Annotated in this window: 99 protein-coding genes, 2 tRNA genes, 1 pseudogene and 1 riboswitch (1 of these 103 running past the window's edge); of the genes and pseudogenes, 34 read left to right on the plus strand and 68 right to left on the minus strand. The window is 69.4% G+C overall.

The window, feature by feature from the left end:
- A riboswitch (SAM riboswitch) is annotated at positions 1-84 on the minus strand; it reaches 4 nt to the left of the window's first position.
- A gap of 92 nt (positions 85-176) precedes the next feature.
- From rsmA to metG, 4 genes are all read right to left on the minus strand, one after another.
- A complete protein-coding gene (gene rsmA / locus LY40_RS23590) occupies positions 177-1043 on the minus strand; it encodes a 16S rRNA (adenine(1518)-N(6)/adenine(1519)-N(6))-dimethyltransferase RsmA (protein WP_258938171.1) in 867 nt (288 codons plus the stop codon).
- 81 nt (positions 1044-1124) lie between these two features.
- Positions 1125-2495, minus strand: coding sequence for a resuscitation-promoting factor (locus tag LY40_RS23595; RefSeq protein ID WP_258938240.1), 1371 nt, complete (start codon positions 2493-2495; stop codon positions 1125-1127).
- Positions 2496-2828: 333 nt separating this feature from the next.
- Positions 2829-3680 carry a TatD family hydrolase gene (locus LY40_RS23600; protein WP_258938172.1) on the minus strand — a complete coding sequence of 284 codons (852 nt, stop codon included), beginning with the start codon at positions 3678-3680 and terminating at the stop codon, positions 2829-2831.
- A 29-nt stretch (positions 3681-3709) separates the two neighbouring features.
- Entirely contained in the window at positions 3710-5503 is a 1794-nt protein-coding gene (gene metG / locus LY40_RS23605; protein ID WP_183782999.1) for a methionine--tRNA ligase, read from the minus strand.
- 308 nt (positions 5504-5811) lie between these two features.
- Between metG and LY40_RS23610 the strand changes: the two genes are divergently transcribed.
- From LY40_RS23610 to LY40_RS23625, 4 genes are all read left to right on the plus strand, one after another.
- Positions 5812-6426 (plus strand): PadR family transcriptional regulator, encoded by a 615-nt coding sequence (locus LY40_RS23610; protein ID WP_183782997.1) that lies wholly within the window; start codon positions 5812-5814, stop codon positions 6424-6426.
- Positions 6427-6951: 525 nt separating this feature from the next.
- On the plus strand, positions 6952-8001 hold the full coding sequence (locus LY40_RS23615; RefSeq protein ID WP_258938173.1) for an ATP-binding cassette domain-containing protein: 1050 nt from the start codon (positions 6952-6954) through the stop codon (positions 7999-8001).
- Positions 7991-8758 (plus strand): ABC transporter permease, encoded by a 768-nt coding sequence (locus LY40_RS23620; protein ID WP_258938174.1) that lies wholly within the window; start codon positions 7991-7993, stop codon positions 8756-8758. The genes LY40_RS23615 and LY40_RS23620 overlap by 11 nt, the downstream gene beginning before the upstream one ends.
- Before the next feature lie 83 nt (positions 8759-8841).
- Positions 8842-9435, plus strand: a complete 594-nt coding sequence (locus LY40_RS23625) for a GH25 family lysozyme (RefSeq protein WP_183782990.1) — start codon at positions 8842-8844, stop codon at positions 9433-9435.
- A gap of 4 nt (positions 9436-9439) precedes the next feature.
- Here LY40_RS23625 and LY40_RS23630 read toward each other — a convergent pair whose 3' ends face one another.
- On the minus strand, positions 9440-10459 hold the full coding sequence (locus LY40_RS23630; RefSeq protein ID WP_258938175.1) for a glycoside hydrolase family 183 protein: 1020 nt from the start codon (positions 10457-10459) through the stop codon (positions 9440-9442).
- Positions 10460-10579: 120 nt separating this feature from the next.
- Between LY40_RS23630 and LY40_RS23635 the strand changes: the two genes are divergently transcribed.
- The gene (locus LY40_RS23635; RefSeq protein ID WP_258938176.1) at positions 10580-11971 is read left to right on the plus strand and encodes an aminodeoxychorismate synthase component I; all 1392 of its coding nucleotides are present in this window, start codon (positions 10580-10582) and stop codon (positions 11969-11971) included.
- Here LY40_RS23635 and rsmI read toward each other — a convergent pair.
- The gene (rsmI, locus tag LY40_RS23640) at positions 11938-12765 is read right to left on the minus strand and encodes a 16S rRNA (cytidine(1402)-2'-O)-methyltransferase (RefSeq protein WP_183782984.1); all 828 of its coding nucleotides are present in this window, start codon (positions 12763-12765) and stop codon (positions 11938-11940) included. The genes LY40_RS23635 and rsmI overlap by 34 nt on opposite strands.
- A gap of 233 nt (positions 12766-12998) precedes the next feature.
- Between rsmI and LY40_RS23645 the strand changes: the two genes are divergently transcribed.
- The gene (locus LY40_RS23645; RefSeq protein WP_258938177.1) at positions 12999-14555 is read left to right on the plus strand and encodes a dolichyl-phosphate-mannose--protein mannosyltransferase; all 1557 of its coding nucleotides are present in this window, start codon (positions 12999-13001) and stop codon (positions 14553-14555) included.
- On the opposite strand, the gene LY40_RS23650 is transcribed toward LY40_RS23645, so the two are convergent.
- A complete protein-coding gene (locus LY40_RS23650; RefSeq protein WP_258938178.1) occupies positions 14506-15225 on the minus strand; it encodes a lysoplasmalogenase in 720 nt (239 codons plus the stop codon). The two genes, LY40_RS23645 and LY40_RS23650, sit on opposite strands and share 50 nt — an antisense overlap.
- Positions 15222-16895, minus strand: coding sequence for a serine/threonine-protein kinase (locus LY40_RS23655; protein ID WP_183782980.1), 1674 nt, complete (start codon positions 16893-16895; stop codon positions 15222-15224). The genes LY40_RS23650 and LY40_RS23655 overlap by 4 nt, the downstream gene beginning before the upstream one ends.
- On the opposite strand from LY40_RS23655, the gene LY40_RS23660 reads away from it, so the two are divergent.
- The 9 genes from LY40_RS23660 to LY40_RS23700 all read left to right on the plus strand — a co-directional run bounded on the left by LY40_RS23660 (position 16804) and on the right by LY40_RS23700 (position 32890).
- Complete coding sequence (locus LY40_RS23660; protein WP_258938179.1) at positions 16804-18966, plus strand: propionyl-CoA synthetase; 2163 nt, start codon at positions 16804-16806, stop codon at positions 18964-18966. The genes LY40_RS23655 and LY40_RS23660 overlap by 92 nt on opposite strands.
- A gap of 146 nt (positions 18967-19112) precedes the next feature.
- Positions 19113-19460, plus strand: coding sequence for a hypothetical protein (locus LY40_RS23665; protein ID WP_183782976.1), 348 nt, complete (start codon positions 19113-19115; stop codon positions 19458-19460).
- On the plus strand, positions 19460-24049 hold the full coding sequence (locus tag LY40_RS23670; RefSeq protein ID WP_258938180.1) for a DUF6531 domain-containing protein: 4590 nt from the start codon (positions 19460-19462) through the stop codon (positions 24047-24049). The genes LY40_RS23665 and LY40_RS23670 overlap by 1 nt, the downstream gene beginning before the upstream one ends.
- Positions 24050-24191: 142 nt before the next feature.
- Positions 24192-24881, plus strand: coding sequence for a hypothetical protein (locus LY40_RS23675; RefSeq protein ID WP_258938181.1), 690 nt, complete (start codon positions 24192-24194; stop codon positions 24879-24881).
- 172 nt (positions 24882-25053) lie between these two features.
- On the plus strand, positions 25054-25866 hold the full coding sequence (locus tag LY40_RS23680; protein WP_183782972.1) for an SGNH/GDSL hydrolase family protein: 813 nt from the start codon (positions 25054-25056) through the stop codon (positions 25864-25866).
- A gap of 71 nt (positions 25867-25937) precedes the next feature.
- Entirely contained in the window at positions 25938-26984 is a 1047-nt protein-coding gene (locus LY40_RS23685) for a tryptophan--tRNA ligase (protein WP_183782971.1), read from the plus strand.
- Positions 26984-28861: a serine/threonine-protein kinase gene (locus LY40_RS23690; protein WP_258938182.1), complete on the plus strand. Its 1878-nt coding sequence runs from the start codon at positions 26984-26986 to the stop codon at positions 28859-28861. Before LY40_RS23685 ends, LY40_RS23690 begins: the two co-directional genes overlap by 1 nt.
- A complete protein-coding gene (locus LY40_RS23695) occupies positions 28858-30726 on the plus strand; it encodes a serine/threonine-protein kinase (RefSeq protein WP_258938183.1) in 1869 nt (622 codons plus the stop codon). Before LY40_RS23690 ends, LY40_RS23695 begins: the two co-directional genes overlap by 4 nt.
- A gap of 775 nt (positions 30727-31501) precedes the next feature.
- The gene (locus tag LY40_RS23700) at positions 31502-32890 is read left to right on the plus strand and encodes a DUF222 domain-containing protein (protein WP_258938184.1); all 1389 of its coding nucleotides are present in this window, start codon (positions 31502-31504) and stop codon (positions 32888-32890) included.
- Between the two features lie 52 nt (positions 32891-32942).
- Here the strand turns inward: LY40_RS23700 and paaE are convergent, their stop codons facing one another.
- The 7 genes from paaE to LY40_RS23735 all read right to left on the minus strand — a co-directional run bounded on the left by paaE (position 32943) and on the right by LY40_RS23735 (position 39951).
- Positions 32943-34049: a 1,2-phenylacetyl-CoA epoxidase subunit PaaE gene (gene paaE / locus LY40_RS23705; protein WP_372497772.1), complete on the minus strand. Its 1107-nt coding sequence runs from the start codon at positions 34047-34049 to the stop codon at positions 32943-32945.
- Positions 34033-34560, minus strand: a complete 528-nt coding sequence (gene paaD, locus LY40_RS23710; protein ID WP_258938186.1) for a 1,2-phenylacetyl-CoA epoxidase subunit PaaD — start codon at positions 34558-34560, stop codon at positions 34033-34035. The genes paaE and paaD overlap by 17 nt, the downstream gene beginning before the upstream one ends.
- The gene (gene paaC / locus LY40_RS23715) at positions 34554-35432 is read right to left on the minus strand and encodes a 1,2-phenylacetyl-CoA epoxidase subunit PaaC (protein ID WP_258938187.1); all 879 of its coding nucleotides are present in this window, start codon (positions 35430-35432) and stop codon (positions 34554-34556) included. The genes paaD and paaC overlap by 7 nt, the downstream gene beginning before the upstream one ends.
- Positions 35433-35474: 42 nt before the next feature.
- Positions 35475-35759: a 1,2-phenylacetyl-CoA epoxidase subunit PaaB gene (gene paaB / locus LY40_RS23720; RefSeq protein WP_183649888.1), complete on the minus strand. Its 285-nt coding sequence runs from the start codon at positions 35757-35759 to the stop codon at positions 35475-35477.
- Positions 35756-36721: a 1,2-phenylacetyl-CoA epoxidase subunit PaaA gene (gene paaA / locus LY40_RS23725; RefSeq protein WP_258938188.1), complete on the minus strand. Its 966-nt coding sequence runs from the start codon at positions 36719-36721 to the stop codon at positions 35756-35758. Before paaA ends, paaB begins: the two co-directional genes overlap by 4 nt.
- Positions 36722-36839: 118 nt before the next feature.
- Complete coding sequence (paaZ, locus tag LY40_RS23730) at positions 36840-38903, minus strand: phenylacetic acid degradation bifunctional protein PaaZ (protein WP_258938189.1); 2064 nt, start codon at positions 38901-38903, stop codon at positions 36840-36842.
- A 130-nt stretch (positions 38904-39033) separates the two neighbouring features.
- Entirely contained in the window at positions 39034-39951 is a 918-nt protein-coding gene (locus tag LY40_RS23735) for a 3-hydroxyacyl-CoA dehydrogenase family protein (RefSeq protein WP_372497773.1), read from the minus strand.
- A gap of 264 nt (positions 39952-40215) precedes the next feature.
- Between LY40_RS23735 and paaI the strand changes: the two genes are divergently transcribed.
- Genes paaI through LY40_RS23750 form a run of 3 tightly spaced genes read left to right on the plus strand, consistent with a single transcriptional unit; the run spans position 40216 to position 42603 of the window.
- Complete coding sequence (gene paaI, locus LY40_RS23740) at positions 40216-40605, plus strand: hydroxyphenylacetyl-CoA thioesterase PaaI (RefSeq protein WP_258938241.1); 390 nt, start codon at positions 40216-40218, stop codon at positions 40603-40605.
- Positions 40606-40619: 14 nt separating this feature from the next.
- Positions 40620-41966: a phenylacetate--CoA ligase PaaK gene (gene paaK, locus LY40_RS23745; RefSeq protein ID WP_258938191.1), complete on the plus strand. Its 1347-nt coding sequence runs from the start codon at positions 40620-40622 to the stop codon at positions 41964-41966.
- Positions 41967-41988: 22 nt separating this feature from the next.
- On the plus strand, positions 41989-42603 hold the full coding sequence (locus LY40_RS23750; RefSeq protein ID WP_183782952.1) for a TetR/AcrR family transcriptional regulator: 615 nt from the start codon (positions 41989-41991) through the stop codon (positions 42601-42603).
- Between the two features lie 10 nt (positions 42604-42613).
- Here the strand turns inward: LY40_RS23750 and LY40_RS23755 are convergent, their stop codons facing one another.
- The 3 genes from LY40_RS23755 to LY40_RS23765 all read right to left on the minus strand — a co-directional run bounded on the left by LY40_RS23755 (position 42614) and on the right by LY40_RS23765 (position 44323).
- Positions 42614-43039 (minus strand): nitroreductase family deazaflavin-dependent oxidoreductase, encoded by a 426-nt coding sequence (locus LY40_RS23755; RefSeq protein WP_258938192.1) that lies wholly within the window; start codon positions 43037-43039, stop codon positions 42614-42616.
- A gap of 100 nt (positions 43040-43139) precedes the next feature.
- Positions 43140-43745 (minus strand): GNAT family N-acetyltransferase, encoded by a 606-nt coding sequence (locus LY40_RS23760; protein WP_183782948.1) that lies wholly within the window; start codon positions 43743-43745, stop codon positions 43140-43142.
- A 65-nt stretch (positions 43746-43810) separates the two neighbouring features.
- Positions 43811-44323 carry a DUF5994 family protein gene (locus LY40_RS23765; protein WP_183782946.1) on the minus strand — a complete coding sequence of 171 codons (513 nt, stop codon included), beginning with the start codon at positions 44321-44323 and terminating at the stop codon, positions 43811-43813.
- Between the two features lie 342 nt (positions 44324-44665).
- On the opposite strand from LY40_RS23765, the gene LY40_RS23770 reads away from it, so the two are divergent.
- Positions 44666-45118 (plus strand): DUF6292 family protein, encoded by a 453-nt coding sequence (locus LY40_RS23770; RefSeq protein ID WP_183782944.1) that lies wholly within the window; start codon positions 44666-44668, stop codon positions 45116-45118.
- Positions 45119-45133: 15 nt separating this feature from the next.
- Here the strand turns inward: LY40_RS23770 and LY40_RS23775 are convergent, their stop codons facing one another.
- Together LY40_RS23775 and LY40_RS23780 are read right to left on the minus strand one after the other, a co-directional pair.
- Positions 45134-46171, minus strand: coding sequence for a fatty acid desaturase family protein (locus LY40_RS23775; protein WP_183782942.1), 1038 nt, complete (start codon positions 46169-46171; stop codon positions 45134-45136).
- Between the two features lie 531 nt (positions 46172-46702).
- Positions 46703-48577 (minus strand): calcineurin-like phosphoesterase C-terminal domain-containing protein, encoded by a 1875-nt coding sequence (locus LY40_RS23780; RefSeq protein WP_258938193.1) that lies wholly within the window; start codon positions 48575-48577, stop codon positions 46703-46705.
- A gap of 221 nt (positions 48578-48798) precedes the next feature.
- On the opposite strand from LY40_RS23780, the gene mrf reads away from it, so the two are divergent.
- Both mrf and rpmF read left to right on the plus strand, forming a co-directional pair.
- Entirely contained in the window at positions 48799-50046 is a 1248-nt protein-coding gene (mrf, locus tag LY40_RS23785) for a ribosome hibernation factor-recruiting GTPase MRF (protein ID WP_258938194.1), read from the plus strand.
- A gap of 22 nt (positions 50047-50068) precedes the next feature.
- On the plus strand, positions 50069-50233 hold the full coding sequence (rpmF, locus tag LY40_RS23790) for a 50S ribosomal protein L32 (RefSeq protein WP_258938195.1): 165 nt from the start codon (positions 50069-50071) through the stop codon (positions 50231-50233).
- Positions 50234-50417: 184 nt separating this feature from the next.
- Here rpmF and ykgO read toward each other — a convergent pair whose 3' ends face one another.
- The gene (gene ykgO, locus LY40_RS23795; protein WP_258938196.1) at positions 50418-50540 is read right to left on the minus strand and encodes a type B 50S ribosomal protein L36; all 123 of its coding nucleotides are present in this window, start codon (positions 50538-50540) and stop codon (positions 50418-50420) included.
- Positions 50541-50925: 385 nt separating this feature from the next.
- Between ykgO and LY40_RS23800 the strand changes: the two genes are divergently transcribed.
- The gene (locus tag LY40_RS23800) at positions 50926-51291 is read left to right on the plus strand and encodes a DUF488 domain-containing protein (protein WP_183782932.1); all 366 of its coding nucleotides are present in this window, start codon (positions 50926-50928) and stop codon (positions 51289-51291) included.
- A 165-nt stretch (positions 51292-51456) separates the two neighbouring features.
- On the opposite strand, the gene LY40_RS23805 is transcribed toward LY40_RS23800, so the two are convergent.
- From LY40_RS23805 to LY40_RS23840, 8 genes are all read right to left on the minus strand, one after another.
- Positions 51457-52122, minus strand: a complete 666-nt coding sequence (locus tag LY40_RS23805) for a hypothetical protein (RefSeq protein WP_258938198.1) — start codon at positions 52120-52122, stop codon at positions 51457-51459.
- A gap of 93 nt (positions 52123-52215) precedes the next feature.
- The gene (locus LY40_RS23810; protein ID WP_258938199.1) at positions 52216-52887 is read right to left on the minus strand and encodes a GntR family transcriptional regulator; all 672 of its coding nucleotides are present in this window, start codon (positions 52885-52887) and stop codon (positions 52216-52218) included.
- Positions 52888-52969: 82 nt separating this feature from the next.
- The gene (locus LY40_RS23815; RefSeq protein ID WP_258938200.1) at positions 52970-54460 is read right to left on the minus strand and encodes an FAD-dependent oxidoreductase; all 1491 of its coding nucleotides are present in this window, start codon (positions 54458-54460) and stop codon (positions 52970-52972) included.
- Positions 54453-54791: a (2Fe-2S)-binding protein gene (locus tag LY40_RS23820; RefSeq protein WP_258938201.1), complete on the minus strand. Its 339-nt coding sequence runs from the start codon at positions 54789-54791 to the stop codon at positions 54453-54455. Before LY40_RS23820 ends, LY40_RS23815 begins: the two co-directional genes overlap by 8 nt.
- Complete coding sequence (locus LY40_RS23825; protein ID WP_258938202.1) at positions 54788-55942, minus strand: NAD(P)/FAD-dependent oxidoreductase; 1155 nt, start codon at positions 55940-55942, stop codon at positions 54788-54790. The genes LY40_RS23820 and LY40_RS23825 overlap by 4 nt, the downstream gene beginning before the upstream one ends.
- 55 nt (positions 55943-55997) lie before the next feature.
- Entirely contained in the window at positions 55998-56999 is a 1002-nt protein-coding gene (locus tag LY40_RS23830; RefSeq protein ID WP_183782922.1) for a proline racemase family protein, read from the minus strand.
- A gap of 49 nt (positions 57000-57048) precedes the next feature.
- Complete coding sequence (locus tag LY40_RS23835) at positions 57049-58548, minus strand: aldehyde dehydrogenase (NADP(+)) (protein WP_258938203.1); 1500 nt, start codon at positions 58546-58548, stop codon at positions 57049-57051.
- A gap of 137 nt (positions 58549-58685) precedes the next feature.
- Positions 58686-59591, minus strand: a complete 906-nt coding sequence (locus tag LY40_RS23840) for a dihydrodipicolinate synthase family protein (RefSeq protein WP_258938204.1) — start codon at positions 59589-59591, stop codon at positions 58686-58688.
- 307 nt (positions 59592-59898) lie between these two features.
- Here LY40_RS23840 and LY40_RS23845 point away from each other — a divergent pair, with 307 nt between their 5' ends.
- Entirely contained in the window at positions 59899-61356 is a 1458-nt protein-coding gene (locus LY40_RS23845) for an alanine/glycine:cation symporter family protein (protein WP_183782916.1), read from the plus strand.
- 36 nt (positions 61357-61392) lie between these two features.
- Here the strand turns inward: LY40_RS23845 and LY40_RS23850 are convergent, their stop codons facing one another.
- The 4 genes from LY40_RS23850 to LY40_RS23865 form a co-directional block, all read right to left on the minus strand.
- Positions 61393-61635, minus strand: coding sequence for an SHOCT domain-containing protein (locus tag LY40_RS23850; RefSeq protein WP_258938205.1), 243 nt, complete (start codon positions 61633-61635; stop codon positions 61393-61395).
- 70 nt (positions 61636-61705) lie between these two features.
- The gene (locus LY40_RS23855) at positions 61706-62329 is read right to left on the minus strand and encodes a vitamin K epoxide reductase family protein (protein WP_258938206.1); all 624 of its coding nucleotides are present in this window, start codon (positions 62327-62329) and stop codon (positions 61706-61708) included.
- Positions 62326-63078, minus strand: coding sequence for a DsbA family protein (locus LY40_RS23860; protein WP_183782910.1), 753 nt, complete (start codon positions 63076-63078; stop codon positions 62326-62328). The genes LY40_RS23855 and LY40_RS23860 overlap by 4 nt, the downstream gene beginning before the upstream one ends.
- 74 nt (positions 63079-63152) lie before the next feature.
- A complete protein-coding gene (locus LY40_RS23865) occupies positions 63153-64784 on the minus strand; it encodes a multicopper oxidase family protein (RefSeq protein WP_258938207.1) in 1632 nt (543 codons plus the stop codon).
- Positions 64785-64929: 145 nt separating this feature from the next.
- Here LY40_RS23865 and LY40_RS23870 point away from each other — a divergent pair, with 145 nt between their 5' ends.
- The 4 genes from LY40_RS23870 to LY40_RS23885 all read left to right on the plus strand — a co-directional run bounded on the left by LY40_RS23870 (position 64930) and on the right by LY40_RS23885 (position 68972).
- The gene (locus tag LY40_RS23870) at positions 64930-65706 is read left to right on the plus strand and encodes a cytochrome c biogenesis CcdA family protein (protein ID WP_258938242.1); all 777 of its coding nucleotides are present in this window, start codon (positions 64930-64932) and stop codon (positions 65704-65706) included.
- A 131-nt stretch (positions 65707-65837) separates the two neighbouring features.
- Positions 65838-66209 (plus strand): BlaI/MecI/CopY family transcriptional regulator, encoded by a 372-nt coding sequence (locus LY40_RS23875; RefSeq protein ID WP_183782907.1) that lies wholly within the window; start codon positions 65838-65840, stop codon positions 66207-66209.
- 34 nt (positions 66210-66243) lie between these two features.
- Positions 66244-67230, plus strand: coding sequence for a M56 family metallopeptidase (locus LY40_RS23880; protein WP_258938208.1), 987 nt, complete (start codon positions 66244-66246; stop codon positions 67228-67230).
- Between the two features lie 230 nt (positions 67231-67460).
- A complete protein-coding gene (locus LY40_RS23885; protein ID WP_258938209.1) occupies positions 67461-68972 on the plus strand; it encodes an SLC13 family permease in 1512 nt (503 codons plus the stop codon).
- Between the two features lie 185 nt (positions 68973-69157).
- Here the strand turns inward: LY40_RS23885 and LY40_RS23890 are convergent, their stop codons facing one another.
- The 11 genes from LY40_RS23890 to LY40_RS23940 all read right to left on the minus strand — a co-directional run bounded on the left by LY40_RS23890 (position 69158) and on the right by LY40_RS23940 (position 81556).
- Positions 69158-70360, minus strand: a complete 1203-nt coding sequence (locus tag LY40_RS23890; RefSeq protein WP_258938210.1) for a type III PLP-dependent enzyme — start codon at positions 70358-70360, stop codon at positions 69158-69160.
- Complete coding sequence (locus LY40_RS23895; RefSeq protein WP_183782902.1) at positions 70357-71127, minus strand: HpcH/HpaI aldolase family protein; 771 nt, start codon at positions 71125-71127, stop codon at positions 70357-70359. Before LY40_RS23895 ends, LY40_RS23890 begins: the two co-directional genes overlap by 4 nt.
- Entirely contained in the window at positions 71127-72875 is a 1749-nt protein-coding gene (locus tag LY40_RS23900) for an IucA/IucC family protein (RefSeq protein WP_258938211.1), read from the minus strand. The genes LY40_RS23895 and LY40_RS23900 overlap by 1 nt, the downstream gene beginning before the upstream one ends.
- A complete protein-coding gene (locus LY40_RS23905) occupies positions 72872-74452 on the minus strand; it encodes an IucA/IucC family protein (RefSeq protein ID WP_258938212.1) in 1581 nt (526 codons plus the stop codon). Before LY40_RS23905 ends, LY40_RS23900 begins: the two co-directional genes overlap by 4 nt.
- On the minus strand, positions 74445-75671 hold the full coding sequence (locus LY40_RS23910) for an MFS transporter (RefSeq protein WP_183782894.1): 1227 nt from the start codon (positions 75669-75671) through the stop codon (positions 74445-74447). Before LY40_RS23910 ends, LY40_RS23905 begins: the two co-directional genes overlap by 8 nt.
- Positions 75668-77365, minus strand: coding sequence for an IucA/IucC family protein (locus LY40_RS23915; protein ID WP_258938213.1), 1698 nt, complete (start codon positions 77363-77365; stop codon positions 75668-75670). The genes LY40_RS23910 and LY40_RS23915 overlap by 4 nt, the downstream gene beginning before the upstream one ends.
- 7 nt (positions 77366-77372) lie before the next feature.
- Positions 77373-78386, minus strand: a complete 1014-nt coding sequence (gene sbnB, locus LY40_RS23920) for a 2,3-diaminopropionate biosynthesis protein SbnB (RefSeq protein ID WP_308216711.1) — start codon at positions 78384-78386, stop codon at positions 77373-77375.
- Positions 78387-78397: 11 nt separating this feature from the next.
- The gene (gene sbnA, locus LY40_RS23925) at positions 78398-79405 is read right to left on the minus strand and encodes a 2,3-diaminopropionate biosynthesis protein SbnA (RefSeq protein ID WP_183782892.1); all 1008 of its coding nucleotides are present in this window, start codon (positions 79403-79405) and stop codon (positions 78398-78400) included.
- 282 nt (positions 79406-79687) lie between these two features.
- Positions 79688-80206 carry a COG4315 family predicted lipoprotein gene (locus LY40_RS23930; RefSeq protein ID WP_183782890.1) on the minus strand — a complete coding sequence of 173 codons (519 nt, stop codon included), beginning with the start codon at positions 80204-80206 and terminating at the stop codon, positions 79688-79690.
- Positions 80207-80312: 106 nt separating this feature from the next.
- Complete coding sequence (locus tag LY40_RS23935; RefSeq protein WP_258938214.1) at positions 80313-81005, minus strand: anti-sigma factor family protein; 693 nt, start codon at positions 81003-81005, stop codon at positions 80313-80315.
- Positions 81002-81556: a sigma-70 family RNA polymerase sigma factor gene (locus tag LY40_RS23940; protein ID WP_183782886.1), complete on the minus strand. Its 555-nt coding sequence runs from the start codon at positions 81554-81556 to the stop codon at positions 81002-81004. Before LY40_RS23940 ends, LY40_RS23935 begins: the two co-directional genes overlap by 4 nt.
- Before the next feature lie 77 nt (positions 81557-81633).
- On the opposite strand from LY40_RS23940, the gene LY40_RS23945 reads away from it, so the two are divergent.
- Positions 81634-82122 carry a DUF2231 domain-containing protein gene (locus LY40_RS23945; protein ID WP_258938215.1) on the plus strand — a complete coding sequence of 163 codons (489 nt, stop codon included), beginning with the start codon at positions 81634-81636 and terminating at the stop codon, positions 82120-82122.
- 140 nt (positions 82123-82262) lie between these two features.
- On the opposite strand, the gene LY40_RS23950 is transcribed toward LY40_RS23945, so the two are convergent.
- From LY40_RS23950 to LY40_RS23970, 5 genes are all read right to left on the minus strand, one after another.
- On the minus strand, positions 82263-82916 hold the full coding sequence (locus tag LY40_RS23950) for a TetR/AcrR family transcriptional regulator (protein ID WP_258938216.1): 654 nt from the start codon (positions 82914-82916) through the stop codon (positions 82263-82265).
- Between the two features lie 27 nt (positions 82917-82943).
- On the minus strand, positions 82944-84071 hold the full coding sequence (locus LY40_RS23955; RefSeq protein WP_183782880.1) for a DUF7802 domain-containing protein: 1128 nt from the start codon (positions 84069-84071) through the stop codon (positions 82944-82946).
- Entirely contained in the window at positions 84068-85555 is a 1488-nt protein-coding gene (locus LY40_RS23960) for an FAD-dependent monooxygenase (RefSeq protein ID WP_183785420.1), read from the minus strand. The genes LY40_RS23955 and LY40_RS23960 overlap by 4 nt, the downstream gene beginning before the upstream one ends.
- A gap of 296 nt (positions 85556-85851) precedes the next feature.
- On the minus strand, positions 85852-87696 hold the full coding sequence (locus LY40_RS23965) for a vWA domain-containing protein (RefSeq protein WP_258938217.1): 1845 nt from the start codon (positions 87694-87696) through the stop codon (positions 85852-85854).
- A 525-nt stretch (positions 87697-88221) separates the two neighbouring features.
- Positions 88222-89139, minus strand: a complete 918-nt coding sequence (locus tag LY40_RS23970; RefSeq protein ID WP_183782876.1) for a LysR family transcriptional regulator — start codon at positions 89137-89139, stop codon at positions 88222-88224.
- Between the two features lie 104 nt (positions 89140-89243).
- Here LY40_RS23970 and LY40_RS23975 point away from each other — a divergent pair, with 104 nt between their 5' ends.
- Positions 89244-90095, plus strand: coding sequence for an aldo/keto reductase (locus LY40_RS23975; protein ID WP_258938218.1), 852 nt, complete (start codon positions 89244-89246; stop codon positions 90093-90095).
- A gap of 195 nt (positions 90096-90290) precedes the next feature.
- On the opposite strand, the gene LY40_RS23980 is transcribed toward LY40_RS23975, so the two are convergent.
- The 5 genes from LY40_RS23980 to LY40_RS24000 form a co-directional block, all read right to left on the minus strand.
- Positions 90291-90363 (minus strand) — tRNA-Ala (locus LY40_RS23980).
- Positions 90364-90437: 74 nt separating this feature from the next.
- Positions 90438-91421: a divisome protein SepX/GlpR gene (gene sepX, locus LY40_RS23985; protein WP_258938219.1), complete on the minus strand. Its 984-nt coding sequence runs from the start codon at positions 91419-91421 to the stop codon at positions 90438-90440.
- A 198-nt stretch (positions 91422-91619) separates the two neighbouring features.
- The gene (locus tag LY40_RS23990) at positions 91620-92288 is read right to left on the minus strand and encodes a GNAT family N-acetyltransferase (protein ID WP_258938220.1); all 669 of its coding nucleotides are present in this window, start codon (positions 92286-92288) and stop codon (positions 91620-91622) included.
- A gap of 19 nt (positions 92289-92307) precedes the next feature.
- Positions 92308-93591 (minus strand): molybdotransferase-like divisome protein Glp, encoded by a 1284-nt coding sequence (glp, locus tag LY40_RS23995; protein ID WP_258938221.1) that lies wholly within the window; start codon positions 93589-93591, stop codon positions 92308-92310.
- Positions 93591-94493 carry a UTP--glucose-1-phosphate uridylyltransferase gene (locus LY40_RS24000; RefSeq protein ID WP_183782867.1) on the minus strand — a complete coding sequence of 301 codons (903 nt, stop codon included), beginning with the start codon at positions 94491-94493 and terminating at the stop codon, positions 93591-93593. Before LY40_RS24000 ends, glp begins: the two co-directional genes overlap by 1 nt.
- Positions 94494-94662: 169 nt before the next feature.
- Between LY40_RS24000 and LY40_RS24005 the strand changes: the two genes are divergently transcribed.
- Positions 94663-95274, plus strand: coding sequence for a 5-formyltetrahydrofolate cyclo-ligase (locus LY40_RS24005; RefSeq protein WP_258938222.1), 612 nt, complete (start codon positions 94663-94665; stop codon positions 95272-95274).
- Positions 95275-95416: 142 nt separating this feature from the next.
- A pseudogene (locus LY40_RS26615) lies at positions 95417-95557 on the plus strand (FmdB family zinc ribbon protein); the annotation flags it as partial.
- Between the two features lie 14 nt (positions 95558-95571).
- On the opposite strand, the gene LY40_RS26620 reads toward LY40_RS26615, so the two are convergent.
- Positions 95572-95910 carry a hypothetical protein gene (locus tag LY40_RS26620; RefSeq protein WP_307877151.1) on the minus strand — a complete coding sequence of 113 codons (339 nt, stop codon included), beginning with the start codon at positions 95908-95910 and terminating at the stop codon, positions 95572-95574.
- Positions 95911-96069: 159 nt separating this feature from the next.
- Here LY40_RS26620 and LY40_RS24015 point away from each other — a divergent pair, with 159 nt between their 5' ends.
- Entirely contained in the window at positions 96070-96732 is a 663-nt protein-coding gene (locus LY40_RS24015; RefSeq protein ID WP_258938224.1) for an SAF domain-containing protein, read from the plus strand.
- A gap of 33 nt (positions 96733-96765) precedes the next feature.
- Positions 96766-97173, plus strand: a complete 408-nt coding sequence (mscL, locus tag LY40_RS24020; RefSeq protein ID WP_183782859.1) for a large-conductance mechanosensitive channel protein MscL — start codon at positions 96766-96768, stop codon at positions 97171-97173.
- A gap of 27 nt (positions 97174-97200) precedes the next feature.
- Here mscL and LY40_RS24025 read toward each other — a convergent pair whose 3' ends face one another.
- The 8 genes from LY40_RS24025 to LY40_RS24060 form a co-directional block, all read right to left on the minus strand.
- Positions 97201-97551 (minus strand): hypothetical protein, encoded by a 351-nt coding sequence (locus tag LY40_RS24025; RefSeq protein ID WP_183785757.1) that lies wholly within the window; start codon positions 97549-97551, stop codon positions 97201-97203.
- Positions 97552-97570: 19 nt separating this feature from the next.
- Complete coding sequence (locus LY40_RS24030) at positions 97571-98071, minus strand: MogA/MoaB family molybdenum cofactor biosynthesis protein (protein ID WP_183782858.1); 501 nt, start codon at positions 98069-98071, stop codon at positions 97571-97573.
- A gap of 130 nt (positions 98072-98201) precedes the next feature.
- Positions 98202-99725, minus strand: coding sequence for a S1C family serine protease (locus tag LY40_RS24035; protein ID WP_183782857.1), 1524 nt, complete (start codon positions 99723-99725; stop codon positions 98202-98204).
- Positions 99726-99804: 79 nt separating this feature from the next.
- The gene (gene galT / locus LY40_RS24040) at positions 99805-100932 is read right to left on the minus strand and encodes a galactose-1-phosphate uridylyltransferase (protein ID WP_372497774.1); all 1128 of its coding nucleotides are present in this window, start codon (positions 100930-100932) and stop codon (positions 99805-99807) included.
- Positions 100929-101726 (minus strand): DeoR/GlpR family DNA-binding transcription regulator, encoded by a 798-nt coding sequence (locus tag LY40_RS24045; protein WP_258938243.1) that lies wholly within the window; start codon positions 101724-101726, stop codon positions 100929-100931. The genes galT and LY40_RS24045 overlap by 4 nt, the downstream gene beginning before the upstream one ends.
- Before the next feature lie 150 nt (positions 101727-101876).
- Positions 101877-103214: a HAMP domain-containing sensor histidine kinase gene (locus LY40_RS24050; protein WP_258938244.1), complete on the minus strand. Its 1338-nt coding sequence runs from the start codon at positions 103212-103214 to the stop codon at positions 101877-101879.
- A 101-nt stretch (positions 103215-103315) separates the two neighbouring features.
- Positions 103316-104005 (minus strand): response regulator transcription factor, encoded by a 690-nt coding sequence (locus LY40_RS24055; RefSeq protein WP_183782856.1) that lies wholly within the window; start codon positions 104003-104005, stop codon positions 103316-103318.
- Between the two features lie 102 nt (positions 104006-104107).
- Entirely contained in the window at positions 104108-104758 is a 651-nt protein-coding gene (locus LY40_RS24060) for a response regulator (protein WP_183782855.1), read from the minus strand.
- Between the two features lie 167 nt (positions 104759-104925).
- On the opposite strand from LY40_RS24060, the gene LY40_RS24065 reads away from it, so the two are divergent.
- Positions 104926-104998 (plus strand) — tRNA-Arg (locus LY40_RS24065).
- A 91-nt stretch (positions 104999-105089) separates the two neighbouring features.
- Here LY40_RS24065 and LY40_RS24070 read toward each other — a convergent pair.
- The 5 genes from LY40_RS24070 to LY40_RS24090 form a co-directional block, all read right to left on the minus strand.
- Positions 105090-105569 (minus strand): YegP family protein, encoded by a 480-nt coding sequence (locus LY40_RS24070; protein ID WP_258938225.1) that lies wholly within the window; start codon positions 105567-105569, stop codon positions 105090-105092.
- Between the two features lie 470 nt (positions 105570-106039).
- Complete coding sequence (locus tag LY40_RS24075) at positions 106040-107002, minus strand: IS481 family transposase (protein ID WP_258938226.1); 963 nt, start codon at positions 107000-107002, stop codon at positions 106040-106042.
- Between the two features lie 121 nt (positions 107003-107123).
- Positions 107124-107699, minus strand: coding sequence for a TetR/AcrR family transcriptional regulator (locus LY40_RS24080; RefSeq protein ID WP_258938227.1), 576 nt, complete (start codon positions 107697-107699; stop codon positions 107124-107126).
- A gap of 39 nt (positions 107700-107738) precedes the next feature.
- A complete protein-coding gene (locus tag LY40_RS24085) occupies positions 107739-109034 on the minus strand; it encodes an NADH:flavin oxidoreductase/NADH oxidase family protein (protein WP_258938228.1) in 1296 nt (431 codons plus the stop codon).
- 207 nt (positions 109035-109241) lie between these two features.
- Positions 109242-109584 (minus strand): transposase (locus LY40_RS24090; RefSeq protein WP_258938229.1); only part of this gene is annotated, 343 nt, incomplete at its 5' end.

Genomic DNA, 109584 nt, shown 5'->3' on the forward strand with positions numbered 1-109584 from the left:
CATCGCTCCTGGCGGTAGCACCGTCCTCGAGGGAGGTTGCTGCGACGTCGACGAGCCAGGTCTCTCGGTCGCTCGGGATGGAATTCCCACATAGTAGACCGGAAACCCGGCCGGAAAGGCAAGCCGACGGGCCGTAGATCACATCGAACCCGGCACGGTTGACGGCCGCGCCGACGTCATGCTTCCGCGGCGGCCCTGGCGATCGCCACGTACTCCTCGATGCCGAGCTGTTCGCCTCTGGCGCGCGGTTCGACACCGGCGGCGGCCAGAATCTCCCCGGCCCGCTCGGCCGATCCCGCCCACGACGAGAGCGCAGCGCGCAACGTCTTCCGCCGCTGGGCGAACGCGGCGTCGACGACCGCGAACACCGCGTCGCGGTCGGCGTCGGTGCGCTCCGGCCCACGGTCGAACGCCACGAGCGAGGAGTCGACGTTCGGCACGGGCCAGAACACCGACCGCGGCACGGCGGCGACCTTGCGGGCCGTGCCGTACCAGGCGAGCTTGACGCTCGGCACGCCGTAGACCCGGCCACCGGGCGCCGCGGCCATCCGGTCGGCCACCTCGGTCTGGACCATCACGAGCACCCGCCGCAACGACGGCAGTTCGGCCAGCAGGTGCAGCACCACCGGGACCGCGACGTTGTACGGCAGGTTCGCCACGAGCGCGTCGGGCTCGCCGATCCGCCCGCTGTCCACCTGCAGCGCGTCGTCGGCGACGACCGTCAGCCGCGACGCGGCCTCCGGTGCGTGTGCCGCGACGGTCCGTTCGAGTCGGCCCGCGAGCGCCGGGTCGATCTCCACCGCCACCACCCACGCCCCGGTGCCGAGCAGGCCGAGCGTGAGCGACCCCAGTCCGGGGCCGACCTCGAGCACGACGGTGTCGGCGGCGTCCGATCCGACCTCGGCGAGCTCGACGATCCGGCGCACCGTGTTGGCGTCGTGCACGAAGTTCTGGCCGAGCTTCTTCGTCGGGCGGACGTCGAGCTCTGCGGCGAGCTTCCGGATCTCGGCGGGCCCGAGCAGTCCCGGTGGTTCAGCGGTCACGGCAATGAGTTCAGCACAACGCGGCCCGGCACCCCGCGAAGGGGTACCGGGCCGCTGTGATCGTTCACCGGTTCGCGAACCTTACGTCGGCAGGCCGAGCTGCGCGGCGCAGTGCGGCCAAGCGCTGTAGCCGCCGCGATCGTCGCGCACCTGGGTCGCGATGGCGATCTGCTGCTCGCGGCTCGCCTCGTGCGGATACGCCGCGTACTGGTCACCGCCGTAGGCGTCCCAGGTCTGCTTGTCGAACTGCAGGCCACCGTAGTAGCCGTTGCCGGTGTTGATCGACCAGTCGCCGGTCGCCTCACAGTTCGCCAGCCGGTCCCACACGGCGCCGCCGATGATCTGCGGCTGCGGGGGCTCCTTGGTGCCCACGCGCACGACCTTGTCCTTGGCCTCCTTGAGAACCTTGGAGTTGATCTCCTCGCGGGCGATCTCCTCCCCGTTCTCCTTGGTGACCCGGTAGCTGACGAGCTCCTCACCCGCCTTGCCGGGCTTCTCGACGACCTCCTTGCCCTGCTCCATCTCGGGGTCCTCGATGGTGCGGACCTCGGGCTCGATGGTCTCCTTCTGCTTCACCACCGAGACGCCGGTGCGGCTGATGTAGACCTCGGCGCCGTCCTTGAGGCTCGCCTTCGGACCGCTCTCGAGCCGGTCCTGCGGACCGAGCTTCATGTCGAGCTCGTCGATCAGCTCGCCCGCGGTGACCGCGTGGGTCGTCACCTCGCGGGGCTTCTCGCCGCCGTCGTAGACCGTGACGCTCTTCTGCGTCTTGACCTCCAGCGTCATGCCCTTGAGCGGCACGTCGCTGTCGAGCGGCGCGGAGAACTTGGCGCCCTCGTTCTTGAGGTCCTCGAGGCCGAGCTGGCCCAGTGCCTCGTCCACGGTGGTGGCGCGAACCCACACCTGACGCTGCTCACCGTCGACCGAAACGGTCATGTGGCGGCCGCGCTCGAGCGTGATGACGCCACCGTCGCCGACCTCGGCCTGCGGCGAGGGGGAGAGCGCGTCGTGCTTGCCGACGTCGATATCGGCGTCGTCGAGGACCTCGCCGACGGTGTCGCCGAAGCTGCGGACCGTCTGCTCGCTGCCGTCGATGTCGAGCGTGACGCTCTTGTTCATCGCCAGCGCCGCCGCACCGCCACCGGTGAGCGTGATCAGCATGGCGAGAACCGATCCCTTGAGGAAACGCTTCTTCCACGTCTTGACCGCGCCCGCGAGACCGCCGTCGGGCTCGTCGACACTCGTGCCCGCGGCCGCGGTCGGCTCAACGGGGGTGTCGACGATCGCCGGGAGCATCGTCGTCTCGGCATTGATCAGCCGGATGAGTTCGTCCACGTCGACATTGGCCTCGTCCATGAGCGCATCGGCGTCGGGGCCGAGCACGGCGAGGATGTCGTCCCGCGTGATCCGCGGGTCGGAGGAGAACTCTGGGTCGCTCGGTCGGTCGAGCAGAGCCGTCGAGCCGGCCGAAGCCGACGACGAGCTCGCGTCTGCGCGCCCGTAGCTACCAGTCACAGGGTCGATCCCTTTCACGCATGGCCAGGACTCCCGCAGTCAGCGTCGTCCCCTGACATTCCCGCGCGGGCCGTTGCCCCGCGGGCGATGTCGTCCCCGACGAACACCGACGTGACTGTGGGCGTGCCGCATCGAGACAGTCGATCTCAACCGGCACGGTCACGGGACCGTAACGGGTGCCGTTGGGTTGCGCAAACACGGCGCGCGATCCCGTGACCTTCATCACCTGGGCTGATCGACTGTAACGCCCACGCCGTTGTCGCAGCCCGTTCACGTCGACGTGACCGTCTGCGACGAAGGAAGGCCGAACACCCGCTCGGCATTACTCCGAACGGAGTCCGCGACCACGTCGACCGGCTCCCCACGAAGCTCCGCGAGCCCCTGAACGGTATAGGCCGCGCAGTACGGCTCGTTCGGGCGTCCCCGGAACGGGTGTGGTGTGAGGAACGGCGCATCGGTCTCGACCAGATAGTGCTCCGGCGGCACGAGCTTCGCCGCTTCGTGCAGCCCCTTGGCGTTCCGGAACGTGACGGTGCCGGCGAACGAGAGCACGTAGCCGGCGTCGACACAGCGGCGCGCCATGTCGGCGTCCCCGGAGAAGCAGTGGAACACCACGGTGTCCGGCGCACCCTCCTCCTCGAGGATGCGCAGCAGGTCCTCGTGCGCCTCGCGGTCGTGGATCATCAGGGGCTTGCCGATCCGCTTGGCGAGGTCGATGTGCCAGCGGAAGGCCTCCTGCTGGGCGTCCGGGCGCGAGTAGTCCCAGTAGTAGTCCAGACCGGTCTCCCCCACCGCCACGACGCGTTCGGCGGCCGCGAGGCGTTCGATCTCGGCCTTCTCGACGTCACCGAAATCCGCGGTGCGCGTGGGATGGATCGCCACTGCTGCGAACACGCGCTCGTCCCACGTCGCGGCCTCGGCGGCCCAGCGGGCGGCGGCGAGGTCGTCGGCGACGGTGACCACGCGCTCGATGCCCGCCCTGCCCGCGCGGTCGAGCAATGCCGTCACATCGGCGGCCGTCCCGTCCCCGCAGGCGTCGAGGTGCGTGTGTGCGTCCACCGCAGGGGTGGGCAGGCGTTCCGGCACCGGCGGCGGCGCGTCACGATCCTTCTTGCGGCTCACGTCTTCTCCCGGCTGGGTGGACGGTCGGTTCAGCTCTGGATGGGCGCCCACTCCGGACCGGTCTCGCCCAGCGACGCGTCGAGCTTGGCGAACAGCGGCGACGGCTTCTCGAGCGGACGGCCCACCTCCACCGGCGTCGACTCCCACGTCGCCTGCTCGCTCGCGTAGTCACCGGTGAGAATCGGATTCGTCCGGCCGGGGATGTCGAGGTCCTCGACGTCGTGACACTCCGGCTGCGCCGCCCACACACCCGTACCGCCGAGCGCCTCGTGGACCTTCTGCGCCGCGTGCGGCAGGAACGGTGTCAGGAGCGCGTTCGCGTCCGACACGACCTGCAGCGCCGTGTGCAGCACGGCGTCCCGCCGGTCCGGGTCCTCCTTGAGCTTCCACGGCTCCTGGTCGGACAGGTACTTGTTGGCCGCCGACACGACGCGCATCGCCTCGCCGGCCGCCTGCTTGAACCGCGAATGCCGCAGGTGCGTGCCGACGGTGTCGAACGCCCCCTTGGCGAGCGCCTTGAGCTCTTCGTCCGCGGGTGCGGGAGCGGTCGGCGCCGGCACGCCGCCGTTGTTCTTGTGCGCCAGCGAGATCGACCGGTTGACGAGGTTTCCCCACTCGTTGGCGAGTTCGAAGTTGGTGCGCCGCACGAACTCGTCCCACGTGAAGTCCGTGTCCTGCGTCTCCGGTCCGGCGACGCTGATGAAGTAGCGCAGCGTGTCGGGGCCGAACTCGCGCAGGAAGTCCTCGACGTAGATGACCGTGCCGCGCGAGGTCGAGAACTTCGACCCGCTCATGGTGAGGAACTCGCTCGAGACGATCTCGCCCGGCAGGTTCAGCGTGCCGTACGGACCGGTCTCGCCGCCCTTGTCGCCCTGGCCGTTGTGGCCGAGCAGGAAGGCGGGCCACAGCTGGGCGTGGAACGTGATGTTGTCCTTGCCCATGAAGTAGAAGGACTGGGCGTCCGGGTCCGTCCAGAACGGCTTCCACGCGTCTGGGTCACCGGTGCGGCGGGCCCATTCGACGCTGGCGGAGAAGTAGCCGATGACCGCGTCGAACCACACGTAGAACCGTTTGAGCGGCTGGTCCCGCCACCCATCGAGCGGCACCTTCACACCCCAGTCGAGATCGCGCGTGATGGGACGGGGGCGCATGTCGTCGACGAGGTTCTTGGTGAAGTTCAGGACGTTCGGGCGCCAGTCGGTCTTGGTCGAGAGCCAGTTGCCGAGTGATTCGGTGAAGGCGGGCAGGTCGAGGAACAGGTGCTCGGTCTCGACGAACTCGGGCTTCTCACCGTTGATGCGCGAGCGCGGGTTCTTCAGCTCGGCGGCGTCCAGCTGGTTGCCGCAGTTGTCGCACTGGTCCCCGCGGGCACCGTCGTAACCGCAGAGCGGGCAGGTGCCCTCGATGTAGCGGTCCGGCAGCGTGCGTCCCGTCGACGGGCTGACCGCGCCGGTGGTCGTCTTCGGCACGACGTACCCGTTGCGGTGCAGTGCCAGGAAGATCTGCTGCACCACTTCGGCGTGATTGCCGGTGGTGGTGCGGGTGAACAGGTCGTAGGACAGCCCGAGGCCGCGCAGGTCCTGGCTGATCTGGCGGGTGTACTTGTCGGCGGTCTCCTGCGGCGAAAGACCCTCCTTGTCGGCCTGCACCAGGATCGGCGTGCCGTGTTCGTCGGTGCCGGAGACCATGAGCACCCGGTTGCCGGCCATGCGCTGGTAGCGCGAGAAGACGTCGGAGGGGACGCCGAAACCGGACACATGACCGATGTGGCGGGGACCGTTGGCGTAAGGCCAGGCCACCGCGGTCAACACTGAGGTGCTCATACTAGAAATTGAACACTGCGGCGCGTAGCGCCACGTTGGGGGGCGGCGGTCGGGCGACGGGTGGGCCAACACTGTGGCGCGTAGCGCTTCCTTGAGAGGCAGGGCAGGACCGACGGGTGGGCCAACCCTGCGGCGCGTAGCGCTTCCTTGAGGGACGGGGGCCGGGCAGGCGGGTGGACCAACCCCGCGGCGCGTAGCGCTTCCTTGAGGACGGCGGGCGCCCCGGCGACCTTCGGCGTCGTGGCCGGTCCTGCGGGTGGGAGGATGGTGCCTCTCGGCGATGCGACCAGGGACGGAGGCCGGAAGCGGTGTCGGCGACGCGGTTGCTCGTGCTCGGCGTGGTGCGGATGCACGGCGGATCGGGCGGCGCACACGGTTACCAGGTGCGACGCGAGCTGTTGTCGTGGTCGGCGGACAAGTGGGCGAACGTCCAGCCGGGTTCGATCTACCACGCCCTGAAGAAGCTCGCGCTGGAAGGCTTGCTCGAGCAAGTCGAGACTCCGCAGGGCAAAGGCCCCGACCGGCTCGCCTACACGCTGACCGATGCGGGCGAGCATGCGTTCCAACAGGAACTGCAACAGCGGATCGCCGACGTGGCGGACGATGCGGCCAACGCGTCCGGGTTCGCGGCGGCGCTGGTATTCCTCACGTGCCTGCCCCGCCAACTGGCGCTCGACCTGCTCGACTACCGACTCGTCCAGCTCGACGGTCAGCGCAAGAACGTAGCGACCGTTCTCGAGAAGGGCACCGACTGGGGCCAACCCGCGCACGTCAACGAGTTGTACCGGCTGTGGCTCGCCCACTGCGACGCCGACATCTCGTGGACCACGGACCTCGTCGCACGGCTGCGCGCGGGCGAGTACGTGATGGCCGACGACGCCGGCCAGAACTTCGGTTCCGCGACACCGAGCGCCACGTCCTGATTCCGCACCACCGCGACGACAGCGACAGGCAGTACACAACTCCGCGATCGCCGCAACTACCTGAGGTCAGGGGGTACTGCCCCTGTCGTGACGACACCCCGTACGAGACGGACGTGGGCGTAACGGACGCCCGCGGAAAACGGATATCTACGACAAGGGCGCCTACGGAAACTCCGCCCCGGCAGAACGCGACTGTGGTGGAACGCGACTGTGGTGGAACGTGGCCGCGGCAGAACGTGGCTGTGGTGAAACGTGGCTGCGCGGCACACCGCGTCGGCCGCACACATCTCGCGCGACACGCTCACCGTTCCCACTCGGCGGACGCCCACGGGGCGAAAACTCTTCGCGTATCCGTCCTCCCTGCGCCACGCTCATCGTAGCGCGCCCATCGTTGTCTAATCAAATTTGACTAGATGCCGCGTGCGGAGGACAGTTGGGCGTCGACGGCCGAATCGGCCGGACCATGCGGCCTGCCGCGTCCGGCAACTGCGGCGGATCCGCACATCACTTTCGACGGGGGTTTTCTTGATCAAGGCACGCGGCCTGCAGCGACGGTTCACGTCGCGCGGGCGCACAGTGGATGCGGTGAAAGGCGTCGACATCGACGTCACCGAGGGCGAGCTCGTCGGATTCCTCGGCCCGAACGGCGCGGGGAAGACGACGACGCTGCGCATGCTGACGACCCTGCTCACGCCCACGGCGGGCGAAGCCGAGGTCGCCGGGTGCGATCTGCGCGCCGATCCGGTCGGCGTGCGCAAGCGCATCGGCTACGTCGCGCAGGGCGGCGGTACCGGTCCGGAATGCAAGGTCGCCGAAGAGATCGAACTGCAGGGCAGGCTGTACGGGCTCAGCAAGGCCGACGCGATCGCACGGGGCAAGGTGCTGACCGAACAGCTCGACCTGTCCGGATTGGACCAGCGGCTGACGAAGACGCTCTCCGGCGGCCAGCGGCGCAGGCTCGACATCGCACTCGGGCTGATCCACTCGCCGAAACTGGTGTTCTTCGACGAACCGACGACCGGCCTCGACCCGCAGAGCCGGGCGAATCTGTGGGAGCACATCCGCATGCTGCGTTCCGAACAGGGCGTGACCCTGTTCCTCACGACGCACTACCTCGAAGAGGCCGACGCGCTGTGTGACCGCATCCTCGTCATCGACGGCGGGGAGATCGTGGCCGAGGGATCCCCCGACGCGCTCAAGGCGCGGGTGTCGGGCGACAGCGTCGTGCTCGGGGTCGACGACGACGTCACGACCAGGGCCGCGGAGATCGTCGGCCGGGTCGACGGCGCCCACGACCTGGTCACGGCCGTTGGCGAGGTGCGATTCCGGGTGCCGCGGGGTGACACGGCGCTGCCCGCGCTGCTGCGGGCGTTCGACTCCGAGGGACTGACGATGCAGTCGATGCAGGTTCAGCGGCCGACGCTGGACGACGTGTTCCTGACCCTCACCGGCCGCAGCCTCCGCGACTCCGAGAGCGGCGGTGACGCCGACCAGCCCGACGAGACGGCGACCGACGAGGACAGCAACAGGAACGACGACAGCGACAGGAACGAGGTGCCGACCCATGTTGCGTGACGTCTGGCTGATCTTCCGGCGCGACGCGATCCTGCTGTCCCGGAATCCGGCGTGGCTGGCGATCGGCGTGATGCAGCCGGTGTTGTACCTGGTGCTGTTCGGCCCGCTGATGGAGCGGATCGTGACCAGCACACCCGGGTTCCCGCCCGGCAGCAGCTGGACGGTCCTGACGCCCGCGCTGATCATCCAGCTCGCACTGTTCAGCGCGACGACCGCGGGGTTCTCACTGTTGGCGGATTTGCGCAACGGCGTGGTGGAACGGCTCCGGGTCACCCCGGCCAGCCGCGTGGCGCTGCTGCTCGGCAAGGTCCTGACCAACGGGCTGACCACCGTGGCGCAGGCCATCATCATCACGACGCTGGCGTTCCTCGTGTTCGACCTGTCGGCCCCGTTCGGCGGGATCCTGCTGACATTGCTGATCGTGGCGATGCTGTCGGTGACGCTGGCGTCGGCGTCGTACGCCGTGGCGCTGACACTGCGCAACGAGGAGGCGTTCCCGGCCCTGGTGAACTCGGTGATGATGCCGGTGCTGTTGCTGTCGGGGATTCTCGTGCCGATCACGACCGGCCTCGCTCCGGATTGGCTGTACGCGATCTCGCGGGTCAATCCGTTCACGCACATCGTCGACGCGGGACGCGCCGGATTCCGCGGCGACTTCTCCGTCGACGCGATGCTCACCGGCTCGATCGTGCTGGTCGTGCTGATGTCGCTGTGCGTGTTCTGGGGCGCGCGGACGTTCCGGCGCGAGAACGCCTGACACGCCGCGGGTGATGGCCGCCTGACGTGCGCGAACGCACGTAGGGTGGCCGTCACCATCGCTTCCGGCAGCTAGGGGGACTCGTGACGGAGCCCGCGGGCGCGAGCGGCGTCGGACTGCACCTGCGCGAATCCGTGCCCGATTGGGCGGCGCTACGCGGCCGGGCCGTCACGTTCGCGTCGATCACCGTCACCGAGAACCACAACTGGAGTGACTCCGGTTCGGCGCAGCAGCTCACGCGTGCGCTCGACGCGGGCGTGCACGCGGGCATCCGCCACCTCGCCAGGGAAGGCGGGGCCATCGACCAGGCGCGGCACGTCGTGCGCACGGGCGCGCCGCTCGGTGCGTTCGCACCCGGCGTGCTCGCGCCCGCACTCGACGCCCGCGCGGCGGGCATCGACGACCGGTTCGTCAAGGCGTGGATCAAGACGATCCGTGGCGAGGCCGGTATCGGCAAGGTGCTGGTCTACGCCGAGTTCGAGGACTGGCAGCACCGGTTCCACCCGGACAAGTGGGCCGATTCCGGTGTCGTGCTGTGGCTCGTGCGCCGCAACGGCATTCCCGGACGTCCCGGCTGGTTCCACAGCAGGCTCGGCGTCCACCAGCACACCGGTGACGGACCCGCCGCGACATCGGCGCTCGTCTACCCGTTCACCCTCGCCGACGTGCTGCTGTGAGTGACTATCGCACCTCGAAACGGGTTCGGGTGAGGAAGACGTTGTACGGACCCCACTGGGAGACGAGGTAGTAGACGTCGAAACCGCCGGACGGACCGGGAGCTTCGGCCGGCGTCCCGTCCAGCGACCAGGGATGCAGGAATCCGCCGTAGATCGCGGGATGTTCGTCGCCGGAGACGACGACGTCGCCCTCGGTCCACGGGCCGGTCGGCGCGGGGGCGGTGCGGGCCACGATGCCGCGGCGTGGTTCGTCGAGGTGCAGCATCAGCCAGCGGCCGCAGCCTCGGTGACGGCCGACGGACATCTCCCCGACCGAGCCGTCGAACAGCGGTGCCGCTGCGCTCTCGTCACCGCGCCACCCGGATCCGTCCCAGTACTCGTACGCCCGCACCCGCAGCAGGTCCGAGGGGCGAACCCGGGCGAGATACGGCACGTCGCGGCGGCCGTTGGTCGTGCCGAACAGCAGGACGTACTCGTCGTCGCGGGCGAACGCGCCCACCTGGAACCTGCTGCGGCCGTCGCGGTTCGACCACCTCGCAGATCTCGGTCTGCGCCACGTGCATCCGTCGTCGCGGGACACCGCGACACCCGCGTGGTTGGTACGCCAGTGGCCGGGCTCGCCCCACTCCCGCACCGACATGTAGTGCGCGTAGTGCACGCCGTCGACGGTGATCGCACCGTTCGGCACGACCGTCACCTCGCCCCTGCCCGACGGGATGACCTGCGCCGCTCCGCCGCCCGCCCGCGCCACGACGCCGTCCAACGGCAGCCCACCGGAGACGTCGCGCGCGGTCGACCAGGCGAGCACGTTGCTGCGCCAGTCCGCCGAACCCGGACCGGCGCCGTGGCCGCCCCAACCCTGGCCGAAGGTGTCGCCGAACAGGGCGAACACCCGGCCACCGCCGGCATCCCACAGGATGCCGAGGTCGGTCGCCGCGAGGGCGAACCTCGCGGCGGTGCGGTTCGCCGAGTCCGCCCCGGTCACCTTCGCGATCCGCTCGGTCTCCACGGGCCTGACGTCCATGCCGCGAACGTAGCGGCGACCCGGCCACCGCGCCCGTGTCGATCAGGCGGAACACACGCGGCCGTCGCGTTCGACACCTTCGATTCGGTTTCTCTCGCCGATCGGGTGACAATGCCGGGCATGCGGCTGCGGCGAACGGCACTCGACTGCGACCTGTCCCCCGAGCAGGTCCTCACGGTGCTGGAACACCGCGCCCGCGACCACGCCCTGCCGGGACCGGCCGCGCTGACCGGAGACTGGTTCGGCTCCCGCGCGGTGCTCGCACCGTCGGTTCACCTCGATCCCGTCCCGGATCCCTCCGACGCGCTGGCCATGCCGGCCCGGCTTCCCGCCGGTACCGACGGTTCCGGCATCGCGGCGGCCGCCGACGACACGGGTGCGGTCGGCGGCGGCTGGTTCGGCTACCTGTCCTACGACCTGTCCGACCCCTCCCACCGCCGCGGCCCGTTGCCGCCCGCGGTGTGGGGCTGGGCAGGCCACGTGCTGCGCCTGGACGCCGAGGGCCGCTGGTGGTTCGAAGCCCTCGACGGCTCGCCGGGCGGCGACGCCGACGCCGGCGAGTTCCGGGATCTGCTCGCCGCCGCGGCCGCCGGAGCGCACCCGGCCGCGGCGCACACCTGGCACGCGACGTCGCTGCGCCGCCCACCGCGCGGCGACCACGAACGCGCCGTCGCCGACTGCGTACGCGCCATCGCCGCCGGCGAGGTGTTCCAGGCCAACATCTGCACCCGGTTCACCGGCACCTTCGACGGTTCGCCGCTCGCACTGTTCACCGAGGGCACTCGCCGGCTGCACCCGGCCCGCGCCGCCTACCTCGCCGGAGAGTGGGGTGCGGCCGTGTCGATGTCGCCGGAGCTGTTCGTCGCCCGTCACGGCACAGCGGTGCGGTCGACACCGATCAAAGGCACCCGGCCCCGCCGCGGACCGCAGGACGACGCGGGAGCGCACCTGTTGCGCGAGTCGGTCAAGGACGTGGCCGAGAACGTGATGATCACCGACCTGGTGCGCAACGACCTGGGCCGGGTGTGCGAGATCGGCAGCGTGCGCGTGCCGGAACTGCTCGCGGTCCGGCCGGCGCCGGGCGTGTGGCACCTCGACTCGACGGTTGTCGGCACCCTCACCGCGGGCGCCAACGACACGGCGCTGCTGCACGCGACGTTCCCGCCCGGATCGGTCACGGGCGCGCCGAAGATCCGGGCACTCGACCTGATCGCCGAGCTCGAACCGGTCGCACGCGGGCTGTACACCGGTGCCGTCGGACTCGCCTCGCCGGTCGCGGGCACGGAGCTCAGCGTCGCGATCCGCACCTTCGAGATCGCGGCCGGTGAGGTGCACGTCGGCGTGGGCGGCGGCATCACGGCCGATTCGGATCCCGGTGCCGAATGGCACGAATGCCTCGACAAGGCGGCGCCCCTGGAAACGCTGCTCGCCACCCCTCCCGGCGATGACGCGGGTGCCGGTGGTGCGGCGCCGTCGCGTCAGTCCGGCCGCGCGGCCACGACGGCGTCGTAGAGCTCCTTCTTCGACACGCCAGTCTCCTTCGCGACCTCCGCGGCGACCGCCTTGAGCCGTTCGCCCGCCTCGACCCGCCGCGTCACCTCACCGACCAGGTCGGCGACGCTCACGTCGCGCGGCGCGGCCCCCGCCAGCACCACGGTGATCTCGCCGCGCACCCCGTCGGCGGCCCACTCGGCCAGCTCGCCCAGCGTGCCGCGGCGCACCTGCTCGTACGTCTTGGTCAGCTCACGGCACACGGCCGCGCGACGGTCGGCGCCCAGTCGCGCCGCCGCATCCGCCAGGAGCGAAGCCAGCCGGTGCGGCGATTCGAAGAACACGGTCGTCCGCTTCTCCTCGGCGAGCTCGGCGAACCAGCGCGCACGTTCACCCGGCTTGCGTGGCGCGAAGCCGTCGAAGCAGAAGCGGTCGGGCGCGAGCCCGGACAACGCCAGCGCCGTGGTCACCGCCGACGGTCCCGGTACGCAGCTGACGGGCAGGTCCTCCTCGGCACACGCCGCCACCAGACGGAACCCGGGATCGGACACACTCGGCATCCCGGCGTCCGTCACGAGCACGACCGTGTCGCCCTCGCGGACGGCGTCGAGCAGCTTCGGCAACCGCGCGCTCTCGACGTCCTCGTAGAAGCTGACGACCTTGGCCGCCGGTGCGACGTCCAGTGCCGTGGCCAGCGATCGCAGCCGGCGGGTGTCCTCGGCGGCGATGACGTCGGCGGTCCGCAGCGCCTCCGCGAGACGGGGGCTGGCGTCACTGCGGTCGCCGAGCGGCGTTCCGGCGAGGATCAACGGCATGCCGCGAGGCTATCCGGCGCCCGCCACCACCGATGCGCGATCCCCGACCGATGGTGCGATTCGGCGTCGTCGCACGCGCGAAGGGAAGATTCGGGCCTCCCGCCCGACCACCGCCCCTCAAGGACGCGCTGACGCGTGACTGTGCCTGAACGCCCCGAAGCGCCCTTGGGGGCGCGTCGGCCCCGCCACGGGCTGCACGGGGTTTCACATCGCCGCCCGTAAGATCGGCCTCCGTGACCGCCGTACTGCCGCGACCGCGCCGCGCCGGAACCGGTCCGGCCGGGCAGCCGCCGTCGGACCGCGAGGCCGCGCTGCTCGGCACGCCGATGCCGGTCGACCGCATGCGCGCGCTGTGGGTCACGCTCGTCATCACCACGATCGGCGGCGTCCTGCGCCTGTGGAACCTCGGCCACCCCACCGACGGCGGTTCGCCGGTCTTCGACGAGAAGCACTACGTCCCGCAGGCGTGGCAGATGCTGCGCAACGGCGGTTACGAGGACAACTACGGCTACGAACTCGTCGTCCACCCGCCACTGGCGAAACAGCTCATGGCGGCCGGCGAGTGGCTGCTGGGCTACAACGGCTGGGGCTGGCGGCTCACGGCGGCCGTCGCGGGCACGCTGATCATCCTGCTGGTCATCCGCATCGCCCGGCGGCTGACCCGGTCCACGCTGCTCGGCGCGGTCGCCGGGGTCCTCGTCATCTGCGACGGTGTGCTGCACCTGCAGTCGCGCATGGGGATGCTCGACATCTTCCAGGCGCTGTTCGTCGTCGCTGCGTTCGCCTGCGTCCTCCTCGACCGCGACCAGGTCCGCGAGCGCCTCGCCACGGCCGCCGGCGAGGGCTGGGCCTGGAACACCCCGTTCGGGCCGCGACTCGGTTTCCGCTGGTGGCGGTTCGGCGCCGGCGTGATGCTCGGACTGGCGACGGGCATCAAGTGGTCGGGCATGTACTGGGTGATCGCGTTCGGCCTGCTGACGATCGCGTTCGACGTCGCCGCCCGCCGTACCGCCGGCATCGCCCGGCCGTGGGTGGGCATGCTGCGCCGCGATCTCGCGCCGGCGCTGTGGAGCATCGGCGTGATCTCGGTGCTGGTCTACCTGTCCACGTGGTGGGCGTGGTTCGCGAGCGAAACGGCCACCGACCGGCACTACGCCGAGATCAGCGGCGACGGTTCGCTGGCCTTCCTGCCTGGCGCCCTGCGCGAACTGGTGCTGTACACGCTGAACGTCCTCGACTTCCACAGCAGCCTGGCCACACCGGACGGCGATCCGCACCCGTGGGAGTCCAAGCCGTGGACGTGGCCGATGGGCCTGCGCCCGATGCTGTACCACCACGAGTCCGGCAACCAGATCGACGGCTGCGGGCAGAGCGACTGTGTTCAGGCGACGATGCTCATCGGCACCCCGGCGATGTGGTGGCTCGCGTTGCCGGTGCTCGGCTGGGGACTGTGGCGGACGGTCTTCCGCGCCGACTGGCGCTACGCCGCCGTGCTCGTCGGCTACGCCGCTGGGCTGCTGCCGTGGTTCGTGAACCTCGACCGGCAGATGTACTTCTTCTACGCCACCCCGCTGGCGCCGTTCCTGATCCTCGGGCTCACGCTGGTGCTCGGCCACCTGCTGGGCCGCGCGAAGGCGAGTTTCGAACGCCGCGGCACGGGACTGCTCGTGGTGTCGCTGTACACCGGCCTGGTGGTGGCGAACTTCGTCTGGCTGTGGCCGATCCTCGTCGGCGAACCGATCACTCCGGAGCGGTGGAACGCGGAGCTGTGGCTCCCGTCGTGGCGGTGACGCCGCCTGCGCGGACCGCGCCGACGGCCAGCAACGCCTGGCCCGCCAGATAGGTGAGCATCACCCAGAAGCCCGGCGCGGGCGGGTCGTACCAGTCGGCGAACGCACCCAGCGCGATGAGCCCGTCCGACACGAAGAACACCGCACCGCCGAGCCCGGCGAGCGTGCCCACCCCGGTGGCGAGCACCGCCATCGCCGTCAGGCAGAGGCCGTAGATCGCGACCGGGACGAGCATCCCGCCCGCGCCCGGTGCGCACAGTCCGAACAGCACGCCGAACGCGACGACGTAGCCCGTCACGGCCGGGGTGCGCAGCAGCGACGCGTGCCGGTACGGCCAGAACGCGACGATGTACGTGACCTGGGCCAGCAGGAATCCGCCGACCATGGCCAGGAACGCAGCGTCCCCCGTGAACGCCGCGGGCAGCGTGTCGCCGAGCCACGACAGCGCCAGCGCCGCCACCACGAGCCGCACCAGCCTCGTGCGTTCGGGAGCCGCGCACCACAACCAGCCGGCGAGCAGCGGCATGAGCAGCACCTGCGTCGGCCTTGACAACCAACCGGGACCGGTGAGCTGCACGACGAGGTGCACCACACCGATCGCGGCGTACGTACCGGCAAGTACCGCGGACGGCCCTACGGCGCCCCGGGGAGCGGCCGAGGACCGGTTCACTGCGAACGCGGCACGATCTGCGTGACCGGACCGTCGGCGGACGAGCCGATCCGCGAGAGCCAGCCACCGATCTCCCGTTCCACGGCGGCGAGCGTCGGCCGGTTCCGAGGTTGTGGGTCCAGCGAGGCGCGCAGCAGCCGGGCGTGCACGCTCTGCCGGGGAAGGTGGCTCGCCGGTTCGGCGCGGGCGGCGGCCATCAGCGCGGCCATCGGCGTTTCGCGGGTGCCGCGGGGCGGATGCCCGGACAGCGCGTAGCTGACGGTGGCGGCGAGCTGCCAGGCGTCCGATGCGGGAGTCGCGGTCGACCCCTCGGCGATCTCGGGGGCGGTGTAGTCCGGGGTGCCGATCATCATGCCGGTGGCCGTCAGCTTGGCGTCATCCTTGCTGCGGGCGATCCCGAAGTCGATCAGGTGCGGCATGCCCTGCGGGTCGAGGATGACGTTCGAGGGCTTCATGTCGCGATGCAGCACCTCCTGCTCGTGCGCGGCCGACAACGCACCCGCGAGCGTGGCCCACAGCCTGCCCGCGGACATGTCGTCGAGCCCGCCGCCGTTGTCGACGGTGTCGGCCAGCGACCGGCCTTCGAGGTACTCCATGACCAACGCCATGCCGTCGTGTTCCTCGACGAGGTCGTAGACACGCACGCAGTTCGGGTGCGACAGCATCGCCAGCGCGCGGGCCTCGCGCCGCATGCGCTCCTCGGTCTCCTGGTCGGTGACGTGGGCGATCTTCAGCGCGACCGTGCGGCCGAGCTGCGTGTCGCGCGCCTGCCACACCGTGCCGAACCCGCCCTGGCCGAGCCTGCGGATCCGTTCGAACCGGCCGTCCGAACCGGTCGACGCCGCGGGCGGGACGGCGGCCGCGGCGACGGGAGGAGGCGACGGTGCGACTGCCGTGGGCGCGTACTGGCGCTCCGGTTCGGGCTCGGGGCGCCGCGGCGGCTCGGGACGCGGTGCCGGCCGCGGTTCCGGCGGGGCGTCGGACCGCTGGATGGTCGACCAGCTGGGCGCGCCGACGATCGCCACCGGGATGATCCCGAGGATGACGGCGGGCAGGAAGCCCAGCCACAGGTGGACGGCCGTGTTGGCCTCGACACCGGCCGACAGCAGGACGAACGCGAGGTACGAGCCCCAGATGAACCGGCCCGGCCACTTCGGCCCGCGCCGCAGCGCGACCCGGCCCAGCAGCATGACCGCGAGCAGCGTCAGGATCGGCAGCCCGACGAGGCCGCCGAGGTAGTAGCCGTACGCCAGGGAGTCCCCGGAGGGGTAGAACAGCGTCTCGTAGACGTTCTGGCCGCCCCCGAGGTATTCGGTCTGCGGGCCGACGAAGCAGTACTCCTGGGACAGGTTCGCGACGTCGGTCTGGGTGAGCCCGCCGGTGCCGCCCGCGAAGACGTCGCGGAAGATGCCCGAGATGCCCGTCGCAAGCAGCCACGGCATCACCAGCACCGTGACCACGGCGATCGCGCCGATCGCGATCAGCGGCGCCCCGGTGTAGCGGTTGCCCGTGAACTTGCGGACGATCGCGATGACCAGCGCACCGAACACGGGCCACAGGCCCATGAGCAGGCCGGCCATGCTGGTGGCCCACACCCAGTCGCCGGGGCAGAACCCGGGCTGGAAGATCCGGTACGCCAGCGACAACAACGAGCCAGCGATCGATTCCACCTCTCGCTCCTTCGTGCGTGTCGCTGATGACGTGTGCTCGGCCCCGGGCGGCGGCCGGTCCACACAGTATGTCGACCGCCGTCGGTGTGGACGCATCCGCCTCACTCCGCGTTGCTCTAGTGCAGCGCAGGTGCAACGTCCTACGGTCAACACTCACCGGACTCAGCGCAGAGCACGAAGGAGAGCCGCGATGGGCGCCTACGCCGACACCTACGAGCGCAGCATCACCGACCCGGAGGGCTTCTGGCTCGACGCCGCCCGCGGGGTGAGCTGGACGACGGCGCCCACGAAGGCGCTCGACGACGCCCGCGCTCCGCTGTACCGGTGGTTCCCCGACGGCGAGCTGAACACCGCTTACAACGCGCTCGACCGGCACGTCGAAGGCGGCCGCGGCGACCAGCCCGCGCTGATCTGGGACTCGCCGGTCACCTCGTCGCAGCGCACCTACACCTACTCCGAGCTGCGCGACGAGGTCGCGCGGTTCGCGGGCGGTCTCCGCTCGCTCGGCGTCGACAAGGGCGACCGGGTGATCATCTACATGCCGATGGTGCCCGAGGCCGTCATCGCGATGCTGGCCTGCGCACGGCTCGGCGCGGTGCACTCCGTGGTGTTCGGGGGGTTCGCCCCGAAGGAGCTGGCCGCACGCGTGGAGGACGCGAAGCCGAAGGCCATCGTCGCGGCCTCCTGCGGTATCGAACCGGGCCGGGTCGTGGAGTACAAGCCGATCGTCGAGGACGCGCTGGCGGCCACGGCGCATCAGCCGGATCACGTGGTCGTCCTGCAGCGCGAGGCGAGCCGCTGCGCGATGACCGACCGCGACGTCGACTGGAACGACCTGGTCTCCGGCGTGGCGCCCGCCGATCCGGTGCCGGTCGCCGCGACCGATCCGCTGTACGTCCTCTACACCTCCGGCACGACGGGTAAGCCGAAAGGCGTCGTGCGGGACAACGGGGGCCACGCCGTGGCGCTGGCCTGGTCGATGAGCGCGGTCTACGACATCCACCCCGGCGACGTCTGGTGGACGGCCTCCGACGTCGGCTGGGTCGTCGGCCACTCCTACATCGTCTACGCGCCACTGCTGATCGGCGCCACGACCGTGCTGTACGAGGGCAAGCCGGTGGGCACGCCGGACGCGGGCGCGTTCTGGCGGGTCATCTCCGAGCACGGGGTGAAGGCCCTGTTCACGGCGCCGACGGCGCTGCGGGCGGTCAAGCGCGTAGACCCGGACGCGGCCGAGCTCGCGAACTACGACCTGGGCGGCTTCACGACGCTGTTCATGGCGGGTGAGCGCCTGGACCCGGAGACGTATCACTGGGCGCACGACCACCTCGGCGTACCGGTGATCGACCACTGGTGGCAGACGGAGACGGGCTGGCCGATCGCGGCCAACCTGCGCGGGCTCGAACCGATGCCGGTCAAACCGGGGTCGGCGACGATGCCGGTGCCGGGCTGGCACGTGCAGATCCTCGACCAGGACGGCGTGGCACTGCCGGCCGGGACGGAGGGTGCGATCGCGATCCGGCTGCCGTTGCCTCCGGGTGCGCTGCCGACGCTGTGGGGCGACGACGAGCGCTTCAAGGAGGCCTACCTCTCCCGCTACGACGGCTACTACCTCACCGGCGACTCCGGTTACCTCGACACCGACGGCTACCTGTTCGTCATGGGGCGCACCGACGACGTCATCAACGTCGCGGGCCATCGGCTGTCGACCGGGTCGATGGAGGCCGTGCTGGCGGCCCACCCCGCGGTCGCCGAGTGCGCCGTGATCGGCGTGGCCGACCAGTTGAAGGGACAGCTGCCGCGCGGGTTCGTCGTACTCAAGGCGGGAGTGGACATCACGGAGGAACGGTTGCGGGCCGAGCTCGTCGAGGCGGTTCGCTCGGAGATCGGCCCGGTGGCCGCGTTCCGCGAGGTGTCGGTCGTGCAGGCGCTGCCGAAGACCCGCTCGGGCAAGATCCTGCGCAAGACCATGCGCGGCATCGCCGACGGGCGGGACGAACCGGTGCCGTCGACGATCGAGGACCCGGAGGTGCTCACGGCGCTGAAACCCGTACTGCGAACCGACGGGTGACGCGCCGGCCGCAGCGGTTCCTCACACGGCCCCGGCGGCCGTGTCCCGCCACACTTTCGTGAGGGCGCGGACACGGTCGACGGGGCCGTCGTACAGTACGGGCCGGGAATCGCGACGACTTGCGACTTTGGGGGAGGTGCGACGTCATGACGTCCGGACACGAGGTCCAGACCAGTGAGCTGCGTGGTTATGCGAGCCTGACCGCGCGCCAGGCGAACAATCTGAAGGCCATCGGCCACCACGCGCGGGAGAAGGGCGGCGACACGAGCGGCTACACGGGCCTGCTCGCGCTGCTCGCACCGGTCGTGACGGGTGTCGTCGAACTGTACGGCGAAACGCTCGAGTTCGCGCACGGCAAGATGAACGAGCTCACCGAGAAGGTCGCGGGCGCCGCGGACAAATACGAGGGCAACGAGGCCGATCAGCACGCCGAGATCCAGGCTCTGGGCGGCAAGCTCGACGCGGTCGACACCAACGTTCGGGGCAGCGACTGATGGCAGGGGGCAGCTACCAACAGCTCGAAGACCCGGTCGCGATCCTCGCCAAGGACCCCGGTCTCGAGGGCGGCGCCAAGATCGAGGACGCCATCGCCAACGCGGGCATCCAGGTCCAGGCCGTGAACTGGGTGTGGGAACAGGTCGTCGGCGAAAGCCTCGTCGAAACACTCATCACGCCCATCACGGGCGATTTCGAACAGATCGCCCGCGGCGCGGCACAGTGGAACAACGTGCGCGACGCGCTGCAGGCGGTGCGCAACAACCTCAACGGCGGACTCGAACCGTTGCAGAGCGCGTGGCAGGGCGGCGCGGCCGAGTCGTTCAGCTCGGAGGTCAGTTTCCAGTGGACGATCGGCCTCGAGGCCGACGCGCAGGCCGCGAAGCTCATCGGCATGGCACTGGCGAAGGTCGCCGACGGCTCGAAGGCCGCGTGCGACAAGGCACTCGGGCTCATCGAGACGATCGTCAACAAGCTGATCGAGGCCGCGGCGATGCTGCCGATCCCGGTCGTCGGCTGGGGCAGAGCGGTCAAGATCGTCGTCGACGTCATCCAGATCGTGAACGCGGTCCTCGACCTCATCGACGGAATCACCCAGCTGATCACCAGCTCGATCGAGGTCATCCAGGGCATCGTCGCCACGGGCACGGCACTGTCGAAACTGGGCAGCGCCGACAACCTCAACGACGTCATCGGCGTCGCCAACGAGACGGGCAAGGGCATCGCCCAGGTCCAGAGCGGACGCGAGGGCATCAGCGACGCGAAGACGTCGATCGCCAGCGCGAGCAAGGACTACGTCAAGTCGGGACTGAGCTACAACGACAACGTCGAAGGACTCGACCGGGAACGCTCGGCTCACCGCGCCGAGCAACAGCAGGCCACGAGCGCGGCCTCCTCGGACACCGCGAACTCGGGCGGTCCTACCCCGGCGCGCCGTCCGGCCGCTCCCGCCGACACGTCGATGGCGACCAACGCCGGGCACACCGAGACCGAGGCACGACCGCGCGAGGTCGTCCCCGGCTCCGGCGACCCGGTCGATCTCGCCACCGGCCAGATGTTCCTGACACAGCAGGATCTCGAACTCGCCGGAGTGCTGCCACTGGTACTCGAGCGCACGCACTTCTCCGGTTACCGGGTGGGCAGGCTGTTCGGCCCCGGCTGGGCGTCCACTCTGGACCAACGCATCGAGGTCGAGGCCGATGCCGTGTACGTCGCGGGCGCCGACGGCGGCCGCCTCCGGTACGCGCTACCCACGACCGGCGGCGATCCGGTGGTTCCCGCCACCGGATCGTTGTGGCCGTTGACCCGGTCCGCCGACGACGTGTTCACGCTGCAACAGCCGAAGCTCGGGCGCACGCTCACGTTCACCGGCAGCGGTCGGATACGGCACCTGTCGGCGATCGCCGACCGCAACGGCAACCGCATCGACGTCCGCTACGGCGAGCCCGGAGCCGACACGGCAGGCGACGCCGTTCCGTCCGAAGTGGTCCATTCCGGCGGCTACCGGGTGCTGGTCGATTCCGTGGACGGTCTGATCACCGGCTTCCGGCTGGCCAATCCACGCGGCGAGGCGATCGTCGTCGCGCGATTCGGCTACGACGAGGGCCGGAACCTGGTAGCCGTGCACAATTCGTCGGGCAGGCCGATGCGGTTCACCTACGACGAGTACGGCTCGATCACGCAGTGGACCGACCGCAACGGCGAGTGGTACCGCTACCACTACGACGCCGCGGGCCGGGTCACCTCCAGCGAGGGCGCGGGCGATGCACTCGTGGGCCGCTGGGAGTACGACGACGCGGCGCGCACCCGGACGTTCACCGATGCGCTCGGCGCCACGACGACGTACGGGTTCAACGAGCACTGGCAGCTGGTCTCCGAGACCGATCCGCTCGGTAACACCACGACCCGGCAGTGGACGAGCTACAACGAGCTGCTGTCCGAAACGGATGCTCTCGGCCGCACCACGCGGTGGGAGTACGACGACGCGGGCAACGTCACGAAGACGACGATGCCGGACGGTTCCACGGTCGTCACGCAGTACAACGAACTCGGCCTGCCCACCCGGATCACCGGCCCCGACGGCCGCACGGAACAGCGATTCCACGACGCGGCAGGCAACCTGACGTCGGTCGTCGATCCGGGCGGCACGCTCACTCGCTACACCTACGGCCCTCGGGGTGCGCTCGAATCGGTGACGGACGCACTCGGCGGGACCCGCCGGATCCGCACCGACGGCGCGGGCCTGCCCGTGACGGTGACCGACGGGCGGGGCGGCATCACGCGGTACATCCGCGACGTGTTCGGCCGGGTCGGCGAGGTCGTCGACCCGGCGGGCGGCAGGCTGCGGATGGCGTGGACGATCGAGGGTCGACTGCTCTCGCGCACGCAACCCGACGGGACGACCGAACGGTGGCGCTACGACGCCGAGGGCAACGTCATCGAGCACGTCGACGCGCTCGGCATGCGCACCCGCACCGAGTATGGCAACTTCGACCTGCCGGTCGCGCAGGTCCGCCCCGACGGCACCCGCCTGGAGTTCCGCCACGACGCGGCGCTGCGCCTGGTGTCGGTGCGCAATCCCGAGGGTCTGACGTGGGATTACACCTACGACGCCGCGGGCAGGCTGACGTCCGAAACGGACTTCAACGGCCGCACCCTGCGCTACCGTCACGATCGCACCGGTGCGCTGGTGTCGCGCACGAACGGCGCGGGTGAGACCGTGACGTTCACCCGCGACGCGCTCGGCAACGTGGTGGAGAAGTCCGGTGTGGACGGCAACGGCACGGAGCGCGTCACCCGATTCGAGTTCGACCCTGCGGGCAGGCTCGTCGCGGCGACCTCGCCCGACGCGGAGGTGCGGTACGAACGCGACGGCTGCGGCCGCGTACTGACCGAGACGGTCAACGGCGCCACGGTGCGCTCGTCCTACGACGAGCTGGGCCGCCGGGTCGCGCGGGTGACGCCGAGCGGCGCCGAGTCCAGGTGGAGCTACGACGCGAACGGCCGCCCCGAGGAGCTGTCGAGCGGCGGCCACACGATCCGGTTCTCGTACGACGCGGCGGGCCGCGAGGTGCGCCGCCGGGTCGACGCGGGCGCCGAGCTGGTGCAGGCGTGGGACGTGAACCACCGGCTCGCCTCGCAGACGCTCACGGCGCCGAACCTGTACACGCCGGGCGGCCCGAGCCGGGTGGTGCAGCAACGCGCGTACCGCTACCGGCAGGACGGTTTCCTCGCAGCGGTCGACGACCGTATCGACGGTTCCCGTACCTTCGACCTCGACTCGTCGGGCAGGATCACCGTGGTGCGCGGCCACGGCTGGGCCGAGCAGTACGCCTACGACGCGTCCGGCAACATCACCCACGGCTCGTGGCCGTCCACTCCGGACGGATCGGGTTCCCCGGAGGCGCAGGGGCCGCGCGAGTACACCGGCACGTTGATCCGGCGCGCCGGAGCCGTGGCCTACGAGCACGACGCGCAGGGCCGCGTGGTGCGACGGCGGGCGGCGGCGCCGTCGGGCGCAGAGCGGTCCTCGACGTTCACCTGGGACGCCGAGGACCGGCTCACGACGGTGACGACGACGGACGGCACCCGCTGGCGGTACGTCTACGACCCGCTCGGCAGGCGCATCGCCAAGCAGCGGCTGTCGAGTTCCGGTGCGGTCGCCGAGTCGGTCGCCTTCCACTGGGACGGCGTCACGCTCGCGGAGCAGACCGCGACGGGTCCTTCGCCGGACGGCTACACGCCCGGCCGGTCCTCGACCACGACGTGGGACTTCGAACCCGACTCGTTCCGCCCCGTGACACAACGGGAACGCACCCGCGGCGGTGACGGCCCCGCGATCCCGGCGGGCGGCGCAGGATTCGACGCCCCCGTCGGACCGGGGCCGGTGGGTGGCGCTCCGGTGGGTGGCGCTCCGGTGGGTGGCGCTCCGGTGGGTGGCGCTCCGGTGGGCACAGGCCCGACCGGTATCGGGCCTGCGGGACAACCGCCCGCGGGACACCCGCCCGCGGGAACACCCGCAGCCGGCGGCTCGCAGGAATGGGTCGACCGGCAGTTCTATGCGCTGGTGACGGACCTGGTCGGCACTCCGCTGGAGATGATCGATCCCGACGGCGACCTCGCGTGGCACAGCCGGTCCACGATCTGGGGACAGTCGGTGACCGGCGGGCCGCAGGGTGGGCCGTACTGTCCGCTGCGGTTCCCCGGGCAGTATCACGACCCGGAAACCGGCGACAACTACAACTGCTTCCGCTTCTACGACCCGGCGATCGGCGGGTACTCGGCGGCGGATCCGATCGGCCTCGAAGGCGGTGTCACCCCGCATCGTTACGTCGCGAACCCGGTGCACGCCTACGACCCGCTCGGTCTCGCGCCGTGTTCGGGACCGGCGCGCCCCGCTCCGGACACGTCCGGCGGCGACGGTGCGCTCAACTCGGGCCACCTGGATCAGGCGCGCGGCAATCTCACCGGAGAGGCGGCGAGTCCGAACGCCGGCGATGCGGCCGCCCCGTCCACCGGACCGCAGCGGCCCGGTGCCAGCGGACTCGGGGCGATGGAACGCCAGCACGGCACTCCCCCGCCCCGATGACGGCGGCCGCATCACCGCGGGCGGGCGTCGCAGGTGAGCCCGCCCACCGTCGTGCCTGCCGGGCATTCCGTCCGGCCGGCACCGTGACCGCACGAAACCGGCCGCGGCTCGCGGCCGTCGACACGGCCGAAGGGGAGTGACCGTGACGAATCCGGACGCCTGGATGACGCCGCAGATCAGGGACGCGCTGGCCAAACTCGAGGAGGCCGAGGTGGACCTCGACACCCGCGTCGCACAGGCGGGACAGCTGGCGGAGCAGCTGCCGAAGGGCGGCCTGTCGCAGGAGGACATCCAGCTCATCGAGCAGCACGCCCGTAGCAAGGACGCGCCACGCGAACTGCGCGAGCTCCAGGATCGCGTGGACCGCGGCGACCTGTCGTGGCAGGACATCTCCGCGGGCCGGTTCCTGGACGATCCGCAGGTCCGCGCGGCGCTCGAACACGGCGTCGCGGGGATGCAGTCGGCCTACACGATGGTCCGGGAGGGGCATGAGCTCGACGAGATCATCGAGTCCGGCGGGCCGGCCGTGCCGACGTCGAATCCCGACGACGGCGCCACAGACACCGAAGAGCCGGACGACGCGGCCGAGCGGGACATCTTCCGCGGCGGCCGCGACACGGGCGGTTCCCGTGCCGACGACCGCCCGGCTGCCGGCGGAGCCTCCGACGGGTCCCGCGATCCCCGCACGGGTGACCCCGGTGTCGGCGACCCGGGCACCGATCGCCCCCGGGGCACTGCGGGCGGAACGGGCACCGGCGGCGCGGGCTCTCGCGGCCGCGACGCCGACGCTCCGGATGACGACGACTACTTCGGCGGTTCGCCGTTCCGCTGACGGAGTCCACGACGGGGCTCGCACCCGCGCCTGCCCACGGCATCGGTTCCGAAACCGCAACACCGGTCACAGGGCGGTAACGTTTACGCCATTCGTGGCGACACTCCACCGGCAGCGGCAACGCCGCCCCGAACCGTGAGCGAAGCCGAACCGAACAGGGTGTGAGCGGAAGATGTCCTACCAGCGTTTCGTGGCGCTCGGCGACAGCCTGACCGAAGGTCTCGACGACCCGTACCCCGGCAGGCCGGTCTATCGCGGCTGGGCCGACCTCGTCGCAGAACGCCTGGCCTGCGACGAACCCACACTGCACTACGCCAACCTGGGAGTGCGGGGGAAGCGACTCGACCAGATCGTCGTCGAGCAGGTGCCCGCGGCCGCCGACCTCGAACCGGACCTGGTCGCACTCTGCGGCGGGGCCAACGACCTCATGGCGACCCGCGGCTACGACCGCGAGGTCGTGGCGAGTCGCGTGCGCGCCGCGCTGCGGCTGCTCACCGACATCGCTCCCGAGGTGGTGGTGTTCACGCTCTCCGACGTGTCCGGCAGGCTGCCGCTGGTCCGGTGGATGCGCTCGCGCATCGAGGCGTTCAATGACACGGTGCGTTCCGCCGCAGACGCCCACGGCGCCCGCGTGGTCGACCTGTGGCCGGACCAGTCGGTCCACGATCTGCGTTACTTCGGGCGCGACCGGCTGCACCTGAGCGAACACGGCCACCGGCGGGTCGCGGGGCACGTGCTCGACACCCTCGACGTCCGATACGACCCGAGTTGGCTGGCCCCGCTCCCCGGTGCTCCCCACACGCCGGGTCCGCTCGCGCACGCGCGGTGGGTCTGGGGTTCGGTGCTGCCGACGGCGCGCACCCGCGTGACGAACTACCTCACCGGCCGTTGTTCGGGCGACGGCTTCACTCCGAAGCGGCCGCAACTGCGACCCGTGCTCGACGACCTACTGTCCGTCGACCGCGACACACCACGGCCCGCCTGACGGTGACGCGCCCCGGCACGAGTTGCCGCCTTCCGGCAATCGCATGAGCGGTGGCCAGTACGATGACCCCCATGTCACAGGCCGTAACCAGCGGAGCGAAAGTCTCCTTGACCGGCATCAAGCCGACCGGTGAGCCGCACCTCGGCAATCTCGTCGGCGCGATCCGGCCCGCGCTGACGCTCACCGAGGAGTACGACTCGGTCTACTTCATCGCGGACTACCACGCACTCACCAGCGTGCGCGACCCGCAGGAGCTGCGGCAGTACACGCGCTCGGTCGCCGCGACGTGGCTCGCCGCAGGCCTGGATCCGAAGCGCACGACGTTCTACGTGCAGTCGGACGTGCCCGAGATCTTCGAGCTCAACTGGGCGCTGTCGTGCATGACGGCCAAGGGCCTGATGAACCGCGCCCACGCCTACAAGGCTGCCCGCGACAAGAACGTCGAGGCGGGTGAGGACCCGGACGCGGGCGTCAACATGGGCCTGTACAACTACCCGATCCTCATGGCCGTCGACATCCTGATCATGGAGTCGGACGTCGTGCCGGTCGGCAGGGACCAGTTGCAGCATGTCGAGTACGCCGCCGACATCGCAGGCAGCTTCAACCACGTCTACGGCAAGAACTACAGGTTCAAGGTGCCCGAGGCGATCGTCCCGGACGAGAGCCACGGCCAGGCGCTGCCGGGCCTCGACGGCCGCAAGATGAGCAAGTCGTACGACAACACGATCCCGCTCTTCCTGCCCGAGAAGAAGCTCCTCAAGCTCGTGCGGCGCATCCCCACCGACAGCACGCCGGTGGACGAGCCGAAGAACCCGGACACCTCGGCGCCGTTCCAGATCCTCGAACAGTTCGCGTCGGCCGACCACGCGGGCGTCGTCGCGGACACGCGCAAACGCCTCGAAGCGGGCGGCATGGGCTGGGGCGAGCTCAAGAACGTGCTGTTCGAGGTGCTCAACGCCGAGCTGGCCCCGCTGCGGGAGCGTTACGAGGCGCTGATGGAGCCCGGCAGTGAACTCGACACGGTGCTCGCGGAGGGTGCGCAGAAGGCGCGGGACCGCGCGGGCCGCGTGTTGTCGCAGGTGCGCGAGGCGATCGGGTTGACGGGCGTGGCGCGCTGATGAAGGTCCTGGGGGAAGGCGACCGGGAGTACGCGGGGCGTTATCGCCTGCTGGCGATGCTCGGCGAAGGCGGCATGGGCCGGGTGTACCTGGCCATGGCGCCGGACGGCAGACCGGCGGCGCTCAAGCGCATCCATCCCGCGTTCTCGCACGACCAGGGGTTCCGGGAGCGTTTCCGCCGCGAGGTCGCGACGTCGCGGCAGGTCTCCGGCGCGTTCACCGCGGCCGTCATGGACGCCGACACCGAGGCGGAGCAACAGTGGCTCGCCTCGGTGTACGTGGCCGGACCGTCGCTGCAGGACGCGATCGACACCGCGGGGCCACTGCCGCCCATGGCGGTGCGGCACCTCGCAGCGGGCCTCGTGTCCGCGCTGGCCGACATCCACCGCGCCGGCCTCGTCCACCGCGATCTCAAGCCGAGCAACGTGCTGCTGGCCTCGGACGGCCCCCGGGTGATCGACTTCGGCATCGCGCGAGCCGTCGAAGGCAGCTCCGAGCTCACGAGCACCGGCTCGGTCGTCGGTTCCGCCGGGTTCACCTCGCCGGAGCAGGCCGAGGGCCGCAGCCTGACCACGGCCAGCGACATCTTCTCGCTCGGCACGCTGCTGGTGATGGCGGCCACCGGCAAGAGCCCCTATGCGGGCAACACCACGCCGCAGACTCTCTACAACGTCGTGCACGGTGAGCCGGACCTGAGCAAGGTGCCGCCGGAGCTGATGTCGATCATCGGCCCGTGCCTGGCGCGTGACCCCGCCCAGCGGCCGACCCCGGACCAGCTGCGCGGGCTGATCGGCAGCCTCCCGCCGACGAACAACCCGTGGCCCGAGCGGGTACAGCAGGAGATCCGCCGCTGCGAGGACGACGTCGATGCCGTCCTCGTCGGCTCGGACCTGCGGAAGTCACGCAGCGGCCTGGTGGTCGCGCTCGCCTCGCTGATCATGGTCGCGGCACTCGGTGTGACCGCCCTCATCGGCGTCACGCACCCCGAAGCGGGCACCGCCACGACCGTCGCCGCCCAGGAGCCCGATCCGATCCCGACGACCGAGGCGCCCACCGGACCGCTGGCGCCCACATCGCTGCGCAAGCTCGACCCGTGCAAGCTCATCCCCAGCCTGAACTCCGACGGCAGCACGGAGTACGACGAGTGCCGGTTCGACGTCAGCGAGAACATGTCGGTCACGTTGGAGCTCGGTTCGCGGATCACGTCGAGTTCGAACAGCTCCGGCGGCGAGACCGCGGGGCTGACCACGCTGGTCAACGGTCCCGACGAGGGCAGGTGCGCCGTCGCGGGCGTGCTCCCGCAGATGCCGACGAACGGCATCGAGGTGAGCGTCAGCTGGTACGGCGACGGGAAGCCGGGCAAGGACCACAAGCCGTGCGAGGCGGGACGGGAGTACCTCGGGGAAGCGGTGAAGGCCGCCCGTAAGGGCGACGGCACGTGGGCTGAGCAGTACCGCACGCTGGCCGAGGTCGACCCGTGCCTGCTCATCAGCAGGCAGCGGGCGCAGGACGTGTTCGGGCAGACGCCGTCGGTCGAATCGGACTATCTCCGCGAGTGCACCTACAGCGGCGGGGGCGAGGCGGTCGTCGCTCTCGACATCAGCGGAAATCCGGAGGAATCGTCCTCGGAGAGCACGGAGAAGATCGAGGTCGGCGGCAAGGACGTCTACCAGCGGCCGAGTTCGACCGGTTCCGCCTCCTGCAGCGTCGAATGGCCCGAGGCGCCCGTCTCCGGTGAGGACTCCGACTACTACGCACAGGTGGTCGAGGTGTCCTACCGGGGGCGGTACGACGACCAGGACACCACCGCCGACCTCGCATGTGAGCGCGCCCGCAAACTCGCCGACGCCGTGATGGAAGGGCTGCCGACGTCATGAAGCCGCTGCAGCCCGACCAGTCCCACCCGATCGGCCACTACCGCCCGCTGGTGCTGCTCGGCGAGGGTGCCATGGGCCAGGTCTTCCTGTGCCTGGGCCAGGACGGCCGCGTCGCCGCCGTCAAGCGCATCCACCCCAGCTTCTCGAAGGACGACGGCTTCCGCGTCCGGTTCCGGCAGGAGGTCGAGGCCTCCCGCCGGGTGTCGGGTGCCTACACCGCAGCCGTCATGGACGCCGACCCCGAGGCCGAAGCGCCCTGGCTGGCGTCGGTGTATGTGGCGGGGCCGTCGCTGCGGGACGCGATCGATGCGAGCGGGCCGCTGCCGGTGCCGTCGATGCGGCGGCTCATCGCGGGCCTGGCCACCGCGTTGTCCGACGTGCACCGCGCCGGGCTGATCCACCGCGACCTCAAGCCGGGCAACGTCCTGCTCACCTCCGACGGCCCGCGTGTGATCGACTTCGGTATCGCCCGTGCCGCCGAGGGTGCCGAGTTCACCAGCACCGGAACGGTCGTCGGATCCCCCGCGTACATGTCGCCCGAACAGGCCGAGGGCAAGGACCTCACGCCGGCGAGCGACATCTTCTCGCTGGGCACGCTGCTGGTCATGGCCGCGACCGGGCAGGGCCCGTTCACCGGCACGACCGCCGCGCAGACCCTCTACAACGTGGTGCACGAGCCGCCGCAGCTCGACGGGGTGCCGCCGGAGATGCTGCCCGTGATCGAGGCCTGCCTGGCCCGTGAGCCCGAGGCCCGGCCGACACCGGCACAGCTGCTCGACCTGGTCGGGCCGATCGACCACGAAGGCCCGGTCTGGCCCGTCGCCATCCAGCAGCTGATCGACAAGCAGGAGGCAGAGGTCCGGCACGTGCTGGCCCTGCCACCACCAGAACCGCCGCCGCCTCCGCGCAAACCGCGATGGCCCAAGGTGACCGCACTGATCGGCGCGGGCGCGGCCGTGGTGGCCCTCGCGGTCACGCAGGGTATGGCGCCCGTCTCCGGCACGGTGATCGAACCGGAGCAGCGCGAGCCGGTGGCACAGGCGCTCAGCGTCGACCGGCTGCGCGACATCGACGCGTGTGCACTGTTGGAGGACGAGACCTTCGGTGACACGACGCTGCAGCCGTCGAGCTACTCGACGTACCTGCACCGGTGCCGTTTCGGCGAAGGCGGGTTCAGCTCCGATTCGCTCAACCTCGAACTCGGCGCGACGATCGACCGCTCACGCATGACCGCCACCGGTGACCAGGTGGCGGGCCAGGCTGTGCTGCAGGAGAGCACGAGTTCGGGCTGCAGCAGCGCGGTCGCGTTGCCGGATTCGCCGCAGCAGGCGATCACGATCGACGTGTCCGGCGAGTCCCCCCTGTGCGATCACCTGTCGGCGGCGCTGGACGTGGCCGTCGACAAGCTGCGCACGGAACCGCCGCAGCAGAATCTCCCGGACGACAGCCTCGCGCGAACCGACATCTGCGCGCTGGTCGACGACGACGCGGCGAGGCAACAGCTGGGTGTGATCCAGTCGAAGACCGCCGACGACCTCAGCACCTGCCGGATCGACGCCATCAACGGCAGCGGCAATCTGCGCGCCGAACTCACCTACGCCGAGACGTTCGGGCCGAACAACAGCTACCGGGACGTCGAACCGGTCCAGCTCGACGGAGTGACGGGATACGTCAGCAACCGCTCGTCGAGCTGCGCGCTCGAGTGGAAGCACCGCGACTTCGAAGAGGGCAAATCCGACCAGGTCATGCCGACGATCGAAACCGTCCGCGTGACCTACACACCCCGCGACGACAAGGCCAAGCCGTGTAAGCAGGCCGAGTCCATCGCCAACGCCGTGCTGAAGAACCTGCCCCCTGCCGGCTGACCGGTAGTCCACCTCGCGGCGGCCCTCGCGGTTGAACCCGTGCTCGCATTGCTACGCGGGTAGCGGGCTCGACCACGCCGACTGCACCGGGTCATCGAGCTACACCGGTTGCGCGCTGGCGGTCACGGTCGGCCCGAACGGCTGCCCACAACGACTGCCCGAGGTCCCACCACAGCGCGCCCGCGCATTCGACTTCGTCCCACAGGCGATACAGGCCGAATTGCTCACACTCCCCGAACCCGCCCTCGCCGTCCACGGTGACGCGTGAGCGGTCCGGTGGAGTGAACACGTCGCCGTCGGCGTGCACTGCGTGTCCAGGGAGAACAGAACCCACAGGTCGTGACCTCCGGCCGGTTCAGCGAGGACATAAACCACGACACCGATTCCTCCCACACCTTCAAAGGGACCTGAGCAGCCGCGTGAACCGTGGCCGACGAGTCCGCATCCACCAGGGTCGTCGGCGGTTCGACATTGCTGTGGTCACGCATCGGCATGAACATCGCACACCCGCCGTCGAACCGGATCTCGACGCCCCGGCCGTCGCGCTGGAGCAGCACCGATTCCCCGCCGCAGTGCCGATCTTGGGGTCAGCGAGGGTCAGCCCCTTGCACGTCCGATTCACTGGAATGGTTCGTTCGTGCGTCTCGAGCGTGATCGCGGTGTGGCCCTTTCCGCGCGATCGAGGTGGTGTCGAGTTGTCTGTACGTGTCGCCGGAGTCGGTTCACCCTATTGTTCAATTGTTGTTTCGACCACGAGTTCGATAGCGTGGGTGTTGTGGATGACGTGGGGGACGGTGTTGGTGACGGCGTTGGTGACGGCGTTGGTGACAAGGTCGAGCGGGTGCGGGAGATCCGTGCTCGGCGGGCCCGGCTGGACGCTGAGGAGTTGGCGTTGCTGGCGGAGTTGTCGGCGGCGGTGGGTGATGATCGGGGGTTGGCGGAGGAGTTGACGCCGGTGCTGCGGGTCTCGGCGCGGGAGGTCGAACGCCGCATCGACGACGGCAGGTCGTTGGCGGGGCGGATGCCGCAGCTGCTGAGTTCGATGCGGGCCGGCGAACTCGAAGCATATGGTGCGCGGCGGGTGTTGGCCGCGGTCGACCCGCTCGACGACGACACGGCCCGCCAGGTCGATGACCTACTGGCGGAAAGACTGACGGATGCGCCGGAGACGGCGTGGCAGCCGGGGAACCTGGCCCAGCGGGTGCGCCGGTTGGTGGAGAAAGTCGACCCCGGCGGGCAGGTCGAACGTGCCCGGCAGGCACGGGCGGAGCGGAAGCTCGAACTCGCCCAAGGCGAGCACGTCATGTCCTCACTCGAAGCGAGCCTGCCGGCGGAGGTCGCGGCCGCGTGCTACTCACGAGTCGATGGGATGGCCAGGTCACTGCGCCGTAGCGGCGACGGGCGCACCCTCGATCAACTGCGAGCGGACGTGACCGCCGACCTGCTGTTGGGACGCGATCCCGGGGTGGCGCCGCCGGAGGCGGCGGCCATGGTCTACGTGCACGTACCGGCCAACACGGCCCTGGCGATCTCCGACGAGGGGTGTGAGCTGGACGGGTACGGGCCGATCCCGGCTCCGATTGCCCGGGAGATCATGACCAACGAGCGCAGCATCTGGCGCGCCGTGTTGTGCGATCCCGGCACGGGTGATCCGGTGGATTTGGGGCGCAGGCGGCGGCCGAGTGCGGTGATCCGCGAGTTGGTGCGGGTGCGGGACCGGGAATGCGTCATGCCCTGGTGCCACCGACCGGCCCGGCATTGCGACCACGACCACGAACACCCCTGGGCCACAACCGACGACGGCGGCGGTGGTGGTTCGACCTCGGTGGCCAACGGCGGGCCGCGCTGCCGACGGCACCACCGGCTGAAAGACCAGCCCGGCTGGAACACCCGCTACGACCCCGTCCACGGCAACACCCGCGTGACGACGCCGCACGGGGCGACTTACACCGCACACCGCCACCCCATCCTCACCCCGACACGCACTGCCCCGACACGCCGCGACCAGGCAGGCCACAACCCGAGACGCGCTGCCCCGGCACGTCGCATACCGGGACGCGACAGCTCGACATGCCCTGCCCAGGCACGGCATGAGGCCCGAACTGCACCGGGGCGAACAACCACCGACCCGGAGCACCAGAAGGACGACAGCCCACCGTTCTAGGACATGTCCTAGAACGACCTGCCGGGCCGGCGACCGGCGGCCCCGCCGCGGATCACACGTCGTAGTCCACTGTGACCTCGCCGGAGACGGGAACCGTCTGACAGGTCAGTACGAACCCGGCATCCACCTCGGCCTGTTCGAGCGCGAAGTTGCGGCGCATCGACACCTCACCGCCGGTGACCTTCGCCCGGCACGTGCCGCACACTCCGCCCTTGCACGCGAACGGCAGGTCGGGGCGCACCCGCTGCGCACCATCCAGAATAGACACATCACCGGGCAGTGCGGTCGTGGTGCGCCTGCCGTCCAGCACGACCGTGACGTCACAGGCGTCGGCGGCCGACTGCTGCTCGACGTGCCGTACCGGTTCCGGCGGGACATCGCCAGCGTAGAACAGTTCCGTGTGCACACGGTCGCCCGGCACGCCCAACTCGCCGAGTAGTTCCCGTGCCCCCGCAACCATGTCGAACGGCCCGCACAACCACCACTGCGCGATCGCCGCTGGATCGCCGACGAGAGTCAGCAGCGCACGCAGCTTGTCCGCGTCGAGCCTGCCGGTGAACAGTTCAGCCTCGCGCGGTTCCCTGGACAGTACGTGCACGAGTTCGAGTCGCTGCGGGTAGCGATCCTTCAGGTCGGCCAGGTCGTCGGCGAACATGACCGTGTCGCTGCGGCGGTTGCCGTACAGCAGTGTCACGGTGGCTGCCGGGTCCCGCAGCACGGTCGAGGCGATCGACAGCAGCGGGGTGATCCCCGAGCCGGCGCCGATCAGCACGTGCCGTCCCGCCGTGTCCGCCGGGGTGAACGTGCCTGTCGGCGCGCCGACCTCGACCTCGTCACCGGGCCGCACCTCGCGCACCAGCCAACCGGAGAACAGCCCGCCCGGCACCTCCCGCACGCCGATGCGCAGCGAGTGTCCCTCCGCCGCACAGATCGAGTACGACCGGCGCTCCTCGCGACCGTCGATCGTCCGCCGCACCGTCAGCGACTGCCCCGCCCGGAAATCGTAGAAGTCGGCCAGTTCGGGCGGCACGGCGAACGTGACGGCGACCGCGTCGTCGCACAGCCGGTCGACGCCCGCGACCGTCAGGGTGTGGAACTCGCCGCGCAGCCGGGACCGGACGGGCGTGGTGGATGCGGTCACCTCAGATCTCCTTGACATGCTCGAACGGCTCGGCGCACGCCGGGCATCGGCGTAGCGCCTTGCACGCGGTCGGCCCGAACTCGGACACCGCCTCGGTGTCGACGGCCCCGCAGTGCGGGCAGCTCACCTGACGTCGGGGCGGCAGCAGCTGCACCGGAACCGGGCCTGCGCCCCGCTGCGGCGCGGGCCCCGGTGGTGCGATACCCGCCTCGGCGAGTCGCCTGCGGCCCCGCTCGGTGATCCAGTCCGTGCTCCACGGCGGATGCAGCACCGTGCGGACCTCGACATCCTCGAAACCGGCCCGCTGCAGTGCATGCACGAGGTCGTCGCGCATGGTGTCCATCGCGGGGCAACCCGTGTAGGTCGGCGTGATCGACACCGTGACCCCGTCCGCGGTCTCGGTGACCTCGCGCAGCACACCGAGATCGGCCAACGTGAGCATCGGCAGTTCCGGGTCGGTCACCGTCTCCGCGACCTCCCTCGCGGACGCGATGGTCCCCGTGCTCTCACCGGTCCTCGCGGTCACCATGTCGCCTCCGGATGGGCCCGCGCGACGCTCTGCAGTTCCGCCAGCAGGTATCCCATCGCCTCGGTGTGCCTGCCGTCGCGGCCCTTGCCACCCGCGACGCCGGCCTTCGCGCGGACCTGTGGCGTCTCCAGGGTCGCAGCCGACAGCACCTGCGCGAGCACGTCGTCGAACTCGCCGCGCACCTCGGCCGGGTCGGCGGCCACCCCGGGCAGCCGCCGCTCGACGTCGTGCGTCTCGAACAACTCGGCCACCAGCGGCCACACGTCGTCGAACGCCGCGACCATCGTGGCGTGCGAGGTCTCCGTGCCGTCGCCGAGCCGCACGACCCACTGCGCCGCGTAGTCACGGTGGTAGGTCAGCTCGTTGACGCCCTTCTGCGCGATCGCCGCGAGCACCGGGTCGGCCGACGTCCGCAGTCGCTGGAACACCGCGAGCCGCCACGTCGTGAGCACCAGCACCACTGCGACGAGCTGTGCGAAGTCGGCGTGTTCGCGTTCGGCGAGACGGACGTTGCGGAACTCGTGCTCGCCGCGGAAGTAGGCGTAGTGGTCCTCGCCGCGGCCGCTGCCGTCGGCCTTGCCCGCACGCGCCAGCAGCAGCCGCGCCTGGCCGAGCAGGTCGAGCCCGATGTTGGCGATCGCGACCTCGTCCTCCAGCTCGGGCGCACGGGTGCACCACTCCTGCAGCCGGTGCGAGAGCACGAGCGCGTCGTCACCGAGCATCAGGCAGTACCGCGCGAGGTCATCGCCGTCCACACCGGATGGAACCGTGGTGTCCACTCCAGACAGTGGATCCTCGAATCCGGTGCCGAACGCCCACCGCGCGTCGTCGTGCGCATCGGCGAGCGCCTCGTAGGCATTGTCGAAAGCCATGGTCGTTCCCTCGTTCGTGAGGCGGATCCCCGCCCCGGCCACCTACATGTGGGGGACGTTCTCGGGGATGTCGTAGAAGGTCGGATGCCGGTAGACCTTGTCGCCCGACGGAGCGAAGAACGGGTCCTTCTCGTCGGGGCTGGAAGCGGCGATGTCCGCGGCCTTGACGACCCAGATGCTCACGCCTTCGTTGCGCCGCGTGTACAGGTCACGGGCGTTGTGCAAGGCCATGTCGTCATCGGCCGCCCGCAGCGATCCGACGTGCACGTGGTTCAGTCCCCGCTTGCCTCGTACGAACACCTCGTACAGCGGCCACTCGCCCGTCATGCCGCGACCTCCTTCCGCTGCTGCTGTTTCCGCGCGTGCGCGGCCGCGGCCTCGCGCACCCATGCGCCGTCCTCGTGGGCCTTGCGGCGGCGTTCCATCCGCTCGGTGTTGCACGGCCCGCCGCCGGAGATGACCTGCTTCAGTTCGTCCCAGTCGATGGCGCCGAAGTCGTAATGCCCGCGTTCGGCGTTCCACGCCAGGTCCGGGTCGGGCAGTGTCACGCCGAGCGCCTCGGCCTGCGGCACGGTCATGTCGACGAACCGCTGCCGGAGCTCGTCGTTGGTGTGGCGCTTGATTTTCCACGCCATCGACTGCGCCGTGTTCGGCGAATCGTCGTCGGGCGGGCCGAACATCATCAGCGACGGCCACCAGTACCGATTCACCGCGTCCTGCACCATCTCCCGCTGCTGCTCGGTGCCGGACATCATCGTCATCAGCAGCTCGTACCCCTGCCGCTGGTGGAACGACTCCTCCTTGCAGATGCGGATCATCGCGCGGGCGTAGGGCCCGTAACTGCTGCGGCACAGCGGCACCTGGTTGCAGATCGCCGCGCCGTCGACGAGCCAGCCGATCACACCGACATCGGCGAACGACAGCGTCGGATAGTTGAAGATCGACGAGTACTTCTGCCGCCCGCTGATCAGCTTCTCGGTCATGTCGTCACGGTCACCGCCGAGGGTTTCCGCCGCCGAGTACAGGTACAGCCCGTGACCCGCCTCGTCCTGCACTTTCGCGAGCAGGATCGCCTTGCGGCGCAACGACGGCGCCCGGGTGATCCAGTTTCCCTCGGGCTGCATGCCGATGATCTCGGAGTGCGCGTGCTGCGCGATCTGCCGGATCATCGTCTTGCGGTACGCCTCGGGCACCCAGTCCCGCGGTTCGATCCGCTGGTCCTTGGCGATCGTGTGCTCGAAGTGCCGCTCCAGCTCCGCTTCGGACGGTGCCGGTTCCGTGACGGTCATGCCGCCTCCTGTGTCTTGTGGGGCACCCTCCCCCGCTGCGGCGAAAGAGCATGCCGCAGCGTGGGCTCAACCCGGTCGGCGCCGATGAGCGAAGCTCCGCAGGCTCCGCGATTTTCGCTCATGCCGCCTCCTTCGCGACGAGGGTGAGCACGTCGTACTTGGCGACCGAATCGCCGTCGGCGTTGGTCACGTCGGCGTCCCAACGCACCTCGCCGTAGTCGGCGTTCTCGCGCGGGGTGATCTGCTTGCAGGTCAACGTCACCGTCAGCGAGTCACCGGGCTTGACGGGCGTGAGGAAACGCAGGTTCTCGAGCCCGTAGTTGGCGAGCACGGGGCCGGGTTCCGGCGAGACGAACAGTCCCGCCGCCAGCGACACCACGAGGTAGCCGTGCGCGACGATGCCGCCGAACAGCGGGTTCTCCGCGGCCGCGGCCTCGTCGGTGTGGGCGTAGAACGTGTCGCCGGTGAACTCGGCGAAGTGCGCGACGTCCTCGGCCGTGACCGTGCGCGGGCCCGCGACGACCGCGTCACCCACGCGCAGTTCGGCGAGGGACTTGCGGAACGGGTGCACGTCGGTGGTCGTCCGCGGGGCTCCCTGGGTCCACCGGCCGGTCACCTCCGTCAGGACGGCGGGGCTGGCTTGCACGGCCGTGCGCTGCATGTGGTGCAGCACGCCGCGGATCCCGCCCATCTCCTCGCCGCCGCCGGCACGCCCGGGACCGCCGTGCACGAGCTGCGGCATCGGTGAGCCGTGCCCGGTCGACTCGCGCGCGTCGTCGGCGTCGAGCACCAGCAGCCTGCCGTGCCAAGGGGCCGCACCGAGCACGACCTCCCGTGCGAACTCCTTGTCCCCCGTGACGACCGAACCGGCCAGGCTGCCCTTGCCTCGCGCGGCGAACTCGACGACCTGTTGGGTGGAGGTGTACGGCAGCAGGGTCGATACCGGACCGAACGCCTCGACCTCGTGCGGTTCGGCCCGCGCGGGATCACCGGAGAGCAGCACCGGGGAGAGGAACGCGCCCCGCTCGGCATCGGCACCGGCGACTTCGACGTGCTCGGGATCGCCGAACACGACGGTCGCCGCACTCTGCAGCGCCTTCAGGCTGCGACGAACCTCCTCGCGCTGTTCCAGGCTGGCCAGCGCGCCCATGTCGGCACTCGCCGGGTCGCCGACGGTCACCTTCGCGAGCCGCTGCCTTGCAGCTTCGGCGACGTCGTCGAGCAGCGCCGCGGGCACGAAGGCCCGCCGGATCGCGGTGCACTTCTGACCCGCCTTGACGGTCATCTCCGTGACGAGCTGGTCGACGTAGAGGTCGAATTCGGCCGTACCCGGCGTGGCGTCCGGGCCGAGGATCGAACAGTTCAGCGAGTCGGCCTCGGCGTTGAATCGCACCGCGCTCCGAACGATCGCGGGGTGGCTGCGCAGTTTGCGCGCCGTGTCGGCGGAGCCGGTGAACGACACGACGTCTTGTTCGGTGACGTGGTCGAGCAGATCACCCGCGCTGCCGCAGACGAGCTGGAGGGACCCTTCGGGCAGGATCCCGGACTCGACGATCAGCTCGACGAGCTTCTCGGTGAGGTAGGCGGTCTGACTCGCGGGCTTGATCAGGCTCGGCATACCGGCGAGGAAGGCGGGTGCGAGCTTCTCCAGCGGGCCCCAGACCGGGAAGTTGAACGCGTTGATCTGCACGGCGACGCCGCGCAGCGGCGTCGCGACGTGACGGGCGACGAACGTGCCGCCCTTGCTGAGCGGTTCGACCTCGCCGTCGATGTACACGGTGTCGTTCGGCAGTTCACGCTTGCCCTTGCTCGCGTACGCGAGCAGGACGCCGATCCCACCGTCCACATCGAACTTCGAATCGCCGCGCGTGGCGCCGGTACGTGCGGACAGCGCGTAGAGCTCGTCGCGGTGCTCGCGCAGGTGCGATCCGAGTGCCTTGAGTAGCGCCGCGCGCTGGTGGAAGGTCAGCTCCCGCAACGCGGGACCGCCCACCCGGCGGCCGTGGTCGAGCGCGGCGGCCATGTCGATGCCGTCCGACGACACGCGGGCGACCTCGGCGCCCGTCACGGCGTCGCACACCGGCGCGCCGTCGCCCGCGCCCCGCTGCCAGTGCCCGCCGACGTAGCTGCGCAGCAGGCCGGGGCTCGATCCTCCCGCGTTCGACTCGGCTCCGTTGCCCATCGATCCTCGCTCTCGTGGCCCACGGCTCCGGTGAGTCATGAGCTCTCGTAATTACTAACCGAACGGTCGGGAATTAATGTTAGCGCGAGCCGGTCCACCGCGGCAAGACCTCCGGCTCACCCGGGGTTCGTCAGCTCCAGTCGTGGAACCCCTTACCGGTCTTCCGCCCGAGGTCCCCGGCGGCGACCTTGTCGCGCAGCAACTGCGGCGGGGCGAACCGCTCCCCGAGTGTCGAATGCAGGTAGTCGGCGATCGCGAGCCGCACGTCGAGCCCCACCAGGTCGGTCGAGCGCAGCGGCCCCATCGGGTGGCGGTAGCCGAGCTCCATCGCGTTGTCGATGGCCTCGGCGCCGGCGACCCCCTCTTCGAGCATCCGAATGGCCTCGAGACCGAGCATCACGCCGAGTCTGCTCGTGGCGAACCCGGGCGAGTCGCGCACCACGACGTCGGTCTTGCCGAGCGCCCGCACCCAGCCGGTGACCCGGCCGACGACGTCGTCGGCCACCTGCGGCGGGGTGACGACCTCGACCAGCTTGGACGAAGGAACCGGATTGAAGAAGTGCATGCCGAGGAAACGTTCGGGCCGGGCCAGCGGGGCACTCAATTCGGCGATGGACAGCGAGCTCGTATTGCTGGCGAGCACGGTGTCGGCGCCGATCACCGCTTCGGCACCGATGAGCACCTCGACCTTCAACTCGGGTAGCTCGGGCACGGCTTCCACGACCAGCTCCGCGTGGCCGGGCAGGCCGGTGACGTCCTCGACCAGGGTTACCCGTTCGAGCACCACCTCGGGACGCTCGTCGAGCTTGTCGCGCTCCGCGGCCTTGGCCAGGCCGTCGGCGATCCGCTGCCGCGCGGCTGTGGCGGCCTCCTCACCGCTCTCCACGACGACGACCCGGGAGCCGAGTGCCGCGAAGACCTGCGCGATCCCAGCCCCCATCCGACCACCGCCGATCACCCCGACCGTCGCCGGACCGTTGGGCACGGACGCCTCGTTCATGCGATTCTCCTCTTGACATCGGTTCTCGGGCTGACCTTTACTCTTCACACGAATTCATTACCGGCCATTCGGTCAGTAAGCAATACCCGGCCAGTACGCAATCCGCTCGACGAGCGAGCCGGTCAGGTGAGCGCGCCACGGCGAGCGAGCCTCGGCGAACAGGCAAGGCGGTGAAGCCTCGTGTCCCATCCGGCGGCACACGTGTCCAAGACGGACGGCCAGGTACCGGACGTCGCGGCATCAGACGGTCAGGCGGCGGGCGGCTCGGCGACGGCCCCCTCGGCGGCGCACGTCAGTGAAGCCACCCGGACCATGCTCGAGTCCGACACCGCCTCGGCCGCACTCGGTATCGACGTCACACGGGCCCACGACGGCAACGCCGTCGCGACGATGCGGATCACCGAGCAGATGGTGAACGGCCACGGCATCGCACACGGCGGGTACCTGTTCCTGTTGGCGGACACGACGTTCGCCGCCGCGTGCAACAGTCACGGCCCCGTTACCGTCGCGTCGGGAGCCGAGATCTCGTTCGTCACCAGCGTCCGCCTCGGCGACGCCCTCGTGGCCGAGGCCACCGAACGCACCCGGTACGGCCGCAACGGCATCTACGACGTCACCGTGCACCGGGAGACCGCCGCGGGCCGCGAAACCGTCGCCGAGTTCCGCGGCCGCAGCAGAACCGTCGGTCAGATCAAGTCCTGAGGAGCCCCGCGACCATGACGACCACGCACAACGAGGTGCCGAGCACGCAGCGGCTGGGCACGGCACCCGCGCTCGACGACCTGTCCGCGCCCGAACGGCTGAGCACCGACGAGCTCCGCGCGCTGCAGCTCGAGCGTCTGCAGTGGACACTGCGGCACGCCTACGACAACGTTCCGCTCTACCGCCACAAGTTCGATGACGCGGGAGTGCACCCGGACGACTGCCGCGAGCTCGCCGACCTCGCGAAGTTCCCGTACACGACCAAACAGGACCTGCGGGACTCGTACCCGTTCGGCATGTTCGCGGTCCCCGAGACCGAGGTCAGCCGCATCCACGCCTCGAGCGGAACGACCGGCAAACCGACGGTCGTCGGCTACACCGCGTCCGACATCGACAACTGGTCGAGCGTCATGGCGCGTTCCATCTTCGCCGCGGGCGGTCGCCGGGGCCACAAGGTGCACGTCTCCTACGGATACGGGCTCTTCACCGGCGGACTCGGTGCGCACTACGGCGCCGAGAAACTCGGCTGCACCGTCGTTCCGGCCTCGGGCGGCATGACCGCTCGGCAGGTGCAGCTCATCACCGACTTCCGGCCGGAGGTCATCATGGTGACGCCGTCGTACATGCTCACGCTGCTCGACGAGTTCGAACGGCAGGGCATCGATCCGCGCACCACGTCCCTGCAGGTCGGCATCTTCGGTGCGGAACCGTGGACCGAGCACATGCGCCGCGAGATCGAGGAGCGCATGAACCTGCACGCCGTTGACATCTACGGACTGTCCGAAGTGATGGGACCGGGCGTGGCGCAGGAGTGCGTCGAGACCAAGGACGGCCTGCACATCTGGGAGGACCACTTCTACCCCGAGGTCATCGATCCGCTCGAGGACACCGTGCTGGCCGACGGCGTCACGGGCGAGCTGGTGTTCACCTCGCTCACCAAGCAGGCCCTGCCGATCATCCGCTACCGCACGCGCGACCTCACCGCCCTCCACCCCGGCACCGCGCGGCCCGCGTACCGGCGGATGGACAAGGTGACCGGACGCAGCGACGACATGATCATTCTGCGGGGCGTGAACGTCTTCCCCACGCAGATCGAGGAGATCGTACTGGGCACCGACGGCCTCGCACCGCACTTCCAGCTCCGGCTGACGCGGCAGGACCGCATGGATCACCTGACCGTCCTGGTCGAGGCGCATCCGGACGCGCCGCAGGAGCGCAGGCAGGCCGCGGCGACCGAGATCGCCCAGCGGGTCAAGGACGGCGTCGGCGTCAGCGTGGGCGTGGAGGTCGTCGATCCGGAGTCGCTCGAACGCTCGGTGGGCAAGCTTCGCCGGGTGGTCGACCAGCGGCCGTCACAGTGATCCGACCTGCGATGATGTCGCCATGACCGAACCACCACGGCCCCGGGGCAGGCGCGGCAGACCCGGTTACGACCTCGAGTCCCTGCTGATGGTCGCGGTCAAGCTGTTCAACGAGCGCGGCTACGACGGCACCAGCATGGAGGACCTGGCGCGCAAGCTGGGCATCACGAAGTCGGCGATCTACCACCACGTCCGCAGCAAGGACGAGCTGTTGCAGCTTGCGGTCAATCGCGCCCTCGACGGATTGTTCGCGGAGGTGGAGCACCTCGACGAGGTCGAGGGCCCTGCGATCGACAAGCTCGAACGGCTGGTCCGGGCCAGTGTCGGCGTGCTGGTGCAGCAGCTGCCGTTCGTCACGCTGCTGCTGCGCATCCGCGGGAACACGAAGGTGGAGAAGGCCGCGCTGGCGCGCAGGCGCGAGTTCGACCAGATCGTGACGGACCTGGTCAGCAAGGCAGCTGCCGACGGCGACCTGCGGCCGGACGTCGACCCTGCGACGTCGGCCCGGCTGCTGTTCGGCATGGTGAACTCGCTGGTCGAGTGGTACCGGCCGCGCGGGGGTGTCGACGCCGAGACGCTGGCCGACGCCGTGGCCACAGTGGCCTTCGACGGGCTGCGACTGCACCGGGACGGCTGAGCGCCGCCGATCACGGGATCTGGCCGATGGGGCTGAGCGCCACGACGGGGATCACCCGGTCGGTGCGGCGTTCGTACTCGGCGAAACCGGGGTAATGCTCGGCCTGGATCCGGTACTTCTCGGTGCGCTCGGGTTCGTCCAGTTCGATGGCCTCGACGTCCAGGTCGATGTCGCCGACCTCGATCCGGGCGCTCGGGTTGGCGCGCAGGTTCCAGTACCAGTCCGGGTGGGTGTCGGCGCCCGCCTTGGACGCGAACACGAGGTAGCGGTCGCCGTCGGTCAGGTACATCATCGGGTTGACCCGCTGTTTGCCGCTACGGGCGCCGAGGGTGTGCAGCAACAACAGCGGTGCGCCTTCGAACGGGCCGCCGACCTTGCCGTTGTTGGCACGGAACTCCTCGATCGTCCGGCGGTTGAAGTCCGCAGCGTCGCTCATGCAGTCCTCCTGCGCGTGTCTTCCCTTACGCCGTCCATCCTGCAGCAGCGGCGGCCGACGTGCCGGACGAAGATCCGCCCGGCCCGAATGGCGGCCGCCGTCAGTCGTCCTGATAGGCGGGCGGCAGCTGGCCGAGTGGCGCTGCCCGTTCCAGATCTGCCGGGCGCAGGCGGAACACCTGCAGAGTCATGCCGAAGTACTTGTCGGTCTCCCCGACCCACTGCATGCCGTTGCGGCGCACGCTCGCCGCTGCCCGCGTGTTGTCGGGACGCACGACCGCGTACAGCTCGTCCACGTCGTGCTCGAACGCCCAGCCCGCGAGCGCGAACGCCGCCTCCCCGGCGTAGCCGAGACCCCAGAAGTCCGGGTGGAGCTGCCAGCCGATCTCCAGGTCGTCGTTGCCCGGCGGAAGCGGCAGCACCGACGCGCCCCCGATGACGCGCCCGTCGCTGCGCCGTTCGAGGGCCCAGTGTCCGGCAGGCACGTCCAGGCATGCTGTGTCACCGATCCACTGCCGCAGCAACCGCCGCATCTCCGTTCGATCCGGCACTCTCGCCATGGCCGGACTGAGCCAGCGGGTGACCGATTCGTGCTGGTAGATCGCCAGCGCGTCGGGCGCGTCCGCGACGTGCCAGCCGCGCAGCCGCAGCCTGGGCGTGATCAGGGAAGGCCGCAACAATTCGGTTGGCTGGTGCCTCATTGTCATGCGGAGCTCCTCGTCGACCCCCACGGCCGGGCTCGCACCCGCCCGCCGGGGCGTGCTCGTGGTGTTCATCGGACCAGTCCGCCGTCCAGCTCCCAACGCTGTGTCGACGCCGCCATGTCGGCCGTGTCGACGAAACCCAGCAGCCTGTCGACGGTGTCGGTGTTCCCGCCCTGCGACGCAGCGGCCAGCGATGCGCGCGCCGACGCCGGAGCGGTCTCCGGCGGCACCACGAGTAGCGTCAGCCGGCCACGGCCCTGGCCCCCGATGACCGTCACGGTCTCCGGTGGCTGGGAGTTGAATCCCTCCACCCGGACCCTCCGGCCGTCGACGACCAGCTTGCGCGCGACGGGTTCCCACATCGGCAGGCTGTAGGTGACCCGCTCGCACGGGCCCCATGTCGTTGCCAGGTCCTCGAGCAGCTCCGGCAGTTCCGCGGTCAGATCACGGGAACAGGGCCACCACGCGCCGTCGACGTGTCCGGTGGCGCGCTGTTCGGACTTGACCTGCAGCCGCGCATGCCGCCGTGGGGCTGAGGGGGCCAATGTGTCGATGGTCGGTGTGTGCGGGATCGACATCATGTCGATGCTCCGTCCCGGCCGCGATGCGGCCGCCGTGGTGTTTCGTCGCCGGCGACACGAACTCTGTCACTCGCGTGCGGAATGCCGCCGATACCTGCAAGTTTACGCGTCTTCATCACCGCGTGCGATGATCATCACCTGCCGTGGTGGGCCTGCTTCTCAGCGCGAAATGGCGTAACGTCGGGGTGACCGGGTACCGCACGGGGCCGCGGCGACGCGGCTCGGTTTCACTCGAGAAGGTGCCGCGTTCCCCGGTCGTGCGCGCACGGAGCCGGGGCGGCGTTCTCCGCGGCACACACCCCGTCGCGGATGTACACCCGAGGCCCGGAGGACGAGGCGCATATGGAGACCGACACCGACATCGACAGCACCCCGGCGTTGCGGCGCGGGCTCGACGGCTACATCGGAGCGGTCGCCGATGAACTGGAGGTCCCTGCCGAAAGCATGAGCTTCGAGATCAGCGACACCGCGACGGCGTATCTCGGGTTGTCGACACGGTGGCCGTCGTGGCCAGGCCACGATCTGATGCTGATCTGGGACGAGCGAGCGGGATGGTCGATCGCGGTGGAGACCACGCCCGCGGAACGCGCGGTCGTCATCGCGAGACTGGGCGGTGAACCGGTTCCGTCACCGCGTGTGGTGTCCCGCTGGGTCGAAACCACGCTGGCCGGTTCCCGGCCGCAGACCGCACCTCACCAGACGACAACCACCCAGACCGCTCCGCCGCACACGACGGCGAGGGCGGTCGATCGACACGCCCTCGCCGTCCGCCTCTCCGCCTACGTCTCGGACTGACGGGGCCCGCCGCCGCTACGCGGCCGAGCGGGCCCGGTCTGCCGCTCGCAACGGTGCGCCCATCTCGTGCAGGTGCTCGAGGACGTGCCGGTACGAACGGAACAGCCCGGTCTGGCTGTACGGGATGCCGTGTTCGTCGCAGAAGCGGCGGACGATCGGCTGAGCACGGCGCAGGTGCGGCCGCGGCATGTTCGGGAACAGATGGTGTTCGATCTGGTAGTTCAAACCGCCGAGCAGGAAGTCGGTGAACCAGCCGCCCCGCACGTTCCGTGACGTGAGCACCTGCTTGCGCAGGAAGTCGACGGATTGGCCGGTCATCGTCGGCATACCCTTGTGGTTGGGCGCGAACGAACATCCCATGTAGACGCCCCACAGCATCTGGTGCACGGCGATGAACACCACTGCGAGCCCCGGCGACAGCACCAGGAACACGGCGGTCAGATAGGCCACGAAGTGGGCCGTGAGCAGAGCGCCTTCGACCTTGCGGCCCTTCGTCTTGCCCTGCCACACCGCCTTCACACCGTTGAAGTGCAGGTTCAACCCCTCGACCGTGAGCAGCGGGAAGAACAGCACCGCCTGGTGCTTGGCCATCCAGCGCAGGAAACCCTGCTTGAGCCGGGCCTGTTTGCTGGTGAAGGCCAACGCCGGGATGTCGAGGTCCGGATCGTGTTCCTCGTGGTTGGGGTTCGCGTGGTGACGGTTGTGCCCGCTGACCCACCAGCGGTAACTCATCCCGACGAGCCCTCCGTGCGCGGTGCCGATGACGTCGTTCGGCTTGCGGGTCCGGAAGATCTGCTTGTGCCCCGCGTCGTGGCCGATGAACGCCAGCTGGGCGAACACCACGGCCAGCACGGCGGCGATGCCGAGCTGCCACCAGCTGTCGCCGAGGAACGCGAACGCCACCCAGGCGCCGGCTAGGACCAGCAGGTTGGCGGCAATTCGAAGCGCGTAATAGCCGTACCGGCGGCGCAGCAGGCCCGCCTCGCGCACCTCATGGAGCAAGGCCGCGTACTCACCGCCGGCCTTCGCGGGAGCTTCGGCGTAGTTGGTCATCGGGGAATTTCCCCTCCGAACGCAGCGGGGGCAGAAGAAAACGAAATGCGGCGCGCGCGTTCGGCCGCCGCAGGGGTCACCGGCGATGCCGTGGACACGGGTGCCGACACGTGGCTGAAGACCACGGGGGCGACGGTGGTACCGAAAACACGTGATTGAACGTGAGCGGTGGACATGGGGGAACTCCTTGGCGGCGACGGGGTCTCGGCCGCCGGTTCTGTGCTTGTACGCGAACGCGTACGGAATGAGCGAACTCGACTCTTCACTGCGCAGCTCTTCGCTGCGTAGCGAGGTCCGTTCGAATAAGTAGGTTCAGGGCAGGTCACGAAGCTCGGCGTCGTTCACACGGTCGACGTTGATCACAGTTGCTGACTGTGTACGGATGGCCCGCCACCTCCAAGCTTACACGTCCTGCCCGCACAGGTACACCGGCGACGGTTTCGGCCCGGGTATCCCACCCGCTCTCGATTACGGAGAACGCCGGGTCCCTGCCGGGGTGCACCCGGCCGAGACCCGGCGTCGGACATCGCGTTACTCGACGACCTCGAAGGTCAGCGAATCGGTGTACTCACGGCCGTACGAGTCGGTGGCCGTCACCTCGGCACTGTGCTCACCGGGTTCGAGGTCGGTGGGCAGCTCGTAGCGCCACAGGTGCATCGACGAATCAGCGATGCTGCCGCCGTGCACGAGCTGCTGGGCGACGGCGTACGGGTCCGACCACTCCGGCCCGTTCCGTTTCGCCTCACCCTTCATCTCCTGCGTACGGGTGGCCTTCTTGGCCGGGCCGCCGTCGAGAGCGACCTTCACCGACGAGCCGCTGGCCCCCATCCAGAAGTCGGTGGTGAGCCAGGTGGTGCCAGCCAGGTCGGCGGAGTCGACGACGAGCGGCTCCTCCAGCTCCGGTGCGTCACCCTGCGGGTTCTCGTTCCACTCGGCACGGTCCTCGGACCAGTCGCGGAACGTCGGGCTGTTGATGCCGAGCTGTGTCTGCACCGTGTCGTCCTCGCCGGTGACGGTGTAGCGCTCCTGGAACTTAGTGCCGTCGACGTCGAGCGTGAGCAGTCCGGGGCGGCCGCCGTCCTTGCCGATCGCCGTCGGGTAGCCGTCCTCGGTGACCTCGCCGGAGTACCAGTCACCGGAGATGGCGCCCGCGGTGATGTGCGGGAACGGCAGCTTGTCGAGGCCGAGGGTGTCCTGCCACCCCTTCGCCGAGTCGCCCTTCTTCATGTTCTCGGTCGTGTGGCTGTGGCCGGAGACCGCGACGGCCTTGCGGCCCTTCAGCAGGTCGTACACCTCGCGTGCCTGGTCGGTCTGGTGCACCGGGCTCGCCTGGTCGTTGTAGTTGATCAGGCCGATGTGGCTGGCGACGACGACCAGCTTGTCCTTGGCGACGTGTTCGAGGTCGCGCTCGAGCCACGCGAGCTGCTCGTCGTCGATGGAACCGTTGTAGCTGGGGTCGCCCTCCGGGTCGTCGCAGTGGGAGCCGATGCCGTCGAGGTTGTCCTCGTTCGATGTGCACGGGTACTCGACAGTGTTCAGCGCGACGAAGTGGACGTCGCCGACGTCGTAGGAGTAGTAGGTCGGCGCCAGTTGCGCACGGAAGGTGTCGAACGAGTGGGCCGTCGTCGCGGCGTCGAAGTCGAGGTCGTGGTTACCGGGCAGGAACCGCGCCGGGCCGTTGGTCTGCTTGGTGAGCTCCTTGACCTCCGGGTACAGCGACAGGTCGTCACCGACGACGTCACCGACGAACAGCGAACCGCAGCTCGCGTAGTCGTCACGCTGCGCCATGTCGTTGATCGCGCCCTTGCGCGCGTACTCGACCTGCTCGCGGTTGTAGGTCTGCAGGTCACCGGCGACGATGCAGCTCTGCTCGGGCGCCGCGGTGCCGGCACTCTCGGCCACCGGGAAGTTGACGGCCGACGGCAGCGGGCCGGTGGGCTCGATGCCGCCGTACTTCAGGTCGGGCGAGCCTTCCGGCAGGTGGTTGTAGTGGAACTGCGGGACGTTGTACTCATCAACCGGAACCTGGTATCCGTCCGGCTGGGTGATGAAGACCGTCATGTTGTCGAACGCGGGCAGCCGGTAGCGGCCCTCGCTGTCGGTCTTGACGACGTCGCGCCCGTTGGACACGACGACGCCGGCCAGGCCGCGCTCGCCGTCGCCTGCGCTGGAATCCTCGTTCTCGTCGACGAACACCGTGCCCGTCAGCACGTCCCGTTCGGCGGATCCTTCCGATGCGGGCACCACCTCGACCGCGCCGCGGTAGACACCGTCGTCGGCCTGTTCCTGCTGCGCGCCTGCGGCAGGCGCGACGACGGCGGCCGACGTCGCGGCAATCGCCACGGCCGAACACGCCGCGACGGCCGCGCGTACGGCTCTGCGTTCTCCTTCAGCGGACCTGAACATACGTTTGCGCTCCGATGAGTCGGGGACCGTTGACCGGCCCGGTGACCGGCGAGGAGCAACCATTCCGGACGATCCTGAACAGGTTCCGCATAACCGGCGAACACGAGCGAAAGGGATGGCGATCTGCCGAAGCCGCCCGGCAACCGGCGGCCGACCTGCGTGCGAGCTCCAATTGCCCACCTTATTGGAAACGATTTTCACTATCGTTTACGCTGTCAGTCGTGACGGACCACCCTCGAACCCCCGTGATCGTCGTCAGCGGCATCTGTCCCGCCGCCTGCCGCGACGTCGCGCTGCGACTCCAGGACCAAGACCCGGCCACCGCGGTCGTCAACCACGACCTCCGCCAGGTCTCGTCCGGCATCGTGCGGCGCACCGTGCGACTCGGTACCCGGGAGACGGCGACGACGGTCGAACTCGCCCACGGCTGCGTCACGTGCACCGTGCGCGAAGACCTGCTCCCCCTGCTGCGACGACTGTCGGCCGACACCGCCGTGGAACGGATCGTGCTGCAGCTCGACGAGGCCATGGACCCCGAGCAGGTGTGCCTGACGATCGAGCACGTCGTGGTCGGCGACCGCCCGGTGAGCGAGGACGTCGAGCTGGCAGCCGTGATCGCCGCGATCGACGCCGAGAGTTTCGTCCACGACGTCACGGGCGACACGACCATGGCCGAACGCGGCCTGCAGGGTTCCGCCGACGACGAGCGGACGATCGCCCACGTCGCCCTCGCCCAGGCCGAGTTCGCCGATGTGGTCGTATCCACCGGACGTCCCGAGGACGCATGGTCGGCGGCCAGGACGAACGCGATCCTCGAACGCACCGCCCCGGCGGCGCCCGTACTCGACCTCACGGTGACCGACCGCGACACGCTACTGGCGGCGATGCCTTCCGACGCGCGTCGCGGCACGGGCGACGACCCTCACGGAGCACTGCTGCGAGGCCAACCGCCGCTGCACTCCGACTGCGGCGTGGCCGTCACGGTCTTCTCCGAACGCAGGCCGTTCCACCCGGAACGTCTTCACGACGCGATCGACGTACTGCTCGACGGCGTCCTGCGCGCGCGTGGTCGCGTGTGGATCGCCAGCCAGCCCGATGTCGCACTGTGGCTGGAATCGGCGGGCGGCGGCCTCGGCGTCGGCCATCTCGGCCCATGGCTCGACTCGCCGGAGGCTCCGGAATGGACGGACGTATCGGCTGAGCGCCGCACGCTCGCGTCGCTGCGCTGGGACCCACTGTTCGGCGATCGGGACCAGGAGATCGTCGTGATCTCCCACGAGGCCGACCCGCAGCTCGTCGAGGAAACACTTCGCGGCGCACTGCTGACCGACGAGGAACTGGCGACGGGCCGCGACGCGTGGGCCCGCTATCCCGACCCGTTCGGCGCCTGGCACGAAGAACCGTGCGACGACACCGAAGACGCCGACTCCAATTCGGAGTCAGTCCATAACGGACGCTACGAGTCCTGAACACATCGAAGGGGAACACACCATGGCGGTACCCAAACGCAAGAAGTCGCGCGCCAACACCCGGACACGCCGGTCACAGTGGAAGGCGAAGGCCCCGGACCTGGTGCCGATCGTGGTGCGCGGCGAGCGCAAGCTAGTGCCACGCAGGCTCGTCGCCTACTACCACCGCTACGGCGACGACACGTAGATCGGCGTAATCGAAACGAGGGTGTGTCCGCCGCGATGGGCGGACACACCCTCGTTTTCGTGTTTCCGGAGACAACGTGTTTCCGAAGAGCAAGCAAGCAGCCTCCGGCGGACAAGCACAGTCGGCCGGGTGTCGGGGACCGGAACTCGGCCGCTCTCCGACACCCGGCGAGGGCCCGCACGCGTCAGCCCTGGCGTGCCTTGTACCGCGGGTTCTTCTTGTTGATCACGAACACCCTGCCGTGCCTGCGTACGACCTGCGCGCCGGGCTTCTGCTTCAACGAGCGCAGCGACTTGCGAGCCTTCATCACCACTCCTTTCCGGTAGGACCACCCTACAGTAATCGAAAATGGTTTTCGTTTGCATTAGCGGGTTGGCCGGCCCCATGTCAGACCAGGAGCGATCACTGCGCCCCGACGACGGTTTCCGTTCTCGCTCATCAGTTCTCCCTGACGACGCGGATGTCGGCGAGAGTGTCCGTGCACCACGTGGCACCGCGGTGGTCGTCGGGTGGAGTCATCGGTGGCGGCATCATCAGGTGGTGCGACCGTCGCAAGTGGTCGGATGTGCGCGCCGGCGTCGTGGCCGCCGCTCACCGGGTAGTCCGCGACCGGCGGCACCACGAACGTGGACCACCGGCCTACGTCCGGGAGAGCCGCCCGAACGTCACGATCCACGAGGAGGGCCGAGAGGGTGACGACGAGAACGGTTCGGGTGCGTCGCGTGTACGACACCCCACGCGACGACGACGGTGCTCGCGTGCTGGTCGACCGCGTGTGGCCACGCGGCATGAAGAAGGAGTCCGCACGACTGGACGAGTGGGTCCAGGCCGTCGCGCCCTCCACCACCCTCCGGAAGTGGTACGCGCACGACGCCGGGAAGTTCGCCGAGTTCCGCCGCCACTACCTGCGAGAACTGGACTCACCGGAGGCCGGGGCGGCACTGGCTGGATTACGAGAGAGCGCGGAATCCACGGGCCTCACCCTGCTGACAGCGACCAGGGACGTCGCGCACAGCCACGCACAGGTACTGGCCGACCTACTGATGACGGAGGAGTGAACGCCCGCGCTCGACGCCGTCCCGCCGAAACCCGGTCACGCTAGGACGAGGTTCCACCGAGACCCGGTCACACCGGGACGATCTGCCCCGAGACCTCGTTCCTCAGGGACCCACCGGCGCGTGGTCGTCAGCCGCGGCGGCCTCGACCACGCGGTGGCCGGCGTGTCATCCGCCGGCCGCGATGACACCGGCCAGGTCGTCGGCGACGTTCTGGGTCGAATAGCGCTCGCGCTCGTCGTCGTCGAGGCTGCTCACCTCGAGCTCGACGAGCGCCGACGACTCCGGATCGGCGAACACGGCCGTGTAGTCACTGCCCGCCTTCGGGTTGGTGATGTACTCGGTGACGAGCACGTGCACCTCCGCGCCCCGGGCGGTCAGCGTTTCCGTGGTGTTGTCCTGCACGGAACTGTCACCGGTGGCGAGGAAACCCGCCACGTACTCGTCGACCGCCGCGGCGTCGTCGAGCCGGATCAGCGACAGCGACGTGGCGATGTGGTCATCGGTCTCGGTCTCGCACTGATAGCGGTAGCCGGCGTCACCCTCGGGGCCCCAGCCCGCACCGTCGGGCGTGAGGGGCTGTCCTTCGAGGGTCGCCCCGTCGGGAAGCACGAGGCAATCACTGTCGTGATCGACGGTGAGCACTCCGTTCGCCTGCCCTTTGGAGCCTTCCCAGCCGTCGGCCGTCGCCGTCAGCCACTGCTGCGGAATGCCGTCGACCGTGCCGTCCGCCCCGTCCTGATTCCCGCCCTCGTTCGAACCTCCGCAGGCCGCGAGCGCGGGAATCAGCAGGCCGACGGCCAGCGCACCCCGCAATGAAACGAACCTCTGCATGCCCTTGATCATATCGGCGCATCCCTGACGTTTCGGCCGAAACGGCGAAATCAGGAAACGGGCGGGCTGAGCGAGAACCGCGTGGCAGTCGGATCAATCAGCCGAGTCCGGGCCGGGGCTGGCCCAGCGCCCCCGGACTTGGCTGATGTGGGCTCGCATCTGCGATTCGGCCGCGGTCTGGTCACGTGCCTGAAGAGCATCGACGATCGTGTGGTGCTCCTGCGCGACGTCGACCAGCTCCCCGCGCTCGCGCAGCGCCGCCAATCCGAACAGGCGCGTGTGGGCACGCAGGTCCGACACGAGGTTGGTCATGCGCGGATTGTCGGCGTACGAGAGCAACCGCAGGTGGAACACGCGGTCCGCCTCGGTGTACTCGACCAGATCACCGGCTTCGGCCGCGGTGACGATGTTCTGGGCGAGCTCCCTGAGCTCGGCGAAGTCGTCGTCCGGGATGATCGGCGTGACCTTGCTGACCGCAGGGGGCTCGATGAGCAACCGGATCTCGGTGATCTGATCCAGGTCGGTTTCGCTGATTTCCGTCACCCGGAAGCCCTTGTTGGGCACGATCTCGACGAGTTCCTCGCGCACCAGGTCGAGCATGGCCTCACGGACCGGGGTGGCGGAGACCCCGAACCGACTACCGAGCGATGGCGCCGAGTACACGACGCCGGGCTCCATCTCACCGGAGATGATCGCCGCCCGCAGCGCCCGACCGACGCGGTCACGCATGCTGACCTTCTCCATCTGGACCAGCTTCGGAGCCACTACTACCTCCACGATCTGTTCACGGCCATAGTATGTGACGTCGCACAGCCGGTACCGCGAGTTCTCACCCCGCGGGCTCGGTTCACTCGTGTTGCGGACCCTCCGCGAGCTGCTCGAGCGAAATGGGCGCGGCGAAGGGCTGCTTGGCCGTCGGCCGGAGGTCGTCGGCGGTGAGTGCCCTGCCCTCCCGAGCAGCGGCGAGCTTGGCCGAGGCGAACCCGCAGACCCGGCCCTGGCACCAGCCCATCCCGGGGCGTGCCATGAGCTTGACCGTGCGGGCGTCCCCGGCGCCGAGATCGTCACGGGCGCCGCACACCTGCTGGTAGCTGACCTCCTCACAACGGCAGACCGTGGTCTCGGGGTGCAGCCAGTCGTGCCAGTGGCGGGGAACCGGGTGGGCGGTGTGCATCGCTGCGGCGAAGCGCCGATGGCGCGTGATGCGTTTCTGCAGCGCCCGCACGCTCTCCTGGGAGACAGCCGCACGCTGGTCCCGCGCGGTGATCAGGCCGGCGAGTTCGCCTTCGGCGACCGCCAGCACCGCACCCCCGACGCCGGTGGCCTCACCGGCCACGTAGATCCCGGGCACGGTCGCCCGCTGCTCCTCGTCGACGACCGCGACCAGCGAATCGTCGATGTCCTTGCGGGTCGCGGCGCCGGTCGCCGTGACGAGCTCCAGCGACGGCGTGAAGCCCCACCCGAGCGCGACGAGGTCGACGTCGACCGTGCCCGCCTGCTTGCGGATGCGGCCCTCACGGTCCAGCCGCGACAGCTCGACGGACTGGACCGTGTCGGTGCCGCGGATCGCCGTGATCGCCGTCCGCTGCCGGTACGGGATGCGGTGCCGGATCAGCGCGGTGGCATATTCGAGGGCCTCCCGCCCCTTGCCGGGAACCGCGGCTGCGGCCAGCGGGTCCCTGGACCATCCGGTGATCGACCCTGCCTCGCAGACGGCCACGACGTCCGCACCGGCCTGAGCCAGACCGGTGGCCACCGGCAGCAGGAACGGCCCGGTTCCGGCGACGATCGCGCGGCGGCCCGCCACGGTGCGATGCCCCTTGAGCAGGGCTTGAACCCCGCCCGCGGCCATGACACCGGGAAGGTCCCACCCTGGGATCGGCAACTGGCGGTCGTACCCGCCGGGGCACAGGATCACCGCATCCCCGGTGACGGCGTCCGGACCGTCGTCACCCCCGTCCGCTCCGGCGTACGCGGTGGTCAGGTGCAGGGTGTGGGCCGGTGGTTCGTCACCGGTCGACGGACGCTGCACGAACCACACCTGGCGCCGAGGCAGATAGGTGATGCGCTGCCGCCGGACGAGCCCGTGCAGTCGGGTGCGCAGCCCCGCGAACGTCGACCAGTCGTGATGGCCCAGCGATTCGTCACCGCGCGGGGCGGTCTCGTCGGGATGGCGCCAGTACTGACCACCGGGCTGCTGGCCTGCGTCGACGAGCACGACCCGGCACCCTGCCTCGGCAGCGGTGACGGCGGCGGCGAGTCCGGCCGGGCCTGCTCCGACCACGGCGACGTCGTAGCGGGGGCTCGTGGCTGTGATGTCGCGGGGGTGCTCAGTCATCGGTCTCACCTGCCGTGTCGAAGGGACCGTTGCCGAGCACGGTGCTCGACAGCGCCATGCCGGGCCGGGCGGGGACCAGGCACGCGCGCTGGTTGGGCTCGCCGTCGACGGTGATCAGGCACTCGTAGCAAACGCCGATACCGCAGAACAGGCCACGCGGTCGAAGCTGAGTGCGGGTCGTTCGCCAGGACCGGATCCCGGCATCGGTCAGCACCGACCCGACGCTCTGCCCCGCGATCGCCGGTAACGGGCGGCCGTCGAAGACGACCTCGAACCGCTCGGGCTCGGTGGTGGCCGCGTCGGGGGTGCCGTGCTGCTGGGCGGGACTCATGATGCCTCCACGAGGTCGAAGCGCTCGGGCGCGAACGGAGTCAGGTCGAGATCCGGTTCCCGGCCGGTCAACTGCTGGACCAACAGCTTCGCCGAGCCGACCGAGAGCCCGATGCCTGCACCCTCGTGCCCCGCGGCGTGCCACATCCCGGGCGCACGCGGATCATGGCCGATCACGGGCAGATGGTCTGCGCAGTACGGACGGAATCCGTGGTAGTTGCGCATGATCTTGGTCTTCGCCAGCACGGGATACAGGATCAGCGCCTTCGCCGCGATCTGCCGCAGGGCGGGAAGCGAGACGGTGGCGTCGAAACCGACCCGCTCGCGAGAGGATCCGATGAGGATGGTGCCCGCCCGGGTCCCTTCGATGACCGTGGACGTCTGCAATCCCTCGTCGGACGAGGTGGTGCTGGCGACGTAGTCGCCGGAGTAGACCTTGTGGAACACCGTGCGCGGAAGCGGTTCGGTGATCAGCACGAACCCGCGGCGCGGGAGGATCGGCACGTGCACGCCGGCGAGCTGTGCAATGTCGCCGGCCCAGGTCCCGGCGGCGTTGATGACGTGGTCGGCATGGATCGTGCCGCGGCTGGTGACGACACCGGTCACCGAATCGCCGTCCCGGTGCAGATCCGTGACCTCGGTACGAGTCCAGATCCGGGCGCCGCGTTCACGGGCGATGCGGATGAGCTGCGCCGCCATGAGCATGGGCTGGACCTGGCAGTCCTGTGGATAGTGCGCGGCGGCGGTCAGGTTCTTGGTGAGGTGAGGCTCGTAGGCATGCACCTCGTCGGCCGCGACGTCGGTGACATCGATCCCGGCGTCACGCTGACGCCGGGCGAGCTCGGCGAGGTTCTGGGCACCGGACTCCGTGGCGGCGACGATCAGGCCACCCTTGTTCTCGAACTCCCACAGGTGGTTGTGCGGGGCGAGATCGCGGCGCCAGACCTGGTTGGAATACAACGCCAGGTCGAGTTCGTGGCCCGCTTCCTTGTCCGAGACCAGCAGGTTGCCCTCGCAGGCACTGGTGGTCCCGCCTGCGACCTCGCCGCGCTCGACGATGTGGACACGCAGGCCCTGTTCGGTGGCGAAGTAGGCGCACGCCGCGCCGAGGGCACCCGCGCCGATGATGACGACGTCGGCGGTGTCGGCCATCGCTGCCTCCGGTTGTCGATTGTGGACACAGGGACGTTTCCGCGTGGCTGCCGCTTCAGAGTTCGAAGCCTGCCGGGAACGGGTCGGAGGGATCGAGCATGTACTGAGCGGTTCCGGTCACCCAGGCGCGTCCGGTGATCGTCGGGACCACCGCGACGCGCCCACCGACTTCGGCCTGCTCGACGAGTCTGCCCACGAAAGTCGTGCCGATGAAGGATTCGTTGACGAAGTCGGTGTCGAGGGCGAGCTCACCGCGGGCGTGCAACTGCGCCATCCGGGCGCTGGTGCCGGTGCCGCACGGCGAACGGTCGAACCAGCCCGGGTGGATGGCCATCGCGTGCCGCGAGTGTGCCGCCGTCGAGCCGGGAGCCTTGAGATAGACGTGGTGGCAGCCGGAGATGTCGGGCCGTTCGGGATGCACCGGTGGCGCCTGCTCGTTGATCGCCGACATGATGGCGAGACCGGCATCGAGGAGCTGCTGTTTGGCCGCGCGTTCGAACGGCAGTCCCAGCGCCTCGAGGTCGACGATGGCGTAGAAGTTGCCGCCGAAAGCGATGTCGCAGACCACCGGGCCGAGCCCGGGGACGTCGATCCGCTGATCGAGCGCATGGCTGAACGAGGGCACGTTCTTGATCGTCACCGATTCGGCGTGCCCGTCCCGGACCGCGACGTCGGCGACGACCAGGCCAGCGGGAGTGTCGAGGCGAACCTGGGTGACGGGCTCGGTCACCGTCACCATCCCGGTCTCGACCAGCACCGTGGCGGTGCCGATGGTGCCGTGACCGCACATCGGCAGCAGGCCCGAGACCTCGATGAACAGCACACCCCAGTCGGCGTCGGCGCGAGTGGGCGGCTGCAGGATGGAACCCGACATCGACGCGTGCCCGCGCGGTTCGCACATCAGCAGGGTGCGCAGGTCGTCGCTGTTCTCGATGAACCACTGCCTCCGCTCGGCCATCGTCGCCCCGGGAATGACCCCGACGCCACCGGTGACGACCCTGGTGGGCATGCCCTCGGTGTGGGAATCGACGGCATGCAGGACACGACCGGTCCTCATCGACCGCTCCTCTCGACTACGAACCGGGCCGGGCCGGTTGGCGGATGAATCAGTTCTGCGCAACGCCGTCCACCCGGCGGAGGACGGGTGCGGCGGGGGAATCGGTCAGTTCGTCGGGCAGCAGGTGCTGCGGATAGTTCTGGAACGCCACGGCGCGCACGAAGCGGTCGATCGCGGCCGTGCCGACCGAGGTGGTCGCCGGGGCGGTCGTTGCAGGGTACGGCCCGCCGTGCTGCTGGGCGTAGGTCACCGAGACCCCGGTGGGCCACTGGTTCCACAGCAGCCGGCCGGCCTTGTCCACCAGGACCCGCGTGAGGTCCGCGGCCACGTCGTCGGTCTCCTCCGCGATCAGCGTCGCGGTGAGCTGTCCGTCGATGGCCCTGGCGACGTCGACGAGTTCGGTCTCGTCGTCGTAGGTCACCACCAGAGCGGTCGGACCGAAGCACTCGGTGACGAGCCGGTCCGGGTCGGCGAGCAGCGTGGTGACGTGGGTGGCCAACAGAGTCGGGGTCGGGGCTTCCCCCTCCGGCTTCGATCCGCGACGCAGGACCTCGACGCCTGATTCGGAGCTCAGTCGCCGGAGGGTGTCGTGGTAGCCCGCCACGATGCGATCGCCCAGCAGAGGCGCGGCCTGCGAGAGTTCGGTGTCGCGCAGTACCTCGGTGACGGTGGCTCCGGAGGGGACCAGCAGCAGGCCCGGTTTGGTGCAGAACTGTCCCGCGCCCAGGGTGAACGAGCCGGTGAACTCCGCGGCGATCTCGGCTCCCCTCGCCGCGTCGGCCGCGCGGGTCACGAACACCGGGTTGACGCTGCCCAGCTCGCCGAAGAACGGGATGGGCTCGGGCCGGGAGCAGGCGATGTCGAACAGTGCACGACCGCCCTCGATGGAACCGGTGAAGGCCCCCGCCTTGACCTGCGGGTGCGACAGCGCGGCCCGACCGGCCTCGGCCCCCCAGACGAGGTCGAACAGTCCGACCGGCGCACCCGCGTTCTCCAGCGCGGCGCGGACGACGGCACCGGTGGTCGCGGACAGGTCCGGATGTCCGGGGTGCGCCTTGAGGATCACCGGACAGCCGGCGGCAAGCGCCGAGGCGGTGTCACCACCGGCGACGCTGAAGGCGAACGGGAAGTTGCTGGCGGCGAAGACCACGACCGGCCCCAGCGGCACCTGGGAGCGGCGCAGCTCCGGTCGCGGCGCGCCCATCGGCCAGTCGGGGTCGGCATGGTCGATTCGGGCGTCGAGATAGGAGCCCTCGCGGACCGTCTCGGCGAAGAGTCGCAATTGGAACGTCGTGCGTGCGAGTTCACCGGCCAGCCGGCCCTCCGTGAGGTGGGTCTCGCGCCCCGCGATCGGGATGAGCACCGGGGCGGCGTCGTCGAGCGCATCGGCGACCGCCTCGAGCGCGCGGCTGCGTTCGGCGCGGTCCGTACGCGCCCACAAGCGGCCGGCTTCGGCGGACGCCGCAGCGATCCGGTCCACCTCCTCGGCCGTGGTCGGTTCTGCCGGAGCCGTGAGCTCGCGAGCCAGGTCCTTGTCGGTGGTCGTCATCGGTGGTGCCTTCCCATGCGGTTACGCGTGGACTCGGTGGGGACGAGGGCGCACCCGGGCGGGTCGTGGACGGCCGGCTCTCGTCCCGGGGCGCCGAATGTGGGTGGGACGGCGCGGACCGTCCCACCCACAGCCGCCTACTTGTAGCCCTTGGCCAGGACGTTCTTGGTGTCGGCGACGACCTGCTCCGCGACCTCGGGAGCCAGCGGGGAGCGCGGCGGGCGGCACGTGCCGCCCTTGCGGCCGGCCACGTCCATGGACAGCTTGATCGCTTGGACGAACTCGGTCTTGGAGTCCCATCGCAGCAGCGAGTGCACGTCGCGATACATCGGCAATGCCTTGGCGATGTCGGCGGGGTCGCCCGACGTGGCCAGGTTGTACAGCTCGAGACTCGCGGTGGGCAGGGCGTTGGGGTAGCCGGCGATCCAGCCGACCGCTCCGGCCAGGCCCAGTTCGAGAACGACGTCGTCGGTGCCGACCAGCAGGTCGAGATCCGGTGCGAGCTCGGAGATCTCGTAGGCGCGCCGAACGTCGCCGGTGAACTCCTTGACCGCGACGATGTGCCCCTCCGCGTGCAGCTCGGCCAAGAGCGCGGGAGAGAGATCGATCTTGGTGTCGAACGGGTTGTTGTAGGCCACGATCGGAATTCCGACCTCCGCGGCGATGCGGTAGTGCTCGACGATCGCGGCCTTGTCGGCGCGGTAGACGTTCGGGGGCAGCAGCAGGACCGAGTGCGCTCCGGACTCGGCGGCCTGTTCCACCCAGCGGCGGGTTTCGAGGGCACCGTACGCCGCGACGCCGGGCATCACGTGGAAACCGTCGGGGGCGGCCTCGACCGCGGTGGTCACCACGCGAGCGCGTTCCTCGGCGGTCAGTGTCTGGTACTCGCCGAGTGAGCCGTTCGGCGTGATGCCGTGCATGCCGCTGGCGGCGAGCCACTGGACGTGCTCGGCGAAGCCGTCGTAGTCGACCGACAGGTCGTCGTTGAACTGCAGTGCCGAGGCGACATGGATGCCGCGCCAGGGCTTGAGCTGCTCGGTCATCGAGCCTCCCCTTCATTGGGAACGAAAAGCGTAACGGCCGTAGTATGTGACATTGCACTGTCGTCCGCAAGGGCCTACTGTCTCGTGACACAGCACGCCATCACCGCTTCGGAGGAAGCCGACCTCGCTTCCCCCGGAGTGAAACACCGGGCGTGCGGCCGGCGTACGACGCGCCGCCGCCCGCACGCGACCTGCAGCATCAATGCGATCACAGCGCGATGTGTTTGCAGATCACCCTGGACATCTCATGGTTGTGCAATGTTACATGGCACACCGCATTCGCCGACTCGACGAGGAGGACTCGCGAATGGAACTGTTGACACAGGTCAACGAGTGGCTCTGGACGCCACTGGTGGTCGTGGCGTTGGGCTTCGGACTGCTGCTGACTTTCCTGACCCGATGCATGCAGATCCGGCTGCTCCCGACGATGGTTCGACAACTCGTGCGGAGCGAGCAGCGGCAGTCCGACGAGGGGATCTCCCCGTTTCAGGCGCTGTCGCTGGCCATGTCGAGCCGCGTCGGTGTCGGGAACATCGCCGGCGTCGCGACGGCGATCGCCGCGGGTGGCCCCGGAGCCCTGTTCTGGATGGCCATGATGACCTTCCTCGGCGGAGCCACTGCTTTCGTGGAGTCCACACTCGCCCAGATCTTCAAGCGCCGCATCGACGGCCAGTTCCGTGGCGGCATGCCGTACTACATCGAGAAGGGCCTCGGACTACGCAAGGTCGCGGTCGGCGCGGCCGTCGTCGCGGCGGTCCTCTACGCGGTCCTGGCGCCCGGCATCCAGTCCAACGCCATCTCCAGCAGCTTCGACTCAGCCTTGGGCATCGACCCGCTGATCAGCGCGATCGTCATCACCGTGGCGCTGGCGTTCATCATCGTCGGCGGCCGGAAACGCATCGTGAAGTTCGTCCAGGTGATCGTCCCGTTCATGGCAGGCGCCTACATCCTGGCGGCCGTGGTCGTGCTCGCGTTCAACGTGACCGCGCTGCCTTCGGCCGTGGGCCTGGTTCTCTCCAGCGCATTCGGCGCCCACTCGGTGTACGGCGGCATTCTGGGCGCGGCGATCGCATGGGGCGTGCGCCGCGCGCTGTTCTCCAACGTCGCCGGAGTCGGTGAGGGCACCTACAGCGCCGCGGCCGCCCAGGTGTCCCACCCGGCCAAACAGGGTCTGGTGCAGTGCTTGTCCGTCTACATCGACACGTTGTTCGTCTGCATGGCGACCGGACTGATGATCATCGTGACCGGTGCGTACAACGTCGAGCCTGCGGAAGGGCCCGCCCTGGCGTCGAACCTTCCCGGCACGGAAGCCGGACCCGCTTACACCCAGGCCGCGATGGATTCGGTGTCCGCCGGGGCGGGCGGCCCCTTCGTCGCGGTGGCACTCGCGCTGTTCGCCTTCTCGACGCTGGTGGCGTTCTACTACATCAGCGAGACGAATCTGGCGTATGTGCTCCGCCGGACCCCGTTGGCTGCCACCGCCGTGCTCAAGACCGCCCTCCTCGCGATGACGTTCTGGGGCGCGGTGCAGTCCGCCGACCTGATCTGGGCGATCGGGGACATCGGCTACGCCTCCTTGGCCTGGGTCAACATGCTGTGCCTGCTGTTGCTGGCGAAACCAGCGCTGCGAGCCCTGCGTGACTTCGACGCACAGCGACGACGCGGACTGGATCCGACCTTCGTCCCCGCCTCGATCGGGCTCGGCGACCTCGACTGCTGGCAGTCCGATGCCGGACGCAGCTCGACAACACACTCGACGTCCTGAGATCGGGCCGTTCACGCCGGAGGCACGACCCAGGGGTCACCGGTTCCGGAGGTCGTCGAGGCGGCGGAGGTACTCGTCGCGGTCGATCTGGCCCGCGGCGTAGAGCTGGCGGACCTCCTGTTCGGCCCCGTCGACCCGGGACCGGTCCCGTCCGTCGCCGAGGTTGCGGGCGAGCCACACCGCACCCAGTACGACGAGCACGAGCACGGCCAGGCCGACGATTCCCCACAGGGCCATCCACCAGCCCATGCCCATCATGCCGTCCATCATGTCGACCACCGCCTCTCCGTCGGGGTGCCTGTCCGCGTGAGTGCCCGTCCCGCTGCCCGGGCATGCGGAAGGAAGGTGTTCAGAGCAGGGTGCGCCAGTAGAACCAGAACGCCTCGAACACGAGAACCACGATCGCCAGGTACCAGAGCGTCAGCACCACCGTGTGATAGCGGGCCAACACCAGCGCGACCGGCCGCCCGCCGGGGGTGAGGTGACCGCTGGTGAGGTTGTGCAGTGTCGTGTACCAGAAGATCGGGATGGTCACGACCCACACGACCATGCAGTACGGGCACAACGCGCCGATGTCGTAGAGGCTCGAGTAGATGAGCCAGTGCACGAATCCGACACCGAACGTCGTGCCCGTCTGCATTCCCAGCCAGAACCAGCGTGGCGGCCGGAAACCACACAGCAGGACCACGCCCACGGTGACCACGACCGCGAAACCACCGATGCCGAGCAGCGGGTTCGGGAACCCGAACGCGGTGGCCTGCGGACTGTCCATCACGGACCCGCACGAGACGACCGGGTTGAGCGTGCAGGTCGGCACGTGGTCGGGATTGGCGAGAGTGGCGAGCTTCTCCAGTATCAAGGCGATCGCCGCCGCCAGGCCGACGCCGCCGCCGACGACGTACAGCCAGCCCAACCGGCGAACCGATGACGACGCCTCGGACGCGGCAGGTGCGCCCGCCCGTTCGGCGGTCATCGCGCCAGTTCCTGTTCGATCTGCTCGCGCAGTTGCTCCTCCACGTCGGCGAACGTCTCCCCGGACGGCGAGAACTCACTGCCGTTGACGAAGATCGTGGGCGTGCCCGACACGCCGGCTCGGCGACCGTCGGCGCGGTCCCGTTCGATCCGTTGCGTGACGGTTTCGGAGTTCAGGTCACGGTGGAACCGGTCGAGATCGAGGCCGATCCGGCGGGCGAACTCGTCGAACCGGGCCTGTGCGCCGTTCAGGTCCGCGCTCGCCTGGCTGCCGTCGGCCGTACGCGCCCAGGACAGGTAGTTGTCGTAGAGCTCGTGGTACATCTCGCGGTATTTGCCCTGCAGCGCCGCGGCTTCCGCAGCCCGCGCGGCCGGCACGGCCAGCGGATGCATGTCCAACGGGAAGTTGCGGGTGACGAAGGTGATCCGTCCCGCGTAGTCCTCCTCGAGCTTCTTGGTGATCTTCTTGTAGTAGCCGGCGCACGCGGGACATTGATAGTCGAGGAACTCGACGATGGTCACTTCGGCGCCGGGTTTGTCCAGCAGCGTGTTGCTGTCCGGTTTCCGGAGCACGTCGGCTGCGACGGTGGAGCCTCCGCTGCGAGTGCCGTCCGCACCGTCGCTCTTGCTGCCGTTGAACAGCAGAACTCCACCGAATACGACGGCGGCGGCCAGCAGCACGACCAGAGTCAGGACGGTGTTCGTGGACAGCCTCGACCTGCGCGTCACAGGGTTTTCGGGGTTCGGCATCGACTTCCCAGGGTCGGAGTTTCGGTGATCTACTATCCTACTACATAGATACGTAGATCATCGTCGAGCCCCGGTCAGCCACCGGATACATACGACACGACCGCGGCCATACCGGTCGCCATGTGATACGCGTTGTGGCAGTGGACCAGCCACTGACCGGGGTTGTCGGCCAGCAGATCGGCGACCACCCGTTCACCGGGACCGACCATCACCGTGTCCTTTCGGGTGCCCTCCGGAAGCCGGGTGGCGTTGCCGCCTGCCGTGTCACTGACGGCGCGAATCGCGAATGTGTGCCCGTGCAGATGCATGGGGTGGTACATCGGCGTCTGGTTGACCATCTCCAGCCGCACCCGCTGACCCTCCTGCACGGTCAGTGGCGTGATGCCGTCGAACGGACGGTCGTGGCGGTACGTCTCGGCGTTGATCCGCCACGCGAAGCTGTTCATGTCGCCGGTCAGGTACGCGGTGTGGGTCACCTCGGGCGAACGTGACGCGAGGTGAACGGCCGACGTGGCACGCAGGTCCGACAGTTTCAGCAGGCGTCCGCCGAGTTCGGCAGGCTGCACCGTCATCGCTGGAGCCTCACCACCGGCGGTGCGCACCACGCCGAAAGCCTGCGCACCCTTTCCCTCCGCCACCGCGACGAGTGGGAACACGCCGTCGTCGAGGTCGACCGACACGTCGTAGCGCTCACCGGAACCGATGTGCAGAGTGTCCACAGTGACCGGATCGACGGGAAATCCGTCCGTGTGCGTGACGGTCAGCCGGTGCCCGCCGAGCGCCACCCGGAACACCGACGCCCCCGCCGCGTTGATCAGCCGGACCCGGGCGCGCTGCCCCGGCCTGGCGCGGAACGTCTCCGGCGCGGTCGGCAACCGCCCGTTCAGCAGGTAGAAGGGGAACTCCACACTGCTGGCCATGCGGGAAGCCGGGGACTCCGGCGTGATACCGCGCGGCGGATTAGCCAGCTCGGCCGGGCGGTCGTACTGCCACGAGCCGGAGCGGTCGCTCACGGCGCCGACCTGCACGTCGGTGCGGTACCTGGCGTCCATGTCGCCGGCCTTGAGCGTGTCCAGCACCTCACCGGGAGTCGCACCCGCACCGTCGATCCAGTCGTCGAGCACCACCACGAACTCGACGTCGTGGTCGCCGGGATCGCGGGGGTCGTCGACGATCAGCGGACAGTAGAGCCCGCGCTCCCGCTGGACACCGACATGGGGATGCAGCCAGTAGGTCCCCGGATCGGGCGCGGTGAACGCGTACCGCATGTTCTCGCCGGGCGGGATGGGCGATTGCGTCAGGTGCGGCACGCCGTCCATGTCGTTACGTAACCGCAGCCCGTGCCAGTGCACCGTGGTCGGCTCCGGAAGCCGGTTGACGGCCTCGACGACGAGCTGATCCCCGGCCGAACAGCGCACGACCGGCCCCGGGACCTGCTGGTCGTAGGCCCACGTGCGCACCACACGACCGCCCAGGTCCACCGAGGCGGACTCGGCGGTCAGCTTCGCCCGAACCGTGCGCCCGGAACCCCGGCTCCGCCGGGCTTGCTCCACCCGCGCGACCGCATCGGACGATGCCGTCACGCGCCCATTCCCCGGGGCGTCACCGGGACTCAGCGCCCACCAGGTGCCACCGGCCGCTGCCGCACCGGCGACACCGACCGCACCCAACAACACACTCCGGCGTGACACCGGCAGCTCAGGCATGCCTGCTTCTCACCTCGTTCGCCGAACTCACCGGACGTGGGGCCGCGATGGACGCTCATCGACTTCTACTACTCTACGACGTAGGTACGCAGAATGGCGGAGGGTGCGGCATGACGACGAGCCGTCGACGACCGGGCAGGTCGCAGTGGAGCTGACGGAACTGGCCGTCTCCGGGCCGTTACTGGTGGCCGCACTACTGGCCGTCGCCGCCGGAACCGTGTCGTTCGCCTCGCCGTGCTGTCTGCCACTGGTGCCCGGATATCTCGGCTACCTGGCCGGACTCGTCGGCAGCCAACCGCCCCCGACGACCGAGGGTCAGGCACGACCCATGAACGGAAGGTGGCGGGTCGCGGGTGCCGCACTGCTGTTCATGGCGGGATTCACGGTCGTGTTCACCAGCGCGACCGTCGCCGTACTCGGCCTCTCGGACGCACTGTTCGCCAATGAACAGTGGCTGCAACGCGCCGGGGGCATCATCACCATCGCCATGGGGCTGGTGTTCCTCGGGGCGTTCAGCCCGCTGCAGCGCGGAATGAAGCCGAAACACAAGCCGCGCGACGGACTGTGGGGCGCGCCGCTGCTCGGCGCGGTGTACGGCCTGGGGTGGACACCCTGCCTCGGCCCGACGCTGGCCGGGGTGATCGCACTGGCCAGTGGCACCCAGATCGGGCCGACCACCGCGCGGGGAATCCTGCTGATCCTCGCCTACTGCCTCGGCCTCGGCCTTCCGTTCGTGCTGCTGGCACTCGGCACCCGGTGGGCGGTACGCGCCACCGGATGGCTGCGCCGCAACATACGCCGGGTGCAACAGGTAGGCGGTGCGTTCCTGCTCGCCATCGGGTTCGCACTGGTGAGCGGACTGTGGGGCGCGTTCATCTCGTGGCTGCAAGGTCCGATCGCCGGGTTCACCCTGCCGATCTGAAGCCGGGACCGGTGACAGCGCGGCCCGACGACATGTTGCGTGAAACCCCTCCGCAGGGCGACGGCCGGGGAGAACCGAGCTCTCCCGATGCCACGTACCCTGGATGCCGCTGAGGCGACACGGGAGGACGGATGCGCGGGTTCGGCGAACTCGAAACGGTCGTGATGGACCGCATATGGGACAGCGGCGACACGGTCACGGTGCGCGACGTCTTCGAAGGGCTCAAGACCACCCGGGAGATCGCCTACACGACGGTCATGTCCACAATGGACAACCTGTACCGCAAGGGCTGGCTGGACCGCGACCGACAGGGCAAGGCCTACCTGTACTGGCCCGCGCTCAGCCGCGAGGAATACAGTGCCCGGCTGATGCGGGAGGCGATGGACTCCGGCGGCGATCCCGGACTCGTCCTCACCCGATTCCTCGAACAGATCGACGACGGCGAGTCCACCCGGCTGCGGAAGGTGGTGCGGCGATGGGCATCCGGCACGGACTCCGGCTGACCCCCGCCGGCGCGCCCACTCCCGGGGAGGTCGCATGAGCATCGCGGCGTGCCTGCTCCTCTACGGTCTCGTGGTGGCCACGCTCGGTCCCCGGCTGCTCACCCGCTGGACACGGCCCGGGGTGGCTCCCCGGCTCGGTGTCGCCGTGTGGCTGGTCGCGATCATCAGTGTCCCGGCCTCGTGGGCAGCCGCAGCGGTTCTCGCACTCGTCGCGCCGACACTGGGCTCGCACCAACCCGTCCGGATCCTCGACAGTTGTCTCGCCGCGCTCGAAGCCGTGGCGGCGGGTGACGCGGGCGTGGCACTCCAAGCCGGGCTGTTCGCGCTGACCACGGGTGCGGTTGCGGCCGCGGGCTTCCTCGTCACGCGCATCGTCCGCTGGCTCCTCGCCGCACGCGCCCGCACACACGACCACGCCCGCATGGCCCGTATGGCAGGCCGACAGCTGCCCGGCTCCGACGCGGTCGTGGTCGAATCCCCGCAACGGCTCGCCTACTGCGTCGCCGGCCGCCCGCACGCCATCGTGGTCTCCCAGGGCGCGCTGGACACGTTGGACGCACCGCATCTCGCGGCCGTCCTGGCCCACGAACGCGCCCATCTCGACGGCCGCCACCACCTGGTACTCGCCGCGACCCGGGGCCTTGCCGGCACGCTGCCGAAGGTCCCACTGTTCACCACCGGCGCCGCCGAGGTCGCCCGCCTGCTGGAGATGTGCGCCGACGACACCGCCGCCCGGGCACACGGCCGGCAGACCGTGCTCGGTGCGCTGCTCGCCCTCTCCGGCGCCGCGACCCTGCCGACCGGTGCACTCGGTGCGACCGGTGTCGGTGTGCTCGACCGTGCCGAACGCCTGGCCGAACCAGTCGGCTTCGCGCAACGCTGGCGAGCCCGCGCACTGCTGACCACAACACTCGCGCTGCTGACGGCCGGCCCGGTCATCACCGGTGCACTCTCGGCCACCGGTCTCGCGTTCTGCGACCCGAGTCTTGCGTTCTGCGATCCGCTGACCATCGCCCGGTAGCCGTAATCCCGGAGCGCACGTAACCGCCGGGCGGCCGTGATCCCCGCAGCACGGTGCACCGAAGGGTGCCGCCGTGCCCCGTACTCGGACGAGCCGCGCTACCTCGGCGCGGCCTCGGCCGGCGCCTGCCGCGGAGGCTACCGCGACGTTTCGTACAACGAGGCGGTACCGGATGGGACACATCGGGAGCCGATCACGGTACATTTCCCGACCAGATCGGGAGGTGTTCCATGTCACAGACTGGTAGTGAATCGGGAACCACGGTCGGCGAGGCGGACGCCGACGGTGCCAACACGCGACGGTGGATCGGACTGGGGCTCGGCCCCGTGCTCGCAGCCCTGCTGTATGTCCTGCTGCCGAACTCGTTGTCGGCGGACGGAAAGGCGGCGGCCGCGATCGCGGTCGTGATGGCCACCTGGTGGGTCACCGAGGCGATCCCGCTCGCGGCAACCGCCCTGTTGCCACTGGTGCTGTTCCCGCTGTTCGGTGTCGCCGAGATCGGCGATGTGACCGCGCCGTACGCGAGCGACATCATCTTCCTGTTCATGGGCGGGTTCATCATCGGGCTGGCCATGCAGCGCTGGGACCTGCACAAACGGTTCGCGTTGCGCACCGTGCTGCTGGTGGGCACCAGCCCGGTACGGCTGATCGCGGGCTTCATGATCGCCACCGCGTTCCTGAGCATGTGGGTCAGCAATACCGCGACCGCCGTGATGATGCTGCCCGTTGGCGTGTCGGTACTCGGGTTGGTACTGCAGTTGGGCAGCGGCAAGGGGGATCCGAACTTCGCGACGGCCTTGATGCTCGGCATCGCCTACGCCGCGTCGATCGGCTCGCTGAGCACGATCATCGGCACGCCGCCCAACGCCGTGCTGGTCGGCTACCTCGGCGAACAGGGCATCTCGATCGGGTTCGGCCAGTGGATGCTGTTCGGCCTGCCGATCGCGATCGTGTTTCTCTTCCTCGCCTGGCTGATCCTGGCCAAGGTGGTCTACCGGCCCAAGTTCCGTGAGCTGCCGGGAGGCCGGGATCTGATCCGCCAGCAGCTGGACGAACTCGGCCCGATGTCGCGCGGCGAGAAGAACGCCCTCGCCGTGTTCGTCGGTGCGGCGGCGGCCTGGATCATCCTGCCGCTGCTCGCGGACGAGGAGATCATGGGCGACGCCGCACTCACCTGGCTGGAGTACGCCGACGACAGCGTGATTGCGATGATCGCGTCGGTGGTGCTGTTCATCCTTCCCGTCCGGCGGGGTGTGCGGACCATGAACTGGGACACCGCCAAGCAACTGCCGTGGGGCATTCTGCTGCTCTTCGGCGGTGGTCTCGCGCTGTCCAAGCAGTTCGAGGAGACCGGATTCGCGACCTGGCTCGGTGATCAGGTCGCCAACCTCGACGTGCTGCCGACGATCCTGTTCGTCGCCGCCGCGGTGGTGATCGTGCTGTTCATGACTGAGCTGACCAGCAACACCGCGATGGCCAGCATCTTCGTCCCGATCCTCGGCGCAGTGGCCGTCGGGCTGGGCATGGACGTGATGCTGCTGGTGGTGCCCGCAGCGCTGGCCGCGACCTGCGCCTTCATGCTGCCGGTCGCCACCCCGCCGAACGCGATCGTGTTCGGCTCCGGGCATGTCACCATCGGGCAGATGATCAAGGGCGGTGTCTGGCTGAACGTGATCGGCATCGTGCTCGTGACGCTGGGCACCTACACGCTGGGAGCCTGGATCCTGGGCATCGGGTTGTGACCCGCCGTACGCCCGCCTGGTGCGGGGTCGACGACCCGGCGCTCGCCGCGGGACCCGGTAGGTGAACCGCACGGGAGGTCCGTTGCCGTTGCAGGCACGGACCTCCCGTGCGACCCACGGCCATGTGAGAGGCCGCCACGCCGACCGGCGGTGCTCCGGCGCGCGGAGCGAACCGACCGGCCCCGCTACGCCGACGAACTCGTCCGGAAGTAGACGTGTTCCGGATGAGGATGCGACAGGAAGTCGTGATGGGAGATGTCCCAGCCGTACGCGCCCGCGTGGTGGAAGACCAGCACGTCCCCCGCACGCACTCGGGACAACGGGACGTCACGGGCGAAGACGTCCTTCGGCGTGCACAGCTCGCCGACGACCGTGACCGGCGCGTCCCGCACCTCGGGCCTCGGCGCGTGCGAGCGCCACTCGTCCACGCCGAACACGGTGAACGGGTGGTTGTGCTGCCACGACACGGGCAGCCGGAAGTGGTGCGTGCCGCCCCGCACGATCACGTAGTGCGTGCCGTGGTTGGTCTTCACGTCCAGCACCTCGACCGCGTAGTAGCCGCACGCCGCGGTCAGGTACCGCCCGCATTCGAAGTCCACTTCGGCCCACCGCTCCGGCAACCGGTCCGCGAACCTCGTCAGCTCGCGCGTGAAGCCCTCCCAGTCGAACTGCGCCCCGAGGTCGGCGTAGTTGATGCCGATGCCGCCACCGACATTGAGCACCTCGCACCGGATGTCGAACTCCGACTCCCAGGCGAGGACCTTGGCGCGGTAGAGCTCCAGCATCTCCAGGTGCGCGGCGGCGGACAGGTTGTTCGACAGGGAGTGCAGGTGGAACCCGGCCGGCCGGATACCCGGCAACTTCTTCGCCGCGGTCACCGCCTCGCCGAGCACGGACTCGTCGATGCCGAACTGCGTCGGGCGGCCGGCCATCGCCAACGTCGCCGACGGGAACGGCCCCGCGAGATTCACCCGCAGCAGCACATCCACCCGGGCCGACATGCGCGTGGCGACCTCGGAGATCCGGTAGAGCTCGAGCACGCTCTCCGCATGCAACCGCCGCACGCCGTGTCCGATGGCGTCGGCGATCTCCCGTTCCGTCTTGGCGGGGCCGCCGAAGATCACCACGGAGTCCGGACCGGCGCCGCGAGCCTTCGCCACCTCGCCGCCCGAGGCCACCTCGAACCCCGCCACATGCGGCGCCAACGCCTCCAGGATCTCCGGCGCGCTGTTCGCCTTCATCGCGTAGAACATGCGGAACGGTTCGGGCAGCGCCGAGACGGTGGCGTGAACGTGCCGGGTGAGCGCGTCCAGGTCGTAACCGTAGAGGCACACCGGGTCCGCGCCCTCGGCACGCTCGGCGAGCAGGCCGGCAAGCACGTCGTTCATCCCCGCCTCCGGTGGTCGTCCAGGTGCGAGCGCAGCGCCCGCGCCGCGATCCCCCGTTCCTCGCCGAGCACGAACGTGCGCACCCCAGCTGCCAGCCATTCGGCATGGTCGGCCCGCTCGCGCGGAATGGCGCAGAACGGCACTCCGCGTGCGTCGCACGCCGCACTGACCTTCCGGACCGCCTCGCGCACCACCTCGTGCCGGGTCTGCCACGGCACGCCGTAGGACTGGGACAGGTCGGCGGCGCCCTCCAGGACGAGATCGATGCCGCCACCGTCGAGAATGGACTCGATGTCGTCGACGCCTTCGGCGTCCTCGATCATCGCGACAACCATGGTCTCCTCGTTCGCCCTGCGCACGTACTCGGCGAGATCGAGCCTGCCGAAACCCGGCACGCGGCCGCCGTTCAGACTTCGCATACCTTCGGGCGCATATTTGGCTGCCCGGACGACGTCGTCCACATCGGATCGATGTCGGACGTGGGCCACGACAACGCCCATGGCACCGCCGTCGAGCACGCGGAGGATGCCAGCCGCGTCCCCCTCGGCGAGCCGCACGAACGGCGTGAGGCCCACCGCCTCCGCTGCTCTGATCATGTTCTCCACCTGCTGCGGATCGACCAGCGTGTGCTCGGTATCGATGATGACGAAGTCGTACCCGGCACAGCCGATCATCTCCACCATCGCCGGCGATGGCGTGGAGCAGAACAGCCCGTAGACCTCCTCGCCCGCCTGGATCTTCTGCTTGACCGCGTTCGTCGTCAGCATCAGCCCTCCTCGGCAAGAGGGTTCGGCACGGTCTGCAACCGCAGCTCGGTGTCGGGCAGCAGCCTGCGGGTGGTCAGCTTCTCGACGTCGATGCCGGGCTTGGCCACGTCGAAGGTCACGAAGCGTTCGGCGAGCTCGGGGAAGCGTTGCCGGTAGGCGCCGATGCGCTCCCGCACGATCGCCCAGAACTCCCGCTCGTCGAACCCGTAGGCGTCGGCGAGGAAGATACTGAGCTCGCCGATGTTGATGAAGAAGAACGCGTCCAGTACGAAGTCCGCGACCAGGCCGAGATCATCGGTCTCGACGAACGAGTTGCGGTTGCCGTGGCCCTCGGGGGTATCCCGCAGTGTCGGGCACCGTTCCGGATCGGCCAACTCCGCGCGGGAGAACCGGACGCCATCGTGGAAGTCCTTGAGCGCCACCCGTGTCGGCACCCCGTCGGAGTGCACCAGCACCATGTTCTGCGCATGCGATTCGACCGCGATCCCGTGCCGGCACAGCAGATGGATCACCGGCAGGACGCTGACATCCACCACCCGCTTGAGCCACTCGGCCGGTCCCAGCCGCCTGACCCATGGGTCGATGAGCGGTGTGCCGTCCAGCTCGCACGCGGTGAGCCCGTTGAACGGAACGGCCCGCTCACCGTCCTCGAGCATGTCGTGCAGGTTCTCCCGCCAGATACAGGACAGTGTGCCATAGGTGTCGGTGCCGTAGGTCTCACCGGAGACGGTCTCCGTGCTGACGGCCGTCCCCATCACCTCGCCGAGCACGATGAGCCGGCACTCCTCGCGCAGGAACGGGTCGCCATCGACCACCCCGCGCAGCCACTCGGAGATCCGGGGCGCGTTGGCGACGGTGTGGGGCGCGAGCACCCGGCTTGTCGAGGTGTTGACAATGGACAGTGCGAGCTTGAGGTAGGGGCGGCCGTCACAGGACAATGTCCGAATCGACTGCTGTGGCGAGAACCTCATGGGGTCCTCGCCGAGCACGACCAGGTCGCCGCTCGCCAGCTGCTCGGCGAAGGCGCCCGTCACCACTTCACGCCACTGCCACGGGTGCACCGGCAGATACGTGTACTCGCCCGGGTCGGCGCGCCGCGTGAATTCGTCGTAGACCTCCTCGCCGAGCTGCGCGCGGAGGTAGTCCCGCTCGTCCACGACGGAAACCTTCGACACCTCGGCGATGCTCCGGCGCGCGGCCAGCCACAGTGGACGTATCCCGGGGGCGAACTCCGGGCCGAACGCGAGGTTGTCCTCGACGTCGAAACCCATGCGGGACTTGTACGTCGGGTGGTACCGGTGGCCGTCGGTGATGGCACACTCCAGCCGGTCGTAGCCGGAATCCGCCAGCACGTCACCGCGTTCGGCGCGGGCCAGCTGCGCCAGCGCGTCGTTGAGCTCTGTCCGCGCGAGCTCGCGTGCGAATCTCACCAGGCAGTCGGGATCCGCGGTGACGGCGTCGCGCACCTCGTGCAGGAATCGCAACGCCGACTCGGCCTCCTCGGTCGTATCGGCGATGCGCAGGACGGGATCCCGGCCGAGCCCCACCCGGCCGAAGCCGTGTCTGCGGAACGCGGTGAACTCGTACGACACGCCGTCCCCGTCGACGCGGTAACGGCGCGGCCCTACCTCCTCGACCTTGATCGCCTGTTCGTAGACCAGTGATTCCAGCAGCTGACGCAACACCCTGCGCCGGACCGTGCCGAAGCCCGGTCCGGTCAGTGCGCGCTCGACGAACTCCACAGTCACGTCCTCACCTCGTGCAACGGGTTTCCCACCTCGACGTAGAGCGCCCGTTCCCCGAGTCCGAGGAACCGGTTCATCAGATTCGCCTTCGCCGGCAGCGTCGGCGAGGCCAGAAGGTCGGCCGCGTAGCGGCCGGGGCAGTGATCGCGCAGGAAGTCGGCCAACTGGGCCCACAGCGCCTCCTCCCCCACGTCGGTGCATGTTCCGAGTACGTGGACGAGGTGTCCGAAGTGGTTGGTCACCAGGTGATAGCGCAGTCGCAGCCAGGCCTCGTCGTCGCTGTAGCGCAGCGGGCTGTCCTGCGGCACGTCCGCGCGGTCCGCGCTGGCACTGGTGCCTTCCATATCGCGCACCCAGAACCGGGTCGGCCAGCCGTGTTCGGTGTGCACCAGCGAGTTCTGCACGTGCGCTTCGAAGCTCACACCGTCGCGGGTGAACGCGTACAGCAGTGGGCGCAGCGAGATCGATGCGTATTGCCGGAGCCACGCGGCCGGGTCGGCGCCGGACTCCCGTACGAGGGCGGCCAGCGCGGGCTCCTTCCCACCCGTTCCGGGCTCCAGCAGTCCGGCTACGACGCGCGGTGCCCATCGCGATCCGGGGAACGGGTTCTCCCGGAACAGCACCGCGGTCTCGGCCGCGAGATCGCCTACGACGACGGGATCCACCATGCGGTATCCGTTCTCGATGAGCACGCCGAGTTCCGCAGGCCACCGGTGGCGCAGTCCGGCGATCAGCCGCCCGGCATCGGCCGACCTGCGGACATGCTCGACCGGGTTGTTCCGGATGAAGTTCGTGATCCGCACGTGCAACGGGAGTTTCCAGGTGACGGCCGACGCGGGATCGCACACGGTACGCACCGACGACGTCGGATACACCGGCGATCCGGCCGGGCCGAGTGCCGCGATGGCACCGCGGTCCAGCAACGGCTGCATGCCGGGCTGGTTGACCAGGAAGTCGGCCTGCCACGGATGGACCGGCAACAGCACCCGGCCCGGCGGTGCCTCGACACCGGACGGTAGCCACGGCCCCCGCGCGACACGCTCCGCATGCACGAGCTCGGGGTCGACGGCGAAGAAGTGCAGTCTGAACTCGGCGCCCAGCTCAGGCGCATAGCGCCGCAGGTCCTGCTCGTCGAAGCCTTCCGTACTCTTCGGCGTCGGATGGAACGGGTGCCCGCGCAACAGCGACTGTTCCGCCTGCCGCGTGAACCCCCGGGCATCACGCGGCCCGGCGGGTTCGTCGCGTGCGAGGAAACGCGCGATGTGCTGGGTGCTGTTGGCGATCTGCCGTGCCAGCGCGTCTCGTCCCTCCGCACGGCCGTGCCGCGCCACGAGCTCGTCGAGCAGGACGTCGACGACGCGGTCGTGCGCGAGCACCTCGGAATCGCTGTCGAGGCGTATCGCAGCGGTCGGAGTGTGGTGCCCGAACGGTGAGACGTGGGCGAGTTCGATCACGAGCGTGTCGTCGATCGCTTGCAGCGGTACGCGCACGGTCGGTCCGTGCACCTCGTGCCCGATCTCGCGAAGGAAGGCGTTGACGAGTCGCTGCCGGGTGGCTGCCTGCGCGTCGGTGTCAGACATGAGCGCTCCTCGGTTCGGGGGCAACGGTGATCGGGGCGTGGCTGTGTCGACCGGCACTCCGCACGGCCAGCAGCGCGGCGATGCCGAGCAGGACGCCGATGGCGCCGAACGCTCCCACCGGCGGGAGAGTGACCGCGATGACCGCCCCGAACAGCGGCCCGACCACCTGGCCGAAATCGAGCACGCCGGTGGAGAATCCGAAAGCGGTGCCGGACAGCCGCTCGCGCACCCGCGCACTCGTCACGTGCAGCACCGACTGCAGGAACGCGGCGAAGCAGAATCCCTGCACCATGCGCAGCGGGATCAGCAGCTCCACCGAGGTCACCACGGCCTGGAGGGTGGCCGCGATCGCGCAGCACGCGGCCGCGATCGCGAACCCGCGCTGGGCGAGGGCACGGTCGTTGTACCGGCCCCACCACGGTCCCCCGGCCCACGACGCCGCCCAGGTCGTCGCCTGCAGCACGCCGACCCACATCGCCGCGTCGGCGATCGAGCCGGTGATGCGGTGAATCTGCGGTGCGAACACCACCACGAGCGCGTAGATCGCGGCCTGGCCGGCCAGCCCGGCCAGCAGCACGTTGCGCGTGTCGGGCCGGCGCAACAGCACACCCGCGGCGGCGCGCAGCGGCGCGCGCTCACCCGATGCCGGTAGCCGCTCGGGTTCGGTCAGCAGCCATGCCGCAGCCACGCTCGAACACGCGAGCAGCCCGGCCACGGTCACGAAGATCGGGCCGAATCCCCATGTTCCCGCCAGCACTCCGCCTGCCAGTGGTCCCAACAGGGCGCCGGCCGCGGTGGCGCCGAACAACCCGCCGAGCACCCGTCCGCGCCGGTCCTCGGCGGCGAGCGTGCTGGCGTACGTGGCGGTCGCGCTCACCACCCCGCCGCACGCGCCCTGCAACAGGCGGAACGCGAGGAAGGCACCGGGGGTGGTGGCCAGCGCCATGAGCACCAGCGAGATCGCCAGACCGGCGTGTGCCCGCACCACCATGGCCTTACGCCCGTACCGGTCTCCCACCGCTCCCCACAGCGGCCCGGTGATCATCTGCGTCACCGCCGGCGCGGCGAGCGAGACCCCGGTCCACAGCGCGATGTCCCCGGGTGGCGTGCCCAGTTGAGCAAGGTAGAACGGCAGCAGCGGGACCACGACGGTCAGTCCCGCCGTGGCTGCGAACTGCCCGAGCCAGAGCACCGCGAACGTCTGTCTCTGCTCCGTCATGCGGGCACCTCGGCCAGCGGGTTCGGTACCGACCCGGTACCGGCAGGCATGGAGACACCGTTGGAAGGCCCCCGGTCCAGCAACGGACCGAGCACCGTGCGACTCGGCCAGGTGGGGGCGCGCAGCAGCCGCTCGGCGATCATGTCGCCGAGCCCGCCCGGTAACTCCATCCGGTCGAGGCACGCGACGACCGCGTGTCGCAACTGTGTCCACAGTGCACGCTCGTCGAGCTCGAAGTACCGGCACAGCGCGTCGACGATGCCGTACAGATTCACCTGGAGGCCGAGTGTCTGGAAGTAGCCGATCAGCTCCTCGCCGGTGTCCAGCCGCAGCGACTGCCTGGCGCCAGGCTTGATGGCGTAGCCCGGTTCGGGCAGGCCCGCGGCGGACATCCATTCCGGCACATACCGCAGTGTGTCGTGATCGCGCAGCACGAACACCGGCGCGTCCCCGCCGTCGAACGCGACCACGACGTTCTGCCCGTGGAGTTCGGGGAGCACGCCGTGGCGCAGGAAGCCCATCCCGAGCTCGCAGAACGCGCCCGCGAGCCCGGCGAAGAACCGCATCGGGTCGCCGCCCGGCACCAGGGTCGGCGCCAGCGTGTGCCACTCGTGCGCGGCGAGTGCGGCCATCGGGACGGCGACTGCATCGCCCAGGTCCGGATACGTCCGCACCTGTGCGGCGAGCTGACCCGGCCGGTCGGCGAACTCGTCACCGTCGGACCACCCGCACCAGACGCCCTCGTCACACAGGCGCACGCGCTCCCGGAGCACCGGATCGGAGTCGATGACGGCCCGCATCGTGCGCTGCGCCTTGTCGCCGTTGTCGAGGTACCGCGGCGGAAGCAGCCGTTGCGCACCCAGCGTGGCCACGCCCAGCGGAAGCTTGACGTGGCGCGTACCGGGCTCCGACATCGCCACGGTGCGCAGCGACGCCGTCGGGTGGAAACGCCCGAGGTCGCGCGTGACCGGCACGATCGCGCCGGCGGCGAACTCGTCGGCGAACTCCCGCATCAGCACGTTCTCGTACTGCCAGGGGTGTACCGGCAGGATCGCGTACCTGGCGGTGTCGACTCCGGCGAACCCGATCGCTTCCTGCAGGTGGGCCAGTTCGTCGGTCTGCAGGACCAGGGCTGCAAGGCCCGCGGATCGTGGGTCCTCGCCCGCCCGAACGAACCGCGTGCGCACCGCGACCCAGTCGAGACCGAGCGGTTTCTCCCGCATGGGGCCGTATTGTGCGAGCTCCGCCGCCGTCCATCCCGCCGCGGCGCGCGCGGTGGGGTGGAACGGGCGGTTCCTCGTCGCGGCCATGCGCTCGCCTTCCAGCAGGTCGACGGTGTCACCGCGGCGGCGCGCGGCGAGCACCGTCGACGCGTGTGCGATCGCGGTCGCGACATCGCAGGACACCCCGGCGACCCGGGACGCATCCGGGACGGCCAGTCGCAACAGCTCATCCGGGCTCACAGGCCTGCCGTTGTGACTTGCCGGCCCCTGATCCAGGCGGTATCGCTGCAATGCGCCGCCGTCGCGCACGGCGACGGAGATCTCGCCGCCGGCGACCGGCACGCTGAGGGTTCCGTCGGCACTCACGCGGGCATCGCCGAAACCCGATACGTTCTCCTGGATCAGGGCATCCACGAGATCACGCAGCACCAGCTCGTCCGCGTCGTCGTCGATCACTGAGACCACAGCCATCACCGATTCAGTACAGGCTCAGCCACGTGCCGGTACCCGACTCGGCGGCTCTGCGGTAGACCTCACCTGCGCACGCGATGTCCTCGACCGCCATACCCATCGGATTCAGCACGATGATCTCGTCGTCGTTATCCCGGCCGGGACGTTCGCCCGCGAGGATCTCGCCGAGTTCGGCGTGCAGCTGCTCACGGGAGAAGGACCCTTCGAGTACCAGCTGGTTGATGATCTTCTTCTCGCGGTTGCTCTGCTCCCAGTCGTCCACGACGACCTTGTCGGCGCCGAGGAACACATCCTTGTGGACGTCCATGATGGACACGTTGCACAACAGCGCTCCCCGCTTGAGCCAGGAGAACGTGATGTAGGGCTTGTCGGTGACCGTGCACGGAACCACGAGATCACCCTGGCCGACCGCGTCCTCGGCGGAGCCGGCCACGACGGCCTTGACGTTCGGGTGCTCCCGCATGATCCGTTCGGACAGCGCATTCGCCGCGTCCTGGTTCACGTCGTAGAGGTGGACCGTCGTGATGTGGTCGAACTGCTGCAGCAGCGCGGTGGCCTGCGTGCTGCCGATGAGGCCGCAGCCGACCAGTGAGACATCGGTGAAGCCGCTCACGGCGAGGTGCCGGGCGGCCAGGCAGGTGACGCCCGCGGTGCGCCAGGCGCTGATCAAGCTGCCTTCCATGACGGCGACCGGGTATTTGGTGGCCGGGTCGTTGAGCACTATCAGCGCACTGGCGCGCTCTTTGCCCTCGCGCGTGGGATTGTCGTGCTTGCTGCCGATCCATTTGATCCCCGACATACCGGGTTCGCCGACGTGCGCGGGCATCGCGATGATGCGGTCGGCGATGTGCCCGCCGGGACCGTCGGTACGCAGGTACGGCTTGAGCGGCTGCACGGTCTCGCCGCGCGCGTGGGCGATGAGCCCGTCGCGCAGCGCGCCGACGTACAGGTCGGAGTGCTCACCACCGACCGCGGCGACATCGGACCGGGACAGATACAGCATCCGGACGGTGTCTTCCACCGGTTCCTCCTTCACGATGAATGCTCCGTACGGCGCTGGTGGACGCCGGCGAGCCAGTTGTCGTCGTAGACGAGATCGAGATAGCGATCACCCCGATCGGGAAACACCGCGACGATCCGTCCAGGGCGGTCGAGCCGTGGCAGCGTCCGCTGGATCGCGGCCACCACGGCACCGGTGGAGCCGCCTGCGAAAACACCCTCGGTGGCGAGGAGTTCCCTGCATCCCTTCGCAGCGGCGACGTCGTCGACGTAGACCACCTCGTCGATCTCTTCCGGTCTGCACAGCTCGGGCACGCGGCTGGATCCGATACCGGGGATGTCCCGTGGGCCGGGAGCGCCGCCGAAGATCACGGAGCCGACCGCGTCGACCGCGATCACCCGCATCCCGGGGAACTCCTCACGGAGCCGGCGTGCGCACCCGAGAATGCTGCCGGTAGTGCTGACCGCGGCGAAGAGGTACTCCGGCGGGCGGACCAGCTGCTCGGCCAGTTCCGCCCCGGTGCCGTGGTAGTGCGCCTGCCAGTTGCGGTCGTTGGCGTACTGGTTGATCCACACGGCGTCGGGGTCGGCGGCGAGAAGCTCGTTCACCCTGCGGATGCGCGAGTGCAGGTAGCCGCCTGCCTCGTCCACGTCGTCGACCATCTCCACGTCCGTGCCGAGGCTGCGCAGCAGTGCGATGTTCGCGGTCGTCGTCTTGGGGTCCAGTACGCAGGTGAACCGCAGTCCCCGTACCCGCGCGGCCATCGCGAGCGCGATGCCGAAATTGCCCGAGCTGCTCTCGACGAGGCGGCAGCCGGGCGTGATCGACCCGTCGCGCAGGCCGGAGTCGACGATGTAGCGCGCCGAGCGGTCCTTCATACTGCCGCCCGGATTCATCAACTCCAGCTTCGCCAGGACGTCGAACTCCGGCTGCGGGAACAGCCGGTTCAGTGCGACGACCGGGGTATTTCCGACACAGTCGAAGACGGATTCGGCAATCGACTCGTCGGGCTCGGCAACAGTGTCGGCGGCAGTAGCCACGTTTCTCCCTTGCTAGAGCGGCCGGAACGGGCGTTGTCGACGCCTGGCACGCTAGCAAAGGTTAGGCTTACTTAAATAGGCCAGCGGGGTGAGTAGCCTCACCGGCGGGTGGTCTTGACCGCCGCGCAACACGAGGACGGGGCTTCCCGTCCGCAGCCGGGAGCCCTGGGGCGGCGACCCTCGGCGCCGGCGACGACCTGCCGTAACCGACCGAAGCGCAACGCGAACGGCCGGCTGTGAGACACCGCTCGTCGACCAAGGTCTTGATCTTGGTCGACGAGGTCAGCCTCGGACCGGCTCACCCTCCGGTGTGAGGACCCACCACACGTCTCCGACACCTTGTCCGCTCAGGTCGCCGGGCTCCTGGTCGCCGGCGTAGTAGTAAAGGGGCCATCCGTTGAGGGTGAGCTGGGGGCTGCCGTCGACGCCGGTGATGGTGCCGATCTCGCCACTGATTCCCTCGACGTCGGGCGTCTCGTCCCCCGGGACCGCGGGCCAGTTCTGCGCACACTGCCCCTCGCACGTCGAGGTTCCGGAACCCCGGTCGTCGCTGTCGAACTGATAGAGAACCATGCCGTCGTCGTCGACCACGATCGTGCCGAGTTCGGTATCGGCGGTTCGCAGTCCCGGGGCGCCGCCGGAGTCCCCGTCGCCGGTCGCCGGGGGTGCTCCGTAACGCCCGTTGCCGGTGTCACCGGAGTCCGTCGACGATCCGTCGCCGCCCTCGCCTCCACCGCATGCAGTGAGCGTGAGCAGGAGGAATGGCACCGCCACGGCCTTGAGAGTGCGTCTGGTCTTCATGGTTCACGCCTTCCTGTCCTCGCGGGTGCTGGCCCACTGTTCGGGGCACTCGTGAAACACGAGGCGCGAGCCGGTGCGGTTCATCCGCCGGATGCGGAGTCGGCCGCTATTGCTCCGGAACCGGCGCGCTGAGCACTTCCTCGCCGCCGCCGGTGACCACGGTGAGGGAGGCGACGTCGTCGAGGCTCACGGCCGTGGCGGCGCCGAGAACGACGGTTTCACCGGGGACGGCCTGCCAGGTCGACACCTGGGTGCTGGCGCCGTCGGCGTCGGTCACGACGAGCGCGTACCAGGTCTGCTGCCGTTGGTAGTCCAGCCGGGCGGGGTAGTCGCATTCGATGGACAGCCGGGTTCCCCAGATTTCGGAGGCGAGCGTGACGTCGACGTCCATTTCCGAGGAAACCGAACCGACCGGCTCGAGGTCCACCGACACGGCATCGTCAGCAGCCGGACGCACCAGGGCAGCCGGTATCGCGAGCACGAGCACGAGCACAACGGCTGCAGCGGTTGCCCATGCGAGTAGCCGGCGCCGGCGGCGGCCACTCCGCCGGTGTTCCTTGCGCAGCATGGCGTCCATCAGATCGACCGGCTCCCGGTGCTGATCAGGCAGGTCGCCTTCGGATCCGGGCCGGATCTGTGCGAGCAGACCGGGCATCGAAGCGAGACCGTTGACCGCATCGCGGCACAGCTGGCACCGTTCCATGTGCTCCTCATAGGCCCGCCGATCTGTCGGGGTGAGCGCGCCGAGCACATAGGCGGCATCCCATTCGGCGAAGCCTTCGTGGTCCGGCCGGTTCATCGGGTCACCCCTCTCTCCTGGAACGCCAGGCGCAAGGCGCACAGCCCGTAATGCAGCCGCGACTTCACCGTCCCCTCGGGGATACCGAGTTCCTGGGACAGCTCGGCCGTGCTCAGTCCCCCGTAGTAGGCCCGCACGATCACCTCCCGGTGGTGCGGGCCCAGTGCAGCGAGAGCATCGGTGACCAGCATCGCGTCGAACAGCCGATCCACGCGATCCTCGGCGACCTCCTCCGCCGCCTCCGGAGTCGTCTGCTCGTGGCGCCGGCTCGCACTGCGCGCTTGGTCGATGACCAGGTTGCGGGCGACGGCGAACAACCACCCACGGACCCGGACCGGGTCATCCCGTATCACCCTCGGCGTGCGCCAGGCTCGTAGCAACGTCTCCTGCACGATGTCGTCGGCATCGGCGGGCCTTCTCGTCAGCGACACCACATACCGCCAGAGCGCGGTGGCATAGCGGTCGTGCAGGTCGCGCAGCACCTCGACGCGGCTCGTGTCGGTTCCCGACCGACCCGACCGTCGCTCCTCGCCGGTGTTGCCCTCGCCCATATCCACAACACGGTGCGGAGTGTCCGACGGTTCACCCTCCGGTGAACGTTGCGGGTGCGCGCCTCGTGTCTCCCGCTATGGACGATACCGGGACACTCTTCGGCCTTCCCCTCCATCCGCTGCTCGTCCACGCCGTCGTCGTACTGGTTCCGCTGGCCGTGCTCACGCTGTTGCTCGCGCAGTTCTGGCCGGCTGCTCGCCGCCGACTCGGCCTGGTCACCCCGCTTGCAGCGGTGCTTGTCGCTGCCCTCGTGCCCGTCACGATCGCCGCCGGGCAGTCACTCGCGAGCGCCGTCGGCCCGCTGCCCTCGGTGCTGGAACACGAACGCTACGGGCGAATGCTGCTCCCATGGTCGATCGGTCTCGTCCTGGTCGCGACCGCACAGTGGGGTTGGTTCCGGTGGGCGACGGCAGCCCTTCGGCGAGCGCAGCGGACACGCGCAACAACGATCGGCTCGGCGCTCCTCGGCCTCGCGGTCATCGCCGTGGCCGTCGGGAACATGACCGTGCTGATCCTCGCGGGGCACTCCGGCAGCCGGTCGGTGTGGGACTCGGTCATGTCATGAGCCGCCCGGCTCCCGCGCGCCGACAGGACCGGCAACTCTCCGACGGTCATCGCACGCCGTGCCGTGCACACCTGACGTGTGCGGCTTGGTGCTGCTCCGCGAGACGGTTGGTGCTCATCACCGGCATCCCTGCCCACCGGCTAACGGGCTGGTGGCCCCTGCGTGAGGTCGTCCGGCTCGCCGTGCCGGGGCGGGAGTCCGCCGAGAGCCGGTCCGACCCAGCGGCGGACGAGGGAACGGATCCGGTCGTCGGTGAGCGGCGGGCTCGAGGGGTACTGGAGGAAGGAGATGAACAGCCGCATCAGGACCTCGGCGAGCCCTTCGAGGTCCTCGTCCGTGGTGACCCCGACGGCCCGCCAGTCCACCGGCACGTTCCGCAGAATGCGTGCGCCGAGGCCGAAGGCCGCGGGAGAGGTGGACCCGGCGGTGAAGAAGTCGGGGTCGCCCGCTTGCAGCAGCAGGCCCATGTAGGGCTCGTCGGGCACGGTTCGGACGGCGAACACCACGGACTCCACCGCGGCCTCGGCAGGGCTTTCGCACGCGGCCAGGTGCTGCTGCATCCGCTCCGCGAACTCGTCGGCGCCCGCCTGCCCGACGGCCCTGAGGATCTCCGAGAGACTCGGGAAGTAGCGATAGACGGTCTGCCGTGTCACGCCGGCCTCGTTGGCGACATCGGACAAGCTGATCTTGGAAACATCGGTGCGGCCGATGCAGGCGATCGCCGCCTCGACGAGTCGGCGACGTGCCTGATCCTCCGCACCAGGCGGGTTTCCCTGCCATCCGTGGTGTCCCATGGGTGTCATCTTCCCCGAAGGGGAAGGTCAGACACCGGCAGGATCCGTCCGGCGGGTTCGCTGCGTGCGATGGAGCGCGACGAGGAGCAGACCGGCCCCGAGGAAGCAGGCGAGCGCATAGATTCCGCTCCCCGTCGGGGTGCCGTCGCGGGTGATGCCATCCTCCGCGCCGAGGTACTGCGGCAGGGCGGCCCCCCAGAACACCGCCATCGCCCCGAGATAGATCGCCGGGTAGAAGCGGGCGAAGGCCGACAATGGTTCGCCGGGTCCGCGGTTCGGCGAACTCAGGTGCGCGACGACGACCCAGCCACCGGCCAGCCAGATGAGGGCGAGCTCGATGCCGAGGATCCACGCCTGGGCGGTGACATCGGGGTTCGCGCCGCCGAACAGGCTCGACGGGATGTTGGCGATCACCATCGCCACCGGGGTCAGGACTCCGGCCAGCAGGACGCGCAACACGAGGTCCCACCCGCGCCGCGGCCTGCCGTCCGCAGCAGGCCGCCCCGTCAGGCGCACGACCAGGTAGGTCATGGCCGCCATCGAGACCGACGCGAACAGCAGCATGCTGGTCATCGGCACCGACGCCATCGCCGGATGGTTGACGATGTGGTTGTCGTCGTTCCAGGTCCACCACTTCAGCTGCGGACCGACGTGGTCGAAGATCTCGTAGAAGACCTGACAGGCGAGCGCCACGGCCACCGAACCTGCCAGTGCGCCGCGCCACCGGAAGATCCCGAGCGCCCGCACGAGTTCGTAGGCCAGCTGGCTGATCATCGGATAGAACGCCACGATGTAAAGCGGCAGCCGATCCGCCATGAACTGCACGGAGAACCGGTTATGGGCGAAGATGAACCCGTACAGCTCGTCAAGGCCGAACCATTCCGGGAAGTACAGGGGTGGTTCGATCACGAAGAGGTAGACCAGCGAAGCGCACCACAACGCCAGATTCACCGGATCGCCGTTGCGGTAACGGCGAACAGCGTGCACCAGTGCGAAAACGGCGCCACCGATGACGAGCAATTCGAGCAGCGGCATCGTCCAGTTCGTGAGATCCCAGGGAAACCGCAGCGAAGCCACCGTGGACACGTCGGCGCAGTCGAAACCGAGCACGCGCGTGGACTCCGCCGCGTGCGGTCCACACATGGTGTCGGTCATACCTGCGTCCCGGTCCGCGCCGCCGTACGCGCGGTGTCGGCCGACGAGTAGTCGGTGGCCGGTGGTTCGGCCTGGGGATCGAATCCGTAGGGAACCCGCTCGCGGCCCAGCGCCGCACGGATGCGATAGCGCACGAGCCCGGCGAGCACCCGCGGACTCGTCATCATCTGGCCCAGCGACTCGTCGAGGTTGAACACCTTGGAGAAGTGTTCGTCGACGACGGCGTCCTCGCGGGCGGCGCCGACGATGAGACTGAACGCGGGACCCGAGACGGCCGCGAGAATCCGGCGTTTCCACTCGGGCAGCTGCTCGGTACCCACAGCGCACTCGTAACCCTGGTCCCGCGCCATCGCGAGCCGCCACGGCACGCCGAGCAGTTTGCGCTGCTCGGCCAGGAATCCGGCACAGAACCTCCGGTCGACGCTCCCGGCGCGGGAGAGGTGTTCTCGCAGCAGAAGCGCCGAACTCGCCGCGGAGCTGATGCCCTGCGCGTAGAACGGGTTGAACGCGCAGATCGAATCACCGACGAACACCAGCCCCTTCGGAGGCGTCGACCAACGGTCGTACCGCCGCCACTTGTTGCCGGTCGACCGGGTCAGATGCACCTGTGAGGTCGGGGTGCACCGATCCATGGCTGAGGCGAACAGCGGTGTCCGCACCCGACGGGCCGACTCGAGGAACGCCTCGGTACTGCGGGGCATCGGATGCCCCCAGGAACCCATGCAGGCGATGACGCGGTTGTCCTCGACCGGGAAGAAGTTCACCAGGAAGTCGTGCTCGGCGGGATGCTGCCCCTTGTCGGGGGTCGGCATGATCACGAGGTGTTGCCACCACCAGGAGGAGGGGCGCTGCTCCGCCGAGGGCAGGTCGTACCAGCGTGAGGTGTAGGTGACCTTGGCATCGAGCGTCTGCACCGGCGGTGCCGGCCATCCTGCGGCCACCAGCCAGTCGCCGACCGAGGAACCACGCCCCATCGCGTCCACGACGAAGTCCGCGTCGATGCGCTCATCGCCTGCGGACGTGGAGATCTGCACGCCGGTGACCGCGCCGTCGTGCACCGAGAGCCCGTGGACGGCGACACCTTCGCGCAGTTCCACATTGGACAAGCTACGGATCTTGTCGCGCAGCACCCGTTCGATGAGGATGCGCGAACTGTAGATCATCGTCATCGCACTGCTCTTGCGTGCCGACCATCCCTCGCCGTCGAGGTAGGCCGCATCCATGGAGGGCATCAGGTGAAGCCCGCCCGCGGCGATGAGTTCGTCCTCGAAGCCGGGGAACAGCTCCCCGATCGCCCGCCTGCCCGAGTTCAACAGGAAGTGCGGGTGCTTGCTCTGCGGCACTCCGCGCCGATGTTGAGCGTCGGCGGGCAGTTCGTCGCGTTCCAGCACCACCACGTGGTCGAAGTGCGGAGCGAGCGCCCCTGCGCTGCACAGACCGCCGACACTACCCCCGAGGACCACCGCCACACTGCCGAGCACCATCGGACCGACCTCCGTGTTGATCATACAGATTTTCAGAAACTGTATGATTGAAGTCGGGTCGCGTCAATGCGGGATCCCGTCGACCCCTCCGGCGACGTGCCGAACCGCGGGCCTCCGCCGGGAGCCAGAGCGTGGCGCCGACACCGGGAGCCGCCGGCACCGGAAGCCAGGGCGTGGCGCGAACATCAGTGGCCGTAGCCCCGCCTCGCCGCTCTCAGCGGCACCCACACGCAATGCGGGGCGGCCCGCCGTCACCACGGCAGACCGCCCCGCACGGCTTGTTCCTGTCGAATCCCTCAGGAGTGTGTGTTGCGGCGCAGCGCCACGAACGTTGCGGCACCACCACAGAGAAGCGCACCGCCGCCGATGGCGAGCCAGCCCCACAGCGGCATTCCGACCTCGTCCTCGGTGGCCGCCTGCCGCACCGCCTGCTCACGCTCGTCGCCTTCGTCCGAACCGCCGGTGACGAGGCCCTGCGGGTAACCGTCGGTGCTCACGTACTCCGGGCCCGCCACCTTCTCGCCGCCCTTGCTGACGAACAGCCGAATCGGCAACTCGGTGTACTCGTCGGTGCTCGAACCGACGTGGACCGTGATGTAGTACCACCCGGGAACGCTCGCTTGCTTGCCTTCCTCCCGGTTGTTGTAGAGCACCCGCGAGGTGGCGATCGGGTCGCCGGAATCCGCCTCGTTGTAGAGGTTGAAATCCTCGTTCCAGTTGCGTGATCCCTGCTGGCGGACGGGGTCGTAGATGTCGTAGGTCACCTCGGCCCAGTCCTTGGGATCGTTCCGCGCATGGGTCTGCACCGCGAGCGATTCGCCCCAGTCGAGCTTGACCTTGTAGGTGGCCATCTCGTTGACCAGCAGCGTGTCGGCATAGATTCCACTGCCGTCCAGTTCGACGGCGTCGTTGAAGCTGCCGCCGCCGGTGACCGCCTGCTCCGCTCCGCCGGGGTTGCCGAACGGCACCTCCGCGGTGTTCTCTGCCGGGCCGGTCGAACCGGAGACCGGCGGCTCGAGGGTCACCAGCAGTTCGGTCTGCCACGTCCAGTACTTCGCCTCGCTCGGACCGTCCCGTTCGACGGAAAGGTAGTACTCCTCATCGGCGTTGCAGTCCGAGTCTTCACGAGTGTCCACACTGAACGCGGATGTGGCGTGCGCGGCCGAGGACTTACGCAACGCAGAAGCGATGTGCACATCCTCATCCTGCTCCTCACACACCTTGCCCTGCGGGTCGACGAGCTGTGTGGTCACCTCGACCCAGCCACCTTCTTCGTCCCGCGGCAGCACCGCCGTCGCGGCGAAGTGCACCGTGAAGTCCTTGGGAATGCGGACCTTGTAGTACTTGGTCTGGCCCGAGTCGATCGTGTCCACGTACTGGCCGGCCTCGATGGTCGGCGCGGAGGGGAACTCCTCGGTGCCGGTGATGGCAGTGCCCTTCACCTCGTAGCTGCGCTGAGCGCGCTCGACGACGCGCGGCAACTGCTCGTCCAGCGACTTGGCGTCCGGCGCGTCGGTGTAACTGCCACCGGTCGACTCCGCGATGCAGGACAGCTGCTCGCGAGCCTCGTCGTCGATCTGGAAGCCGACCGTGTGCACGGCGAGGTCGACGCCGCTCTCGGCGAGTTCCTTCGACACCTCACACGGATCCGGCGGTGCACACGTGTCGATTCCGTCCGAGATCAGCACGATCGCGCGTGGCCCCTCGTCGGGAAGCTCATCGGCCGCCTCCCGCAGGGAGTCGCCGATCGGTGTCTCGCCCGCCGGCTGGAGCCCGTCGACCTTCGACTTGAGATCCTCCGCATCGACGGGACCGACCGGCACCTCGGTGCTGATGGCGTCGCAATCCGGTTTGCCGGAGCCACTTCCCGCGCCGCGCGATCCGTAGACCTGCAAGCCCATCTGCGTGTCCGGCTCCACGCCGTCGACGAGCGTGTTCAGCGCCCCCTTCGCGGCATCCATCTTCGTCCTGCCATCGCCCAGCGCGTCGGCCATCGATCCCGAAGCATCCACCGTGACCATGACCGGCGCCGGCTTTTCGACCTGTTCCTGGGCTGTCGCCACAGACCCGAACGAGGTCGCTCCGGCCAGCAGTCCCCCTGTGGCGACCACCGCCCAGAATCGGCGCCATGACCAGCTCATCAGACCCCCACTGTTCGCAGCTTTCCTATCGCAATACGTCACTGTGATGCCGCGGAAGCCTGTGCGGTTCCATGACGCCGTCGCTTGATCGCCGCCACGGCAGCCCGGCTGTGATGACGAAACCGGCGGCACTGTGTCCCGCTGCTCGCCGGCGGCCTGATCGCGTGAACCGGAAAGGCCGTTGCGGCAGGGACCCCGCCGGGATCCGTTGCTACCGCGGGACGACCGCTACGAGCAGCCGTACGGCAGGGAGAGCGACGCAGGCCCGGAGGACTCGGCATTCTGCGGTAATCGCTCGATCCGGCACAGCACGCTCACCCACCGCCGAAGACAGTCCATACCGGAGCATCGGCGAGGACCTACCGAAGCGGCCCGGATTCGTGACCGCACTCGGCGTGGACGTCGAGGTCAACCGTCACTATCCGGTTGCGTCCAATGTGGCCAGTTAACCTCGTCGAACACGGACGACATTCTCCCGCTTTGAACCCCGTCGCATCCGCCCGGCGCCGACCTTCGTCGGCGGCACTACGCGGGAGTGTCGGTGTCACACTGGCGGGCACTGTCCTGCAACGCGCGGAGCGCCGCCTGGAAGGCGGGCCGGTTCGTGGTGCTGTTGCGCCACAATGCGAACACTCGTCGTCGAGGTGCCGGTCTCAACGGCACGAACCGGACGCCGGCCGGTGTCCGGCCGCGGCCGAGCCGAGGGATGATCGCGACCGTGCTTCCGGCCGCGACGACCGCGAGCTGGGTGGAGTGCTCCGAGGCGGTGTGCTTGACCCGGGGCTCGATTCCGTTGCGCCGCAGGGTGTTCTCCAGCCAGCCGTGGCAGATCTCGTCGTCGGGCCAGCTCACCCAGTCCTCGTCGCGCAGCTCGTCCAGGGTGACGACGTCTCGCCCGGCGAAGTGGTGTTGCACCGGCAGTGCCACATCGAGCACGTCCTCCAGTAGCGAGACGCGCGAGATTCCCTCGGGCACCGGGAGTGGCTCCTCCGGCCAGTCCTGCACGACCGCGATGTCGACGGCGCCGTGGCGCAGCTCTGCGATCGCCTCGGTGGGTTCCAGTTCCGCGAGCCGCACCGTCAGGCTCGGGTGCCGCTGCCGCAGTGTGTGCAGCATCGGCGGCAGCAGGCCGCGGGCGGCCGTGGCGAAGGCGGCCACGGAGAGCGATCCGGCCACCGCGCCGCGATGGTCGGCGAGGTCGGTTTCGATGAGCTCGACCTGCTGCAGCAGCCTCGCGGCGTGCTCGGCGAGCAGGCCGCCGACGTCGGTGAGCTGGATGCCGCGCCCCTGCCGTTCCAGCAGCTGCTGGCCGACCTCACGTTCCAGCCTGGACAGTTGCTGGGACACCGCCGAGGTGGTCACGTGCAACGCCTCGGCGGCGCCGCGCACCGACCCCGTAGTGGAGACCGCATGAAGCGTCCGGAGGCGTTCCAGGTTCAACACATTAGTGATTCTACGCGATCATCCCAAGAATGTTTCGATTGTCTTATCTGCACCGCGGCGGCAGTGTTGGCTCCGTACCCCGCCGACACGCAGAAGGAGACGTTATGAAAGCCGATCGCCACCACCTCGTCCTCGGCGGTGACCTTCCGGTCCACCGGCTGGGTTTCGGCGCCATGCGACTGCCCACCGGCGACCCGGCCGCGGCGCACGCGCTGGCGCGCCGCGCGGTTGAGCTCGGCATTACGTTCATCGACACGGCCGACGCCTACGCGCTGGGCCGCAACGAGGAGCTGCTGGCCGAAGCCCTGCACCCTTATCCCGACGACGTCGTGATCGCCACCAAGGCCGGGCAGTGTCACCCCGGTGACGAGTGGATCCCGCTCGGGCGTCCGGAATACCTGCGCCAGCAGGCCGAGCTGAGCCTGCGACGGCTGCGGGTGGAGCGCATCGACCTGTTGCAGCTGCACCGGATCGACCCCACTGTCGCGCTGGCGGACCAGATCGGCTCGCTCCGGCAGCTGCAGGACGAGGGGAAGGTGCGGCACGTCGGACTGTCGGAGGTCACCGTCCAACAGATCGTGGAGGCAGGGCGGATCACGCCGATCGCGAGCGTGCAGAACCGGTACAACCTGCGCGACCGGCGCTCGGAGGGCGTGCTGGCGCACTGTGAGCAGCATGGCATCGCGTTCCTGCCCTGGCTGCCGATCGCGCCGAGTGTGCGCTCGGACTCGCCGGTGACCGAGGTGGCCGGCCGGCTCGGCTCCACGCCGGCTCGGGTCGTGCTGGCGTGGCTACTGCGCCGGTCCCGGGTCATACTTCCCATCCCGGGTACGTCCTCTCGGGACCACCTCGAGGAGAACGTTGGAGCGGTCGATCTCGAGCTGCCCGACGAGGACTTCAACCGCCTCGATCGACTCGGCCGCCCGACCTCGGAACACGAGATGTCGCTCGCTTAGGCACCGAATCAGGTGCTGGTCGATGCACCACCGCTGACTACCAGGCTGCACAACGAATCAACCCGAGGCTGGTCCGCGCACAACGCACCCACGCGAGGTCAGCAGGAGCACGCACTGTGGGGGGGGGTCGGCCTCAGACCCGATCGGCGAAACAGAAAAGGCTCGCGCTCTCCGCGAGCACGAGCCTTCCATCTGTGGAGCTGAGGGGAATCGAACCCCTGACCTTCTCGATGCGAACGAGACGCGCTACCAACTGCGCTACAGCCCCTGAAGTTGTTGCCCTCTTTGATGAGTGCTCGATGAGCATAGCAAGGTCGCCATGCCCATCGAGCGAGGGGGCCCCTATTCGCCGACGGCCCGCCGATAGGGCAGTTCGCCCGGGTCGCCGAGCTCGTGGAAAGCGGGGTCCTCGTCGTCGATGTCGACGACGACGGCATTCCGTGGCGGCCGCGGCGCGCGGCGCCGTTCGACATTGACGAGTTCGGGGCCTTGGCGTGGCTGTTCGGGGCGTTCGGCAGGACGACCACGGCGAGGCTCGGCAGTGTCGCGGGTGTCACGGTCGCGGGTGTCGCGGCCACCGTCGTCCTCGTCGCCCCACGCCTCGTCGTCCCATTCGGGTTCGGCGGCACGCCGCCGGGGACCGCCGGAGTAGCGGGCCATCCGGCGTTCGCGGATCTCCTCCTCGATACGCACCTGACGGCGCAGGTATGCGAGGTAGCCGACGAGGGCGACGTCGATCGCCCCGTGCAGCCACCACAGCATCGGCAGCACTGCAGCGGCGACGATCGCGCTCACGACGGCCGCGATCAACAGCATCAGCACGACCCGCTGGCGGTACGCGTACTTGGCGCGCGCGTCCATCTCGGCGGCCTCGGGGTCGAACCCGCCGCGACCGGGGCGGTAGCGCCTCGCGCCGGGTTCGCCGGGCCTGCGGTCGCCGGGTTCGTCGAGATCGGCCTCGCCCGCGTCGGCGCGGCGGCCGTACCTGCGCTCCCGGCTGTCCACCGGTTCGTCGTCAGCCTCGTCGCGTTCGTCGTAGTCGTCGATGCCGGCGGCAGAGTCGTCTTCGGTGTCGTGGTCCGTGTCGCCGTCGGCGTAGTCGACGGAGTCGTCGAACTCGTCGTCCTCACGGCCGCCACGGGTGCCGGCGTTCCGGGTCATGGCGAACTCCCTTCGCCCGTTGTTGCGCGTACCGCTCCGCACGATCCGGCCGGCCAGCGCCGCATCGCTGGTCTGTGCGACCTCCTGACGCTTCCGCGCCACCATGGGAACGAGAACGACAAGCCACGCAGCGGCGAGCCCGATAATGATCAACGAGCTTGGCATCTCCCGTCACCTCCCGACCTGTCGGTCGTTCGCGTTGCCGCGCAGCCCTCGGGCCGCCCCACTCCCCTTGTCCGCAGAGCGCTTTGTCTCCACGCTGACAAATCACCACGTTAGTCACACGAGTAACAGAAGACCCGGAGACGCGCCGGGGTCATCTTTGATTCCTGTCACTGGATCAGGTAGCTGTAGCGCGGTTGATTAACTCGAATGGACGTGTGCCGCGCGGTCCGCGGCTACGAGCCGTTCCACCAGGCCATCGCCCGTTTCCTCAGCCGTGATGGCGTAGACGATGTGATCGCGCCATTCACCCTTCACGTTGAGATAACGCTCGAACAGGCCTTCCCGGCGGAAACCCACCTTGCTGAGCACCCGAACGCTCGCCGCATTCTCGGGACGCACCGTGGCCTCCAGCCGGTGTAGCCGCGCCGGACCGAACGCGTGGTCCGTCACCATCGCCACCGCCGCCGTCGCGATGCCCCTTCCCGCCAGGTCGGACGTGACCCAGTAGCCGACCCACGCCGACCGCAACGCCGCCCGAACGATGTTGCCGACCGTGATCTGACCTGCGAACTCACCGTCCACGACGATCGCGAGCGGCAGACACTGGCCGCGGCGGGCGAGCGCACGCAACGACGTGCACTGCGGCGGCCACGCCCATCCCGAGTTGCGTTCCTCCCACGACCCGGCCGCGGTCGGCTCCCAGCGTTCGAGATAGTCGCGATCGCGCAGCCGCAGCCGGCTCCACGCGCTCGCATCGCGCCAGCGCACGGGCCGGAGCCGCACCTCGGCCCCGTCGACGACCAGCGGGACCGGGCGGGCTGGCCAACCGGGGTGCTGCGATTCGCCGAGCGGCTCCCGCTCCGACATCGCCCGCGGCGCTCCCGGTTCAGGCCCGCTGGGCCAGGAAGGTCACCTTGACCTGCTCGCCCGCAGGCAGTTCGGTGAGCTCCTCCTCGACGTTGATCAGGCAGTTCGCCTCGGCGAGCGAGGCGAGCAGATGCGCACCGGACGTGCCGAGCGGCTGCACCAGGTACTCGCCGTTGGTCTCGTCGCGCAGCAGCTGACCACGCAGGAACCCCTTGCGGCCCGCCGTCGAGGCGACCGGCGAAAGCAGCCGCGCGTCGACGGCCCTACGGTGTGGATTCTTGGTGCCGCGGGCCGCGCGGATCAGCGGACGGATCATGACCTCGAAGACGACGAGCGCGCTCATCGGATTGGCCGGCAGCAGGAACGTCGGCACCGAGTCGGGGCCGAGCTTGCCGAACCCTTGCACCGAACCGGGGTGCATGGCGATGCGGCGCACGTCCAGGTCGCCGAGATCGGACAGGGCCGCGTACACCTCGTTGCCCGTCGTGCCGCCCGCCCCGCCGGCGACGACGACCACCTCGGACATCAGCAGCCTGCCCTCGACCGTCTCGCGCAACCGCTTCGGGTCCAGCGGCACGATGCCGACCCGGCTGACCTCCGCACCCGCATCGCGCGCGGCGGCCGCCAGTGCGTAGGAGTTGACGTCGTAGACCTGCCCCACCGACGGGGTGCGGTCGACGTCAACGAGCTCGTCGCCCACCGAGATGATCGACACCCGCGGCCGAGGGTAGACCAGTACCTTCGACCTGCCCACCGCGGCGAGCAGGCCCACCTGGGCCGAGCCGATCGTGTCGCCCGCACGCACCGCGACGTCACCGATCTGCACATCCTCGCCCGTCCGGCGGACGTATCCAGCCGACGGCACCGCCCGTTGCACGGTGACGTTCGCCTGGTGGCCGTCGGTGAACGCCGTCGGCACCACCGCGTCCGCGAGGGTCGGCAACGGCGCGCCCGTGGCGACCCGCACCGCCTGGCCGGGCTGCAGCCGCCGCGGCTGCCGCGACCCGGCCTGGATCTCACCGACCACCGGCAGCTGCACCGGCTCCTCACCCGCGGTGCGCACGTCGACACTGCGCACCGCGTAACCGTCCACCGCCGCCTGGTCGAAACCGGGCAGCGCCTGTTCGGCGACGACCTCCTCGGCACACGGCAGTCCCTGCGATTCGGAGATCGCAACCCGCACCGGATTCGGACGTACTGCCGCCGAGAGGGCACGGTTCAGCTGCTCGGCGACCGGCCGGAAGTCCTCGGCGGGCAGATCCGGAACGGCGGTCACCGTGGTGGTCGGCTCGAGTTCGCTCATCAGTCGACGTTCTCGATTCGCTGTTTCAGCCAGTCACGCAGCGCAGGGCCGTAGTCGTCGTCGGCCAGCGCGAAGTCCACGGCCGCACGCAGGAACCCGCCCGGGTTGCCGAGGTCGTGCCGGTGGCCGCGGTGCACGACGACGTGCACCGGATGTCCCTGCTCGATCAGCAGCGCCACCGCGTCGGTGAGCTGCAGCTCTCCGCCACTGCCGGGGCCGATCCGCTCCAGTGCGTCGAAGATCGCACGGTCCAACAGGTACCGGCCCGCCGCGGCGTAGGTCGACGGCGCATCCTCCGGCGCCGGCTTCTCGACCATCCCGTGCACCCGTTTGACGTCGCCGTCGTCGGTGTCGCTGACGTCGAACACGCCGTACGGCGAGATCTCGGCCTTCGGGATGTCGAACGCGCACAGCACGCTGCCGCCGTGCCGCCCGCGCACCTCGGCCATCTTCGTCAGCACGCCCGAGGGCAGCACGAGGTCGTCCGGCAGGAGGACGGCCACCGCATCGTCGTCGTCGGTCAGCGCAGGCCCGGCCTGTGCCACGGCGTGCCCGAGGCCGAGCGCCTCCTGCTGGATCGCCACGTCGACGTCGATCAGCCCCGGGGCCCTGCGCACCTTCTCCAGCAGTGCTTTCTTGCCCTTCTTCTCGAGTGCGTCCTCGAGGTCGGGGCGGGACTGGAAATAGTCGACGACCGCCTGCTTGTCGGGCGACGTCACCACGACCATGCGCCGCGCCCCGGCTTCGGCCGCCTCTTCCGCAACCAGCTCGATACCCGGCGTGTCCACCACGGGCAGCAGTTCCTTCGGGACGGCCTTGGTCGCCGGAAGGAATCTGGTCCCGAGGCCCGCCGCGGGGACGATGGCCGTGCGGAAGGTGTTCGTAGTATTGGGACCGGTCATAGGCGTGAAGCCTAGCCTGAACGTGCGATTCAAGCCGACAATGACAGGCTGGCGGCGACAGTCGGCGACCGATGAAATGCGCACAAGACCCCATTCGCGGCGCATTCACCGGCGCGTCGCCGACTCGATGTCGCCACCGACACAGGGTCCGCCCCCGGAAAGGAAGGCCGTGAACACGCCCCAGCATCCGACCGGAGGTCCGGACAAGCGGGAATGGCGTCGCAAGATCGGCGCGGCCCGTTCCGCCGTGTCGGCCCAGCAGCAGGTCGCCGAGGCCGGCGCGCTCGCGGCGGCGATTCCCGGCCTGCTCGACGGACTGCGGTCGCCGACCGTGTGCGGCTACGTCCCGTTCGGGTCCGAACCCGGCTCGATCGGCCTGCTCGACGTGCTCCGCGACGCCGGTGCCCGCGTGCTGCTGCCGATCGTTCCCGACGAGCCCGGTCCGCTGGAGTGGGCCGAGTACACGGGCACGGCGAGCCTGGTCCCGGGGCGGTATCGAGGCATCCTCGAACCGGGCGGACCGCGACTGGGCGCGGCGGCGATCGAGGATGCGGCCCTGGTGCTCGTGCCCGCGCTGGCCGTCGACCGGCAGGGAGCGCGGCTCGGCAAGGGCGCAGGGTTCTACGACCGATCATTGGTGTTCACCGGTCCCGACGTCCGGCTGGTGGCGGTCGTGCGCGACGACGAGCTGGTCGACCGGTTACCCGCCGAGTCGCACGACGTGCGGATGCACGCGGTGCTCACACCCGGAAACGGCCTGGTCACACTGCCGGCGGCGTAGTTCGGCCGACCTTCCCCGCAGGCGGCACGCCCGAGTCGGTGATCGCGGTGTGACCTGGGCCTGATTGCCATGCCGGAATGCGGTAGAGCACAATCTCGTTAGCACTCTTAGGAGTCGAGTGCCAACGCCTGAAGGAGCACCTGTGCCGACCTATCAATACGCCTGCAAGCAGTGCGACCACCAGTTCGAGGTGGTCCAGTCGTTCTCCGACGACAGCCTCACCGAATGCCCGGAGTGCCAGGGCATGCTGCGCAAGCTGTACGGGGCCGTCGGCGTGATCTTCAAGGGCAGCGGCTTCTACCGCAACGATTCGCGATCCGGTAACAGCAGCTCGAACAGCTCGCAGGCGCCCGCGAAGTCGTCGGCCGAGTCCGGCTCGACGAGCTCCGACTCGGGCTCGACCTCCGACTCGAGTTCGTCCTCCTCGTCCTCCTCGTCCACCGACTCCTCCTCGTCGACGTCCTCGAACAGCAGCTCGTCGACGAGCTCGTCGACGACCTCCGCGTCGACGTCTGCCGCCTCCTGAGCACGCGCGGGCGCACCCCGCGAACCGACTCCCCGCAGGCCTCGCACCTGCAGGCGGTTGCACCCCAGAGCCCCCGGGCATGCGTCACCCGCGCCCGGGGGCTTGTTCATGCCCGGCGCCGGCCCGGCGGATTCCGCTGTGAAGTTGTCCACAAGGACCCGGTTATCCACAGGCCGGCAGCCGAGCTCTTCCGCGCCGCCTCGATGCCTCCCTAACGTCGATCGAACCGAGGCCGGCCTCGTCCGGCCCGATCCGACGAGGAGGCATCCGTGGCCGTTCCCTTCGCGCGCCGAACCGCGCAACTGACGACAGCGCTGCGTGCGCGGCCCGTGCCGGTGCTGCGGCGGGTTCTGGCAGTCGCGCTCCTCCTGCTGGCGGTACTGATCGCCGCCAGCCCCGCCACGGCGGGTGACGACGAGACCCAGACCCGGCCAACCCTCGTTTTCGCCCGCGACGTCCCGCTCGGCAGCACGCTGCGAGCCGGCGACGTCCGTGTCTCCGCCCTTCCGGTCGACCTTCGACCCTCCGGTGCGCTGCGAAAACCGGACGAAATCATCGGCCAGCACCTGGTGGGCGTCGCTCGGGAGGGTGAACCTGTCACGGATGCACGGCTGCTGGATCGCGCTCCCACACCGGCGGGCACCGTGACCGTTCCGGTCAGACTGGACGATCCGGACGTTGCTCCGCTGCTGCACTCCGGGTCTCATGTGGACATAGTGGTACCCGGAACCGGCACCGCGGACAGACCTGCGAAACAGGTCCTGGCCAGCGAGGTTCCCGTGTTGTCGGTGCTCATGCCAGGCTCCCCGGACCGTGCCGCACCGGGCTCATCGGACGAGGGACCTCTCGTGCTCGTGGCAGCCCGGCCGGAGCCCGCGACCCGACTTGCCGCCGTCGCCGCAGATCAGCCCGTCACGGTTACGCTCCGCTAGTCAAAGGACGTCCAATGTGGAAGGGAGCAGGACGTGCTGAAGGGCTTCAAGGAATTCCTGATGCGCGGCAACATCGTCGAACTCGCCGTCGCAGTCGTGATCGGCACGGCGTTCACCGCGATCGTCACTGCGTTCACGGAAAGTCTGATCCAGCCGCTGATCAACGCGATGGGCGGCAGCGAGGGCGCCCAGGGGCTCGGGATACGGATCCTCGAGGAGAACCCCAGCACATTCCTCGACTTCGGAACCGTGATCAACGCGGCGATCAACTTCGTCATCGTGGCCGCCGTCGTCTACTTCCTCGTCGTCGTTCCGTTCCAGAAGCTGCAGGAACGCCGCAAGCGCGGACAGGAGGCCGAGGAGGTGGCGCCGACCGACACGGAGCTGCTCGCCGAGATCCGCGATCTGCTCAGGGACCGGCAGGGCGACCCGCGCAGCTGACCGGCGACGGCCCTGCCGGTCGCGACGTCACCGGTCGTGATGCGGCGGGCGGTTCTGCAGGTACCAGTCCTCGGACGTGGCGGAACGCGCGGCGGGGTCCCGCTCGTCCGAGGTCGTCTCCGGCAGCACCTCACCGAACACCTCGGCGATTCGCCGCCGCGCAGCCGGCGCGCGACGGGGCGTCTCCGAGCGTTCCGCCGCTTCCGGATCCGCCGCTTCCGGGTCCGCTGCTTCCGCCGGCGTGTCCGGCGACGTCGGCGCATCCGACGACGCGGTGCCCTCGAATGCGGCCGACCCGGATGCAGCCGGCTCGGATGCGGCCGGCTCGGATGCGGCGGGCTCGAATGCGGCGGACTCGGGTGTCGACGGGCCGGTCACGGTCGTGGGCTCTCGCAGCTCAGTCGCCGGTGAGGCCGGACAGCTCGCCGATCACGTACGGCAGCAACGTCGACAGCGTCGCCATGCCGTCCCGCACCGCGGGCCGTGACCCGGCGAGGTTGACCACGAGCGTGCTGCCCGACAGGCCCACGAGCCCACGCGACACTCCCGCGTCGACGGCACCCGCCGCCAGCCCGGACGAACGCAACGCCTCGGCGATGCCCGGCACCGGACGGTCCAGCACTCCCGACGTCGCGTCGGGCGTCACGTCCCGGGGCGCCACGCCGGTCCCCCCGACCGTGAGCACCAGGTCGACGCCGCCGATCACCGCGGTGTTGAGCGCGTTGCGGATCTCGACGATGTCGGCGCGGACGACCACGGACCCGTCGACGATGAAGCCCGCTTCCTCGAGCAGTTCCGTGACGAGCGGGCCGATCGCATCGTCGGTCTCCCCTTGGGCGGTGCGGTCGTCGACCACGACCACCAGCGCGCGGCCGAGCCGCTGTGCACTCCGTTCCATGATCCCTACCGTAGTGGTCCGTCCGCCGGATGCGCGTGAGCCGCGCGCGGCGGTCGCAGGCCGCGGCGCATGGCGCCGCGGCCTGCGGCTGTTGGTCTCGGCCGCCCGTGGCGGCCGAGCGTCTGGGAGGTCAGTTCGCTCGCACCGGCTGACCGCCGAGGGTCACCTCGACCGTCCGCCCACCTTCGAGGGTGAGCGTGACCTTCTGGCCGGGTGCGCGGGTGCGAATCGCCGCCACGAGCGTGTCGGAGTCCTCGACGCGACGGTCGCCGATCTTGACCACGACGTCGCCACCCTTCAGCCCAGCCTTCTCCGCCGGGCTGTCCGACTCGACCTCGGCGATCGCGGCACCACCCTGCCTGCCGTCCCGCACCATCGCCCCGATGAACGTCTGCGTGGCGTGGCCGTCCTGCATGATGTCGTCCGCAGTACGCCGGGCCTGGTCGATCGGGATGGAGAACCCGATGCCGACGTTGCCGCTCTCCTGCGAGGTACCCGTGGACGGGCTGTAGATCGCCGAGTTGATCCCGATGATCCGGCCGTTCATGTCGACGAGTGGCCCGCCCGAGTTGCCCGGGTTGATGGCGGCGTCGGTCTGGATGGCGTCCATGACCGTCGTCTGGTCGCCCTGGCCTCCCGCCGACACCGGCCGGTGCAGCGAGCTGACGATGCCCGAGGTCACAGTGCCGGCGAGCTCATAGGGCGAACCGATCGCGACCACCTGCTGCCCCACGCGCAGGTCGTCGGAGCGGCCCAACTCGACGGCCGGCAGATTGCTCACGTCCTCGGCCTTGACGACGGCGATGTCCGTCGTCGGGTCGCGGCCCACCACGGTCGCCGACGTCGTCTGCCCGTCGTTGAAGACCACCTGGATCCGGCCGCCGTCGGCGGCACCGGCGATCACGTGGTTGTTGGTCAGCACGTAGCCGTCGTCGCTGATGATGAAGCCGGAGCCCTCGCCCGCGCCCTGCGAACTCACGGTTTTGAGCTGCACCACGCTGGGGCTGACCTTCTGCGCCACCGCCGAGACCGAACCCTTGGGTGCGTTGCCGGTCTGTTCGGCGGGCCGTTGCTGGTCGAGCGAACTGACCGACGATCCCGACGACCCGTCGGCCGCGAGGTAGCCGCCGAGCGTGCCGGCACCGCCGCCCACCAGCAGCGCGAGCACGGCCACCCCGATGACGAGCTTGGTCGTACCGCTCCGCCGGGGTTTCTCCGGACCCGCCGGTACCGGTGCCATCCCCGGAACGCCGTGCCCCTGCGCTCCGGTGGGGTCACCCGCGTTCGGCCCGCCGGGGTACGCCTGACCAGCCGGTGGGGCGTACGGGTTGCCGTACGCGCTCTGCTGCCCGGCCTGTTGTTCCTGCGCCGCCTGCGGGTACTGCGAACCACCGGCATACCCCGCCGCGGGGGCCGCCTGCTCGCCCTGTGCGTACCGGATGTCCTGCGCATGCGCCTGCCCGGACTGCTGCGGCTGCTGCGGGGGCCGAGCGGGATCGGCCTGCCCAGCCCCCTCCGCCGACCACGGACTGGGCGTCGCGCCCGCCGCACCGTGGGACTGCTCGGGCCCGCCCTGCGCGGGGAATCCGGACGAAGGAGTCGCCGTGTTGTCCGAGTCGGTGTTGTCCGAGAAGGTGGGGTCGTTCTCGCTCATGCCCCCCATCATGGGTCATGGTCCTGAGAGATCGCTGAAATCCGGCTGTGGGCCGCCCGTGGGTTCGCGGGACTGCGACTCAGCCCGCCGCCCCCGTGCCGTGGTCGACGTCGCCGACCGCGCGCAGGCGCCGGGCGATCTGTTCCGGGGTCGCGTCGTTGATCCACACCGCCATCCCGGACTCGGAACCGGCCAGGTACTTGAGCTTGTCGGCCGACCGCAGTACCGACAGCAGTTCGAGGTGCAGCCACGACAGGTTCCGGTCGGTACCCTGCGGCGCCTGGTACCAGCCGGCGACGTACGGCAACGGTTTGCCGTACAGCCCGTCGCACCGGCCGAGGACCTGCAGATAGACGCGGGCGAAGTCGTCCCGCTCCGCCTCTGTCAGCTCGGTCAGGTCGGCGACCTGCCGGTGCGGAACGACCTGCACCTGCACCGGCCACCGGGCGGCGGGCGGCACGAACGCGGTCCAGTGTTCCCCTTCGGCGACGACCCGCTCGCCCGAGGCGCGTTCGGCCGCGAGCACGTCACCGAGGACGTGCCGGCCGTACCGGTCCCGGTAGGCCTCGGCCGTCGCCAGCATGCGCTCCGTACGCGGGGTGACGAACGGGTAGCCGTAGATCTGCCCGTGCGGGTGCGACAGCGTCACCCCGATCTCCTCGCCGCGGTTCTCGAACGGGAAGACCTGCCGCACGCCGTCGAGCTCGGACAGTGCCGCCGTGCGGTCGGCCCACACGTCCACGACCGTTCGCACGCGCTCGGGGGCCAACCGGCCGAACGAGCCGGTGTGGTCGCTCGTGAAGCACACGACCTCGCACCGGCCTCTGCCTGGAGCGGAGGGAACGATGCCCGCCCCGTCCACGGTGCCCTCTCCCGGGTCGTCGACCCCCTGGGAGAACGACGGGAACCGGTTCTCGAACACGACGACGTCGTAGTCGCTCTCCGGAACCTCACTCGGTGTTCCCGGCGAGCTGGGGCACAGCGGACACAGGTCCGCCGGCGGCTTGTAGGTGCGGGTCTGCCGGTGCGCGGCCATCGCCACCCACTCATCCGTCAACGGGTCGCGGCGGATCTCCGAGGCCGCGGTCACCTCGGGGAGGTCGCGCGAGTCCACGGCCGTGCGCTCCGGAACGTCCGGCGTGTCGTCGAAGTAGACGATCTCCCGGCCGTCGGCGAGGCGGCGCGACGTCTTCCGCAGGACACTCATTCGCCTGCCTCCGGATTCGACGGGACGTCGGCGATGATCAGTTCGCCGACGTGTTCGGACAGGGTCGCCCGCGCATCGTCGGGCAGGTCGGCGTCGCTGACGACGACGCTCGCGTCGGCCAGGTCGGCGATGGTGGAGATGCCGACCGTGCCCCACTTCGTGTGGTCGGCGAGGACGACGAGCTTGCGCGCGGACTCCATCAGCGCACGGTCGGTCTCTCCCTCGGTGAGGTTCGGGGTGGTGAAGCCAGGACCGTCGGCCATGCCGTGCACGCCCAGGAACACCATGTCCAGGTGCAGGTTGCGGATGCTCTGCACCGCGACCGGACCGACCAGTGCGTCGGAGGGGGTCCGGACGCCCCCGGTGAGGATCACGGTGCGGCCGGGTTGCGGCGATTCGTGGAGCACGTCGGCGATCCGCACCGAGTTGGTCACCACGGTCAGGTCGGCGATGCCGGCGAGCGCGCGGGCGAACGTCCAGGTGGTCGTACCCGCGGACAGGCCGATCGCACTGCCGGGGTGGACGAGTTCGGCAGCGCGCGCGGCGATGGCCTCCTTGTGGTCCTGCTGCTGCACGGACTTGGCCTCGAAACCGGGCTCGTCGGTGCTGCGGTCGCCGATGGTCGTGGCTCCGCCGTACACCTTCTCCACGAGTCCCCGGCCCGCGAGTACGTCGAGGTCGCGGCGCACGGTCATGTCGGAGACACCGAGCCGTTGGACGAGGTCGCTCACGCGGACCGCGCCGCTGCGCCGTGCCTCTTCGAGGATGATCGCTTGTCGCTGCCGCGCCAGCACACCGTCTCCCGCCGTCCGGCGCCGGCCACCACCGACGCCCACAAACCGAACCTAACTGAACAAAATCCTACATCATTCAACAGCCAGCTGGATTGTGATCGTCGAAGGCCGACGTGACGAGGCGTGCGGCCGCAGTGGGCGCCCGGGCGGCTACTCGTCCCGGTCGGTGGCGACGCCCGGAAGGCGGATCGTCATGACCGTGCCGCCACCTTCGCGCGCCAGGGCGAACGCCCCACCACCGTGACGCTGCGCGGCCTGCAGGACGATCGCAAGCCCCAACCCCGAACCGGGCAGGGTGCGGGCCTCGGCCGAACGGTAAAAGCGGTCGAACACGCGCGGCAGGTCCCCTGGGGAGATCCCGGGGCCGCGGTCGGCCACCTCGACGACGGCGGTGCCGTCACCGAGCGGCCGCAGTCCCACGTGCACGGTCTCCCCCGCCGGGGAGAATTTGACCGCGTTGTCGAGCAGGTTCAGCACGGCACGCTCCAGCACGCCGGGGTCGCCGGTCAGTTCCCACGGCTGCAGCCGGACTTCGAACTCCGTGTCGCCCGCGCGCCTGCGCGCCCGGTCGAGCGCCCGCTCCACGACCTCAGCCAGGTCGACCCGCTCGATCATCTCCTGCGGTCCGCTGTCGCGCGCCAGCTCCACCAGGTCACCGATGAGCTGCGTCAACTCGTCGAGTTGCCCGCGAATGTCGGCTTCGATCTCGCTGCGCATCGTCTCGTCGAGCGGGGGCGCGCCGCTGCGGTCCGCCGAGAGCAGCAGTTCGAGGTTGGTGCGCAGCGACGTCAACGGCGTGCGCAGTTCGTGACCAGCGTCGGCTACGAGCCTGCTCTGCTGTGCCTGCGACTCGGCGACGGCGCCCAGCATCGTGTTGAAGCTCTGCGTCATGCGCGAGAGCTCGTCGTCCCCGGTGACGGGGATCGGCCGCAGGTCCATCGTGTCGGCGACCCGCTCGGTCGCGGAGGTCAACCGCTCCACCGGCCGCAACGCGGTCCGTGCGACGGCCGTGGCCGCGCCCGCCGCGACCACGACACCGATCCCGCCGAACAGCATGAGCACGAGTGCGAGGTCGCCGAGGGTTCGTTCCGTCTGCGCCAGCGACTGGCCCAGCACGAGCGCCTGGCCGTGACCGGAGGGCACGGCGACGACCCGGATCTCGCTCGCCTTGTCGGTGCGCAGCGACCACTCCGCACCCCCGCGGGCGACGGCCAGTTCGGGTTCGCCGGTCGGCGGTTTCGCCGCACCACGCGGCACGACGAGCGTGTCGTCGGCTTCGAGCAGGCCGATCTGGATGTCACCGCTGGCGAACAGAGCTGTGGGCAGGTTCTGGAACTGCGAAGCCACGGGCACGCTCTGGGCGGCCGCGTGCGCCCGCTGGGTCAGCGAACTGTCGAACTGGTCGTAGACGTTGTCCCGCACAGTCAGGTACGTCACCAGCGACACGAGCGCCACGGTGCCGCCGACGCACAGCGTGGCCAACAGCATGACGCGGGTGCGCAGCGAGATGCGCTTCGGCGTCCGGTCCGGTTCCGCACCGTCACCTGCGGCGCCGCCGGCCACCCCGATGGCGGGCTGGGCGGATCCGGTCACGGCGGGGTCTCCCTGAGCACGTATCCGACGCCGCGGACGGTGTGGATCAGCCGCGGTTCGCCGTCGGCCTCGGTCTTGCGGCGCAGGTAGCCCACGTACACCTCGAGCGCGTTACCCGACGTGGGGAAGTCGAAGCCCCAGACCTCCTCGAGGATGCGCGTGCGGGTCAGCACGTGCTTCGGGTAGGTCATGAACAGTTCGAGGAGCGTGAACTCGGTGCGGGTGAGGCTGATGTCCCGCTCTCCCCGTCGCACCTCGCGGGTGTCCGGGTCGAGGGTCAGGTCGGCGAACACCAGCGCAGCGGCGCCCTGCGGGTCGGCCTCGGCTGCGGCGCGCCGCAGCAGTGCCCGCAGCCTGGCGAGCAGCTCCTCCAGCGCGAACGGTTTCGGCAGGTAGTCGTCGGCGCCCGCGTCGAGCCCGGACACCCGGTCCGACACGGCGTCCCGCGCGGTGAGCACGAGAATGGGCAGGTCATCCCCGGTGCCGCGCAGACGGCGGGCGACCTCGAGCCCGTCCAGCTTGGGCATCATGACGTCGAGCACCATCGCGTCGGGCCGGTCGCTCGACACCTTCTCCAGCGCCTGAGCACCGTCGCCTGCCACGTCGACCTGGTAGCCGTTGAACTCGAGGGAACGCCGTAGCGACTCCCGCACGGCCCGGTCGTCGTCGACAACGAGTATGCGCATGAGATCCAGTGTGTCGCGCGTGCCTGAGACGCGGCTGAACACCCGCTCCCGCCCGGGTGTCGGCCCGATCACGTACCGGACCGGCACCCGGGTGGACCGGTCCTAGTCCACCAGGCCGCCGCGGTAGGCGAGCAGGGCCGCCTGCACGCGGTTGGCCGCGCCGATCTTCGACAGCACCGCGGACACGTATCCCTTGACGGTGGCTTCGGACAGGTGCAGTTTGCCGCCGATCTCGGCGTTGGACATGCCCTGGCCGATGAGGGACACGACCTCGCGTTCGCGTTCGGACAGCGACGCCAGCAGCCGCCGCGCCGGTGCCGCCGCGCGGGCCTCGTCCCGCTGGGCGTCCACCATCCGCGCCGCCACGCTGGGGTCGAGTACGGCACCGCCGCGCGCGAGGTCACGTACCGCACGCACCAGCACGCCGGGTTCGATGTCCTTCAGCAGGAAGCCGTTGGCGCCGAATCGCAGCGCCAGGCTCACGTACTCGTCGACGTCGAACGTCGTCAGCATCGCCATCCGGGGAGCCTCGGGCAGGCCCTGCATCGCGCGCAGCGCACGGATGCCGTCGTCGGGCTGGCGCATCTTGATGTCCAGCAGGGCGACCTGAGGTCGCAGCCGTCTGGCCGTCTCCACGGCCGATCTGCCGTCGGCCGCTTCGCCGACGACCTCGATGTCTGGTGCGGCGGAAAGCATCGCGCGCAGGCCTTGACGCACGAGCTCCTCGTCATCGGCCAACATGACTGTGATCAACGGTTGCCTCCCGGAGGGGGGACGGGATGGACAAGGTCTTCGCCGTCGGTGACAGGGGTGCTACCTGTCGGTAGTGGGCCCAGAGTAAGTGATCGTTTGCTTCCGTATGGTCCACTTACCAACATTCACCCGGGTACGGGTAGGCTGTGCCCGGGCCGCACGGCCTTGCCCTCGTAGCTCAGGGGATAGAGCACCGCTCTCCTAAAGCGGGTGTCGCAGGTTCGAATCCTGCCGGGGGCGCCCACCTGGACCAGCAGACACGAAGAATCGGCCCCTACCGACTGAAACGCGGTAGGGGCCGATTTGGTCCCCGTTGGCTTCTCTCAACTCGTCACGTCTGGACCACCCCGTTGGGCTGCATGTCGATGCCACCGCTCGGGACGCCCTCACACAGCGCCCTGATGGCGTCCTCCGCCTCGGACCGGGTGTCGAACGCCCCGCTGCCCGCGAGCACGCCGTGACCGTTGCGCAACCGGAACCGGTACTGCCCGGCGGAGTCCTGATACAGCTCGAACCAGCTGACCGACGCCTCGTCGCCCGCGACGCGCCCGGGCGACACTCCCGCAGCCCCGGCGCGTGGCTCGGATCGAGAACCCCGGGCCTTGGCGAAGAGCCTGCGCAGCACCGGTGCCCGGTCCGCCGTCCTCCGTTGCAGGGTCGCCGCGCCGAACGCGAGGGTGACGACGGTGTAGCCCGCGAGGAAGAGGATGTCCTGCGTGATCACGCCCGCGTCCGAACCGGAGTCGGCGACGTAGTCGATCGCCTCGACCGCGCCCGGCAGCGGAAGGACACCGGCCAGGGCGTCGAGCACCGGCGCCATCGTGTCCCTCGGCGCGAATAGCCCGCAGATGAGCACCTGCGGCAGCACAGCGCTCGGTGAGCCACCGAGCACGGTCTCTGGCCGGAACCGTGTCCCTCGACGCCAGCGAGTTCGACCTGGCTCCGGCACAGCGGACCGCGCTTCGGCAACGCGGTCCGCGACCAGTCACTCAGCGTCACCGCACAGCCGACGAGCGAACGAGGAGCGGGCCGACGGCCACCAGATCTTCCTGCAGTGCTATGTGGGCAACCGGGATCGGCACACCGGCCCCTGGTGACGGGTCGACACCCGGCCCCGACGGGCCGACCGAATACAGGAGGGCGCGATGCGGCACCTCCGTACACCCACACCACACCACACGACACCCACGGGGCGAGTCCAACGGAACTCTCCGACCCCCGGACCGAGGCCCGGAGACACCGGTCTCGGCACACTCGATCCATCCGTCTTCCATCGGCGCCCTAGCTGTGTGATTCGGAGAGGTTGGTGACGCGGTCGGCTGGTGGGGCTCCGTGGATTGCGGTGTGGGGTCGGTGGAAGTTGTACCAGTCGAGCCAGTCGGCGAAGGTTCGCTGGCGTTCGTTTTCGGAGTGGTAGGGCTGTTGGTAGGCCCATTCGTCGAGCAGGGTGCGGTGGAAGCGTTCGACTTTCCCGTTCGTTTGTGGGCGCCAGGGGCGGGTGAACCGTCGGGCGATGCCCAGGTCGGCGCAGGCTTGTTGCCAGGTGTTTTTGCGGTAGGACCAGGCGTTGTCGGTGAGCACTCGCTCGATGGTCACGCCGTGGCCGGTGAACCAGGCGTGTGCCCGGTGTAGGAATGCGGCGCAGGTGGCGGCTTTCTCGTCGGCCAGGGCCTCGGTGTAGGCCAGTCGGGAGTGGTCATCGAGTGCGGTGTGCAGGAACAGATATCCACCACCGCAGGCGCGGGCTTGGTTGCCCCGACCGGCGGCGCGCCCCAGGACGCGATGGCCGCCGCCCTGGGGAATCCGGCCGAGCTTTTTCACATCGACGTGGACGAGCTCGCCGGGGTGGTGGCGTTCGTAGCGGCGCACCGGTTGGCCGGTGGCCCGGTCGCACGTGGCCAGGCTCGGGCGGTGGTGGCGGCGCAGGACCTGGTGCACGGTCGAGGCAGCGACCGGTACCCGGCCGACGATGCGCAGCGGCCCGATCTTGTGCTCGTCACGAAGCCGCAGGACCTCGTCCTCGACGACCCGACTGGTGTGGTGCGGGCTGTGATGTGGACGGCTGGAGCGATCGTCCATAGCCTGCTCGCCGCCGTGGCGGTACCGGCCGGCCCAGCGGGCCGCGGTCGTGTGGGCGACCTGGAACCGCTCCACGGCCCGACGCACGGGCCAACCGTCGTCACCAACACACCGGGCCAGCCGCAGCCGCCCGGTCGGAGTCAGCGGAGCGTTACGGTGGACCACCAGAGGGCCTCCTCGGGTCGGCGTGTGTTCGTGGTGATCCACACCGAACCCGGAGGCCCTCACCCACATCAAGATCATCAACCCCGTGCCGAACCGTCACCAACGAGCCCGAACAGCACACCTAGGGCAGCATGACACCGAACGTGATGTCGAAGAAGGACCGTAGCGGCTGCGCGTTCTTGGTTGCGCGAGCCCGCGTCAAAGCTCCTTCCCAGGAGTTCACGATGAAGTTCGCCAGATCCGAGGTATTGGTATCGGCCGAGAGCGCCCCGACCTCTTGAGCTTCGGCCAGGACCGCGGCGATCAGGTTTGTCCATGCGTCGAACGCGGCGGTCAGCGTCGCGCGGACCGGTTCGCTGTGATCGGCGATCTCGTTGGCGAAGTTGCCCATGATGCAGCCGCGGGTGAACTCGGAGTCGACAAGTCGCTGGGCGAGGACGTCGAAATGCTCGCGGAGCCGGTCAAGCGGTGCGCCGGCCGAGTCGTCCAGCAGGACTTGGACGGGACTCTCACTGAGATACAGGTGAATCGTCGCAACCGCCAGCGCTTCCTTGCCGTCGAAGTGGTTGTAGAACGATCCCTTGGGAACGCCGGCCGCAGAAGTGATGTCCTGCACACTCGTGCCGTGAAATCCCTGTGTGTGAAACACGTCGAGCCCCGCGGCGATCAGCTTCTCGCGAACGTTGGTGCGGGCCATGGGTTCCCTTCGATGAGTGCGAGAACGGTCAGGTTGTGCTCAGTGCTCGGCGGGACCACGCGTTCGTACCACGTAGCCATCACGCGACGTCGACCTCGTTCCGCGGACGATGCGATGCAGAGTGTACGGCGCCAACCGGGAGAAGTAGTGCGCCATGGTTATGAGGGGGTGCCGGCCCGGTGCGGGGTCTTTTCCGTCGGCCATACGCCAGAGCTGAGTCGTGTGCCAAAGCAGATCACTGGCCCCGTCGAGGCGGCGGATGCCGAGTGTGCGGTGTCTGACCGTGCTCGCAGTGCTGGTTCCGTCGAGCATTCGCGCTGGCAGGTCAGGTTCGAGCGCGAGCGGCCGGGCGAGGCCGGCTACATCGATCTCGTCGGAGCCGATCGCGTCCGCGATGCCGGTCGTCGTCCGAAATCCTCCGGTTAGGAGAAGTGGCAGCGACACCTGCTGACGGATTCGCTGAGCGAAGTCGAGGAAGTATGCCTCTCGTTCTTCAGAGCTGGCTTTCACCGGCTCCGCGGGAAGACCCATGAAAGCGGTCGATTCGTAGGTGCCACCCGAAATCTCGAGCAGATCGATCCCCTCATCGGCCAACGCACTGACGACCGCGGCCGACTCGAACTGGTCGAACCCGCCGCGCTGGAAGTCCGCGGAGTTCAACTTCACCGCCAGCGGTACTACCTCGCCGATCTCGGATCGGACCGCCCGGACGATCTCGATCAGAAACCGTCGCCGCCGATCGCGGTCGCCACCCCAGGCATCGGTGCGGCGGTTGGTGGCGGGTGAAAGGAACTGGCTGATGAGGTAACCATGGGCGGCGTGGATCTCGATTCCGGTGAAACCCGCCCTCACGAGAATCCCCGCCGTAGTGGCAAACTTCGTGACAAGCGTCTCGACCTCCCCATGCGTCAGTTCACGGGGACTCCGAAACAACCCGGCAGTGTTCGCGACGGGGATCTCGGACGGTGCCACTGGGCGAGCGTTGAGAGTGACCGGGATCTGCCGACCCGGATGGTTGAGCTGCGCCCATACATGTGCGCCGTGTTCCTTCCCCGCGGAAGCCCATCGGCGCAGCAAGCCCATATCCCGTTCGTCGTCGACGACCACATTGCCGACCTCACCGATGGCGGTGCGCTCGACCATGATGTTGCCGGTGATCAGCAAGCCGGCGCCGGAACGGGCCCAACGACGATAAAGTCTGACGTGCCCTTCCGTCGGCGCAAGATCGAGATCGCCGAGACATTCCGACATAGCCGCTTTGGCCAAGCGATTTCCCATTCTTGCCCCGTTGGGCAACGTCAGCGTTCTGGCCAAAAGGGGTGTCGTTCCGGTCATCTCACACCTCCGGTGGGGTCGGGAGTGGCGAAGTATCGGGAAGTCACGCGCCAAGACCGCGACAAGCGCTTCGTGAATAGGTCGCCGAGGCGAACCGGGCAGGCTCCTACAGCGCCGGTGGCGGAGCGAAGATCCGGAGGATCCGGTGTCTCGCGGCGGCCCTCGGTACGTAATCGTCCTCGGCCCACGTGGCGGGCTAGGTGCTGTTTAGGAATTGATCTTGGTGAGGTCGGCGAGCCAGATGTTGATGGCGGCGATGTGCAGGGTGGCTTCGTAGCGGACGGCGAGTTTGTCGTAGCGGCTGGCGACGGCGCGGTGGTGTTTGAGCTGGTTGATGCCGCATTCGACGGCGTGGCGCTGTCGGTAGGTGGTGGGGTCGAAGGCAGGCGGTCGGCCTCCGGCTGAGCCGCGGGCCCGGCGGTGGGCGGCTTGATCTTTGGGAACCGGGATCGTTGCCGCGATGCCACGTGTGCGCAGATAGTCCCGGTTAGCGCGGGAAGAGTAGGCCTTGTCGGCCAGCACTCGTGCCGGGCGGGTGCGCGCTCGCCCA

The organism is Prauserella salsuginis (genome assembly GCF_024648885.1).
Lineage (GTDB): Bacteria > Actinomycetota > Actinomycetes > Mycobacteriales > Pseudonocardiaceae > Prauserella > Prauserella salsuginis.

Coding starts and splice junctions, on each gene's coding strand:
- metG (WP_183782999.1), bottom strand. CDS start 5,503: ATGAGCACCTCAGTGTTGACCGCGGTGGCCTGGCCTTACGCCAACGGT.
- LY40_RS23620 (WP_258938174.1), top strand. CDS start 7,991: ATGTTGCGTGACGTCTGGCTGATCTTCCGGCGCGACGCGATCCTGCTG.
- LY40_RS23630 (WP_258938175.1), bottom strand. CDS start 10,459: ATGGACGTCAGGCCCGTGGAGACCGAGCGGATCGCGAAGGTGACCGGG.
- LY40_RS23635 (WP_258938176.1), top strand. CDS start 10,580: ATGCGGCTGCGGCGAACGGCACTCGACTGCGACCTGTCCCCCGAGCAG.
- rsmI (WP_183782984.1), bottom strand. CDS start 12,765: ATGCCGTTGATCCTCGCCGGAACGCCGCTCGGCGACCGCAGTGACGCC.
- LY40_RS23660 (WP_258938179.1), top strand. CDS start 16,804: ATGCTGGTGGCCCACACCCAGTCGCCGGGGCAGAACCCGGGCTGGAAG.
- LY40_RS23665 (WP_183782976.1), top strand. CDS start 19,113: ATGACGTCCGGACACGAGGTCCAGACCAGTGAGCTGCGTGGTTATGCG.
- LY40_RS23670 (WP_258938180.1), top strand. CDS start 19,460: ATGGCAGGGGGCAGCTACCAACAGCTCGAAGACCCGGTCGCGATCCTC.
- LY40_RS23680 (WP_183782972.1), top strand. CDS start 25,054: ATGTCCTACCAGCGTTTCGTGGCGCTCGGCGACAGCCTGACCGAAGGT.
- LY40_RS23685 (WP_183782971.1), top strand. CDS start 25,938: ATGTCACAGGCCGTAACCAGCGGAGCGAAAGTCTCCTTGACCGGCATC.
- LY40_RS23690 (WP_258938182.1), top strand. CDS start 26,984: ATGAAGGTCCTGGGGGAAGGCGACCGGGAGTACGCGGGGCGTTATCGC.
- LY40_RS23695 (WP_258938183.1), top strand. CDS start 28,858: ATGAAGCCGCTGCAGCCCGACCAGTCCCACCCGATCGGCCACTACCGC.
- paaE (WP_372497772.1), bottom strand. CDS start 34,049: ATGTCAAGGAGATCTGAGGTGACCGCATCCACCACGCCCGTCCGGTCC.
- paaD (WP_258938186.1), bottom strand. CDS start 34,560: ATGGTGACCGCGAGGACCGGTGAGAGCACGGGGACCATCGCGTCCGCG.
- paaC (WP_258938187.1), bottom strand. CDS start 35,432: ATGGCTTTCGACAATGCCTACGAGGCGCTCGCCGATGCGCACGACGAC.
- paaB (WP_183649888.1), bottom strand. CDS start 35,759: ATGACGGGCGAGTGGCCGCTGTACGAGGTGTTCGTACGAGGCAAGCGG.
- paaA (WP_258938188.1), bottom strand. CDS start 36,721: ATGACCGTCACGGAACCGGCACCGTCCGAAGCGGAGCTGGAGCGGCAC.
- paaZ (WP_258938189.1), bottom strand. CDS start 38,903: ATGGGCAACGGAGCCGAGTCGAACGCGGGAGGATCGAGCCCCGGCCTG.
- paaI (WP_258938241.1), top strand. CDS start 40,216: ATGCTCGAGTCCGACACCGCCTCGGCCGCACTCGGTATCGACGTCACA.
- paaK (WP_258938191.1), top strand. CDS start 40,620: ATGACGACCACGCACAACGAGGTGCCGAGCACGCAGCGGCTGGGCACG.
- LY40_RS23750 (WP_183782952.1), top strand. CDS start 41,989: ATGACCGAACCACCACGGCCCCGGGGCAGGCGCGGCAGACCCGGTTAC.
- LY40_RS23755 (WP_258938192.1), bottom strand. CDS start 43,039: ATGAGCGACGCTGCGGACTTCAACCGCCGGACGATCGAGGAGTTCCGT.
- LY40_RS23760 (WP_183782948.1), bottom strand. CDS start 43,745: ATGACAATGAGGCACCAGCCAACCGAATTGTTGCGGCCTTCCCTGATC.
- LY40_RS23765 (WP_183782946.1), bottom strand. CDS start 44,323: ATGATGTCGATCCCGCACACACCGACCATCGACACATTGGCCCCCTCA.
- LY40_RS23770 (WP_183782944.1), top strand. CDS start 44,666: ATGGAGACCGACACCGACATCGACAGCACCCCGGCGTTGCGGCGCGGG.
- LY40_RS23775 (WP_183782942.1), bottom strand. CDS start 46,171: ATGACCAACTACGCCGAAGCTCCCGCGAAGGCCGGCGGTGAGTACGCG.
- LY40_RS23780 (WP_258938193.1), bottom strand. CDS start 48,577: ATGTTCAGGTCCGCTGAAGGAGAACGCAGAGCCGTACGCGCGGCCGTC.
- rpmF (WP_258938195.1), top strand. CDS start 50,069: ATGGCGGTACCCAAACGCAAGAAGTCGCGCGCCAACACCCGGACACGC.
- ykgO (WP_258938196.1), bottom strand. CDS start 50,540: ATGAAGGCTCGCAAGTCGCTGCGCTCGTTGAAGCAGAAGCCCGGCGCG.
- LY40_RS23805 (WP_258938198.1), bottom strand. CDS start 52,122: ATGCAGAGGTTCGTTTCATTGCGGGGTGCGCTGGCCGTCGGCCTGCTG.
- LY40_RS23815 (WP_258938200.1), bottom strand. CDS start 54,460: ATGACTGAGCACCCCCGCGACATCACAGCCACGAGCCCCCGCTACGAC.
- LY40_RS23820 (WP_258938201.1), bottom strand. CDS start 54,791: ATGAGTCCCGCCCAGCAGCACGGCACCCCCGACGCGGCCACCACCGAG.
- LY40_RS23825 (WP_258938202.1), bottom strand. CDS start 55,942: ATGGCCGACACCGCCGACGTCGTCATCATCGGCGCGGGTGCCCTCGGC.
- LY40_RS23830 (WP_183782922.1), bottom strand. CDS start 56,999: ATGAGGACCGGTCGTGTCCTGCATGCCGTCGATTCCCACACCGAGGGC.
- LY40_RS23835 (WP_258938203.1), bottom strand. CDS start 58,548: ATGACGACCACCGACAAGGACCTGGCTCGCGAGCTCACGGCTCCGGCA.
- LY40_RS23840 (WP_258938204.1), bottom strand. CDS start 59,591: ATGACCGAGCAGCTCAAGCCCTGGCGCGGCATCCATGTCGCCTCGGCA.
- LY40_RS23845 (WP_183782916.1), top strand. CDS start 59,899: ATGGAACTGTTGACACAGGTCAACGAGTGGCTCTGGACGCCACTGGTG.
- LY40_RS23855 (WP_258938206.1), bottom strand. CDS start 62,329: ATGACCGCCGAACGGGCGGGCGCACCTGCCGCGTCCGAGGCGTCGTCA.
- LY40_RS23860 (WP_183782910.1), bottom strand. CDS start 63,078: ATGCCGAACCCCGAAAACCCTGTGACGCGCAGGTCGAGGCTGTCCACG.
- LY40_RS23865 (WP_258938207.1), bottom strand. CDS start 64,784: ATGCCTGAGCTGCCGGTGTCACGCCGGAGTGTGTTGTTGGGTGCGGTC.
- LY40_RS23875 (WP_183782907.1), top strand. CDS start 65,838: ATGCGCGGGTTCGGCGAACTCGAAACGGTCGTGATGGACCGCATATGG.
- LY40_RS23880 (WP_258938208.1), top strand. CDS start 66,244: ATGAGCATCGCGGCGTGCCTGCTCCTCTACGGTCTCGTGGTGGCCACG.
- LY40_RS23885 (WP_258938209.1), top strand. CDS start 67,461: ATGTCACAGACTGGTAGTGAATCGGGAACCACGGTCGGCGAGGCGGAC.
- LY40_RS23890 (WP_258938210.1), bottom strand. CDS start 70,360: ATGAACGACGTGCTTGCCGGCCTGCTCGCCGAGCGTGCCGAGGGCGCG.
- LY40_RS23895 (WP_183782902.1), bottom strand. CDS start 71,127: ATGCTGACGACGAACGCGGTCAAGCAGAAGATCCAGGCGGGCGAGGAG.
- LY40_RS23905 (WP_258938212.1), bottom strand. CDS start 74,452: ATGTCTGACACCGACGCGCAGGCAGCCACCCGGCAGCGACTCGTCAAC.
- LY40_RS23910 (WP_183782894.1), bottom strand. CDS start 75,671: ATGACGGAGCAGAGACAGACGTTCGCGGTGCTCTGGCTCGGGCAGTTC.
- LY40_RS23915 (WP_258938213.1), bottom strand. CDS start 77,365: ATGGCTGTGGTCTCAGTGATCGACGACGACGCGGACGAGCTGGTGCTG.
- LY40_RS23930 (WP_183782890.1), bottom strand. CDS start 80,206: ATGAAGACCAGACGCACTCTCAAGGCCGTGGCGGTGCCATTCCTCCTG.
- LY40_RS23935 (WP_258938214.1), bottom strand. CDS start 81,005: ATGAACCGGCCGGACCACGAAGGCTTCGCCGAATGGGATGCCGCCTAT.
- LY40_RS23940 (WP_183782886.1), bottom strand. CDS start 81,556: ATGGGCGAGGGCAACACCGGCGAGGAGCGACGGTCGGGTCGGTCGGGA.
- LY40_RS23945 (WP_258938215.1), top strand. CDS start 81,634: ATGGACGATACCGGGACACTCTTCGGCCTTCCCCTCCATCCGCTGCTC.
- LY40_RS23950 (WP_258938216.1), bottom strand. CDS start 82,916: ATGGGACACCACGGATGGCAGGGAAACCCGCCTGGTGCGGAGGATCAG.
- LY40_RS23955 (WP_183782880.1), bottom strand. CDS start 84,071: ATGACCGACACCATGTGTGGACCGCACGCGGCGGAGTCCACGCGCGTG.
- LY40_RS23960 (WP_183785420.1), bottom strand. CDS start 85,555: ATGGTGCTCGGCAGTGTGGCGGTGGTCCTCGGGGGTAGTGTCGGCGGT.
- LY40_RS23965 (WP_258938217.1), bottom strand. CDS start 87,696: ATGAGCTGGTCATGGCGCCGATTCTGGGCGGTGGTCGCCACAGGGGGA.
- LY40_RS23975 (WP_258938218.1), top strand. CDS start 89,244: ATGAAAGCCGATCGCCACCACCTCGTCCTCGGCGGTGACCTTCCGGTC.
- sepX (WP_258938219.1), bottom strand. CDS start 91,421: ATGCCAAGCTCGTTGATCATTATCGGGCTCGCCGCTGCGTGGCTTGTC.
- LY40_RS23990 (WP_258938220.1), bottom strand. CDS start 92,288: ATGTCGGAGCGGGAGCCGCTCGGCGAATCGCAGCACCCCGGTTGGCCA.
- glp (WP_258938221.1), bottom strand. CDS start 93,591: ATGAGCGAACTCGAGCCGACCACCACGGTGACCGCCGTTCCGGATCTG.
- LY40_RS24000 (WP_183782867.1), bottom strand. CDS start 94,493: ATGACCGGTCCCAATACTACGAACACCTTCCGCACGGCCATCGTCCCC.
- LY40_RS26620 (WP_307877151.1), bottom strand. CDS start 95,910: ATGAACAAGCCCCCGGGCGCGGGTGACGCATGCCCGGGGGCTCTGGGG.
- LY40_RS24030 (WP_183782858.1), bottom strand. CDS start 98,071: ATGGAACGGAGTGCACAGCGGCTCGGCCGCGCGCTGGTGGTCGTGGTC.
- LY40_RS24035 (WP_183782857.1), bottom strand. CDS start 99,725: ATGAGCGAGAACGACCCCACCTTCTCGGACAACACCGACTCGGACAAC.
- galT (WP_372497774.1), bottom strand. CDS start 100,932: ATGAGTGTCCTGCGGAAGACGTCGCGCCGCCTCGCCGACGGCCGGGAG.
- LY40_RS24050 (WP_258938244.1), bottom strand. CDS start 103,214: ATGCTGTTGGCCACGCTGTGCGTCGGCGGCACCGTGGCGCTCGTGTCG.
- LY40_RS24055 (WP_183782856.1), bottom strand. CDS start 104,005: ATGCGCATACTCGTTGTCGACGACGACCGGGCCGTGCGGGAGTCGCTA.
- LY40_RS24080 (WP_258938227.1), bottom strand. CDS start 107,699: ATGGCCCGCACCAACGTTCGCGAGAAGCTGATCGCCGCGGGGCTCGAC.
- LY40_RS24085 (WP_258938228.1), bottom strand. CDS start 109,034: ATGACCGGAACGACACCCCTTTTGGCCAGAACGCTGACGTTGCCCAAC.